The following is a 115,343-nucleotide window of genomic DNA, read 5'->3' as shown; positions in this document are numbered from 1 at the left end:
AGGGACGAGACGAAGACGGACTCGCAGGAGACCGGCGGCGAGACGGAGAGCAAGCCCGCGGCGACGCCCGCGGACGATCCGCGTGACAGCGAGAAGTAGCGCGCGCCGGGGCAACCCGGAGGCGCGGATGTCGCTGGCCGACCATCTGCGCGAGTTCCGCAAGCGGCTCATCCTGTCCGCGGTCGGCATCATCGTCGGCATGGTCGGCGGCTGGCTGCTGTACCCGGCGATCTTCGAGTCGCTGCTGGACCCGATCGTGTCGATCGCCGAGCGTGACGACTCGTTGGTCACGGTGAACTTCAGCGGCGTCGCGAGCGCCCTCGACATGCAGATCAAGGTGTCGGTGGTGCTGGGCATCGTGCTGTCGGCGCCGTGGTGGCTCTATCAGCTGTGGGCGTTCGTCGCCCCGGGCCTGCACCAGCGCGAGAAGCGCTACACCTTCGCCTTCCTCGGCAGCGCGATCCCGCTGTTCTTCAGCGGAGTCGCGGTCGCGTGGTGGGTGCTGCCCCGTGCGGTCGAGATCCTCATCTCCTTCACGCCGGAGGGGGCGGCGAACCTGCTCGACGCGCAGACGTTCCTCACGTTCGCGATGAGGCTGATCCTCGCGTTCGGGCTCGCCTTCGTGTTCCCGGTCATCATGGTGGCCGTGACGTGGGTCGGCATCGTGCAGGCGCAGACCTGGCTGCGCGGCTGGCGCTGGGCGGTGTTCCTCATCTGCCTCGCCGCCGCGGTGCTGACCCCCACCCCGGACGCCGTCACCATGATGGTGATGGCCGTGCCGATGGTGATGCTGTACTTCGGTGCGGTGGGCGTGTGCCTGCTGCGTGACAGGGCGGTGCGACGGAGGGCTGCTTGAGAACCATCGGGATCATCACCAATCCGACATCGGGGTCGGGTCGGGGAGTGCGACGGGGAGCCGAGGCCAAGGCCGCGCTCGCCGCCGGCGGTCACCACCTGATCGACCTCTCGCGCGGATCCTGGGCGGCCTCGTACGAGGCTGGCATGGCGCATCGTGACAGCCTCGACGCGCTCGTCGTGGTGGGCGGCGACGGCATGGCGCACCTGGGTCTCCAGGTGTGCGCCGAGCACCGCCTGCCCCTCGGCATCGTCGCGGCGGGCTCGGGAGACGACATCGCGGCGGCCATGGGGCTGCCGCGCCACGACATCGCCGCCTCCGTCGCGCGCATCGAGGCGGGGCTGCGTGGCGAGACCGTCGCCATGGACGTCGGGAAGGTCGACGGCGCCGCGATCGAGGAACCCGGGCGACCCCGCTACTTCGGGGCGGTGCTGTCCGCGGGCCTCGACGCCGCCGTCGCCTCGTTCGCGCGCGGCATCTCGTTCCCGCGCGGGCCCCTCAAGTACAAGGTCGCGACGCTGCGCGAGGTCCCGCGCTTCCGTCCCTACGGCGTCCGCCTCACGGCGGACGGTCGCGAGCGGACCCAGACCTGCACGCTCGTCGCGGTGGCCAACGCCCGCGTGTTCGGCGGCGGGCTCGTGATCTCGCCCGAGTCGCGCGTGACGGACGGGCGCCTCGAGCTGGTCACGGCGGAGGCGATGTCCAAGCGCGACATCGCGCGGCTGTTCGCGAAGCTCAAGGACGGCAGCCACGTCACCGACCCTCTGGTGCGGATCGAGCAGGTCGACTCGGTGAGCATCGTCGCGGACGCCTCGGGCGCGCCGCTGCCGGCGGCGTTCGCCGACGGAGAGCTCGTGGGCGCGACGCCCGTGACCGTCACCGCGGTGCCCGGAGCGGTCGCCGTCCTGGGCGGCCGCGCACAGTAGCCTGACGGCATGACCAGCCCCGCCGAGCGCTATGCGGCGGCGCGTGCCCGCACGCGCCACGCCGACCTCACCGAGTTCGAGGGCGAGCTGGCGTTCCCCCTCGACCCTTTCCAGCGCGAGGCCTCCGAGGCCGTCGCCGAGGGGCGGTCGGTGCTGGTCGCGGCGCCCACCGGCGCGGGCAAGACCCTCGTGGGGGAGTACGCGGTCCGCCACGCCTTCCGCCGCGGGGAGAAGGCGTTCTACACGACGCCCATCAAGGCGCTGTCCAACCAGAAGTTCCACGACCTCGAGCGCGCCTACGGACCCGCGAACGTGGGCCTGCTGACGGGGGACACCACCATCAACCCGGACGCCGACATCGTGGTGATGACCACCGAGGTGCTCCGCAACATGATCTACGCGGGATCGAGCACCATCGACCGGCTCGGCGTGGTGGTGCTGGACGAGGTCCACTACCTCGCGGACCGGTTCCGCGGCTCGGTGTGGGAGGAGGTCATCATCCACCTGCCCGAGCGCACGTCCATCGTCGCGCTGTCGGCAACCGTGTCCAACGCGGAGGAGTTCGGCGCGTGGCTGCGCGAGGTCCGCGGCGACACGGCCGTGGTGGTCTCCGAGCATCGTCCCGTGCCGCTGTGGCCGCACGTGCTGCTGCGCGAGGGGATCTACGACCTGTACGCCCCGGGCGTCGACCCGCAGGATCCGGGACTGGCGCCGCGGCTCAACCCCGAGTTCGAGGCGGTCGCCAAGCGCGCGCGCTTCGACGACCGGCGCGGCCCGCGCGCCGGCGCCCACCCGACGAGGGGCCAGCGCCGTCCCGCCGCCCGCCGGTCGCCGCCGCGCTTCGCCGTGGTCGACGTGCTCGACCGGCAGGCCCTGCTGCCCGCGATCGTCTTCATCTTCTCCCGCGCGGGCTGCGAGGACGCCGCCGACCAGGTGCGCGCCGCCGGCATGAGCCTCACCACCGAGGCGGAGCGCCGCCGGATCGCGGATGTGGTCGAGCGCCGCTGCGGCGCGCTCCCTCCCGAGGACCTGAGCGCGCTCGGCTACCCGCACTGGCGGGACCGCCTCGAGGCGGGCATCGCGGCGCACCACGCCGGGATGATCCCGCTGTTCAAGGAGGTGGTGGAGGAGCTGTTCGCGGCGGGCCTCATCAAGGTCGTGTACGCGACCGAGACCCTTGCGCTCGGAATCAACATGCCCGCCCGGTCGGTGGTCCTCGAGAAGCTGGTGAAGTGGGACGGCCAGGGCCACAAGGACCTCACGGCGGGGGAGTACACCCAGCTCACGGGCCGCGCGGGGCGGCGAGGCATCGACGTCGAGGGGCACGCCGTGGTGGTCGAGCATCCCGGCTTCGACGCCACCCAGCTGGGCCGGCTCGCCTCGCGACGCACCTATCCGCTGCTCAGCTCCTTCCAGCCGACGTACAACATGGCGATCAACCTGCTCGCGCAGCTGGGCCTCGAACGCGCGCGCGAGGTCCTCGAGATGTCGTTCGCGCAGTACCAGGCGGATCAGTCCGTGGTGGGCAAGGCGCGCAAGGCGCGCGAGCTCGAGTCGACCCTCGCGGGCTACGCCAAGGCGGCCGAATGCGACCGCGGCGACTTCATGGCGTACGCGGCGCTGCGGGAACGGCTGGGCCGGCTGCAGAAGCAGGCGTCCAAGGTCGCCTCGCGCGCCCGCCAGGAGGCCACCGCATCGTCCCTCGCCGCGCTGCAGCGAGGCGACGTGGTGCGCGTGGGCGGCGGGCGACGTGCCGGCCTCGCGACCGTGGTCCAGCCGGACGACGACCCGGTGGCGCCGCGCCCGCTCGTGGTGACCGAGCACGCCCGTGTCCACCGCCTCGCCATCTCCGAGCTCCACCACGGGCTCGAGACCGTCGGGACCGTGCGGATCCCGCGGCGCTTCGACGCACGCAACGCGCGCAGCCGGCGCGAGCTCGCGCAGGTGATGGACGAGGCGCGGGGCGGATTCGAGCTGAGGCGTGCGAAGCGGCGGCCTCCCGAGGCGACGGCGGGCGAGGCCGCGGAGCTCGAGGTGCGGCGCGCGATGCGCGAGCACCCCTGCCACCAGTGCCCCGACCGCGAGGCTCACGCCCGGTGGGCGGAGCGCTACCACCGCACCCTGCGCGACAAGGACCGCGTGGTCGGCGAGATCGAGCGCGCGACCGGCTCGATCGCCAAGGTGTTCGACCGCAGGCTCGCGATCCTCGAGGAGCTCGGCTACGTCGAGCGGACGGAGGGCGTGCCGGAGCTCACGCGTGCGGGCGACATGATGCGCCGCCTCTACGCGGAGAACGACATCGTCATCGCGGAGGCGCTGCGGACGGGCGCCTGGGAGGGCCTCCACCCCGCGGCGCTCGCCGCGGCCGTGTCGACGCTGCTGTACCAGGGGCGTCGCGAGGACGAGGCGCGGGCGCCGCACGTGCCGGGCGGGCCCTCCGGCGTGCTCGGGCGCGCCCTCAAGGACACCGTGCGCCTGTGGTCGACGGTCGACGACCTGCAGAAGGCGAAGGGTCTGCCCGACCTTCCCGCGCCCCATTGGGGCATCGTGGGCCCGATCCACGGCTGGACGCAGGGCAAGGGGCTCGACGTGGTCCTCAAGGGATCGGAGATCGCGCCGGGCGACATGGTGCGCTGGTGCAAGCAGGTGATCGATGCGCTCGACCAGATCGCGGACGTCGCGCCGAGCGCGTCGGTCAGGGCGGCGGCGGTCAGCGCCATCAAGACGATCCGCAGGGGCGTGGTGGCGTACTGAGGCATCGCGTCGCCCTTAGGCTTGCCTGGTGCTGACCGGACTGAGGAACCTCCTGCTCGCCGTGGTCGCAGGGGCCGGTCTCAACCTCGCGTTCCCGGACACCGGCTGGTGGTACCTCGCGCCCGTGTCCGTCGGCCTGCTGTGGTGGGCGCTCGAGCGGGCCACGGCCTGGTCGGGTCTCGCGCTCGGCTGGGCGTACGGCGTCGTCTTCCTGCTCCCTCACCTGTGGTGGGCGAACTACGCGGTCGGGCCCATCCCATGGATCGCGCTCAGCGTGGCCGAGGGCCTCGCGTGGGGCCTCGTCGGTGCGGCCTGGGCGCACGTGCGCAGGTCCGGCATCCTCGAGGCGCATCGGTGGGCGCTCGCCCCGGTGTTCGCGCTGCTGTGGGTGGGGGCGGAGCAGCTGCGCGGCATGGTGCCGTTCGGAGGCTTCCCGTGGGCGCGCATCGGCTACGCCCTGGTCGACGCCCCGGTCGCGCGGCTCGCATGGCTGGGCGGCGTGCCGCTCGTGAGCCTCGCCATCGTGCTCGCGGGTGCCCTGCTGGGCCTGGCCTGGCAGTCGGCGCGGACGCGTCATGCCGTGACGGCCGCCTTCGCGCCGGTGCTCGCCATCGCGCTGCTCGGCGTGGGCTACCTGGTGCCGCTCGACAACCAGGCGCAGTCGGGCACGATGCGCGTGGGCGCCGTCCAGGGGAACGTCCCGGACCGCGGCCTCGACTCCTTCTCGCAGGCTCGGGAGGTCACCGCGAACCATCTCGCGGAGACCCTGGTGCTCGCGGAGGCGACGGCGGACGATCCCGTGGACCTGGTGGTGTGGCCCGAGAACGCCTCCGACATCGATCCGCGCGTCGACGCGGCCACGCAGACCGCGGTGGAGGAGGCGATCGCGGCGACGGGCGCCCCGCTCCTGCTGGGCACGGTCGACTACACGCCGGTGGACGGCCGCTACAACACCATGCTCGCGTACGACGCGGACGCGCAGATCGTCGACACCTACTCGAAGCAGCGCCCCGCACCCTTCGCCGAGTACGTGCCGCTGCGGAGCATCGCGCGGCAGGTCGCGCCGATCGTCGACCAGGTGACCGACATGCTCGCCGGCAGCGGCGCCGCGACGGTGGAGATCCCCGTCGCCTCGCTCGACCGCAGCGTGCGGATCGCGACGCCGATCTGCTTCGAGGTCGCCTACGACTCGATCGTGCGCGACGCGATCGCGAAGGGCGCCGAGCTCCTGGTGGTGCCGACCAACAACGCCACCTTCGGACGCACCGCCGAGAGCACGCAGCAGCTGCAGATGTCGCGCATCCGCGCCATCGAGACCGGGCGGTGGACCGTGCAGATCTCGACCGTGGGCGTGAGCGCGGTGATCGACCCCAGCGGGCGGATCGTGGACGAGACCGAGCTGTTCGACGCCGCGTCCATGGTGGAGCGCGTCGGGCTGCGGACCGAGCTCACGCCCGCGGTGAGGATCGGTTGGGCCCTCGGCTGGGCGCTATTGATCGGGCCCGCGGCGATCGCGCTCGTCGCGGCAGGCCGGCGCGTCGCGGGGAGGTACGACTGGTGACCCGGACGCTCGTCATCATCCCGACCTACAACGAGCGGGACTCGCTGCCGCGGCAGCTCGATGCCGTGCTCGACGCCGCTCCCGAGGTCGAGGTGCTCGTGGTCGACGACGGATCGCCGGACGGCACGGGGGACTGGGCCCAGGAGCGTGCCGGTCGGGACCCGCGGGTCCACGTGCTGCGCCGGACCGCGAAGGAGGGCCTGGGCGCCGCATACCTCGCGGGCTTCGCGTGGGGCCTCGACCGCGGCTACGAGCTGCTGTGCGAGATGGACGCGGACGGATCGCATCGTGCCCAGGACCTGCCCGCGCTGCTCGCCCGCGCGGGCGATGCCGACCTGGTGATCGGTTCGCGGTGGGTCGCCGGGGGAGAGGTGGTCAACTGGCCTCGCCATCGCCGGGTGCTGTCGACCGGTGCGAACACGTATGTGCGGCTCGCCCTCGGGATCGCCGTGCGCGACGCGACCGCCGGCTTCCGCGTGTACCGCGCGGCGGCCCTGCGTGGGCTGGGCCTGTCGGAGGTCGAGTCGCAGGGCTACTGCTTCCAGGTGGACATGGTGTGGCGGATCCTGCGCGCGGGCGGCACCGTGGTCGAGGTGCCCATCACGTTCGTCGAGCGTGCGGCCGGCCAGTCGAAGATGTCCGGCGCGATCATCCGCGAGGCGCTGGTGAAGGTGACGCTCTGGGGCATCGCGCATCGCGTGCGGCAGGCGGCGTCGCTGCTGCGGCGCCGGGCATGACGAAGGGCTCCGCATCCACGGAGCCCTTGGTCGGTCGGGTAGGTCAGCGACGGCTGGCGCGAAGCACCTCGAGGCGCTCCTCGAGCAGCTCCTCGAGCTCGGGGATGGTGCGACGCTCGAGCAGCATGTCCCAGTGGGTGCGCTGAGGCTTCACGTCCTTCTGCTCGGGACGGTCGCCGTCGCGCAGCAGCGCGAGCGCGCCGCAGTGGCACTCCCACGACAGCGGCACATCGGCCTCGACGGAGAAGGGCATCGCGAGGACGTGCCCGTTGGGGCAGTCGTAGTGCACCTCGACGCGCTCGGCGAGCTCGGCGTGGTGGATCGACTCCATCGACTGGGTTCCCAGCCGCATTCCTCGAAGCGCGCGATCGGCCATGGCGTTCTCCTTCCGGCAGGCGGGATGACCTGCACACGGTCCCTAACGAACGCTATTGCACCGTTGTTCCTGATGTCGCGGCGAAAGCAGGGGAGAGGCGCGCGCTCCGGGGCCAGCCCAGGCATGTGCATGCTTCGGCAGGAAAGCGAGATATTCAAGGCATCGAGACATTTCACACGCTCGCGGCTGTATTCACGCATGAATTCGGGTCGAAGCGCCGACTGAGGCGATGTGACGATCACCATAGCGCGGTGGCCCATATTCGCGGAGATTTGGCGTCGAAACCCCTAACACACCTGGTATTAACCACTCCAATTAGGTTATCGGCGCGCGACGCGCCCGGATTATCCGCCCCTCCATGCATGGCGAATTCGGCTTTATGCTCCGGGCCATGCCCATGTGGAATACGCGCAGGATGCGCGTCGATAGCAAGGGCCTTGAGAAGGACGGCGGAGCCGACCTGCTCATGGCCACCGGGGTCGCGAGAGCGGCCGTCGCGACGATGCTCGCCGCCGTCCTCACCGTGATGCTCGCGCCCGCGAGCACCGCGGCCTACGATCTGGGCGGTTCACCGCATGCCGCGAGCGGCACGGCCTCCGCCCGGACCGCCCGCGTGATGGAGACCGCGCCACGCATGGCGCGCACCTCGACCGCCGCGACGCAGCGTGGCACGTATGCCGCCGGCAGCAGGATCACGCTGGTGTGCTACCGCTACGGCGGCGAGGCCTTCGGGCGAGGGAGCGCGAACATCGCGGGCGGGTTCAGCAAGCTCTGGTACCGGGTGTCCGACGGCTTCTTCGTCGCCGACGTCCACCTCGACACGGGCAGCAACCGCCCCGTCACGAACAAGTGCCCGTTGCTCAACTCGAATGTCAACGTGTCGACGTCCTCCTGGCAGCAGATCACGGCTAAGCGGACGGGCGCGCACGTCGCGATCAAGGCGTCGAAGGCGAGAGACGGGGTCTCGGTGAGGCCGCTGCGCGCGACGGGTGCGAGCACGCAGAAGTTCCGGTTCGTCCGCGACGTGTTCGGCAACTACCGCATCGTCAGCGCGACCAGCCGCTCCCAGGTGGTCACGGTCAGGGGTGGCGCCAGCGCCTCCGACGCGGGCGCCGGGGTGGTCACCAAGAAGTGGCGCGGCCTCGACAGCCAGCGGTGGCTGGTGCGCAAGGTGCCGGGCACCGGCGACGTCACGCTGCGGCCCATGTCGAATCCGCGCCTGTGCCTCACCGTGCCCAAGAGCGGCACGGCGAGGCTCACCGTCGCGAGCTGCGGCAAGAAGGGTCAGTGGTTCAACCTCGACAGCGCCGGCACGGCATCGACTTATGTCAACTCGGTGACGAACTACTACCGCGCCACCTACGGGGCGTCGATCGCCGCACCCGGCGGCAAGTACCGCGGCATCTGCCACGGGCTCACCGAGAACTTCATGGCCAAGGTCTACGGCATCGAGGTCGACAACCTCGGCGACTATGTGCCGGGCGGCGGCGACGGCGCGGGCAAGCTGACGCGCCGCGGCCTGACGTGGCACGCGACCAAGTCCGCGGCGGGCCTGAGGACGGGCGACATCGCGGTGTTCAGGTCGCGCACCGCGGGCGCGCTGGGTCACGTGGGTATCTGGTACGAGGGCCGGCTCTACGATCAGAACAACCACACGCGCGGCTACTTCGAAACGGCGCGGGTGTCGCCGTACCCGGTGTCCGGGATGCAGCTGGTCGGGTACTGGCGGGGCTGATCCGCCACCTCCGTATAACGCCGATAATGCGCATTATGTCATTCCGTCGTCGTGAGGCGCCGGAAGGGGCCTTCCCTTCCGGCGCCTCGGGCGCGGCGGTCGGATGGACGATGCGAACGGCACGCTGATCCGTCACGGCATGCCTGCGCGGATCGCGGGTCACGCCGAGTCGGGCCGCGATGACGTCGCGCCGGGCGGCGACGTCGCACATGCCTCGCATGGCGGATCCGTCGGGCGACAGCGGATGACGCGCGGCGAGGCGTCGCGCCCGCATGGACGTCCCGATGCCCGCCCAAGGGCATATCTACCAGGTGTGTCATATCTGCAGGGGGCACCGCTCCCCCGCACCCGCCACGCCGTATCGTGGCGTTATGCCTGGTATATGAGATGCGCCGGTATGATCGTCCCACCGGCGCATCCGTGCGCACCACCCTGAGAAGGCTGGAGGAACCCGCGATGACCTGTGAAGTCGACGCACCGAACGTCCCGACCGGGGCCGCCGATGACGTGGTCGAGCTGTCGTCCCGCTGGCGCGAGCATGCCGCGAGGTTCACGTCGGCGCGGGCGCAGCTCCCGCACGGCGACGGCGCGTTGCTGGTCGACCGTGCCAGCGCGGTGGTCCTCACCGCTCCGCATGGCACGCCGCACTACCGTGCGGGCGCGATGAAGCAGGCCGACCTCCACACCGGCTCGCTCACGCTCCTCGCCGGCGAGGTCGCCAATGTGTCGACGGTGGTCTCGGCGGGGGCGCGTGCGGAGTGGGACACCTGGGACGAGCGCGACGACGAGTTCACGCGGCACCTGCGGGACCTGCGCGAGCCCGCGCGGATGCTCATCGACATCCACGGCATGGGCGACCACCACGGTCCCGACTTCTGCCTCGGCACCGGACCCCGGCCGGGCGCACTCGAGGAGCTCGCGGTCGAGATCCTGCGCACGGAGCTCGAGCCGTTCGAGGTCGCGGTGGACGCCCCGTTCGACGCGCGACCCCACTACACCGTGACCAGCCTCGCGCAGCGCCACCTGGGACTCGCGGGGCTGCAGATCGAGGTGGCTGCGCGGTGGCGCAGCCCTCGTGACGAGGCTGCGGCGCCCGCGGTGTCCGCGCTGGCCCAGGCCCTGACCGCCGTCGACGAGCGCATCCGCGAGGCCGCCTGATCCGCCACCGCACTCGGCATCGCTACCGTGAGGTCATGCGCCTCCCGCTCGTGATCCTCGTGGGCGCCGTGCTCGCCGGATGCTCGGGCCCGACGCCCACGGTCCCGACCGACGTCTCGGCACGTCTCGACGCGGTCGACGCCGCCGTCGACGACTGGTCCGCCGCATCGTCCCTCGCTGCGGCCCACGAGGCCGCCGAGCGTGCCCGCAACCTTGTGGTCGGACCGGCCGGCCCTCTCTACGGTGACGCCGACGGCGATGGCACCCTCGCCGGCGAGGCGAGCGAGGGCCTGCTCCCCGGGCTCGACGGCTCCCCCGGCATCGCCGAGCCTGCCGTCAACGCCTGCGTCGACCGTGACGTGCTCGGCGGATCGTGGGTCGATCCGCGGGCGCGCTGGCAGGAGGCCACCGAGGCGATCGATGCCTGGTCGCCGACCTCCAACACCTTCCCGGCGCTCCCCTCGCATCCGCAGCGGGTGGTCGGTTGGGCCACCCTCACGCTCGAGAGCGACGACCCCGACGAGGCGCACGAGTACGCGGGTCATGCTCGTCTCCACGTGGACGTCACACGCGCCGCGTTCGAGGCCTGCCGTGGGTGACGGGAGCCAAGCTCACCCCTACCAGGCCCCATGACACTGCGTGCCTAGTGCGGAGGTCCCTCGCGTCCGATGCCTCCCGTTCGTACGATGCTGTCCATGCCGCTCGACGAGACCGTCCCCTCCCCTGTGCTGCGCGCCCTCGCGGCGTGTGCGGTCGACGCGCCGCCCGAGGACCTGGCACGACTGTCGCGCGACTCAGACCCGCGGGTCCGTCATGCGGCCGTGCGTCACCCGGCGCTGTCCCCGCGGGCGATGCTCGAGGCCGCCCGCTTCGCCGATGCGCCCACGTGCGAGATGCTCGGCGAGAACCCGGCACTGCCGGTCGGCGTGGTGCGCCTGCTGGCGTCGCACCTCGCGGACGAGGTCCGGCTGGTGGCCGCGCGGCACCCACGGCTCGACCTGACGACGCTCGAGCGGCTCGCCGAGGACAGGTGCGCGTTGGTGCGCGCCGTCGCGGAGGCGGCGCTGACCCGCAGGCTTCGGGGCCTCGCGACCGCGTGACGCGGCGCCCGCGACCACCGATCAGCGGTGCCGGCGGTGGTGGTTCTGCCACGCGACGGTGATGGTGCCGGCGAGGCCGCCCAGCACGAGCGCGATCATGAGGTAGAAGCCGGGCTCGAAGGAGCCGGAGGCGGTGCCGAGGGTGGAGGCGGACGCCAGTGCGACGGTGAACATGAACTCTCCGTTGAGTCGTTCTGCGAGGGTCGATGGATCGCATCGGCCTCGCTGCCAGGCGGGGACCTGCTCCCAGGATATGACCCCGCCCCCGTGGCGCCCAAGCGCGTGTGAGGCGTGTCTCAGGCGTCCTTCGGCTGCGGGTAGAACGCGAGCGTGAGGACCACGGCGATGCCGAGTCCGACCAGCTGTGCCGCGATGAACGGCGCCACCGATCCCGGCGCGATGCCCGCGAAGGTGTCCGAGAACACACGCCCGACGGTGACCGCCGGGTTCGCGAACGAGGTCGAGCTGGTGAACCAGTAGGCGGCGCCGATGTAGGCGCCGACCGCGGGGGCGGCGAGCGCTCCGCGCCCGCTGCGCGCGAGGCTGAAGATGAGCACCACCAGGAACGTGGTGGCGACCACCTCGCCGACGAGGTGCCCGCCCGTCGCGCGGTCGGTGGTGGAGATCTCCGTGCCCACCTCGAACATGACGTTGGCGAGGACGGCGCCCATGACGGCTCCGACGGTCTGCGCGAGCACGTACGCGCCCGCGCGCCGGACACCGGGCCCGTGGCCTGTGCGGCGCGCGAGCAACCAGTCGGCGGCGGTCACCACCGGGTTGAAGTGCGCGCCCGACACCGGGCCGAGCATGAGGATCAGCACGGTGAGCCCGAGCGCCGTGGCGATCGCGTTCTCGAGAAGCTGAAGGCCCACGTCCCCCGGCGACAGCTGCTGCGCCGCGATGCCCGAGCCGACCACGACGGTGACGAGCAGCGCGGTGCCGACCAGCTCCGCGGCCAGCGCGCGCAGCGTGGACCGGCTCACGCCTCCACCAGCCGCGCGGCGATCGCGTCGAGCGCGCCCGGCACCACCGCGAAGTAGGCCCAGGCGCCGCGCTGGTCGCGCGCGAGGAGTCCCGCGTCCGTCAGCACCTTGAGGTGGTGGGACACGGTCGGCTGGGCGAGGCCGACGGGCTCGGTGAGGTCGCACACGCAGGCCTCTCCCCCGCGAGACGACGCCACGAGGGACAGGAGCAGCAGGCGAGTCGGGTCGGCGAGCGCCTTGAGGCGCCGGGCAAGATCGACCGCGTCGTCGGCGGACCGTGGCTCCTTCACCAGCGGCAGGCCGCACGCGGCGTTCATGTCGGAGAGCGGGATCACGCCTCGATGCTAGGGGATATCGATGGCTGTCGATATCCCCTCATCCGGCGCGGCGCGGGTCAGCCCTCCGCGATCGCCTCGAGCTGCGCCGCCACCTCCTCGGCCCAGTCACGGACCGCGGAGAAGTCGCGGAAGTCGCCCTTGGGCGGGTTGAGCACCTTGATCAGCGCCTTCTCCCCCACGTTGAGCTTGTCCCAGTCGAGCGCGCCCGGGAAGCGGGCGTGGTCGTGGGCGCCGATGTCCTTCGCGAAGCCGTCCGCCTCGTCGAGGGGCTGACCCGGCTCCACCACGGTCTCCATGCCCACGGAGAAGAGCCACACGTCCTTGTCCTTGAGCTCGGCCAGGTGCTCCTTGACCAGATAGGAGGCGTCTCGCCGCCAGAGGCCGCCGTAGACGGCGGAGCCGAGGATGACCGCTTCGTAGTAGTGGATGCCCTGGACGTCGCACGCGTCCTGAAGGTCCACCTCGAAGCCGTGGCCCTCGATGTCCTCCGCGATGCGCTGCGCGACCTCGCGCGTGGCTCCGTACTTCGATCCGACCGCTACCAGCACCTTCATGGTGACCTCCTCCGGGGTGAACGGCACCATCGTCCCGTGGCGCGGCGCCGCCGCGACGGGACGATGGTCCCCGACCACGGTCCTATTCGACCACGAGGACCAGGTCGCCGCCCTCGAGCGACTGGGAGGTCGCGATGACCACCCGCGACACGGTGCCCGCGACGGGCGACGTGATGGAGGACTCCATCTTCATCGCCTCGATGACGGCCACCGTCTGCCCGGCCTCGACCTGGTCGCCTTCGCTCACACGGGCCGTCACCAGGCCGGTGAAGGGCGAGGCGATGTGGCCGGGGCGGGACGCATCGGCCTTCTCGCGCTGGACCACATCCACCTTCGCGGTGAGGTCACGCACCTGGATCGGACGGATGGAACCGTTGAAGTTGAAGATCACGGTGCGCTCGCCGTGCGAGTCGGGCTCGCCCACGGCCTCGATGCCCGCGATGATCTTGACGCCGCGGTGCAGCTCGATGACGGCCTCCTCACCCGAGCCGGGCGTGAGCCCGTACAGGTAGTGGAAGGTGTCGATCACGGAGATGTCGCCGTAGTCCTCGATCGCCTGGTCGAACTCCTTGGCGGGCCCGGGGAACAGCAGGTGGTTGAGGCGACGGCGGCGCGGTTCGCCCTCCTGCGCGAGCAGGTCGCGGTCCTCGTCCGTCAGCTCGGCGATCTTGCGCTCCACGGTGCGACCCTGCAGCGCCTTGGTGCGGAACGGCTCCGGCCAGCCGCCCGGCGGGTCGCCGAGCTCGCCGGCGAGGAAGCCGATGACCGAGTCCGGGAGGTCGTACTTGTCGGGGTTCTCCTCGAAGTCGGCCGGGTCCGCGTCGTTGGCGACCAGGTGCAGCGCGAGGTCGCCGACCACCTTGGACGACGGCGTCACCTTGACGAGGTTGCCGAGGATGCGGTTCGCGGCCGCGTACATGTCCTCGATCGCCTCGAACTTGTCCGCGAGGCCCAGCGAGATCGCCTGCTGGCGCAGGTTCGACAGCTGACCGCCAGGGATCTCGTGGTGGTAGACGCGCCCCGACGGGCCCGGCAGGCCCGACTCGAACGGCGCGTAGAGGCGGCGGACCGACTCCCAGTACGGCTCGAGATCCTGCGCGGCCGCCAGGGAGATCCCCGTGTCGCGCGTGGTGTGCTCGAGCGCCGCGATGAGCGCGGACATGGGCGGCTGCGAGGTGGTGCCCGCCATCGCGGCGTTGGCGACGTCGACCGCGTCGACGCCCGCCTCCGCGGCGGCCAGCAGCGTGCCGATCTGCCCGCCTGCGGTGTCGTGCGTGTGGAGGTGCACCGGCAGGTCGAAGCGCTCGCGCAGCGCCGACACCAGCATGTAGGCGGCGGCAGGCCGCAGCAGGCCCGCCATGTCCTTGATCGCGAGCATGTGCGCGCCGGCCTCGACCAGCTGCTCCGCGAGGCGCAGGTAGTAGTCGAGCGTGTACAGCGACTCGCTCGGCGAGATCATGTTGCCCGTGTAGCACAGCGTCGCCTCAGCGACCGCCGTGCCGGTGCCGCGCACGGCCTCGATCGCCGGGCGCATCTGCTCGACGTCGTTGAGCGCGTCGAAGATGCGGAAGATGTCGATGCCGGTGGCCGCGGCCTCCTCGACGAACGCCACGGCGACCTCGTCGGGATACGGCGTGTAGCCGACCGTGTTGCGCCCGCGCAGCAGCATCTGCAGCGCGATGTTGGGCATCTTGCGGCGGAGGTCCTCGAGGCGGATCCAGGGATCCTCCGAGAGGAAGCGCATCGCGACGTCGTAGGTCGCGCCGCCCCAGCACTCGACGGAGAGCAGCTCGGGCGTCATGCGCGACACGTGACCGGCGGCCGCGAGCAGATCGTAGGTGCGGACGCGCGTGGCGAGCAGCGACTGGTGTGCGTCCCGCATCGTCGTCTCGGTCACCGCGAGGTGGTTCTGCTCGCGCAGCGCCTTGGCGAAGCCCTCGGGACCCAGCTCGAGGAGCCGCTGGCGCGAGCCGGGGCTCGGCTCCACCGCGAGGTCGATCGCGGGAAGCTTGTCGGCGGGGCGTACGAACAGCTCCGCGTGCTCGCCGAACGGACGGTTCACCGTCGTGTGGCCCAGGAACGCGAGGAGCTTGGTCGACCGGTCGGGCGTGGTCGCCACCGACAGCAGCTCGGGGTGCTTCTCGATGAACGCCGTGGTGACGCCGCCGGCCTGGAACTCCGGGTTGGACAGCACCGCACGGAGGAATTGGATGTTCGACGTGACGCCCCGGATGCGGAACTCGGCGAGCGCGCGCAGCGCGCGGCGGCTCGCGGTCGCGAAGTCCTGGCCGCGGCAGGTCAGCTTGACGAGCATCGAGTCGAAGTGGCCCGTGATGACGTTGCCCGCCATGCCGGTGGCGCCGTCGAGACGGATGCCGGCGCCGCCCGGCGAGCGGTAGGCGACGATGCGGCCCGTGTCGGGCAGGAAGCCGTTGGCCGGGTCCTCGGTGGTGATGCGCGTCTGGATCGCGAAGCCGCTGACGCGGATGTCCTCCTGGCGGATCCCCATGTCGTCGAGGGACTCCCCCGACGCGATGCGCAGCTGAGAGCTCACGAGGTCGATCCCCGTGACCTCCTCGGTCACGGTGTGCTCGACCTGGATGCGCGGGTTCATCTCGATGAACACGTGCTGGCCGGCGCGCTCGCCCTCGGTGGCGAGCAGGAACTCGACCGTGCCGGCGTTGACGTACCCCAGGCTCTGCGCGAACTTCACCGCGTCGGCGCACAGCGCGTCGCGGATGGCCGGGTCGAGCGCGGGTGCGGGCGCGATCTCCACGACCTTCTGGTGGCGGCGCTGCAACGAGCAGTCGCGCTCGTACAGGTGGACCACGTTGCCTGATGCGTCGGCGAGGATCTGCACCTCGATGTGGCGCGGGCCCAGCACGGCCTGCTCGAGGAACACGGTGGAGTCGCCGAACGCGTTCTCCGCCTCGCGCATCGCCGCCTCGAGCAGCTCGACGAGGTCCTCGCGGCGCTCGACGCGGCGCATGCCGCGCCCGCCGCCGCCCGCGACGGCCTTGACGAACACCGGGTAGCCGATGCGGTCCGCCTCGCCGACGAGGAAGTCGACGTCGCGCGACGGCTCGGAGGAGTCCAGCACGGGGACGCCCGCCTCGCGAGCGGCCTTGAGCGCCGCGACCTTGTCTCCGGCCTTGGCGAGCACCTCCGGCGGCGGTCCGACGAAGGTGACGCCCTCCTCGGCGCATCGGCGTGCGAAGTCGACGTTCTCCGAGAGGAAGCCGTAGCCCGGGTAGACGGCGTCGGCGCCGGCCTGCTTCGCGACGGCGAGGATCGCCTCGATGTCCAGGTAGGCCTTGACCGGGTGGCCCTCCTCGCCGATCTGATAGGACTCGTCGGCCTTGACGCGGTGCTCGGACATCCGGTCCTCGTAGGGGAACACCGCGACCGTGGCGGCGCCGTTCTCTACTGCGGCGCGGAAGGCCCGGACGGCGATCTCTGCACGGTTGGCCACGAGGACTTTGGCGAACATCTGCTTCCCTTCGTCGTTGGGGACATCCTGCCAGGTTTTGCGGGTGCGGGTCAGCAGCCGTCCACCTGGTGAGATGCGGGCGCGCGCGAGCGCCGGGAGGCCCCGGACGATGCGCGGAGAGGGGTCAGCCGGCCTGGCTGCGGCGGGCGCGGCGAGCGGCGAGCTCGTCCATGTCCGGGGCGCGCACCGCATCGTCCGCTCGGTCGGCGGGAAGCGCGGAGAGCGAACCCTCGAGCTCGCGCCACACCTTGCCCAGCGCGATGCCGAAGACGCCCTGCCCGCCCTGCACGAGGTCGATGACCTCGTCGTCCGACGTGCATTCGTAGACGGAGGCGCCGTCCGACATCAGCGTGATGCGGGACAGGTCCTCGACGCCGCGCTCGCGCAGGTGCTCGACGGCGGTGCGGATCTGCTGGAGGGAGACGCCCGAGTCGAGCAGCCGCTTGACGACGCGCAGGACCAGGATGTCGCGGAAGCCGTAGAGGCGCTGAGTGCCCGAGCCGGTGGCCGATCGCACGGTCGGCTCGACCAGCCCCGTACGGGCCCAGTAGTCGAGCTGGCGGTAGGTGATGCCGGCGGCCTTGCAGGCGGTGGGGCCGCGATACCCGGCGTTCTCGTCCAGCGCCGGCAGCCCGTCGTCGAACAGGGTGCCCTGATCGAACCGTTGAGGCATGCGCTGGCCGGGCTCGTCGGTCATCAATCCTCCTAGGTTCAACCTTCAGTCAAACGTTAGGGCTGACAGGGGGTCGGGTCAACGACCGTGGGGTCGTGTCGCGCGACGTCGTCCCTATCCTCCCACCTGGTGCCTCACGACGGCGGAGAACGCGGCGATCGACGCCTCGCCGAACTCGTGCGCGGCCGCCTCGGCCTCTCCCCCGGAACGACGGCGCAACGGCGCCGCGTGCGCCTCGGCGCGATCCGACTCGCGGCGCGCGGCGAGGACCAGCGTGCGCAACGCGCGGACGTCTCCTCCTGCACGCAGGTACGCCGCTGCGGCCACCACGATGGGAAGCACCTCCGCCGCGTACCCGCCGGGCACGGAGGGCGCGACGATGCCCGCCTGCTCGAGCTCGGCCAGCGTCTCGCCCGACACGCCGCCGCGGACGGCCACCTGCGCCGCGGTCAGGTAGTCGTCGGGCGCCTCGCCGATCTCGGCGAGCGTCACCGGCTCGTGCAGCCGTCCGGCGTCGAGCGCGTCGAGCTGCTCCCGGATGACGGTGAGCGGGCGGTAGTGGTCGCGCTGCTGGCGCAGCACGAAGCGCAGCCGCTCGACGTCCGCCGGCGAGTACTGCCGGTAGCCCGAGGGGGTGCGCTGCGGGCTGACGAGGCCATGGGAGTCGAGGAACCGGAGCTTCGACGGCGTGAGCGTCGGGAACTGGCGCTGGACGAGCCCGAGGACGTCGCTCACGCGCAGCATCGGCTCGTGCGAGAGCGCATGCGGCCAGGTCCCGACCAGCGGCGAGGCCGGCGCGGCGACCGGCTGCGAGCCGGCGGGGAGAGGCGAGGGGCGGCGGGCGGCCTGTGCCATCCGTCAGGCCTGGGCGCCGGGGTGGAAGGTGAGCCGGTACTTGCCGATCTGCACCTCGTCGCCGGCCTCGAGCCTGCGCTCGGAGACGTTCTCGCGATTGACGTACGTGCCGTTGAGCGAGCCGTGGTCGCGCACGTAGAACGCGTGCCCGTCGCGGATGAACTGCGCGTGCTCGCGGCTCACCGTGACGTCGTCGAGGAAGATGTCGGAGCTGACGGAGCGCCCCACCGTCGTCACGTCGACGTCGAGCAGGAAGCGCGCGCCGAGGTTGGGCCCGTGGTGGACGATCAGCAACGCGTGGTCCGGCCCGAGCGCGTCGATCGCGGCGTTGTCCTGCTGGCTGGGCGGCTGCGGCGCGCCCTCGTCGGTGGCGGCAGCCGAGTCGAGCGACATCGTGCGCTCTGCGGGGCTCTCGTCATACGTCATGACGCCTCCTTCGGCTCGGGCGGTCGCCCCTCATCCTAGGCCCGTGTCGCCGTCGTGCCTAACCTCGCCACGCCCGGCGCGCTGCGGCGTCCGCGCTCGCAGATCGCGGATGTAGCCGATGCCCGAGTACCAGTACAGCACCGCGGCGGCCGCCGCGCCGACGATCGCGACCGCATGCACCGCCGGGGTGTCGCCGAAGGCCACGACGCCCACGTAGGCGAGCGGGAGGAACACGTAGAGCATCGCGGTCGCCGTCTTTCCCACGAAGGTGACCTGCGGCGACTCGACGTGGTGGTGGTGCGCGATGAGCAGCCCGACGCCCACCATGACGTCGCGCGCGAGCAGCACCGCGACGAGCCACCACGGGATGATGTCCCGGAACGCGAGGCCGAGCACCACCGCGACCGTGAGCAGCCGGTCTGCCGCGGGGTCGAGGAGCCTGCCGAGCCGCGTGACCTGGCCCCAGCGCCGCGCGAGGAAGCCGTCGAGGAAGTCGGTGATACCCGCGGCGGCGAGCGCCACGATCGCCCACGCGTCGCGCTCGGCGCCCAGCAGCGTGCCGAACACGGCGATGAGCACCAGGCGGACGGCGCTGATCGCATTGGGAACCGTCCAGATCGCCGTGGCGGGCACGGGATGGATGGGCCCGGTGTGAGGGTGCTCGATCGCTTCCACGCGCGCCAGTCTAGAGGCAGGTCAGGAGGAGGACTCCTGCTCCCTCACCTTGTCGACCGTCGCGGCGGCGATCCGCGTGGCCTCGTCCTCGCTCGCCCCGCGGGCGAGCTCCTTGGCCTTGATCTGCTCGAACTTGTAGTGGCGCGTGTCCGTGACGTTCTCGTCGTTCATCGTGCACCTCCAGGCGGTGAGGGTCGTCTCCAGCCTAGGCTCCTGCGGTCGCCGACGCGCGACCGAGGACCTGGTGGGCGCCGCGCTCCCCCCACTACCATGGGTTCCGTGAATCCCGCCGAGCTCCCCCGCGCCGAGTCGGCGCTGTGGCGCGCCCTCACGCTCATGGGGCGGAGGCTCGTCGCGGGGCTCGAGCAGCGGCTCCAGGCGGCCGTCGGGGTGTCCGTGCCCGACCTCGACATCCTCATGGCGCTCGACGAGGCGCCCGAGGGACGGCTGCGCGCGGGCTCGCTCGGCGAGATGCTCGGGTGGGAGAAGTCCCGCATCTCGCATCACGTCGCCCGCATGGAGGCCCGCGGGCTCGTGCGCCGGGTCACGTGCGCGGAGGACCTGCGTGGGACGTGGGTCGAGACCGATGAGGCGGGCCGCGAGGCGCTCATCCGCGCGCTCCCGGTGTTCGCGGCGCACGTGAAGGAGGCGCTGGTCGACGTGCTCCCGGGAGACGAGGCGGCCTCGGTGGGCAAGGCGGCGCTGCGCATCCTCGACGCCTCGCCCGCGACCGCATGCCGCGTGGAGATCGACCGGCTCGGGGCCGACCTGGGGCTCCGCGCCGTCGAGGGCGCCGCGGGCCCGAGGTGACCCGCGCGTCGCGCGGGCGCCGGACCGTCAGACCCTAGGCTGGACGCCATGCCCGACCCGCTCCCCCGCTCCGCCGACGTCGTCATCATCGGAGCCGGACAGGCCGGCCTCGCCGTCGCCTACCACCTCGCCCGGCGCGGGCTGACGGTCAGTGAGGACGTGCTCGTGCTCGATCGCGGACCCGGCCCCGGGGGCGCCTGGCAGCACCGGTGGTCGTCGCTCACGTTGGGCGGCACCCACCACCTTCACGACCTGCCCGGCATGTCCGAGGCGGGCCTCTCGTTCTCCTCGGCGCCGACGGACGTCCCCGCACGCGACGTGGTGGCCAACTATTACGGCACCTACGAGCAGCGGCACGGGATCGCCGTCCTGCGTCCCGTGACGGTCACCGAAGTGACGCGCGACGGCACGGGTTACCGCGTGATGGCATCGGCCGGCTCGGCGGTGTCGGAGGTCCGGGCGCGCGTGGTGGTCTCGGCGACGGGCACGTGGACGAGGCCGCGCATCCCCTACGTGCCCGGCCGGGAGACGTTCGCGGGCCGCCAGCTCACCACGGCCGAGTTCGTCTCGGCCGACGCCTTCGCGGGGATGCGTGTCGCGGTCGTGGGCGGCGGCACCTCCGCGCTGACCTTCCTCGACGAGGTCGGCGACGTGGCCGCGCAGGTGCTGTGGTTCACGCGACGCCCTCCCACGTTCCACGACGAGGAGGTCGAGCTCTCGCCCGAGCGCGGACGCGTCGCCGTCGCGATCCAGGACGAGGCCGCGCGCGCGGGCCGCCCGCTCCCGTCCATCGTCTCCGTCACCGGTCTTCCCCGCTCCGCGCTGGTGAGGCGGCTCGAGGCCTCCGGCCGGCTCGAGCGGCTCCCGATGTTCGCGGAGATGACCCCCGACGGCGTGGTCACGCGGGAGGACGTCCCCATCCCGCTCGATGCGGTGATCTGGGCGACGGGCTTCCGTCCCGAGATCGACCACCTGCGGCCGCTCGGCGTCGTGAACGATGCGGGCGGCGTGGCGGTCGAGGACGGCCGCGTGCGCGGCGAGGACGGTCTGTTCCTCGCGGGCTACGGGCCGCAGGCGAGCACCCTGTCCTCGAACCGCGCCGCGCGCGTGACGGCCAGGACGATCAGCGAGCTGCTGGCCTCGGACGGCTAGAGCCCCGCGACCACCTCGTCGGCGACGGGCCACGCCGTGCCGAAGCGGTGCATCGTGACCGCCACGGCCTGCTCGCGCACGAACGGCAGCAGCTCGACCTCGGGAGCGCCGGTCACGGGACCGTCGTACACCGCGAGATCGGGGCGCTGCCTCGGGGCGGCGCCGATCGCGCGGACCCGCGCCCCGTCACCGGCGACGCGTGCGACCAGCGCCTCCTCGGTCTCCACGGTCAGGGCGATGCCCGCGTGCGCCAGCGCCGCGGCGATGCCCCGGGACGGCGCGACGGCGCACGAGACCCCGCCGGCGCCTCCCGCCCGCAGCCGTGCCGCGGCCACGCGGCGCAGCGCGTCCTCGTCGACTCCGTCCCAGCGGATCTCGGTGGCGGCGGGCGCGTAGCGCAGCGCATCGTGCTCGGCCGTCAGGCCGCTGCGGTCCACGGCTGTCCCGAACTGGGCCCGCCACGCTCGCGCATCGGCAGCCGCGGCGGCGCGCACCCACGCGGGCGCGTCGCGCACGATCGCGAGCACCGGCGGCTCGTCGGACTCGACGTCGACGCGGTCCCAGCCCGTGAGGCCGACGAGGTACGACGGGCCGCCGGCCTTGGCGGTGGGCCCGACCACGGAGCGCTTCCAGCCGCCGAAGGGCTGGCGCTGCACGATCGCGCCCGTGATGCCGCGGTTGACGTAGACGTTGCCCGCCTCGACGCGGTCGAGCCAGTGCGCGATCTCGGCACCGTCGAGCGTGTGGAGGCCCGCCGTGAGCCCGTAGTCGACCGCGTTCTGCATCGCGATCGCCTCATCAAGCGTCTCGGCCGTCATGATGCCGAGCACCGGGCCGAAGCACTCGGTGCGGTGGAACCACGATCCCGGCGCGACGCCGGAACGCACGCCGGGGGTCCACAGGGCGCCGGCGCCGTCGACAGGGCGGGGCTCGACCAGCCACGACTCACCAGGCTCGAGCGACGTGAGGGCGCGCAGCAGCTTGCCCCGCGCCGGCTCGATCACGGGACCCATCTGCGTGCTCGGGTCGTCGGCCGCGCCCACCGCGATCGACCGCACGGCGTCCTCGAGCTGCGTGAGGAAGCGGCGGGACGTGGCGACGGAGCCGACGAGGATGACGAGCGACGCCGCCGAGCACTTCTGACCCGCGTGCCCGAACGCGGACTGCACCACGTCCTTGGCGGCGAGGTCGAGATCGGCGCTCGGGGTGACGATGATCGCGTTCTTGCCGGAGGTCTCCGCGACGAGGCGCAGTCCCGGACGTACGCGATGGAACAGCTCGCCGGTCTCGTAGGCGCCGGTGAGGATCACCTGGTCGACCCGAGGGTCGACGAGCAGCGCGTCGCCGAGCCCCGCCTCGATGCCCTCCGGTGAGATGTCGACCAGGCGCAGCGCGTCGCGCGGGACGCCCGCGTCCCACAGGATCTCCGCGAGCAGGGCCCCGCAGCGCGCCGCCTGCTCGGCGGGCTTGAGCACCACGCTCGAGCCCGCCGCCAGGGCGGCGAGCGTCGAGCCTGCAGGGATCGCGACCGGGAAGTTCCACGGCGGCGTCACGACGGTGACGTCGCGAGGCCGCGGCACCGCACCCTCGTACCGATGGAGATCGAGCGACCGCTCCGCGTAGTAGTGGGCGAAGTCGATCGCCTCGGAGACCTCGGGGTCCGACTGGTCGATGGTCTTGCCGGCCTCGCCCATCATCACGGCCACGAGGTCGGTGCGACGTGCCGCGAGCGCGCGTCCGGCCGCGTGGAGGATCGCGGCCCGCTCCTCGGGCCGGCGGGCCTGCCAGGCCGCGGCGCCGCCGTGGGCGGCCGCGACGGCGGCGGTGACCGTCGCGGCGTCCTCGGCACGCGCCTCGCGCAACGTGCCGAGGCCTGCCTCGGACGTCTTGGCCCCCGCCTGGATGCCTTGCGCCCAGGCGCGGCTCGCGGCGATCGACGGATCCGTGTCGGGAGCGTTGACGAAGCCCTCGGCACGCGCGGCGCGCGGCGCGGCACGATGCGAGGCGGTGGCGGGTTGCGCGGATCGCGCGAGGGCCGCACGGAAGCGCGTCTCCTCGCGTGCGAAGGTCGCGGCATCATCGAGGTCGTACAGGGCGGACATGAAGTTGGCCGGGCTCGCGACCTCCTCGAGGCGACGCACCAGGTACGCGAGCGCGACGTCGAACTCGGCCGGATGGACCACCGGCGTGTAGAGCCGCAGCGGACCCGTGTCCTGCGCGACCGCCCGTGCCACGTGCTCGCCCATGCCGAGCAGCATCTCGAAGTCGAGGCCCGCCTCGACGCCGCGTTCGCGCGCCGTGAGCAGGGTGTGCGCGATGTCGAAGAGGTTGTGGCCGGCGACGCCCAGGCGCACATGCGCGATCCGCTCGGGTGTCAGCGCGAAATCGAGGATCCGCTTGTAGTGCGCGTCCGACTCCTCCTTCGAGCCCCACGTCGCGAGCTCCCAGCCATGCAGCTCGGCGTCCACGCGCTCCATCGACAGGTTCGCGCCCTTGACCAGGCGTACCTTCACCGGCGCACCGCCGCGCGCCACGCGGTCCGCCGCCCACTCCTGGAGGTGGTGCATCGCGGCGAGCGAGTCCGGCAGGTAGGCCTGGAGCACGATACCCGCGGTGAGCCGCTCCATCCCGGGACGCTCGAGGATGCGCGTGAACACGGCGACCGTGAGGTCGAGGTCGCGGTACTCCTCCATGTCGAGGTTGATGAAGGCGCCGTCCTTGCGCGCGGCGAGCGCGTACAGCGGGGCGAGGCGCTCGACCACCGCGTCGACGGTGCGGTCGAACGCCCACGGCGAGTGCGGCGCCACGGCGGCCGACACCTTGAGCGACACGTAGTCGACATCGTCCCTGGCGAGAAGCGCACGGGTGCGCTCGAGGCGACGGTCCGCCTCCGCGCCGCCCAGGACGGCCTCGCCGAGCAGGTTGAGGTTGAGGTCGCTGCCCTTCGCCCGCAGCGACGCGAGCGCCGGGCCGAGCCCGCGCTCGGACGCGTCGACCACGAGGTGCCCGACCATCGCGCGGACCACGCGCCGGCATGCGGCCACCACGAGCCCGGGGAGCACGCGCGAGGCGAGCGCACCCGCCTGGAGCGCGACGCGCTGGTGGACCGGCAGGAAGCCATGGTCCCGACGGACGATGCGCCGCAGGTTCGCGGCGGCCACGGCCGTGTCCTCGGGGCGGACGATGCCGTCCACGAAGTCGGTGAGGAACGGCAGTCCCGCGGGGTCGCGCAGCATCCGCGCGAGAAGCCGCGCCGAGCCGTCGATCGGGAACGCACGCGACCGTGCGAGCCAGTCGCGGACCAGGCCGACGGTGTCGTCGGCGGTGTGGAGGCGCTCGGGGGCGAGGGGGGACATCGTCATGGTGCTCCTTGTTCGACGTGACAGTGTGAGGCTCCCCGTCCCCACAGCACCAGCGCCGTGAACTTATGAGTATTCATAAGCGCGGCTTATGCTTGTCGCATGCTCGACCTCACCCGGCTCGTCGCGCTGCGCGAGCTCGCGCTGCGCGGGACCATCGCGGCCGCCGCCGACGCGCTCGGGTACACCGCCTCCGCGGTCTCGCAGCAGCTCGCGGCCCTCGAGCGGGAGGCGGAGGTGCCCCTGACGATCCGTGCGGGCCGCGGCGTGGTCCTCACCCCCGCCGGCGAGCGCCTGGTCGCACGCACGCACGAGCTGCTCGACACGATGGAGCTCGCCGAGGCGGAGCTGCACTCCGAGTCCGGCCGCCTCACGGGTACCGTGCGGCTCGCGGTGTTCCAGTCGGCCGCGCTCACGCTCGTCACGGGCGCGCTGCTGCGGCTGCGCGAGCTCCACCCCGAGCTGCGCGTGCTGGTGACCCAGACGGAACCCGAGGAGGCGTTCGCCGACACCTGGGCCCGGGAGTACGACCTGGTGGTGGCGGAGGAGTACCCGGGCCATTCGGCACCCCACTATCCCGGAGTGGTCCGCCGACCCCTGGTGCGCGACGAGCTGCTGCTGGCGGTGGGCGGCGACTGGGCAGGCGCCACTTCCGTGTCCGATCTCGCCGGCGCTCCGTGGGTCATGGAGCCCCACGGGACGGCGACGCGTCACTTCGCGGAGCAGACGTGCCGGCTCGCGGGCTTCGAGCCCGATGTGCGCTTCGCGAGCTCCGACCTCCAGGCCCACGTGCAGCTGGTGAGCAAGGGGCTCGCCGTCGCCATCCTGCCGGGCCTCATGGTCGCGTACGCCGGCATCGGCGCACGCGTGATGCCGCTCGAGGGCGGTCCGCGGCGCACGGTGTTCGCGGCGATGAGGGCGACGTCACGGCTCGATCCCGCCGTGGAGGCCGTCCGTCAGGCGCTCGAGGCCGAGGGCGGCGCCGGTACCGCCTGACGCTCCGCGACCTGACGCGCGAGCAGCGTGGCGCCCGCGACCGCCGCCGGCATCGCGAGCACGGCACCCAGCGGCAGCAGGAAGACCAGGAAGACGACGGCGCCGAAGGTGGTGGCGCGGACGCGGCATGGGCGCAGGGCCGCCACGCGCGCGCGGCGGTCGACGATGCCGCGCCGCGCCAGCGGATAGGCCGTGAGCTCGATCGCGAGCAGGCGCCCGCCCAGGATCGCTCCCGCGGCGAACGCCACCCCCGAGCCCGCGACCGGCACGAGGCCCACCAGGACGAGCGCCACCGACAGCCCCAGGGAGATCGCGAGCGTGTGAGCCCCCTCGCGCACCGCGCGCGCCAGCCCTGCCGTCCACCGTTCGTCGGGGACGTCGCCGTCGAAGCCGCCGGCCGCCTGGTCCGTCCGTCGCGAGATCGCCTCGAAGAACGGCTGCCCGATCGCGAGCGTGAGGCTGGTGAAGAGCGCCACGGCGACCACGGCGGATCCGACGAGCACCGCCGCGCCCGCGGTGACAGCGACCAGGCCGTGCCACCACCCGGCCTCGGCGCCCACGGCATCGGCCAGCGCCGCGCCCACGCGGTCGAGGTGCGCCGCGAGGATCCCGAGAGCGATGCCCATGACCGCGGCCACCGCCGCTCCTGGCACCATCCCGAGAGCGAGCAGCCGCGGCTCACGCGCCCAGGAGCGCAGGCCCGCGCCCGCGAGCCGGAGGCCGGCGAGCACCTCGGTCGCGGCGCGCGGTGCTTCAGACGGGTGCATGGCGCCGATGCTAGTGAGGAGCCGCCCTCGGGGCTACAGTGACGCGCGCCGCCCCCTCACCGAACCGACCGAGGAGATCCCCATGCATGACCTGGTCCTCCGGCACGTCCGCCCCGGCGCCGCGGCGCCGGCCGTCGACATCGCCGTGGACGGGGGCGTCATCGCCGCCATCGGGCCGGACGCGGGCCCCGGCAGGGAGGAGATCTCCCTCGACGGACGCGTGGTGGTGCCGGGCCTCTGGGACGCGCACGTCCATCTGACGCAGTGGGCCCGCACCCGGGGCCGCGTGGACGTGTCGGGCGCGGGGTCCGTGGCCGAGGCGTGCGCGCTCGTCCGCGCGCAGGAGCGCGAGGGGATGCTCGTCGGGTTCGGCTTCCGGTGGGCGACCTGGGCCGCCGCGCCCGACGCCGAGGCGCTCGACGCCGCGCGGAGCGCCCCGACGGTGCTGCTCAGCGGGGACCTTCACACCGTCTGGCTCAACACGGCGGCGGCGCGGACGCTCGGGTCCGCCCCCGGCCTCCTGCGCGAGGACGCCGCCTTCGCGGTCCAGATCGCGCTCGGCGCGCAGCCGCTCGCGCCGGGGGCCCTCGCCGCGACCGTGAGCGACGCGGCCGCGCGCGGCGTGGTCGGCATCGTGGACCTCGAGATGGCCGACAACGTCGAGGACTGGGCCGCGCGCATCGCCGGCGGCATCGACGCCCTGCGGGTCGACGCGGGCTTCTACGAGCCGCTGCTGGACGCCCGCATCGCGGCGGGCGCACGGACGGGTGCCGTGGTCGACGGCACCCGAGGGCTGCTGCGGCACGGCCCGCTCAAGGTCATCACCGACGGCTCCCTCAACACCCGCACCGCCCACTGCCTCGATCCGTACCCCGGCGGCGGCCACGGCGCCCAGAACGTCCCGCCGGACCATCTGACTCTGCTGATGCGGCGCGCGCACCAGGCGGGCATCGCGTGCGCGATCCACGCGATCGGCGACGCCGCCGCCTCCATCGCGCTCGACTCGTTCGCGGCGACCGGCGCCCGAGGGTCCATCGAGCACGCGCAGCTGGTGGGCGCTCGCGACATCGCACGCTTCGCATCCCTGGGAGTCGTCGCCAGCGTCCAGCCCGAGCATGCGCTCGACGACCGCGACGTCGCGGACGCCCTCTGGGAGGGACGCACCGGCCGCGCGTTCCCTTGGCGCGCCCTGCTCGACGCGGGGGGTCGCCTCGCGCTGGGCTCGGACGCGCCGGTGGCGCCGCTCGACCCCTGGATCGCGATGTCCGCCGCCGTGCACCGGACGCGGGACGGTCGCGCCCCCTGGCACCCCGAGCAGGCGATCTCGGTCGACGAGGCCCTCCGGGCCAGCACCCGCACGCGCCTCGCACCCGGTGAGCCGGCCGACCTCGCGGTGCTCGACGCCGCGCCGTGGGCGGCCGGCCCCGAGGCGCTGCGCCGGATTCCTGTGGCGCTCACGCTCGTGGCCGGCCGCATCACGCACGCGGCACTCTGAGTCAGGCGACCAGCGTCGCGCTCTCGAGCGAGATGTCGACGCCCGCGAGCGCCTTCGAGACGGGGCAGCCCTCCTTGGCGTCCTCCGCGAAGCGCGTGAACTCGAGCTGGTCGATCCCCGAGACCTTCGCGTGGACGGTGAGCATGCTGGACTTGACGCCCACGCCCGCCTCGAACTTCACCTCGGCGTCGACCTTGACCCACGTCGGCGGGGTGCCGTTCTGCTCCAGCGCGAACGAGAGCGCCATCGAGTAGCACGAGGCATGCGCCGCGGCGAGCAGCTCCTCGGGCGTGGTCACCCCTGCCTCGCCCTCCGACCGTGCCCTCCAGTTGACGTCGAAGCTGCCGTTGCCGGAGGCGAGGGTCGCCTTGCCCTGCCCCGTGGTGAGACCGCTGTACCACTCCGCCTGCGCCTTGCTCGAGACCTCCATGGGCCGCTCCTTCGCTCGTTGCCCTGCACGGGTGGACCTCCCACCCCCGGGGTCCACGTTACGGCGCTGTAAAACCTTCGCGCAGGCTCTTGCGCGCCGGGAGCCTCGCTGGAACTCTCGCCTCAAGTTGGACGGTCGTCCAAGTGAGGAGGGACGATGCGCATCCCGGTCGCGGAGAGGCGTGCGGCGCTCGTGGCCGCGACGCTCGCCGTCGTGGAGCGGGACGGCCTCGGCGGCGCCTCGGCGCGAGCGATCGTGGCCGAGGCCGGGATGCCGCTCGGCGCGCTGCACTACGCGTTCCCCTCGCTCGACCACCTCCTCGCGGCCGCGCTCGACGCGGTGACCGACCAGGAGCGCCTCGCCGCCGAGGCGCTGCTCGGCGCCGGGGTGGACGGGTCCCTCGAGGCCACCCTCGCGGCGGGGCTCGACGCGTACGTGTCGCTGCTGATCGCGCGGCCGGCGCGCGAGCTCGCCTACCTCGAGCTCATGCTCCAGGCCTCGCGCGACCGCCTGGACCGGGAGCCCGGAACCGGGCGCTACGCACGCTCCTATGCGGTGGTGGCGGCCCTGCTCGAGGAGGCGGCCGCCGCCACGGGCCACCGCTGGGCGTCCCCCGTGCTCGAGCTCGCCCGACACGCCGTCGCGATGCTCGACGGGATCACCACCACGTGGCTCGCCGATCACGACGACGCCGCCGCCCGCGCGACCGCGCGCTTCCTCGCGGCGGCCGTCGCCGCTCACGCCCAGAAGGAGGGTTGATGCTCACCGAGACCGATCCCACCGTGCTCGCCAGGGTCAACATGCACGCCGTGCTCGGCGCGCTCGTGGCGCTGGCCGAGCACGCGCCGGAGGCCGCGCCGCTGCTCGCGCGGGTCGACCGCCCGACCGCGGTGCGCCTGCGCGCGCCGGGCCTGCCGGCACGTTCGCTCCGGTTCGACCCCGGCGGGATCGAACCGGACGAGCGCGGCGGCGAGCGCGTGGTCACCCTCGCGTTCCGTTCCCCCGCGCACCTCAACGCGATGGTCGACGGGCGTGCGCAGCCCGTCCCGCTGGCGTCGCCCGGCGGCATGAGGTTCCTTACGCAGGTGTTCGCGCCGATCGCGGACCTGCTGGGCCGCTACCTCAAGCCATCGGACGAGGATCTCGCGGACCCGGGGTTCCGGTCGGTGAGCGCGCTGCTGACCCTCCACGTCGCCATCGCGGCGGTCGCGCAGGTGGGCAACGCCGACCGCGCCGGACGCTACTCGGCCGCGCACATCCCCGACGGGCAGATCGGCGTCGAGGTGGGCGACCAGGTGGACCTGCGCCTGATCGCGCGCGGCGGCGCCCTGACCTTCGACGCGTCCCCCGCATCGTCCCCCGCTCGGGCCGTGCTCGCCTTCCGTGACCTCGACGTCGCGGGCGACGTGCTCGCCGGCCGTACGAGCGCGCTCACGTGCATCGGCGACGGCTCGATGGCCATGCGCGGCTTCATCCCGATGATCGACAACGTCAGCCGGATCCTCGATCGCGCCGGCGCCTACCTCGGAGACTGACCCATGACCACCACCGCCCCCGCCGCCCCGTTCACGTACGCCCGGAGCCTCGAGGCGTTCGAGCGCGCCCGTCGCGTCATCCCCGCCGGCATCCCCGGCCACCAGGGCCCGACCGAGGGCTGCTACATCCCGCGCGAGGCGTTCCCGCTGTTCAGCTCGCGGGCCGAGGGCTCCCGCTTCTGGGACCTCGACGGCAACGAGTACCTCGACTACATGTGCGGCTACGGGCCCAATGTGCTCGGCTACGGCGACCCCGTGGTCGATGAGGCCGCCCGCCGCCAGGCCGCGCTCGAGGACGTGGTGACCATCCCGTCGAGCATCATGGTCGACCTCGCCGAGCTGCTGGTGGACACCGTCGCGAGCGCGGACTGGGCGTTCTTCGCCAAGAACGGCGGCGATACCACGACCCTCGCCGTCATGACGGCGCGCGCGGCGACGCGCCGCAAGAAGGTGGTGTTCGTCAAGGGCTACTACCACGGCGTCGCGCCGTGGACGCAGAAGCTCGACTACCCGGGCGTGCTCGAGGAGGACGTCACGCACAACCTGTCCGTCCCGTGGAACGACCTGCACGCGCTCGAGGCGCTGCTGCGGGAGCACCGCGGCGAGATCGCGGCCTTCATCTCGACGCCCTACATGCACGGCAACTTCGTCGACAACGAGCTGCCAGCGGAGGGCTACTGGCAGGGCGTGCGTCGGCTCTGCGACGAGCACGGCGTGGTCCTCATCATGGACGATGTGCGGGCCGGCTGGCGCCTCGACCTCGCCGGATCCGACCACCACTACGGCATCGAGGCCGACCTGCTGTGCTTCTGCAAGGCGATCGGCAACGGCTACAACCTCGCGGCACTGACCGGGCGCGAGAGCCTGCGCGAGACCGTCGCGTCGCTCACGTACACCGGCTCCTACTGGATGAGCGCGGTGCCGTTCGCGGCGTCCATCGCGACCATCGCGCGGCTCAAGGAGCTCGACGCCCCGGCGATATTCCGGCGCGTCGGGACCGAGCTCACCGCAGGCCTGGTCGAGGCGGCGGCGGGGCACGGCCTCACGCTGGTCGCGTCCGGCGAGCCCGCGCTCTTCTACCTCCGGCTCGCCGACGACGACTCGCTCATGCTGCACCAGCGCTGGGTCGCCGAGTGCGTGCGGCGCGGAGTGTGGTTCACCTCGCACCACAACCACTTCCTCAACGCGTCCCTCACCAGGCAGGATGTGGAGCGCACCCTCGAGATCGCGGACCAGGCGTTCGCGATCGTGGCCCGCGGCTAGGAGTCCCCCATGGCCGAGCTCGTCCCCACCCCCCTCGCGCTGCGCACCGAGCGGCTGGGCGTCAGCGCCGTCTACGCCGCGCACGGCCTGAGCTATGCGACCGTCGTCACGGCGCTGCCGCAGTTCAAGGATCGCTACGACCTGTCGGACGACACGGTGTCGCTCATCACGCTCACCGTCGTGGTCGGCGCCGCGATCGGCTCGCTGGTCGCGGACCGCGTCGCCGTGCGCCTCGGCTCCCGCGCGGGCGTGGTGCTCGGTCTCACGCTCCAGGCGCTCGGGCTGGTCACGGTGGCGTTCCATGTCCCCTTCCTCGCGTTCTGGGCGATGCTCGCCTTCTACGGCATGGGTCTCGGCTGCATCGACGCTTCCGCGGCGATGCAGGGCTCGCTGGTGCAGCGGCGCCTCGGCACCCCGGTGATGGCGTCGTTCTTCGCCGCGAACACGGCCGCCGCCATCGTCGGCGCGCTGGTGATGTCGGCGAGCACGGGCACGCCCTGGGGTGCGTCGCTCGCGCTGGGCGTCGCGGGCCTCGCCGCGGGGGCGATCGCCCTCGCGGGGCCGCGGCTCCTCGACCCGGCGCGCGAGCGGGCCGCGGAGCCGGGAGGGACCCGCGCGCCGCTGCCGTGGCGTGGCCTGTGGGCGCTCGGCTTCGTGATCTTCGCGGCGTACACGGCCGACTCGACGGTGGCCACGTGGTCGTCGCTCCACCTCGACGACGGGCTCGGCGCGCCCGCCGCGCTCGTGCCCCTCGGCTACGCGGTGTACGCCGGCGCGACGCTGCTCACGCGACTCGCCGCGGACCGCATCGTGCGCCGGTACGGCCGCGCGCGCCTCGCGGTCGCCACGGTCGGGGTCGCCGCTGCGGGGCTCGTGCTCGCGGGGGCGGTGCCGTCGGTGTGGTCGGCGCTCGCGGGCTTCGCGCTCGCGGGGCTGGGCGTGGGTGCGCTCGTGCCGCTCGCGTTCTCGGCGGCGGGCGACCTGGACCACCGCCGCTCCGACGAGGTCATCGCGCGCGTGAACCTCTTCAACTACCCCGGCGCGGTCATCGGCGCGGTGCTGCCCGGGATCATCGCGGGCGAGGACGGCTTCGGGCTGTCGTTCCTGCTGGCCGCGGTCCTCCTGCTCCCGGCGCTCGCCGCGGTGTCACGGTTCCGCGCGCATGACGACGCGGTGGTCGCCTGATCAGGCGACGGGGTGGTCGAGCAGGCGCCGCAGCGTCACGATCACACCCGCGTCCGTGTTGGCGGGCGCCCGGTAGCGCGCCCGCGCCGCGACGTCGGGATGCGCGTTCGCCATCGCGAACGACAGCTCGGACGCGTCCATCATCTCGAGGTCGTTGAGGTAGTCCCCGAACACCACGGTCTGGGCGGGCGTCACCCCCAGGGCGGCCTGGAGCGCGCGCACCGCGACGCCTTTGTCCACGCCCGTGCGCATGACGTCGATCCAGTGCCGGTCCGACACGACCACCCTGAGAGGGCCCTCGAGGTGCGCGAGCGCCGGCGCCGTGTCGTGCGCCGCGTCGCCGAAGTCGTAGATCGCGACCTTGAGGACGTCGTCGTCGACGCCGTCGAGGGAGTCCACGGTCTCGAGCGCGGCGTAGTAGGGCTCCGCCTTGGACAGGAACACCTCGTCGGTGCGCTCGACGTAGGCCGCACGCTTGCCGCACACGACCACGCCCACGTCGTAGCCCGCGTCGGCGTGGCGGCGGACCGCCGCGATCGCCTCCGCTACGGACTCGCGAGGCAGCGGCGACGCCGAGATCTCGCTGTCGCCCCGACGCACGTACGAGCCGTTCTCGGCGATGACCACCAGTCCGTCGCCCAGGCGCGCGAACTGACGGGCGAGCGTCGCATGCTGGCGGCCCGACGCGGGCGCGAACACGATGCCCCGGTCGTGCATGCGCGCGACCAGCGGCCACAGGGCGTCCGGGATCTCCTTGGCCGCGTCGAGCAGCGTGCCGTCCATGTCGCACACCACGAGCCGGACGTCATGCGGTCCGTCGGGCACGTGGAAGGCATCGGGTGAGGTCATCGTGTCTCCTGGTGGTGGGCGCATTCCAGGGTAGCGCCCGAGTCCCGCGGCACCGGGCGAGGTCAAGCGGTGGTCAAGGGCTCCTCGGATTCCCGCTAGATTCCTCGCCAAGGGGGCGGGGCAGCCCCGGAGCATCTGGGGGAGATCATGGGCGCACCGGTCATCGGCGTCACGTCGTACGTCGAGGAGTCGACCACGGGCGTCTGGCATGACCAGCACGCCGCGTGGCTGCCCGACGCCTACGTCGCTCCCCTGCGGGCCGCGGGCGCGATCATCGCGATCCTCCCGGAGCAGGATCCCGCCGCGGCCGCCGATGCGCTGGCCCGGGTCGACGCGCTCTACCTCACCGGAGGGTACGACGTGGATCCCGCGCTCTACGGAGCCGAACCGCATCCCGAGACCGATGCGCCGCGTCCGGCGCGCGACGCGTGGGAGCTCGCCCTGGTCGCGGCGGCGGACGAGGCCCGCATGCCGGTCCTCGGCGTGTGCCGCGGCGCGCAGCTGCTCAACGTCGCGCGCGGTGGCACGCTCCACCAGCACGTGCCGGACGTGGTCGGCCATCGCGAATACCAGATGGGCGACGCCATCTTCCGGCAGCTCGGCGTCAGCGTGCTGCCGGAGACCGTGCTGGCGACGCTGCACCCCCTCGAGCGCGAGGTGCCCATGTACCACCATCAGGCGGTGGGTCGCGTGGGCGACGGCCTCGTGGTCTCGGCGCGCAGCGTCCACGGCCTCGTCGAGGCGATCGAGGACCCCGACCGCGCGTTCTGCGTCGGGCTCCAGTGGCACCCGGAGCTCGACGGGCTCACCGCGGTGTGGGAGGCCTTCGTGGCCGCGGCACGCGCCTACGGGACGCGCTGAGCACCCTCACAGCGCGAGCGCGATCCTCACGGCCGCGTCGAACTGCGTCTCCCGCTCGTCCGCGGTCATGCTCTCCCCGGTCACCAGGTGGTCGGACACCGTGACCACCGCGAGCGTGCGCACCCCCTCCGCGGCGCCGACCGCGTAGAGCGCCGCCGCCTCCATCTCGACCGCGAGGGTCCCGTGCGCCGTGAGCGCCGCCGTGAGCTCCGGGCGCGCGAGGTAGAAGTGATCCGAGGTGAACACCGCCCCCGCGTGCACGGCGGCGTCGCCGGGCAGCGCTGCCGCGGTCTCGACCGCGGCCCTCGCCAGGCCGAAGTCAGCGAGGTGGCTGAAGCTCACCCCCGGGATGCGGCTCGCGGTCATCCCCGAGTCCGTGTGCGCGCCGGTCGCGATGATGACGTCCCTGACGTGCACGTCGGTGCTCATGCCCCCGGCGGTGCCGACGCGCACGATCTGGGTGACGCCGTACTCCCTGGCGAGCTCGGTCGCGTAGATGGTCATCGACGGCGCGCCCATCCCGGAGGCCATCGCGGTGACGCGCCGCCCCTCCCAGGTGCCGGTGAAGCCGAGGATGCCGCGCACGTCCGTGACGAGCTCGGCGTCGTCGAGGTAGTCGACCGCGATGCGCTCGGCGCGACGCGGGTCTCCGGGCATGATCACGCGGTCGGCGATCTGGCCGCGCTCGGCGCGGATGTGAGGCGTAGGCATGGGTCCACCATAGGACCGGACGGAGCGTCAGCCGGCCCGCTGGAGCGCGATGAAGGCCGCGACATCCTCGGCCGTCGGGATCGATGCCGCCGATCCCGGACGCTGCAGCGCGAGCGCGGCGGCCGCGCCGGCACGTGCCGCGGCGGCGTCGATGCCCTGACCCGCCGCCAGCCCGGCGGCGAGCGCCCCGCAGAAGGTGTCGGTGACCGCGGAGACGTCGAGGGCATGCGCGGCGTACGCGGGGAGGACGCGGAGGCCGGACGCGTCGGAGATGGCGCAGTCGCGCGTCGGCGTGAGCACCACCGCGGTCGCGACGCGAGCGGCGAGCGCCTCGGCGACCTCCCCCGCAGGCGCCGAGACGTCGCGCCCGGCGAGCGCCGCCGCCTGCGGCAGGTCGGACACGAGCACGTCGACGTGCGGCAGCAGCGCTTCGGCGTCGTCGGCGCTCGGCGCGACGTTGAGCACCACCGTGCCGCCGGCGGCACGTGCCGCCGATGCCGCCGCGATCACCCCGGGGAGGGGGGTCTCGAGCTGGAGCAGCAGGACCGGCGTGCGAGCGAGCACGTGGCGTGCGCGGTCGGATAGGTCCTCGAGCGTGGAGTTCGCGCCGGGGAGCTCGATCACGGTGATCTCGCCATCGGCGTCGAGCGCGATGAGGGCCGCGCCCGTCGCGCTCCCGTCGACCTCGTCGACGCACGCCTCGACGCCCGCCTCGGCGAGGCAGCGCAGCAGCATCGCGCCGTGATCGTCGGTGCCCACGGCGCCCACGAAGGTGGTGCGCGCCCCCATCCGCGCCGCCGCGACGGCCTGGTTGAGGCCGATGCCGCCCGGACCCATCTCGAGATCGTGCGCGACGGTCGAGGTCCCGCGCCGCGGCGGCGCGTCGACGAGCACGCGCAGATCGGCGTTGGCGCTGCCGAACACGGTCACGTCGCGGTGCACGCGCCCTCCTCTGCGGCCGCGCCTCGATGCGCGATCCTCGGTACCGATCACCTGGACACTAGGACCTCGACGGGCGTGCCGCAACGCGGCGCGCGAGGCCGCGCGGCCCGCGTGCCGGGATACTGGGCCGGTGACCCTCCTGCGCGCCGTCCTCTCCCCCGTCCCCCCGACCGAACGGAGCCCGCTCGTCGCCCTGCTCCTCCACGGCTTCGGCTCGCACGAGCACGATCTGGTGGGACTCGCTGGCTGGTTGCCGCCACGCCTCCCCTGGGCGTCGCTGCGGGCGCCGCTCGAGATCGGCTACGGCGGTGCGGCGTGGTTCCCGCTGTCGCCCGACGGCGCGATGGATCAGGCGTCGATCGACGCCGCGACCGACGCGGTATGGGCGTGGGTCGACGCTCGTCTCGGCGAGGAGGCGCGCATCGTCCCTCTCGGCTTCTCGCAGGGCGGGCTCATGGCCCTCCAGCTGCTGCGCACGCGCCCCGCTCGCGTGGTCGCGCCGGTAGTCCTCGCCGGGTTCGTGCCCCCGGGCGCGCAGGCGGCGGACGCCGCGCTCGCGAAGTCCCGGCCGCCGGTCTTCTGGGGCCGCGGCGACGCCGATCCCGTCATCTGGCCCGACGCGATCGCGCGTACCCGCGCGTTCCTCGCCGTCCACGCATCGGCCGAGACCCGCGTCTACCCCGGGCTCGGCCACTCGATCACCGAGGACGAGCTGGACGACGCTCGCACCTTCCTGGCGGCGCACCTGCCCGGTTGACGGCGCGGGCGTCGTGGGCTTCCCTGGAAGGCGAGCGCCCCGCGGGGCGCGGGGAGGTGCACGGATGGCACCGCACGAGCACGCGCCGGCCGACGCGTGGGCGGACCACGTCCTCGAGGTCGTGACCACGGGGATGGAGAGCCTCGCGATCCACCTCGGGGATCGGCTCGGCTGGTACCGCGCGCTCGCCGCGGACGGACCGCTCACGGCACGCGCGTTGGCGGACGCCACCGGCACCCACGAGCGCTACGCGCGCGAGTGGCTCGCGCACCAGGCCGCCGCGGGCATGGTCACCGTGACCGCGACGCCGGCGGGGCCGGTGCACGCGTTGCCCACGGGCGCCGCGGAGGCGCTCACGGACCCTCGGTCGCTCGCCTACGCGGCGCCGGCCGCCCGGCTCCTGGCCGCCGCCGCCGCGCAGATGCCCGCGCTGCTCGAGGCCTACCGCACGGGCGGCGGGGTCACGTGGGACGCCCTGGGGGACGATGCGCGCTGGGCCCAGGCCGACGGCAACCGGCCGTGGTTCGAGTCACGGCTCGCGCCGGCCCTCGCCGAGGTGCCCGAGCTTCACGCCGTGCTGTCGCGCGCCGACGCGCGCATCGCGGACGTCGCGTGCGGGGCCGGCTGGTCGACCCTGGCGCTCGCCCGGGCCTATCCCGACGCACGGGTGACAGGCGTCGACGTCGACGCGCCGTCGATCGCGCATGCGCGCGAGCGCGCGGAGGAGGCCGGCCTCGCCGACCGCGTCGACTTCGTCCTCGTCGACGGCGGGAGCCTCGCCGGCGGGTACGACGCGGCGTTCATCATCGAGGCGTTGCACGACATGCCGCGGCCGGTCGAGGTCCTCGACGCCGTCCGTCAGGCCGTGCGCGTCGACGGCGCCGTAGTCGTCGTCGACGAGCGGGTCGAGGAGTCGCCCGCTCCCCCGGGCGACCCGTTCGAGCGTCTCATGTACGGCTACAGCCTGCTCGTCTGCCTCCCGGACAGCATGGCGAACGACACGACGGCGGCGACGGGCACCGTGATGCGCCCCGGCGTGCTGCGCGGCTACGCCGCCGACGCGGGGTACAGCGAGGTCACCGTGCTGCCGATCGAAGCGTTCCCGCAGTTCCGCTTCTACCGGCTCCATCACTGACGGGGCGCGACCCCGTCGAGCAGCGTGAGCAGCGCGCCCGAGCCGCGCACCGCGGCCACGCCCGCGAGGCGCGCCGCGAGCGCGCGATCGGAGGTCACCGCCGTCACGCGGTGACCGTCCCCGGCGAGCGCGGTGGCCTGCGCGACGATCGCATCGTCCCCCGCGCCCGGCGCGGCGACCACCTCGACGCCGGGCACGCCGGGAACGTCCCGCGACCGACCCTCGACCACGGCGACGATGCGCGGGAACCAGCGATCGAGCTCCAGGCCGAGGAGGGCCGCGGGCACCCCCGCCGAGGCGAGCGCCCCGAGGCGCGCGATCAGCCTCCGGTTGGCGCCGCGGCGGTCGCGCCACCACCCGTCCGGCACGGATCCGACCACGTTGGCGGCGTCGACCACCACCGCGGGACGATGCGCGAGGGCGTCGCGCAGCATCGGCCAGGAGGCCGCGAAACCGGGGTGCAGCGGACGCTCCGCGACGGCGTCGAGCGCGATCCACTCGAGCGCGATGCTCTCCGCGTCGGCAGCGACGGGATCGAACGCTCGCGACGTGGTGGCGACGACCGTGCTGTACCGCCACACCTCGAGGTCGAGCACGTGGACCGCCGTCGGCGCGACGGCGTCCCGGGGGACGCCCGCCTCCTCGGCGGCCTCGCGCAGAGCGCCGTCGAGCGGGACCTCGCCGCGATGGAGCGCTCCGCCGGGGATCCCCCACGTGCCGCCGTGATGGCTCCACTCGGCGCGGTGCTGCAGCAGCACGCCCCGCAGCGGATCGTGCGCGAGGAGCCCCGACGCGCCGAACGCGCCCCAGTACCGCGTGCCGTCCGCCGCGTACGCCCAGTTGTCGCCCGGGTCGCGGTCCGGCGGCAGCGGAGGCGGGAGGGTCACGTCGCCAGGCTCCCACATGCGATGCGAGGATCGGTGCATGACGACGCTGCACGATTTCACCGCGACCGCTCTCGACGGCCAGGAGCGTGCGCTCGAGGCGTACCGGGGCCAGGTGGTGCTCGTGGTCAACACCGCGTCGCGGTGCGGCCTCACCCCGCAGTTCGAGGGCCTCGAGGCGCTGTACCGGGAACTCGGGTCCGACGGGCTCGTGATCCTCGGCTTCCCGTGCGATCAGTTCGCCCACCAGGAGCCGGGCAGCTCGGAGGAGATCGCCGAGTTCTGCACGTCGAACTACGGGGTGACGTTCCCCATGTTCGCGCGCATCGACGTCAACGGGCGCGACGCCCACCCGCTGTACCGCTGGCTCAAGGCCGAGACGCGCTCCCTGACCGGCAGCTCCATCAAGTGGAACTTCACCAAGTTCCTGGTGGGCAGGGACGGCACCGTCATCGCGCGCTACGCGCCCACGACCGAGCCCGCGGCGCTCCGCGAGGACGTGCGCGCCGCCCTCGCGGCCTGAGCACCGTCAGCCGAAGTAGCGGCCCGGGCGGTGGTTGATCGCGACCACGAGGTTGAGCAGCACGCCGCCCACGATCGAGCACACGAGCACCCACGAGTCGACGATAGCCACCGAGGCGGCGATCACGCACAGGTCGAGCGCGAGCTGGATGTAGCCGGCGCGCCACCCGCGAGTCTTCTGCAGCCACTGTGCGAGGATCCCGAAGCCGCCCGCGCTTGCGCCGTGACGGAACAGCACGATCATGCCCGTGCCGACGGCGAGGCCCGCGAACACCGCGGCGTACATCGGCTGGATGCCCGAGACGTCGATGAAGCGCGGGTGCAGCCCGACGCCCACGGAGATGAGGCCGACGGCGACCAGGGTCTTGAGCGTGAACGCCCAACCCAGGCGGCGGACGGCGAGCCAGTAGAACGGCAGGTTGATGAGGAAGTACACCGCGCCGAGCGACCAGCCCGTGACGTAGCTGGTGAGGAAGGAGACGCCGGCGAGGCCGCCGGTGACGCCGTCGATCGCGCTCAGCAGGTACATGCCCCACGACATGAGGAAGGCGCCGACCGGGATCGCGAGGACGTCCTCCCACACCGCGTGCGGCTTGATCTCGACGGGCGGCTCGACGACGGTCACGGGGCTCCTTCGGGGACGATGCGGGGCCGGCTCAGCGACCGGGCCGCACCGCGACCCGGGCGTCGGCGGCCGCCAAGGAGGCTACCGCATCGTCCGCCCGTTCCCGGGTGACCGCCCATCCGGCGACGGCCGCCAGCACGCCGGGGACGCACAGCGCGAGCCCGGTCCACGTCGGCGCCGTGTAGCCGAGCCCCGCCGCGATGACCGCGCCGCCGAGGAACGCGCCGAGGCTGTTGCCCATGTTGAGCGCGCTGTGGTTGAGCGCGGCCGCGATGGTCTGGCTGTCGCCCGCGACGTCCATGAGGCGCGTCTGGATCGCCGGCGAGATGGCAGCGGCGGAGCCCCCCACCATGAACAGCCCGATGAGCAGGCCAGGCAGCGTCGCGGCGGTGAGCGCGAGCCCGAGGAGCGACGCCGCGAAGACGCCGAAGAGGATGAAGACGGCGCGAACCGCGCCCGTGTCCGCCATCCGCCCGCCGACGAGGTTCCCGACCGTCATGCCGAGACCGAGCATCACCAGCGCCACGGGCACGAAGGACTCCGAGGCGCCGGTCACCTCGGTCGCGAGCGGCGAGACGTACGAGTACACCGCGAAGAAGCCGCCGAATCCCAGCGAGCCCGTCGCGAGCGCGAGCCACACCGCCGGGCGTCGGAAGGCGCCGAGCTCGCGGCGGACGGTCGCGTGCGGATCGCCGGGCGCGCGCGGCACCCACACCGCGATCGCGGCGGTGGTGAGCGCGAAGATGGCGGCGACCGCGAGGTACGCGACCCGCCAGCTCGTGTGCTGGCCCAGCCACGTGATGGCGGGGACGCCGACCACGTTCGCGATGGTGAGGCCCGAGAGCACGAAGGCGGCGGCGCGGCCGCGCTTGCCCGGCCCCATGAGGTCGGCGGCGGCGAGGGCCGCGATGCCGAAGTAGGCGCCGTGCGGGAGGCCCGCGAGGAAGCGTGCGGCCACCACCGTCTCGAACGTGGGTGCGAGCGCCGAGGCGAGCGTGCCGAGAGTGAACGCGGCGGCGAGCACCGTCAGCAGCGTCTTGCGCGGGAAGCGTGCGGCGCCGGCCGCGATCGTCGGGGCGCCCACGACCACGCCGGCGGCGTAGGCCGAGATCAGCACGCCGGCGCGCGCGAGCGCGGCCTCGGGGTCCTGGGCGTAGAGCGTCGGCAGGAGGTCGCGCGCGATGTCGGGGAGCAGCCCCATCGCGACGAACTCCGTGGTGCCGATGCCGAATCCGCCGAGCGCGAGCGCAAGGAGGGCGAGCCGGGAGCGCGCGGGGGTGAGCTGCATGGAGGCGCCGTTCTGTGATGAGCCGTGAGGGACCGCTCATCGTCGAGCGCGCCAGGGCGCGACGCCCTGTTCGACACCAGTCAACCACTGGACGGACGGATTGCTTCCCTCCGCGTGCTCATTCGTCCAGGATTCGCGCCTCGATCCAGTCGCGCGGGATGCCCAGGCCCTCGACGAGCGCGAGCGCGTGAGGCCGGAGCTCGCGGCACAGCGCGTCGATCTGGTCGCCGATCGCCTTCGAGCGGGCGGTGGTCATGCGGCTGTGCTCGAGGAACCACGCGCGGTCGTCCGCGATGCTGCTGAGCGCGAACAGCGAGCACGTGCGCTCGAGCACGTCGCGCGCCTCGGCGTCCTCGGTCGTGTCGAGGAGCGCGACGAAGGCCGCGAGCGTGACGCGCTCCATGTGCGCGCGGGCGACGAACTGGACGTGCGGCCCGAGGCGGTTGAAGGCCTCGAACGAGTCGCCGCCGGCCTTCGCCGCGGCGCGCATGCGACGCGCGAGCGACTCGAGCGCGTGCCGCTCGCGCTCCTCGAACATGAGCGCGTGCCATCCGCGATCGACGAGCGTCGTCTCCTCGGGACGGCGACGCGCGGTGGCGGCGAGACGGTCGAGGACCAGCCCCGCGGAGGTGCGCTCCATCACCAGCTCCCCCACGGCGCGCGTGGTCGCCTGCACCACGCCGGTGCGGTCGAGCGCGCTCCAGGCGTGGCGGTAGTCGGTGAGCAGGCCCTTCGCGACCAGCTGCATGAGCACCGTGTTGTCGCCCTCGAAGGTCGCGAAGATGTCGACGTCGCCGCGCAGTGCCGTCAGCTCGTTCTCGCTCAGGTAGCCGGCGCCGCCGCAGGCCTCACGCGCCTCCTGCACCGCGCGGTTCGCGAACCAGGTCTGCATGGCCTTCATGCCCGCGGCGAACGTCTCGAGCTCGCGCTGGTCCCGCTCGGTGCTCTCGTCGTCACCCTGGACGTGGACCAGCGCGCCGATGAGCCGGTTCTGGGCGGCACCGAGGGCGTAGGAGCGCGCGAGGAGAGGCAGCAGGCGCCGCTGGTGCACCACGTAGTCGAGGAGGAGCACGCCGTCGGGGCGGCCCGGCGCCGGGAACTGGCGTCGGCGGAGGGCGTGCCGCGTCGCGATGGACAGGGCGCGACGTGCCGCCATGGCGCCGCCGCCGCCCACGCAGACGCGCCCGCGCACGAGCGTGCCGAGCATCGTGAAGAAGCGCCGGTTCGGGTCCTCGATCTCGGACCGGTAGGCGCCGTCGTCGCCGATGCCGCCGTAGCGGTCGAGCAGCATGCGGCGGGGCACGCGCACGTGATCGAAGCGGAGGGTGCCGTTGTCGATCCCCAGCAGACCGCCCTTGTGCCCGTGGTCGCCCGTGGTGACGCCCGGCAGGTCGGCGCCGTCCTCGTCCCGCAGCGGCACGAGCACGGTGTGGACCCCGTGACGCCGCCCGTCCACCACGAGCTGGCCGAACACTGCCGCCATGCCGCCGTCGCGCGCCGCGTTGCCGATGTATGCCTTGGTGGCCGCGGGCGTGGGCGAGTGCACCTCGATCTCGTCGGTCTCCGGCACGTACGTCAGGGTGGTCTCGAGGCTCGCGACGTCCGAGCCGTGCCCGAGCTCGGTCATCGCGAAGCAGCCCAGCAGCTCCATCGAGGTGACGCCCGGCAGGAAGGTGTCGTGGTGCCACGCCGTGCCGAGGTTGGCGATCGCGCCGCCGAACAGCCCGAACTGCACACCCGACTTGATGGTGACCGAGAGGTCGCACATGGCGAGCGTCTCGAACGTGAGGGCCGCCTCGAGCGGATCCGCGTGCGCGCCGGCCCGCGAGGGCACGCCGGCGGAGCCGAAGCCGGCGTCCTGCAGCTCCTGCAGCCGCGCGAGCGTCCAGGCCCGCGACTCCTCGATGCCGAGCTCGACGGGTCGCAGCGCCCCGCCCGCGGGGAAGGTCGCGCGGGCGACCGCACGCTCGGCCGCGTACGGTCCGTCGAGAGCGACGCGCAGCGCGGCTCCCAGCGTGGTGAGCCTCTCGTGGGCGAGCGGTGCGGAGGTCTCGTCGGTCAACGTCATCGTTGCTCCTCGGGTCGCGGGGTCAGGGGGTGAGCGCGCCGGTGAAGCCCGGCGCGAACAGCGCGGTGATGTGCGCGACCACGGCGTCGCGCGGCGGACGCGGGTCGGCGTCCATCCATTGGTCGGCGGCCGCGCGGATGAACCCGACCAGGCCATGGCCCCAGATGGCCGCCGAGGTGGGATCGCCGCCCGTGCGCGCGAGATGCGCGCCGATCGCCTCGGACACGTGCGCGCCCATGATCGCGGGCAGGTTGCCCGCAGGGTCCGGCGCGCCGGTGGCCGCGACCACCGGCACCGCGAGGACGAAGCGATAGATGTGCGGATCGCGCTCGACGAGGCCCAGGTAGGCGTCCGCGAGGTCTCCCGCCATGCGGCCCAGATCCTCGGCATCCGTGAGCTCGAGCGCCGTCGTGAGGCCCGCGTGGATGTACGCGTGCACGGACTCCACGACCGCCGCGTAGAGGCCCGCGCGATCGCCGAAGTGCCGGTAGAGGACGGTCTTCGACGTGCCTGCCCGCGCGGCGATGTCCTCGAGCGCGACGCCGGGGCCGTGGACCCGGATCGCGCGCAGCGCATGGGAGACGAGCTCGCGCCGCCTGTCGGCGCGATGCTGCGCCCACCTGGTATCCCGGCCATCGGAGGACATGCCACCACCATAACCAGTACCGGCGGTATCTGCTACCGTCGGTATCGGATATACACCGAACCCCGGAGGAGCTATGCACCACAAGGTCGTGGTCGTCGGAGGGAACCGCATCCCCTTCGCGAAGGCGGGAGGGCCCTACGCGCAGGCGTCCTCCCACGACATGCTGACGGCGACCCTCGACGGGCTCGTGGCGCGCACCGGTCTGGCCGGCGAGCGCATCGGCGAGGTCGCGGGCGGCGCGGTCCTCAAGCACCCGAACGACTTCAACCTCACGCGCGAGGCCGTGCTCAGCTCGGCGCTCGCGCCCGAGACCCCCGCGTGCGACCTTCAGCAGGCATGCGCGACCGGGCTCGAGACCACCATGTACCTTGCGAACAAGATCGCGCTCGGCCAGCTCGAGAGCGGCATCGCAGCCGGGGTCGACTCCGCGTCCGACGCGCCGATCGCGGTGAGCGACCCGCTGCGTCGGATCCTCCTCGAGGCGAGCCGCGCGCGCACCGCGAAGCAACGGTTCGCCGCGTTCGCGCGGATCCGCCCGCGCCACCTCGCGCCGCTGGCACCCCGCGTCGCCGAGCCCCGCACGGGACTGTCGATGGGCGAGCACCAGGCGGTCACCACCACCCGCTGGGGCATCACGCGCGAGGAGCAGGACGGTCTGGCGGCGGCGAGCCACCACCGGCTCGCCGCGGCGTGGGACCGAGGCTTCTTCGACGACCTGGTGACACCGTACCTGCGGGTGGCGAAGGACGCGATCCTGCGCCCCGACACGAGCGTCGAGCGGCTCGCGGCGCTCAAGCCGGCGTTCGGCGGCCCGGACGGGACCATGACCGCGGGCAACTCCACCGCGCTCTCGGACGGCGCCGCCGCGGTGCTGCTCGCCACCGAGGAGTGGGCGGCCGCGCATCACCTCACCCCGTGGGCCCGCGTCGTCGACGCTGAGGTCGCCGCGGTCGACCACCCCGCCGGGGCGGACCTGCTCCTCGCCCCCGTCGGCGCGACGGGCCGCCTGCTCGCGCGGCAGGGCCTCACGGTCGACGACATCGACCTGTTCGAGATCCACGAGGCGTTCGCCTCGACCGTGCTCGCGACCCTGGCCGCGTGGCGTGACGAGGACTACTGCCGCGGCCTCGGGCTCGACGGCGCCATCGGCGAGATCGACCGGGCGCGCCTCAACGTCACGGGCTCGTCCCTCGCCGTGGGCCACCCCTTCGCCGCGACCGGCGCCCGCATCGTGCCCACCCTGGCCAAGCTGCTCCACGAGCGCGGACCCGGGTCGCGCGGCCTCATCTCGGTGTGCGCGGCCGGCGGCCAGGGCGTCGTGGCGATCCTGGAGGCGGTGTGATGAGCGCGCTCGAGAAGGCCTTCTACTCCCCCGTCGGACGCAAGGTCGCCGCGAAGGCGGGCCTCGCGGAGCCGCCGCGCCTGCGCCGCGGCCGGACCTTCCCTCAGGGCGCCATCGTGCTCGCTCCGCTCGGGCCGTCGACGCTGGTCGCCGAGACGCTCGCGCTGCTGGGACGCGCGCACGAATCCCCCGTGGTCGACGACGGCGACGAGGCTCCCGGCTACGGGGACCGCATCGGCGCGCTGGTGGTCGACGCCACCGACGCCCGCACCGTGTCGGAGCTCGAGGGCCTTCGCGCGGTCCTCAGGCCCGCGGTGCGCGGCATCGAGCGTGCGGGTCGCATCGTGGTGGTGGCGAGGCCCGGCGGCGGCGGCGGCTGGGAGGCCGATGCGGTGGCCCGCGCGCTCGACGGCATCAACCGGACGGTCGCGAAGGAGCTCCGCGGCGGCGCGACGTCGACGCTCGTGTACGCGCACGAGGGCGCGACGCCGGGCGACCTGGTGTCGACGCTCGGCTTCGTCCTCCAGGGGCGCAGCGCGTTCGTCGATGGTCAGGCGTGGCACGTGCGCCCCGCGGCCGTCGCGGCCGCGGCCCTCGACGCGCGCCCGCTCGACGGACGCGTGTGCGTCGTCACCGGCGCCGCCCGCGGCATCGGCGCCGCGATCGTCCGCACCCTCGCGCGCGACGGAGCCGTCATCGTGGCCGTCGACGTCCCCGCGGCGGGCGAGGGCCTCGCGGCGGTCGCGAACGAGGTAGGCGGCACCGCCCTGCAGCTCGACATCACGGCGGACGATGCTGGGGCACGCATCGCCGCGCACGTCGCCGCGCGCGGCGCCCGGATCCACGCGATGGTGCACAACGCCGGCATCACCAGGGACAAGATACTGGTCAACACGGACGCCGCGCGCTGGGGATCCGTGGTCGACGTCAACCTCGCCGCGCAGATGCGCATCAACGACGTGCTGCTCGACCCCGCAACCGAGGGCGGCATGGCCGACCAGGGACGCATCGTCGGCGTCGCCTCCACGTCGGGGCTCGCCGGGAACAAGGGGCAGACCAACTACGCCGCCTCGAAGGCCGGGGTGGCCGGCCTGGTCATCTCGATGGCCCCCGATCTCGCCGCCCGCGGGATCACCGCCAACGCCGTGGCGCCCGGCTTCATCGAGACCGACATGACCGCGCGGATCCCGTTCGTCCAGCGCGAGGTCTTCCGCCGCTCCAACAGCCTGAGCCAGGGCGGGAGCCCCGTCGACGTGGCGGAGACCATCGGCTACCTCGTCGATCCCGCGTCGCAGGGGGTTACGGGGCAGGTGATCCGCGTGTGCGGGCAGAACCTCGTGGGCGCCTGATGTCGCTCGACGTCGAGGTGCTCGACGCGCTGCCGCCGATGGGCGTCGCGTTCGCGCGCGCCTTGGTCCCCAGCCGCCCGGGCGAGGCCCGCATCCCCGCGCACGCGGTGCGCGTCGAGGGCGTGCGCCAGGACCTCGACAGGCTCGCGGCGTATTCCCGGGTGTGCGGCTACACGCTGCGCGACGCGGTGCCCGCGACGTGGATCCACGTGCTCACGTTCCCGCTGCACGTGAGCCTCCTGGGCGATCGTCGCTCCTCGGTGCGCCTCGTGGGCGCCGTGCATGCCTCGAACGCGATGACGATGCACCGGGCCGTCACCTCCGCCGAGCCGCTCACCCTCGAGGTGCGCGCGGAGGGCCTGCGCCCGCACACGCGCGGGGCGATGCTCGACCTGGTCGGCAGGGCGCAGGTCGACGGCGAGACCGTCTGGGAGGGCGTGAGCACGTACCTGGTCGCCGGCATGCGGGTGCCGGGAGAGCCCTCCGGCGTCGCGCGCGAGCCCTACTCGCCGGGATCGCCCCTCGCGCTCTGGCGCCTGGCCCCGGATCTGGGGCGGCGCTACCGCGCGGTGTCGCAGGACCCCAACCCCATCCATACGAGCAGGGTCGCCGCGAAGGCGTTCGGCTTCGCACGCCCGATCATCCACGGCATGTGGACACACGCGCGCGCCATGGCGGCGCTCGAGGGCCGCGTGGGGCCCGCCCACACCGCCGAGGTCGCGTTCGTCAAGCCCGTGCTGCTGCCCGCCACCGTGGGCTTCGGCGCCACCCCCGCTCCCGGCGGGTTCGACTGCGCGGTCACCACGCGCGACGGCCTCAAGCCGCACCTGCTCATGAGCGTGCGCAGCGCGTCGTAGTCGCGCGCACCCTCCGGGACAGGGAACAATCGTTCCCATCAGCTTCCGCCCATCGATGAGGATGTGACGATATGTCCCCCCACGCCCCCACCGCCCTCGACCCCGTCGGCGGCGAGGACCGTCCCTGGTACCAGTACTACGGCCCCGGCGTGCCCCACGCCATCGCCCCCGTGCCGGACCGCTCGCTCGGAGAGATGGTCGCGAACGCGGCACGGATCCATGGGGACAAGGTGGCGTTCTCGAACCTCGGCGGGACGCTGACGTTCCGCGAGGTCGATGCGCTGGCGACGCGCTTCGCGACGTTCCTGCAGCAGGACCTCGGGCTTGCCAAGGGCGACCGCATCGTCATCCAGATGCCGAACCTGCTGCAGTACCCCGTGGCCCTCTACGGCGCGCTGCGCGCCGGCCTCATCGTGGTCAACGCGAACCCGCTCTACACCGCGCGCGAGATGGAGGGCGTGTTCCGCGACGCCAAGCCGCGCGCCATCGTGGTGATGGCCAACTTCGCCGACAAGGTGGCCGGCATCCGCGGCGCGACCAGCATCGAGCACGTGATCGTGACGCAAGCAGGTGACCTGCTGCCGCAGCCCAAGCGCAGCATCGTGAACTTCGTCGCCGCCAAGATCAAGAAGATGGTGCCCGACTACGACCTGCCGGACGCGATCTCCTATCGCGCGGCGCTCGCGCGGGGCAAGGGCAAGCCCTTCGTCGCCCCCGAGCTCACGCAGGACGATGTCGCGTTCCTCCAGTACACCGGCGGCACCACGGGCGGCGCCAAGGCGGCCGTCCTCACGCACGGCAACCTCCTGGCGAACCAGGAGCAGTTCATGGCGCAGATCCGCAACACGCTCGGAGAGGAGCGCCAGTCCGTCATCATCGCGGCGCTCCCGCTCTATCACGTGTTCTCGCTCACGGTGAACTGCATCGGCTTCTTCCGCTTCGGCTCGCACAACGTCCTCATCACCAACCCGCGCGACCTCCCGGGCTTCGTCAAGACGCTCGACGCGTCCAAGCCCGACGGGCTCATCCTGGTAAGCACGCTCGCGGGCGCGCTCCTCGACGCCACGGGCTTCGCCTCGATCGACTTCGACCGCCTCAAGCTCACGGTCGGCGGCGGCATGGCGGTGCGCTCGTCGGTCTCGGACCGGTGGAAGAAGGTCACGGGGCACGACATCACCGAGGGCTATGGGCTCACCGAGGCCTCGCCGGTGGTGAGCGTCAACCCGACGCACATGCCGCCTCGGATCGGCACGATCGGCGTGCCCCTGCCGAGCACCGACGTGCGCATCGTGGACGACGAGGCCAACCCGCTGCCGCTCGGCGAGCGCGGCGAGCTCGCCGTGCGGGGCCCGCAGGTGATGCAGGGCTACTGGAACAACCCCGACGAGACCGCGCGCGTCATCACCGAGGACGGCTGGCTGCTCACGGGCGACATCGCGATCGAGGACGAGGACGGCTTCTTCCGCATCGTCGACCGCAAGAAGGAGATCATCGTCTGCGGCGGCTTCAACGTCTACCCCGGCGAGATCGAGGACGCCGCGATGCTCCACCCGCTGGTGGTCGAGGCCGGCGCGATCCCGATCCCCAACGAGCACTCGGGCGAGGTGCCCAAGCTCTTCGTGGTGCGTCGCGACGAGTCCCTCTCGGAGCACGACCTGCGCGTGTTCCTCAAGGAGCGGCTGACCGGCTACAAGCGCCCGCGCGAGATCGAGTTCATCGACACGCTGCCCAAGAACAACGTCGGCAAGGTGCTGCGCCGCGAGCTCCGCGAGCTCGAGGCCTCCCGGGCGACGGAGTCCCCCGCCTCGTGACCGGGATGCGCACCGTCCTCGCCGCGGCGGTGGACGATGCGCGGCTCGGGCCCGCTGGGCGCGTCACCGAGGTCTACCCCGCGCTCGCCGCGGTCGATCCCGTGCTGCTCGCCGCCGCGGTGCACCCGCTGACCGGGGAGGCGGCAGTCGCCGGGCACGTGGGTGCGCGCTTCATCCTCATGAGCGTGGCAAAGCCCTTCACCCTGGCGCTCGCGGTCGACGCGCATGGCGCCGACAGCGTGCTCGCGCTCACGGGTCTCGAGGCGACGGGCCTGCCCTTCAACGACCCTGCGGCCATCACCGGCAGGCCCGGCGGCCGCACCAACCCCATGGTGAACCCCGGCGCGATCACCGTCGCGAGCCTGCTCACGGAGCCGATGATCCGCGACGGGCTGTCGCGCTTCGCCGGCCGCGAGCTCGGCGCCGACGCCGTCATGGTCTCCGCGATCCAGGCCACCAACGAGCGCAACCGGCTGCTGGCCTCGCTGCTGGCCGAGCGGGGGCTCCTGGGCGCGGGGCTCGAGGAGGCGCTGCGCCTCTACACGCTGCAGTCGTGCGTGGGGGTGTCGATCGCGGACCTCGCGCGCATGGGAGCGGTGCTCGCGCACGGCGGCGTCGACCCGGTCGACGGCGGGCGCGTGGTGAGCGCCGAGGCCGCGCGGCTCGCGGTCGACGCGATGGCGCTCGCGGGACTGTACGAGGCCAGCGGTGCATGGGCGGCCGGCGGCGGGCTGCCGGCGAAGAGCGGCATCGCGGGCGGGCTCGTCATGGTCGCGCCAGGCATCGGCGCGCTCGCCGCCTACTCCCCCGGCCTGGACGGGCTGGGCAACCCCCTGCGCGCTCAGGCGGTCGCGACGGCGATGGCGCCGTGGCTCGCGGAGGGACCGGCCTAGGTCCCACCGCCACGCTCCGCGTTTTCATGCACGATGCGACGCGGGCGCGAGCTACGGGAGCGCCCGCGCGCCCCGGAGCGCCCGCGTCGAGGCGTGCACGCGACTGGCGTGCGATGCGAGTGCAGCACCACCGTGTCGCCTCGTGCATGAATTCGCGGAGGACGGGTGGGCGTCATGCACCGGGTCGGCGCGTGAGGCCTCAGTTCCGGTACAACCCGGACCAGGCCACCGCGGCGCGGGCAGCGAGCGAGGCGGGGACGTCGAGGACCCGCTGGTTCGCGCTGCCGCGGAACGCGAGCGTGAGGTCGCGCCGGGAGAGGTCGAAGGGGCCGTCGACCAGCACGTCGACCTGCGCGAGCAGGGCGCGCTTGTCGTCGGACTCGTCGAGCAGCTCCTCGAGCGTGTAGCCGGTCCAGCACCACACGTCCTTGTCCGGGAGCGCGGCCCGCAGCCGCCGGACCACGGCCAGGCACGTGCCCGTGTTGAGGAACGGCTCGCCCCCGAGCAGCGACAGCCCCTGGACCGCGGGATGGGCGAGGTCGGCGAGGATGCGCTCCTCGAGCTCCGGCGTGTACCGCTCCCCGCAACGGAAGCTCCACGCGTCCTCGTTGAAGCAGCCGTCGCAGGCGAACAGGCAACCTGAGACGTAGAGGCTGCAGCGCACGCCCTCGCCGTCGACGAAGGAGAACGGCTTGTAGTCGGCGACGAAGCCCTGGCTCACCTTCTCCGAGCGCCAGGACGAGCGCACGGGTGCCCGATGCATCGTCCTCACGCCTCGGGGATGGTGAGCCTGTCGACCAGCGCGGGCGGCACCCGCACGTCGCCCGGGAGGTGCTTGACGCGGGCCGCGATCTCCTGGTGGCGGCCGTGCACCATCGGCCGCTGCTGCGGGTTGCCCAGGTAACCGCACGTGCGCTTGACCACGTCGCACGTGCGCGGGTCCTCGTTGCCGCACGCGGGGCAGGCGAAGCCCCGCGCCGTCGGGTCGAAGTCGCCCGCGTAGCCGCACGCGAAGCAGCGGTCGATGGGCGTGTTGGTGCCCAGGTAGCCGACGCGGTCGTAGGCGTAGTCCCACACCGCCTCGAGCGCCTTGGGGTTCTGCTGGAGGACCGGGTACTCGCAGTAGTGGATGAACCCGCCCGAGGTGAGGGGCGCGTACTCGGCCTCGAAGTCGAGCTTCTCGAACGGCGTCGGGTTCTTGCGCACGTCGTAGTGGAAGCTGTTCGTGTAGTAGTCCTTGTCGGTGATGTCCGGCACGGAGCCGAAGCGCTCCTTGTCGAGGCGGCAGAACCTGTCCGTGAGGCTCTCCGACGGCGTCGAGTACACGCTGACGTGATAGCCGCTCGCGGCCTTCCATGCCGCCGCGCGGTCGCGCAGCGTACGGAGCACGCGCAACGTCAGCTCCTTGGCCTCCGGGTTCGACTCCCACGCGCCGCCGTAGAAGGCGGCTGCGACCTCGTAGAGCCCGATGTAGCCGAGCGACACCGTGGCACGGCCGTCGCGGAAGAGCGTGTCGACGTCCTCGGCGGGACCCAGCCGCTTGCCGAACGCGCCATGCACGTAGAGGATCGGCGCGTTGCCCGGCACGGCCTCCTTGCACCGCTCGATGCGGAAAGCGAGCGCATCGTGCATCGTCTCGAGCCGCTCGCCGAGGAGCCGCCAGAACACGCCTTGGTCGCCCGCGGACTCGAGCGCGATGCGCGGCAGGTTGAGCGTGACGACGCCGAGGTTCATCCGGCCCTCGACCACGTCCTCGCCGTCCGCGTCCTCCCATCCCTGGAGGAAGGAGCGGCAGCCCATCGGCGCCTTGAAGGACCCGGTGATCTCGACGATCTTGTCGTAGCTGAGGACGTCCGGGTACATGCGCTTGGTCGCGCATTCGAGCGCGAGCTGCTTCACGTCGTAGTTCGGATCGTCCTCACGAAGGTTGAGGCCGCGCTTCACCGTGAACAGCAGCTTGGGGAAGATCGCGGTGCGTCCCTCGCGGCCGAGCCCGCGGATGCGGATCTGCAGGATCGCCTTCTGGATCTCGCGCTCGTACCAGCCAGTGCCCAGGCCGAAGCCGATCGAGGTGAACGGGGTCTGGCCGTTCGACGTGAAGAGCGTGTTGATCTCGTACTCGAGGGACTGCATCGCGTCGTAGATGTCCTTGCGCGTGCGCTCGCGCACGTAGGCCTCACGCCGCGCGGGGTCCTCGATCCACTCCGCCGCCTCGGACTCGTGCTTCGCGCGGTTGAGCGCGGCGTACGGCGCGAGCAGCTCGTCGATGCGGTTGACGGTGCAGCCGCCGTACTGGCTGGACGAGACGTTCGCGATGATCTGGGAGATCTGCGCCGTCGCCGTCTGGATCGACCGCGGCGGCTCCACCTGGGCGTTGCCGATCCGGAAGCCGGTCGACAGCATCGTGCGGAAGTCGATGAGGCAGCAGTTCGTCATCGGCGCATAGGGGTGGTAGTCGAGGTCGTGGTAGTGCAGGTCGCCCTTCTGGTGGGCGTTCGCCACGTGCGCCGGGAGCATCCGCAGGCCGATGGCCTTGCCGACCATGCCCGCGGTGAGGTCGCGCTGCGTGTTGTAGACCTCGGCGTCCTTGTTGGCGTTCTCGTGCACCACGGCCGAGTCCTTGCTCAGCAGGCGCGTGATCGAGTGGTTGAGGTCCATCGCCTTGCTGCGCGAGATGTCACGGTCGACGCGGTAGTCGATGTAGGCGCGGGCGACCTCGTACTCCCCCGCCTCGAGCAGCTCGTGCTCCACCACGCTCTGGATCTCGTAGATCTTCACCTCGCCGCTGAAGCGCGCCGCGAGCTCCGCGTCGATCCGCGCCACCAGGGCGTCCACGGTCTGCTCGTGGCCCGCGGAGAGGTCGCCATGGACGGCCGCGAAGGCCTTCGCGAGCGCCGCGCCGATGCGCCGGTCGTCGAAGCGCAGCGTGCGTCCGTCGCGCTTGACCACGTGCAACGCGTCCCGTGCACCGTGCTGTGCACCCTCCAGCTCCGTCAGGCTCATGTCCCGCTCCCCTTCCTCTCCCTCGGCGGCCTCACCACTACATGTAGTGGCGCAGCGAACGCGACAACACTAGATCTCGTGGTCTGGTGCGGCTGGGTCCAAGGTCCCTGGCGGTGGTGGCCGCGCGGCGGATCGGGCCATGTGCGTGCGACGACGCTCCGCGCGGAGGCCGCGCGCGTCCGCCTCCACCGGCGTGTCGCTCCACGCACGAATCCGTCATCGTGAGACGCAGATCACACGGCGGCGACCTGCGATACCCCCGGGGTGATGACATCCCTGGTGCGACCGCGCATCGTACCCGAACGGCACCCCGACGCAAGCGGTCGCAGGAACGAAATGCGCGAACCGCCCGTTCTGTCACTCGATAGCGAAGTTATCGTCTTACGAGTGCCCTGCCGCTGGGTGCACCATCGGCCGGGCCGTTGGCGCACGCGGCATGGGCTGTCCTTGTTCCCGACCCTGGAGCCCTGTGCGCAAGAATCGATCGCCCCTCACCCTGCAGTCCGCGACCACGTTCGCGGTCTGCTGCTTCCTCGGCGGCATCGCCGTCGCCCTCGGCGTGCACGAGCACCGCGTCGGCGACGCGGTGGAGCAGGCGCGGGAGCAGGCGCGGCTGCTCGACGAGGAGCGCGTGAAGCTCGAGGCGACGCTCGACAAGGCCCGCGAGATCTCGGAGGTGTCGGCGGACGTCTCGGACGCGGACACGGTGGCCGAGGCCGCGGCGCAGCTCGCGCAGGCGGCCAGCACGGCCGCCTACACGGCGGAGCAGCACCACATCACCGTGAGCGCGACTGCGATCGCGCCGCCGTCCTTCCTCAACCCCGAGGCGGGCGAGACCGAGATGTACGGGCCGTACGCGGCGTCGCCGGTCATCACCGTCGACGCGTCCGCCGTGCTCGGCGAGCTGAGCGCGGAGATCGAGGCGGCCGAGCCGACGGCCAGCGCGGAGCCGTCCGCCGAGCCCAGCGTGTCGCCCAGCGCGTCACCGTCGGCGTCGCCGAGCGCCGAGGCATCGTCCGAGCCCGATGCGTCGCCCTCGTCCGCGGCGACGGACGACGAGGAGGCGGCCGCGCTCGCCGAGATCGTCGATGAGGCCGAGGTCGCCCAGGTGCTGCGCGGCGAGGTCTCGGACCTCGAGACGGTCACCGCGACCGTGGCCCGGCTCGAGGCGGCCGCGAGCCAGCTGGACGTCGCCACGCGGCGCATCGAGGGCACCACCGCGGTCCTCGAGGCCGCCACCGCGGAGGCGACGCTCGAGCAGTCCAACCTGAGCCTGGACGAGCGCGTCGCGTCGATCAAGGGGCTCGCCGAGTCCTCGACAGGGATGCTCGACGCCGTCGACGGCAACGTCGCGGACGACGCCGTCCTCACCGACCTCAGGGTGGCGCGGCAGAACCTGCTCGCGTACGGCGAGGTCGAGATCGATCGCGAGGACAATGCCGCCGTCGACGCGTTGCAGCAGCAGATCGCCGGCGCGACCGAGGACCTCGCGACCGCCGAGCAGGCGCTCTACGAGTCCCACCAGGCGTGGGTGAAGCAGGAGAACAAGCGCCGGGACAAGGTCAACCAAGAACGTAAGGCCGCGTACCGCGAGGCCGTCGCCGCGGCCTACGACAACATGACCGGCGACTACCTCACCGCGGCCGCCGCGCGCCAGGAGGGCTGGTCAGGCGCACCGTCCGGCATCTCCTACTCGAACGGCTACCTGCCGGGCTCCGAGCTGTGCCAGCTGTCGTTCGCGAAGGGCCACTCCCTGCAGTGCGACGCCGCCGCCGCGCTCGAGCAGGCCGACGACGACTACTACGCGGAGACCGGGCGGCACCTCTCGCTCGCCTCGAGCTACCGCTCGTACAGCGCGCAGGTGGCCACCAAGGCGTCGAAGGGCTACCTCGCCGCCGCTCCCGGCACCTCGAACCACGGCTGGGGGATGGCCGCGGACTTCGACGCGGCGTCGGCGACGTGGATGCGCGCCAACGGCGAGCGCTACGGCTGGGTCCACCCGCTGTGGGCGCGGGCCGGCGGCTCGAAGCCCGAGTCCTGGCATCTCGAGTTCGTGGCGCCCGGAGTCTCGGCGAAGCTCCCCGACGAGCCGAGCCTGCTCAAGCACGTCACGAGCTCGCTGAGCGCCTGACCGCGGACCCGAGCCCGGGGTCCAGCAACGCACCCGTCGCGCACATGACAGCATCCGCGCCGGCCGTGCGATACGCGAGGTGGTGCGCCGGTGCGAGCACGCCGCCCACGCCGACGATCGCGACGTCGGCGCCCAGGCGGTCCCGGTGGCGCGCGAGCCTCCCGACCATGTCGAGCCCAGCCCACCGGATCGCGTCGCCGCACACGCCCGCGATGTCGCGTCCCGCACCGGGCAGCGCCGGCGCGCCCTCGGCGTCGACGAGCCGTGCCGGCAGCGTGTTGATCGCGGCGTAGCCGTCCACCACGTGCGCCGTGGCGCGCACGAGCTGCCCGAGCGCCGCATCGTCCGCGAAGTAGGCGAGCTTGAGGATCAGCGGGACATCGCCCAGCTGGTCCTTCACGGCGGCGGCGATGCGCGTGACCGCGGCGGTGTCGAAGCACAGCAGGCTCCCGGTGCCCTCGTTGGGGCAGCTGAGGTTGAGCTCCACCACGGGCGCGCCCGTCTCCGCGACCAGCCGCGCGGCCGCGACATGGTCGGCGAGGTAGGCGTCGCCGTCCCCGCCGTCGCGCCGCGTGCCCTGGAACGATGCGATGAGCAGCTGCCCCTCCCCCGCCGCCGCGACGGCGTCCGCCATGTCCGGCTGCCACGCGTCGGGAGAGCGCGACGGCACGCCGAAGGAGTTCGAGATGCTGGTCGCCGCGTCCAGGTCGGAGTCCGCGAGCACCGTGGCCGAACCGCCGGCCGGCAGGTCGCCGTCGACGTGGACCGCGAGGGTGTTCGGGAACGGGTGACTCTCCTGGTGGCCCGTGCGGACGGTCTTGTAGACGGCGAGGTCGAACCCTTGCCGGAACGCGGCCGCGCAGTACGCGGCGTTGACCAGCGGCCCGGCGGCGATGCCGAAGGGGCTGTGCAGCGGGCGGCCCAGCAGGGAGTGCCCCGGCGGAGCGTCCGGCACGGGCGCAGGCTCGCCGAGGAACGCGCCGAACGGCCCCGCGGCGAGGTTGTCCTCATAGGTGCGGCGCGGGTCGTAGAACCAGGTCATGGTGCCCGAGGCTATCCCCGGCACCGACGCCCGGCAGGGGACCTTGGGCCACCCGGCGGCGCCGGGCGAGGCGCGCGCGCCCGGCGTACGGTGGAACGGGACCGGCGCGCATCGGCCCTGGCTCCGAGGAGGATCGGCATGCCCATCGACTCCAGCGACTTCGACGACTTCGCCGCCCCCTGGTTCACGCTGCCGGACGGCTCGATGGCGCCCGACATCGCCTACCAGATCGTCCACGACGAGGCGATGCTCGACGGCAACGCGCGCCTCAACCTCGCGACCTTCGTAGGCACGTGGATGGACGAGCATGCGAACCGGCTCTACGCCGAGACCGTCGACAAGAACATGATCGACAAGGACGAGTACCCCAAGACCGCGGAGATCGAGACGCGGTGTTGGCGCATCCTCGCGGACCTCTGGCACGCGCCGGATCCGGCACGGGCGATCGGCACGTCCACCATCGGCTCGTCCGAGGCCGCCATGCTCGCGGGCCTGGCCCTCATGCGTCGCTGGCGGGCGCGGCGGCGCGCGGCGAGCGAACCAATCGACCGCCCGAACCTGGTGATGAGCGCCGCGGTCCAGGTGTGCTGGGAGAAGTTCTGCAACTACTGGGACATCGAGATGCGGCTGGTGCCGGTATCCGCCGCGCACCCGACCCTCGACGGCGACGGCCTCGACGCGTACGTCGACGAGCGCACCATCGGGGTGGTCGCCATCCTCGGCGTCACCTACACCGGCGCCTACGAGCCCGTCGCGCGCATCGCCGCCGCCCTCGACGCGCTGGCGGAGCGCACGGGGCTCGACGTCCCCATCCACGTCGACGGGGCGTCGGGCGCGATGGTGGCGCCGTTCCTGCAGCCCGACCTCGAGTGGGACTTCCGGCTCGAGCGCGTCGTCTCCATCAACACGTCCGGCCACAAGTACGGCCTGGTCTACCCGGGCCTCGGCTGGGCGGTCTGGCGCTCGGAGGAGCACCTGCCGGAGGACATGGTGTTCCGCGTGAGCTACCTCGGCGGCGACATGCCCACACTGGCGCTCAACTTCTCGCGGCCCGGCGCCCAGGTGCTGCTGCAGTACTACCTGTTCCTCCGGCTCGGCCGCGAGGGTTATACGGCCGTGCACTCCCACACGCGCGACGTGGCGCGCTACGTCGCGGGCGAGATCGCGGCGATGGGGCCGTTCGAGCTGCTGAGCGACGGCAGCGACATCCCGGTGCTCGCCTATCGGCTCAAGGAGGGATACACCGAGAACTGGACCTTGCACCACCTGTCCGATCGCCTCCGCGCGCGCGGATGGCAGGTGCCGTCCTACCCGATGCCCGAGGACCTCGAGCAGATCACCGTCCAGCGCCTCGTGGTCCGTCGCGGCAGGCGCGCCGTCGCGCGCGACTTCCTCGAGGACTTCCGCGAGTGCGTCGCCTATCTCGACGCTCTCGACGGACCGATCCCCGTGGAGCGGGAGGGCACCGCCTTCCACCACTAGCGCGCCGACGCGGGCTGGCGGGACCGCGGCCCGGGTGGTTCCCTGAGGGCGTGACCACGGTGCTCGACGCGGACTACCTGGTGGTCGGTGCCGGCGCGTCCGGGCTGGCCTTCACGGACGCGCTCGTGTCCTACACGGACGCCACCGTCGCGATCGTCGACCGCCGCGGGGATCCCGGCGGCCATTGGTGCGACGCGTATCCGTTCGTCCGCCTTCACCAGGCGAGCGCGTTCTACGGCGTGGCCTCGATGCTCCTCGGGGGAGGGCGTCGGCAGTCCGCGGGTCCCGAGGCGGGTCTGCACGAACGAGCCTCGGGCGCCGAGGTGCGCGCCTACTGCTCCACGGTGCTCGACACCCTCGTCGCGACGGGCCGGGTCGCGTACGTCGGCGGCTACGAGCACGTCGGCGCCGGCATGATGAGGCGCCTCGACGATGCGGGCGCCGCGTCCGTGCGCGTGCGTCCCGGCGCCCGCATCGTCGACGCGCGGTTCCTCTCCCCCACGATCCCAGCCACGTCGCCGCCGCCGTTCGAGGTGGCCGCCGACACCACGGTGCTTCCCGTCGGCCGTCTCGACGCGTGCCTGGACGCGTCCCGCCTGGTCATCGTCGGATCGGGCAAGACCGCCACCGACGCGGTGGTCCACGCGCTCGGCGCGGGCGTGGACCCCGGGCGGATCACCTGGGTGCGTCCGCGGGAGCCGTGGATGCTCGACCGCGCCGTGGCGCAACCCGACCCCGCGGTGTTCACCGGCATGGCGGCCGCCGTCTGGGAGTCCGCGGCACGGGCCCGGTCGCTCGAGGAGCTCTTTGCGCGCCTCGAGGACGCGGGAGTGATGCTGCGGATCGACCGCGCCGTCACGCCGACGATGGCGAAGACTCCCACGCTCGCGCGGTGGGAGCTCGCACTGCTGCGCGAGGTCGAGGACGTGGCGCGCCTCGGGCACCTCAGACGGGTCGAGCGCCGGGGCCTGTCGTTCGAGGACGGCGACGTGCCCCTGCCCCCGGGGGCCGCCGTCGTCCACTGCGCGGCGGACGGCCTCCCTCGCCCCGCCCCGGTACCCGTGTGGACCACCGACGCGATCACGCTGCAGCCGATCCGCGCCGGGTTCCCCTGCTTCGGTGCGGCCCTCATCGGCTACGTCGAGGCGACACGGTCCGACGACCACGCCAAGAACGCGCTCTGCCCGCCGACGTCCTACGGCGACACCCGCGCGCAGTGGGCGGAGATGACCGTGCGGGGTGCGCGGTCCGTGGCGGCCTACTCGCGCGAACCTGACATCCGCGCGTGGGCGCGCGAGGTGCACCTCAACCCGGCGCGCGTGCCGCAGGGCTACGCCTCACGCGCCTGGGACGAGGCACGCGAGCGCATCGCCCGCGCCGACGCGGCGGCGACGCGGCGCCTCGCGGAGCTCGCGGGCATCGCACCCTGACCGTCAACGCCCGGCGTTCACGGCGAACCCCGAGCCGGCTCCCAGCGAAGTGCCGGGGCGCGGTTCGTACCTTTCCTGCATGAACCGCGCGACCGCACGTCCCCATCCCCTCCGCCGACGCCTCCTGCTCGCCGCCGCCACCGTGCTGCTGGTGCTCGCGAGCGTGGTCGCCTGGGCGCTCGACCGCTACGTGATCGACCACGTCGAGGTGGCCGACGCCTCCGCCCAGGAGGCCGCCGTCGCGGTCGCGGACACCGCTGACGCCGAGGCGCCCGAGGTCACCGTCACCACGGGCACCTACGGCACGGGGGACGATGCGGCGACGTACTTCGTCGCGGACATCGTCCTGAGCGACATCACCCAGCTGCGGTCCGCGTTCGCGGACGATGCGTTCGGCGAGAACATCATCGACGTGCCGTCGTCGATCGCCGCCTCGGTAGGCGCGTCCCTCGCCGTCAACGGCGACTACTACGGCTTCCGCTCCGACGGGATCGAGATCCGCAACGGGGTGGTCTACCGCGACGAGCCCGCCCGCGAGGGTGCGGTGATCTACGCCGACGGCACCATGGAGGTCTACGACGAGACCACCACGACAGCGCAGGAGCTCCTCGAGGCGGGCGCGTGGCAGACGCTGTCCTTCGGACCCGCCCTCGTGGACGACGGCGCCGTCGTGGAAGGGATCGACCAGGTCGAAGTCGACACCAACGTCGGCAACCACTCGATCCAGGGCGACCAGCCGCGCACGGCGATCGGCATGATCGCGGCGAACCACTACGTGCTGGTGGTGGTCGACGGGCGCTCGGACGTCAGTGCGGGCGTGACCCTCGACGAGCTCGCGTCGCTCATGATCGACCTCGGCGCGACCGAGGCGTACAACCTCGACGGCGGCGGGTCCTCGACCATGGTGAGCGACGGCGACGTGATCAACGTCCCCGGCGGCCGCGGCGAGGAGCGAGGCACGTCCGACATCCTGTGGGTGGGTTGACGTGCTCATCGTGATCCCCGCGTACGAGCCCGATGCGCGGCTGGCCGCGCTCGTACGATCTCTCCGCCCGCGACACGACGTGCTGGTGGTCGACGACGGCTCCGGCCCGCGCTACGCGGCCGAGTTCGCGGCCGCGCGCGCCGCGGGAGCCACCCTGGTCGCGCACGGGTCGAACCGCGGCAAGGCGGCCGCGCTTCGCACCGGGATGCGCTGGGCCCTCGCGCACCGGCCGGGGCATGCCGTGGTGTGCGCGGACTCGGACGGGCAGCATCTGCCCGAGGACGTCGAGGCGGTCGCCGCCGTGCTCGAGCGACGGGCCGCTGCGGGGCTCGCCGATGCCGTCGTGCTCGGCGCCCGCGCCTTCACGGGCGACGTCCCCTGGCGGTCGCGCGTGGGCAACCGCGCAGCCTCCGCCGCGATGGCGCTCGTGAGCGGGCTGCGGCTCGGCGACACGCAGACCGGGCTGCGCGGCTACCCGCCGGGCCTCCTCGCGTGGGCCGTGGAGGTGCGTGGCGAGCGCTTCGCCTACGAACTTCGCCTGCTGCTCGAGGCCGCCCGGCACGGCATCCCGGTGATCGAGGTACGCATCGGGACCGTGTACATGGACGGCAACGCGGGTTCCCACTTCCGCCCGCTGCGTGACTCGGCGCGCATCGTCGCCCCGCTCGCGCTGTTCGCGGCCTCCTCGCTCGGCGCGTTCGCGCTCGATGCCGCGCTGCTGCTCGCCCTGCGCGCCCTCACCGGATCGCTCGCGCTCGCGGTCGTGGGGGCCCGGCTGGTCTCCGCCGGCGCGAACTTCGCGGTCAACCGGCGCGCGGTCTTCCGCTCCCACGGTCCGGTGGCCGCGCAGGCGGCGAGGTACGCGGCGCTCGCGGCAGGCATCCTGGTCGCGAGCTATCTCTCCCTCGCGCTGCTCACCCAGCTCGGCGTCCCGCTGCTCCTCGCGAAGGTGATCACCGACCTCGGGCTCTGGGTCCTGTCCTTCGGGATCCAACGCGCCGCGGTGTTCCCGGCCGCGCGCTCCCGCCGCCACGACGTGAAAGACACGCCCGGCTTGCGCCAAAACGACGTCACGGTTTGGTAAAGTCCCGAGCGTGAGCAAAGACGCCACGATCCGCATCCTCCGCCTTCTCGGCGCGTCCGTGATCGCCTCCGCCCTGGGCTTCCAGGCGTGGGCCGATCTCACCTTCGGCACGTTCACCTGGGGACAGCTGCCGGGATACTTCACCCCCCTCGCGAACATCGCCGGGATCATCGCCTTGCTGGCGTCCGCACGCGTCGCACGCCCCGAGCGGCGCTGGGTCACGTTGCTGCGCGTCAACTCGGCGACGTACCTCGTCATCGTCGGCGCCGTCTACTGGGCGCTGCTCGCGCCGTACACGTCGCCCTACTTCCCCTGGGCGAACGCCGTGCTCCACGGCGGCGCGGGTGCGATCCTCGTCGCCGACTGGGTCCTCATCGGCGGGCGACGGCGCCTCCCGCTGGGCACCCTGTGGAGCGTCCTCAGCCTTCCCGCGATCTGGGTGTCGTACCTGTTCGTGCGGGCGTTCCTCGACGGCTGGGTGCCGTACCCGTTCCTGGATCCCGCACGTGGCGCGGCCGCGATCGTCGGTACCCTCGGCGCGATCGCCGCCGTCGGGCTCGTGGTGTCGGCGCTCCTGCGCGTGCTCGCCGTGCTTCGCCCGGCGACGTTCTGGCCCGGGGCCGTGCCCGCGCGCATCGTCCCTCCGCCCCGCTGAGGTCCGGTGGCGCCGCCCGTGGGCACGGCGCCACCGGCGTGCGCTCAGCCGTCGAGCAGCGCGGCCGCGCGACGCGCGCCCTCGCCCAGCGACTCCAGCTTCGCCCACGCGATCTGCGGGTGCACGCGGCCGCCGAGGCCGCAGTCCGTCGAGGCGATGACGTTCTCGGGACCGACGATCTCGGCGAAGCGCACGATGCGGTCCGCGACCAGGTCCGGGTGCTCCACCACGTTGGTGGCGTGGCTCACCACGCCGGGCAGCAGCTTCGTGCCCGCGGGCAGCTCGACGTCGCGCCACACCTTCCACTCGTGCTCGTGCCGGACGTTGCCGGCCTCGAACGAGATCGCACCGGCGTCGATCTGGGCGACGAGGTCGACGATGTGCCGCAGCTCGAGGTCAGTGGTGTGAGGTCCGTGCCACGAGCCCCAGCACAGGTGGATGCGCACCTGCTCGCGCGGGAGCCCCGCGATCGCGTGGTTGATCGCGTCGATGCGGGTCTGGAGGAACGCGCGGTAGTCCGCGACGGACGGCTCGGGGTTGATCTGGTCCCAGCTCTCGGCGAGGGACGGATCGTCAAGCTGCACGGTGAGGCCCGCGTCGACGATGGCCTTGTACTCCTCGCGCATGACATCGGCCCACGCCCAGATGTGCTCCTCCTCGCTCGCGAAGAACGAGTTCCCGATGCGCGCCGCGCTCCCGGGGGCGAGCGACGTGATGAAGCCGGTCTCGATGCCCGCGGCGTCGAGGCCCGCACGCAGGTGCGCGATGTCGGACGCGATCGCGTCATGCCCGCGGTACGACAGCGGGCCGACGGCCTCGGGCCAGAAGGGCGGCTCGCCCATGAGCACGCCGGACGTCGGGTCGAAGTAGGCGGCGGCGAAGCGGACCCAGTCGCGACGGTCCTCCATCGACGTGAGGCGCACGTGCCCGGGCTCGGACCGGACGGGACCCGGGCGGGGCGCGTCGGGCTGCGGCAGGGCGAGGCCCGCGGTGCGCTGGAAGGAGTACGACCACCACGCGCCGAAGTCGTGGGCCGCCGTCATCGCCTTGCCGTACTCGCCGTCGCCGACGATGGTGAGGCCCGCGTCCACCTGGCGGCGGACCAGGTCCACGACGGCCTGGGCCGCGATCTCCTTGTACTCGTCCGTCGGGACGAGCGTGAAGCCGTCCTCGGCGACCTCGAGCGCCGAGGTCGCCGCGACGAGCTCGGGCGAGCGCGGCAGCGAGCCGGCGGTGGTGGTCTGGATCGTCAGGTCGGACATCGAGGCTCCTCAGGTCGCGGGCGAGCGCCCGCATGCGTGCAGGGACTGCCCGCCGGCAATGCCCACCCGGGGTGGATCCGAGGCCTCGTTTGATGCGCGGCGGTGCCGTCCAGTCTGCCCCGAGGGGCCTCCCCGGGCCAAACCGAGCCGTGCCTCGTGCGGTCGCGGCGTGAGATTCCGCACACCATGACGAAACCTGGTCCGCAAGATCCCTACACTTCACGACCGGGCCGCCGATGGTGGCCTGTGAACGCCGCGACCGCTCGAGGGGAGCGGGTGGCTGGAGGAGGAACGGGTGGACTCGCACGACATGGGTGGAGCACCGACGGTCGCCGTCGACCGGGAACGCGTGCTGGACGCGGCGCAGCTGACCATCGAGGACCACTCCTGCCCGACGTGCGCGTCCGGTCGGGTGTGCGACACGATGTTCTTCGCCGCCGCCGTCATCGAGCTCAACCACGAGCTACGGGAGGCGGCCGAGCTGCAGGAGGGCGACGAGGTCATGCAGCGCGCGACCGAGCGTGGCCGCACCGAGGCCGTCGCCCAGTCGCTTGCCGTGCTGGGCCGGACCGAGGGCCAGTACCGCTCCGAGGCCGACGGCGACACGTCCCACCTGTCCTTCGCGCTCGCCGAGGCGCTGCGCAGCACCGCCCTGGTCATCCGGTCCGAGGTGCACAACCCCACGTCGCGCACCGCGCTCGAGATCATGGCGCGTGCGGACGAGGCCTACGAGCTCGCGGAGTACGTCCGCGACGTGTCGAGCCGGTACAAGGACACCAAGGCGGAGGTCGCGGAGGCGCTGTCCAGCGTGGCCGGCGACATCGAGAAGGGCACCGAGGCCGTCAACCGCCTCCAGAGGGCGTCCGACATCTCGACCCCGGTCGACGAGCTCGCCGCGCTCGCGCGCGACACGGACGCCGACGTCCGCTGGTGGGTCGCCCAGAACCCCTCGACCGCGACGGAGACGCTGGCGAGCTCGGTCATGACCGAGCGCCACCCCCTCGTGCTCACGGCGCTCCTGCGGAACCCCCGTCTCCCCGAGGACCGCGTCAGCCTGTTCGTCACGCACCCGCACCACGATGTGGCGCTCGCCGCCCGGCGCCGCCTCGGAGATCCGTCCGGTCGCTGACCCGCGGACCGGCCGCACCGACGCCCCACGCCTCCCACCAGGAGCGTGGGGCGTCGTCTTTCCTCCAGCCGCAAGGATCGTGCGCCACCCGTCTCTCTGCGCTGGTTCCCGCCCCGGAATCGGAGTTTTCGCGCCCGCTTCGTGCATCGTGCGGCACCTATCCTGATCCGGTGATCCCAGTCCCCCGGACGCGCGCCGCGCGCATGCACGCCATCTCTCCCGAGAGCCACGCGATCGTCGACGACGTGCTCGAGTACACGCGCCGCCGCGCGCTGTGGGAGGACATCCCGCTCGACACGCCCGTGCCCCCGGAGGAGCTCGCGAGGCTCGCCCCGATGTCGATCACGCCGGGCGGCATCGGCGCGCAGAACGCGCTCGCCCTGTTCAGCGAGGTGCTCGCACCGACGTGCCTCTCCACGGATCACCCCGGCTACCTGTCCTTCATCCCGTCGGCCCCCACCAAGGCGGCGACGGCGTTCGACCTCGTGGTGTCCGCCTCGTCGATCTACGGCGGCTCGTGGCTCGAGGGTGCGGGAGCCGTCCACGCCGAGAACGAGGTGCTGGCCTGGCTCGCCTCCGAGCTGGGCCTCCCGGGCGGCGCGGGCGGCGTGTTCGTCCAGGGCGGCACCATCGGCAACCTCTCCGCGCTCGTCGCGGCGCGCGACGCCGCGCGGCGGAGCCGCACCGAGCGGGGCCTGCCGCAGCCGACGCGATGGAAGGTGGTGTCGAGCGTCGAGTCGCACTCGTCGATCGCGTCCGCGGCGAACGTCATGGACATCGACGTCGTCGACATCCGCCCCGGGGACGACGGCCGGCTCCACGGCGACGCGGTGGCCGAGGCGCTGGCGGCCCATGGCGACGCGGTCTTCGCGGTGGTCGCGACCGCAGGCACCACCAACTTCGGCATCATCGACGACCTCGCCGGCATCGCCGACGTGACCCGCCGGCACGGCACGTGGCTGCACGTGGACGGCGCGTACGGGCTCGCCGGCGCGCTGGTGCCCGCCATGCGGGAGGCGTACGCGGGCATCGAGCACGCGGACTCGCTCATCGTCGACCCCCACAAGTGGCTGTTCGCGCCCTTCGACGCGTGCGCGCTGATCTACCGCGACCCGCAGGTCGCGCTCCGGGCCCACACACAGCAGGCCGACTACCTCGACACTCTCGCCGACACCCCCCTGCCCAACCCCTCGGACCTCGCGGTCCAGCTCACGCGCCGGGCACGCGGCCTGCCGCTGTGGTTCTCGCTCGCGACGTACGGGACGGACGAGTACCGCACCGCGATCGCGCATGGGATCACCCTCGCGGCGCGCATCGCCGACGAGATCGAGCGGCGCCCGGCCCTCAGCCTCGTGCGCCGGCCTCAACTGTCGGTGGTGGTGCTCCGGCGCGAGGGATGGGAGGCGGCGGACTACGACGCGTGGTCGGCGCGCCTGCTCGCGTCGCAGCTCGCCTTCGTGGTGCCGAGCTCCCACCAGGGCGAGCCCGTGCTCCGCCTCGCGATCATCAACCCGCTCACCACGTTCGAGCTGCTCTGCGAGGTCCTCGACACGTTGGCCTAGGCGTGCGCGCCCTCGCCGACCCGGAGCGCGGTGAGGATCTCCTCGACCTGAGCCTTCGCGTCGCCGAAGAGCATCGCGGAGTTCTCGCGGAAGAACAGCGGGTTCTGCACGCCCGCGTAGCCCGTGGCCATGGACCGCTTGAAGACGATGCACCGGTGCGCGTTCCACACCTCGAGCACGGGCATGCCCGCCAAGGGCGACCCCGGGTCCTCCATCGCGGAGGGGTTCACCACGTCGTTGGCACCGATGACGAGGACCACGTCGGTGTCGGGGAAGTCGTCGTTGATCTCGTCCATCTCGAGCACGATGTCGTACGGCACCTTCGCCTCCGCCAGCAGCACGTTCATGTGTCCGGGCAGGCGCCCGGCGACGGGGTGCACGCCGAAGCGCACGTCGATGCCGCGGTGACGAAGGGAGGCCACCATGTCGGCGACCGGGTACTGCGCCTTCGCGACGGCCATGCCGTAGCCGGGGACGATGATGACGCGGCTCGCGCGCGCGAGCATGTCGGCGACCTCGGGAGCCTTCACCTCGCGGTGCTCGCCCTGCTCCCCCGCGGCGGCCGACGTCCCGCCCTCGGTGCCGAACCCTCCGAGGATCACGCTGATGAACGAGCGGTTCATCGCCTTGCACATGAGGTACGAGAGGATCGCACCCGAGGAGCCCACCAGGGCGCCCGTGACGATGAGCAGGTCGTTGCTCAGCATCAGCCCCGCAGCGGCCGCGGCCCAGCCCGAGTACGAGTTGAGCATCGACACCACGACGGGCATGTCGCCGCCGCCGATCGCGGCGACCAGGTGGAATCCGAGCGCGAGGGCGATCACCGTCATGACGACGAGCGGCACGATGCTGCCCGTGGCGAGGTACCACGCGAGCAGCAGCGCGCTGGCGATCAGCGCGCCGAGGTTGAGGAGGTTGCGCCCGGGAAGCGTGAGCGGCCGCGACTTCATCTTCGCGGAGAGCTTGAGGTAGGCCACGATCGACCCGGTGAAGGTGACGGCGCCGATGAGCACGCCCAGGAACACCTCGACCTGATGAACGGCGTCGGCCTCCTCGGTGAGGTGGGAGTTGAAGCCCACGAGTACGGCCGCGAGCCCCACGAAACTGTGGAGCATCGCGATGAGCTCGGGCATCTGGGTCATCTCGACGGTCCGGGCGCGCCACACGCCCACGCCGGCGCCGATCGCGAAGACCATGGCGATGAGCAGGGCCGTCACCAGCACCGGGCGCTCGCTGTGGTCGAGCGCGAGCACCACGGTCGCCGCGAGGGCGAGCACCATGCCGACCATGCCGAGGATGTTGCCGCGCCTGGCGGTCTCCTGCCGCGACAGGCCGGCGAGCGACAGGATGAAGAGCACGGCCGCGACCGCGTAGGTCGCCTGCGCGAGGCTGACGAGGGTCATGACGCGTCCTTCCGGAACATGCCGAGCATGCGGTACGTGACGAGGAATCCGCCGAAGATGTTGATGCTCGCGACGGCCGCCGCGATGAACGCGAAGGTCGAGACCAGCGCGTCCTCGGAGCCGATCTGGAGCAGCGCGCCGACGAGGATGATCCCGGAGATCGCGTTGGTCTGCGCCATGAGCGGCGTGTGGAGCGAGTGCTTGACGTTCGAGATGACGTAGAAGCCGACGATCACGGCGAGCGAGAGCACCGTGAGGTGGGCGACCGTGGCGTCGTCCGCGAAGGCCAGCAGCAGCAATGACGCGACCGCGCCCGCGCCGTAGAGCCAGTTGCGGCGACGCTGGCGTGCGAGGGCCGCCTCGGCCTCCGCGCGAGCCTGGGCCGCGAGCTCCTCGGGAGTCGGCCCCGGCTCGGCGGCCGGGGCGGGCGCCGCGGACACGGCGACCGGCGGCGGGGGCCACATGATCTCGCCTCCGTGGGCGACGGCCATGCCGCGCTGCACCGGATCGTCCAGGTCGAGCACGAGCGTGCCGTCCTTCGCCGGGGTGACGAGCGCCATGAGATGGACGATGTTGGTGCCGAACAGCTGCGACGTGTGCCGCGGCATGCGGCTGGTGAGGTCGGTGTACCCGACGATGGTGACGCCCTCGGGGCTCACGACCACCTCTCCGGGCACGGTCAGCTCGCAGTTGCCGCCTCCCGAGGCTGCGAGGTCGACGATCACGGAGCCGGCGCGCATGCCCGCGACCATGTCCGCCGTGATGGTGGTGGGCGCCGTCCCTCGCACGAGCGCGGTGGTGATGACCACGTCCGCGTGCGCCGCCTCGGCGGCGTACACGCGCATCGCAGCCTGCTGCTGCTCCTCGGTGAGCGGCTTCGCGTAGCCGTCGGCGCTGATCTCCTGCTGCGCCTCCGGGGCGTGGACGAAGGTGCCGCCCATCGACTCGATCTGCTCGGCCACCTCGGGCCGCACGTCGAAGGCGCGCACCTGCGCGCCCAGCGAGCTCGCGGCGCCGATCGCGGCCAGGCCCGCCACGCCCGCGCCGATGACGAACACCGTCGCGGGCGCCGTCTTGCCCGCCGCGGTCACCTGGCCCGTGAACATGCCGCCGTACTGCTCGGCCGCCTCGATGACGGCGCGGTAGCCCGCGACGTTCGACAGCGTGCTGAGCACGTCGATCGCCTGGGCGCGCGAGATGCGCGGCACCGCGTCGAGCGCGAGCGCGGTGACGTCCCGCTCGTTGAGCGCCGCGAGCAGCTCGGGGCTCGACTGCGGCGCCATCATCGAAACAAGCGTGGCGCCCTCGCTCAGCGCCGAGATCTGCGCGGCGCCGGGCGCGTTGACGCACGTGACGATGTCGGCTCCCCAGGCCTCGCCGGCGGTGCCCAGCGTCGCGCCGGCCTCCGCGTACTGGTGGTCCAGGAAGGCCGCGTGCGTGCCCGCGCCCTGCTCGACCACCACCTCGTACCCCAGCTTGATCAGCCCCGCGACCGAGGCGGGGCTCGCCGCGACGAGCCTCTCCCCCGGCCGGGTCTCCATGGGAACGCCGATGCGCATCGTTCATCCTTGTCCGCCGCAGCGACGCCCCGAGGGGCGCCGCGGCGAGCTGTCGGTCGGGATCGTCTGAACCCGTCTCGCACTCTAGCGGCGCGCACCCGGGACCTTCCTGGTGCGAAAGGCCTGGACCTCAGGCATCCTCCCCGCGCCGGCGCCGGATCGCGCCCGCCGAGACCGTCCCGCCCAGGCCGAGCAGCAGCAGCGCGACCGTGGACCACAGCGCGATCCGCTGCGGGCCGGTCTCGCCGAGCACACCGCCCGTGCCCTCGTCGGACACCGTCGTCTCCGTGGTGCAGGCCTCGTCGCTCGCGCACGAGCCTCCGCCTCCGCCGTCCGGGGTGACGACGTTGACCAGCGTCGAGTCGCCCGTGACCGGGTCGTCGATGGTCACCGAGTAGAGGATCGAGACCGAGCCGCCCGCCTCGAGCGGGCCGGTCCAGGCGAGGGTCGGCTCCGAGTAGCTCACGCCTCCCGCCGAGGCCTCGGCATCGCCGTTGTAGGTCGCGTCGTCGAGCACGTCCGTGAGGTCGTCGGTGAGGGAGGCGGGGTGATCGGCCGTGTAGTCCGCGGTTCCCGTCGACGTCACCGTGATGAGGTAGCTCACCACGTCTCCGGGGTCCGCCTCGGTGGTGTCGACCGTCTTCTCGACCTCGAACATGCGGATCGGCGTGACGACCTGGCAGCCCTCGGGCATGTCCGGGATCGCGGCGGCGACGGAGACCGACCTCCTGGCGAAGCCGAGCGGCATCACCACGGGGCAGTTGGACTCCGGCGGGCCGAGCACCGCGTTCGCGAGCGTGACGTCGCCGCCGGGCGGATCGTCCACCGTCACCGAGTAGGTGATGGTGACGGACTCACCCGCCGCGAGCGGTCCCGACCACGACAGCGTCGGCTCGTCGTAGTCCACCGTGCCCGCGTCGGCCGCGGCGTCGTCGTTATAGGTCGCGTCGTCGAGCACGCCCGCGAGGTTGTCGGTGATGGCGGCCGGCACGTCCTCGGTGTAGTCCCCCGTTCCCGTGGAGGTGACGGTGATCGTGTACGTCACCACCTCGCCGGGCGCGACCGCGTCGACGTCCGCCACCTTGTCGATCTCGAGCAGCCGGATCGGGGTCACCACGTGGCACTCGTCGGGCAGCTCGGCCGGGGGCTCGGGCTCGCGCGGCGTCACCACGAAGCAGTTCGACTCGGGCGGACCGAGCACCTCGTTGTCGAGCGAGGCGTCACCGGCGGGTGGGTCGTCGACCGTCACCGAGTAGGTGATGGTGGCGGTCTCCCCCACCCCGAGGGTGCCGGTCCACGTGAGCGTCGGGTCGTCGAAGCTCACGGTTCCCGTGTCCGCCGCGGCGTCGTCGTTGTACGTCGCGTCGTCCAGGACCTCCGTGAGGTCGTCGTCGATGCGGGCCGGGAAGAGGAAGGTGTACGCCACCGAGCCCGTGTTGGTGACCTCGACCGTGTAGGTGACGGTGTCGCCGACCGTCACCGCACCCTCGGGTTCCGCCGTCTTGACGATCTCCATGGCGCGCAATGTGTGATGCTCGATGCAGTCGGGATCCGTGGACTCCGCGTCGGTGCAGTTGGACTCCTCGGGGCCGAGCACGACGTTGTCGATCTCGCCGTCACCCGTCACGGGCTCGTTCACGGTCATCGAATAGGTGATCGTGACGGTCTCGCCCACGCCAAGCGCGCCGCTCCAGGACAGCTCCGGATCCGCGAACGTCACCTCGCCCTGGTCGGCGGCGGCGTCCTCGTTGTAGGTCGCGTCGTCGAGCACCGCGCTGAGGTCGTCGGTGATCTCGGCCGGGTCCTCCTCGGTGTAGGGCACCTGGCCGATGTTCTCCACCGTGACCGTGTAGGTGATCGTGTCGTCCGGCTGGACGCGGACGCCCTGAGCCGAGGTCTTCTCGATCGCCATCGCGCGCACCGGCACCTCGGTGGTGCAGCCCTCCTCGGTGCCCGCGTCGCAGTTGGACTCCGGCGGGCCCACCACCGCGTTCGTGAGGATCCCGTCGCCCGTGAGCGGATCGTTGACCGTGACGGAGTAGGTGATGGTGACGGTCTCCCCCACGGGGATCGGACCCACCCAGGTGAGCGTGGGGTTCGCGTAGGTGAAGCCGCCCGCCGACGCCGTGAAGTCGCCGTTGGCGGTCGCGTCGTCGAGGATGTCGCTCAGGTCATCCGTGAACTCCGCGCGCGTGTAGGCGACCTGGCCGATGTTCTCGAGCGTGATGGTGTACGTCACGGTCTCGCCCGGCAGGACCTCGCCCGCCGGGTCCGCCGTCTTCTCGATGAGCAGCGCCTTGACCGGCACCTCGGTGGTGCAGCCCTCCTCGGTGCCGTCGTCGCAGTTGGACTCCGGTGGGCCCACGACGGCGTTGTCGAGCAGCCCGTCGCCGGTGAGCGGCTCGTTCACCGTCACCGAGTAGGTGATGGTGGCCGTCTCCCCCGGGTCGAGCGCGCCCTCCCAGCTGAGGATCGGCGCGCCATAGGACGGCGTGCCGACGTCCGCGTCCTCATCGCCGTTGTAGGTCGCGTCGTCGATGACCGCGCTGAGGTCGTCCTCGAAGCTCGCCGGCGCCTCGTCCGTGTAGTCGACCTGGCCGACGTTCTCCACCGTGACCGTGTAGGTCACGGTCTCACCCGGAAGCACCTCGCCCGCCGGGTCCGCGGTCTTCTCGATGAGCAGCGCCTTGACCAGCACCTCGGTGGTGCAGCCCTCCTCGGTGCCCTCGTCGCAGTTGGACTCCGGCGGGCCCACCACGGCGTTGTCGAGCAGCCCGTCACCCGTGAGCGGCTCGTTGACCGTCACCGAGTACGTGACGATGGCCGACTCCCCCGGGTCGAGCGCGCCCTCCCAGTGCAGCGCGGGCGCGGCGTACGAGGCGGTGCCGACGTCGGCGTCCTCGTCGCCGTTGTACGTCGCGTCGTCGAGCACGGCGCTCAGGTCGTCGTCGAAGGTCGCCGGCGCCTCGTCCGTGTAGGCGACCTGCCCGGTGTTCGTGACGGTCACCGTGTAGGTGACGATGCCACCGGGCAGCACCTCCTCGCCCGGGGCCGCCTGCTTGGTGATCTCGAGCGCCTGGATGGGGTTGGGCTCGACGCAGTCCGGGTCCGTGGAGTCCGGGGCGTCGCAGTTGGACTCCGGCGGCCCGACGACCACGTTGTCGAGCACGCCGTCCCCGCTGAGCGGCTCGTTGACGGTGACGGAGTACGTCACGGTCACCGTCTCGCCCACCTCGAGCGGCCCCTCCCAGGACAGGGTCGGGGCGCTGTACGACGGCGTACCGCCGGTCGCCGCCTCGTCCTCGTTGTAGGTCGCGTCGTCGAGGATGTCCGAGAGGTCGTCGCTGAACGATGCGGGGGCGTCGGCGGTGTAGTCGACCTGGCCCGAGTTCGTCACGGTGATCGAGTACGTGATGACGTCGCCGGGCTCGACGGAGCCGTCGCTGTCCGAGGACTTCACGAGCGTGAGCTCGCGCACGGGGACCTCGGTGGTGCAGCCGTCCTCGGTGCCTTCGTCGCAGTTGGACTCCGGCGGCCCGACCACGGCGTTGTCGAGCAGCCCGTCGCCCGTGGTCGGGTCGTTGACGGTGACCGAGTAGGTGATCGTCGCGAGCGAGCCGGCGGCGAGCGCGCCCTCCCAGCTGAGGACGGGCGCGGCGTAGGACGGCGTGCCGACGTCCGCATCCTCGTCGTTGTTGTACGTCGCGTCGTCGAGCACGGCGCTCAGGTCGTCCTCGAACGTCGCGGGATCGTCGGCGGTGTAGTCGACCTGGCCGATGTTCTCCACCGTGACCGTGTACGTCACCACGCCTCCGGGCAGCACCTCGCCCGCCGGGTCCGCGGTCTTCTCGATGAGCAGCGCCTTGACCGGCACCTCGGTGGTGCAGCCCTCCTCGGTGCCCTCATCGCAGTTGGACTCCGGCGGTCCCACGACGGCATTGTCCAGCAGCCCGTCGCCGGTGAGCGGCTCGTTCACCGTCACCGAGTACGTGATGGTGGCCGTCTCCCCCGCCGCGAGGGGCCCGGACCAGGACAGCACCGGCTCGGCGTAGGAGGCGGCGCCGACGTCGGCATCCTCGTCGTCGTTGTAGGTCGCGTCGTCGATGACCGCGCTGAGGTCGTCCTCGAAGCTCGCCGGCGCCTCGTCCGTGTAGTCCGCCTGCCCGATGTTCTCCACCGTGACCGTGTACGTCACGGTCTCGCCCGGCAGCACCTCGCCCGCCGGGTCCGCGGTCTTCTCGATGAGCAGCGCCTTGACCGGCACTTCGGTGGTGCAGCCCTCCTCGGTGCCCTCGTCGCAGTTCGAGTCCGGCGGTCCCACCACGGCGTTGTCGAGCAGCCCATCGCCCGTGAGCGGGTCGTTCACCGTCACCGAGTAGGTGACCGTCACGGAGCCGCCCGCGACGATGAGACCCGTCCAGCTGAGCTCCGGCGCGCTGTAGGCGGGCGTCCCGTCGCTCGCCTCCGCGTCGTCGTTGTAGACGGCGTCATCCAGCACCTCGCTGAGATCGTCGGTGAACGATGCCCCGGGATAGTCGACCTGCCCCGTGTTGGCGACGGTGACGGTGTATGTCACGGTGCCGCCGGGGAGGACCTCGCCCGCCGGGGCGGCGGTCTTGGTGATCTCGAGCTGGGACAGCGGCACCGTCACCTCGCACTCGGGTCCCGCGTCCTCGGCGTCGCAGTTGGACTCCGGCGGCCCGACCACGGCGTTGAGCATGATGCCGTCGCCCGAGAGCGGGTCGTTGACCGTGACCGAGTACGTGAGCGTGACCGTCTCGCCCACCTCGAGCGGCCCAGACCAGGACAGCACGGGTTCGGCGTAGGAGGCGGTGCCGCCGCTCGCATCCTCGTCGTCGTTGTAGGCCGCGTCGTCCAGCACGTCGCTGAGGTCGTCGGTGAACCCGGCGGGCGCATCGTCGGTGTAGTCCGCCTGGCCGGTGTTGGTGATGGTGACGGTGTAGGTGACCACGTCGCCGGGCTGTGCGCTTCCGGCTGCGCTCGAGAACTTGACGATCTCGACGGCCTTGACGGGCACCTCGGTGGTGCAGCCGTCCTCGCTGCCGTCGTCGCAGTTGGACTCCGGCGGGCCCACAACGGCGTTGTCGAGCAGCCCGTCGCCGGTGAGCGGCTCGTTCACCGTCACCGAGTACGTGATGGTGGCCGTCTCCCCCGCCGCGAGCGCTCCCTCCCAGCTGAGGATCGGCGTCGCGTAGGAAGCCGTGCCGACGTCCGCGTCCTCGTCGTCGTTGTACGTCGCATCGTCCAGCACCGCCGTGAGGTCGTCCTCGACGCTCGCCGGCGCCTCCTCCGTGTAGTCCGCCTGCCCGATGTTCTCCACCGTGACCGTGTACGTCACCGTGCCGCCCGCGGCGACCTCGTCCGCGGGATCCGCGACCTTGGTGATCTGCAGGGCCTTGACGGGGACCTCGGTGGTGCAGGGCTCCTCGGTCCCGGTGTCGCAGTTCGACTCCGGCGGGCCGACCACCGCGTTGTCGAGCAGCCCGTCGCCCGCCGACGGATCGTCCACCGTCACGGAGTACGTCACCGACACGACCGCGCCCACCGCGAGCGCGCCCTCCCAGTGGAGGGTCGGCTCGGCGTAGGAGGCCGTCCCCGCGGACGCGTCCTCGTCGTCGTTGTAGGTCGCGTCGTCGAGCACGTCCGTCAGGTCGTCGTCGAAGCTCGCCGGCGCCTCGTCCGTGTAGGCGACCTGCCCGGTGTTCTCGATGGTGACGGTGTAGGTCACGGTGTCGCCGGGCAGCACCTCGTCGTCGGGCGTCGCCGTCTTGGTGATCTCGAGCGCCTGGATGGGGTTGGGCTCGACGCAGTCCGGATCCGTGGTGTCGACGGTGTCGCAGTTGGACTCGGGTGGGCCGACCACCACGTTCGCGAGGGTGCCGTCGCCGCCCGGAGGATCTGTCACCGTCACCGAGTACGTGATGGTCACGCTCTCGCCCACGTCGAGGGGACCCGTCCAGGACAGCACGGGCTCGGCGTAGGACGCCGTGCCGCCCGTGGCGTCCTCGTCGTCGTTGTAGGTCGCGTCGTCGAGCACATCGCTGAGGTCGTCGGTCAGGGACGCCGGGTCCTCCTCCGTGTACGGCGTCTGCCCCGTGTTGGTCACGGTGATCGAGTACGTCACCACGTCGCCGGGCTCGACCGAGCCGTCGCTGTCGGAGGACTTCACGATCGCGAGCTCGCGGACCGGCACCTCGGTGGTGCAGCCCTCCGCGCCTTCCTCAGCGGCGCCGTCGTCGCAGTTCGACTCCGGCGGGCCCACGACGGCGTTGTCGAGCAGCCCGTCGCCGGACGGCGGATCGTCGACCGTCACCGAGTAGGTGATGATCGCGATCTCCCCCGCCGCGAGGGGCCCGGACCAGGACAGCATCGGCTCGGCGTAGGACGCGGTGCCGACGTCCGCGTCCTCGTCGTCGTTGTAGGTCGCATCGTCCAGCACCGCCGTGAGGTCGTCCTCGAACGTCGCAGGATCGTCAGCCGTGTAGTCGACCTCACCGATGTTCTCGACCGTCACCGTGTACGTCACCGTGTCGCCGGGCAGCACCTCGCCCGCCGAGTCCGCGGTCTTCTCGATGAGCAGCGCGCGGATGGGCACCTCGGTGGTGCAGCCCTCCTCGGTCCCGTCGTCGCAGTTCGACTCCGGCGGGCCGACCACCGCGTTGTCGAGCAGCCCGTCGCCGGTGAGCGGATCGTTCACCGTCACCGAGTACGTGATGGTCGCGCTCTCTCCCGGCGCGAGCGCTCCCTCCCAGTGGAGGGTCGGTGCGGCGTAGGACGCCGTGCCGACGTCCGCGTCCTCGTCGTCGTTGTACGTCGCGTCGTCCAGCACCGCCGTGAGGTCGTCGTCGACGCTCGCCGGCGCCTCGTCCGTGTACGCGATCTGGCCCGAGTTGGTGACCGTCACGGTGTACGTCACGGTGTCGCCCGGGAGGACCTGGTCCGACGGGGACGCCGTCTTGACGATGTCGAGGGAGCCGATGGGCACGGTGGTGGTGCAGTCGGGGTCGGTCGACCCGGCCTCGCAGTTCGACTCGAGCGGGCCCACGACGGCGTTGGTGAGCAGTCCGTCGCCCGTCGGGGGGTCGTTCACCGTCACGGAGTAGGTGATCTCGACGCTCGCGCCCACGGCGAGCGGCCCGTACCAGCGGATCTCCGGCGCCGCGTAGTTGGGCACGCCCGTCGAGGCGCTGACGTCGCCGTTGTAGGTCGCGTCGTCAAGCACCTCGGAGAGGTCGTCCTCGAAGTAGGCGAGCAGGTAGGCGGCCTGCCCGGTGTTCGTCAGGGTCACCGTGTAGGTCACCGTGTCGCCGGGCAGCACGCCGTCGGACGGCGACGCGGTCTTGACGATGTCGAGCTGGCGGATCGGCACCTCGGTGGTGCAGCCGTCCTCGGTGCCCTCGTCGCAGTTCGACTCAGGCGGACCCACCACGGCGTTGTCGAGCAGCCCGTCGCCCGAGATCGGATCGTTCACCGTCACCGAGTACGTGATCTCGACCGACGCGCCGACCGCGAGCTCGCCCTCCCACGACAGGACCGGCGACGTGAAGCCGACCACGCCCGAGGGTGCGGCGCCGTCGCCGTTGTACGTCGCATCGTCCAGCACCGCCGTGAGGTCGTCCTCGAAAGCCGCCAGCGTGCCGCCCGCGTAGTCGACTTGGCCGATGTTCTCGACCGTCACGGTGTAGGTGACCGTGTCGCCGGGACGCACCGCGCCCGACGGGGCGGACGTCTTGGTGATCTCAAGCGCGCGCACGGGAACCTCGGTGGTGCAGCCGTCCTCGGTGCCGTCATCGCAGTTGGACTCCGGCGGACCGACCACGGCGTTCGTGAGGATGCCGTCGCCCGCCGGCGGGTCGTCGACCGTGACCGAGTAGGTGATCTCGATGCTCGCGCCCGCCGCGAGGGGACCCTCCCACGACAGCACCGGGTCGTCGAAGCTCACCGTGCCCGCCGGCGCCGCGCCGTCGCCGTTGTACGTCGCATCGTCCAGCACCGCCGTGAGGTCGTCCTCGAACGATGCGGGATCCGCGTTCGTGTAGTCGAACGTGCCCGTGTTCTCGACCGTCACCGTGTAGGAGACGACGTCGCCCGGGAGCACCTCGTCGGTCGGGTCGGAGGTCTTGGTGATCTCGAGCGCGCGGATCGGGTCGGGCTCGATGCAGTCGGCGTCCTGGGATTCCTCGGGATCCGTGCAGTTGGACTCCGGCGGGCCGACCACCACGTTGTACAGGCTGCCGTCGCCGGTGACCGGGTCGTTGATGGTCACCGAGTAGGTGATGGTCACCGTGGCGCCCGCGGCGAGCGCACCGCTCCAGGACAGGGTGGTCCCCGACAGCTGCAGGTCGCCGCTGCTCGCGGTGCCGCCGTTGTAGACGGCGTCGTCGAGCACGTCGCTCAGGTCGTCGTCGAACGTCGCCGGATCGTCCACCGTGTAGTCGACCGCACCATTGTTCGTGACCGTGATCTCGTACGTGACGGTGTCGCCGGGCTCGACACCCTCGGCGCCGTCGGAGGTCTTCTCGAACGCCAGCGAACGGACCGGCACCTCGGTGGTGCAGCCCTCCTCGACGCCGGTGTCGCAGTTGGACTCCGGAGGGCCGACCACGGCGTTGTCGAGCAACCCGTCGCCCGTGAGCGGCGAGTCGACGGTCACCGAGTAGGTCACGGTCACGCTCGCGCCCGCCGCAAGGGCGCCTTCCCAGTGCAGGGTCGGGTCGGTGAAGGTCGCCGTGCCGGACGATGCATCCGCATCGCCGTTGTAGGTCGCATCGTCGAGCACCGCGGACAGGTCGTCGTCGAACGACGCGGGCGCGTCCGCGGTGTAGTCCGCGGGACCCGGGTTGGTGACCGTGACGGTGTAGCTGACCACGTCGCCCGGCAGCGCCTCGTCCGTCGGGTCGACGCTCTTGACGATCTCGAGCGCCCGGATGGGGAGCTCGACGGTGCAGTCCGGCTCCTCGGAGCCCTCGGCGCAGTTGGACTCCTCGGGACCCACCACGGTGTTGGCGAGGAGGCCGTCGCCTTCGATCGGATCGTCGACCGTCACGGAGTAGGTGATGTCGACGGACTCGCCGATCGCGAGCGCGCCCGTCCAGCTGAGGACGGGCTCCGTGTAGTCGACGGTGCCGCTGTCGGCGTCCTCGTCGTCGTTGTACGCCGCGTCGTCGAGCACATCGGAGAGGTCGTCCGTGATCGAGGCCAGGCCGTTCTCGTCGTCGTAGTCCACCTCACCGGTGTTGGTCACGGTGATCGTGTACTCGACGGTGTCCCCGGGAAGCGCCGCATCGGCCGGGTCGGAGGACTTCGTGATGGTGAGGCCCGGGTCCGGCAGGTCGACGTAGAGCGGGTAGTCCTCGACCTCGCCGAGGCTCGTGATGTCGTCCGGGTTCTCCGCTCCGGCGATCGTGTCGGCGATGCGCAGGCGCATGAAGGTCGGATCGACGACGGTCTGGACGGCGTCCTCCGGCACGGTCCAGGTGAGGTTCACCGAGCCGCCCGTGCACTCGACGGCGCCCTGACGCTCCGAGTCGTCGAAGGTGCCGTTGAAGTTCCAGTCGATCCAGCCGGAGACGTACCCCGGCCCGGTACAGGCGACGTCGAGCGAATACGTCTCGCCGTAGTCCGTGTCGACCACGCCGGGCGGCGCGATGCTGTCCTCGTCGGTGACCGCGTTGCCGTTCACGTCATCGTTGTCGGCGTTCGCGCTGCCCAGGTAGATCGCGTCCGAGTCGACGGTCGCGCCGAGGATCGGGGCGTAGCCGCCCGGGGTGCCGAGCACGAACGAGTCGGCCGAGACGTCCGTGGTGGTGCCGCTCGGGACGATGCCGCCCGACCAGGTCGACTGCAGCAGCGCGCCCGCCGAGCCGTAGCTCAGCGGCGCGTCGCCGAAGTCCGACTCGAAGACCACGCCGAGCGCGACGGCCGAGTAGCCGCCGCCGTGCATCTGCACATGCGCGCCCGTCGCGCCCTCCATGAAGCCCACCGCGATGGGCCCGTAGCTGTCGTTGACCTCCGAGCACTGCGTGTCGTTGGACTCGAGCCTCAGGGTGTTGGCGCCCGAGAGCGTCGCCACGGTGGCGGTGGGGCAGGCCCGGGTGCGGTCGATGACGCGCCACGTCGCCGCCTGATCGGGGGTCGCCTCGATGTACTCGCCCTGGCGGAAGTTGTTGCTCTCGGCGTCCGCCACCACCAGGCCGGCGACGTCGACGTTGTTGCCCTGAATGGTGACGAAGCAGCTGAAGTCGAAGTCGACGGTCCCGGCGTTGTCCATGTTCGCGATGCCCGAGACCAGCTCGTTCGCGCCGTCGATGCCGCCGATGTTGTACAGGTTGTCGAGAGCGTCGCCGCGGTAGTCGCCCGGCCGGTACGCGCGGATGGGACCGACCACGTTCGTGATCGTGCACGTGGTCTCGAGGGTGTTGAGGCCGACCAGGCGCGTGTTCGTCACGCTGGTGCCCGAATCGATCTGGGTGCCGTCCGCACCCCACTCGAACCAGTCGATGTACCCCGGGTAGAGGCCCTCGCCTCCCTGCGCGTAGCGCGCCTCCGCCGGCGGCGCCACGACGACGGCCACGGCGAACGAGGTGACCGCGAGCGCGAGAATCGTCGCGAGCGCGGTCACCATCCTCTGAGGCGTGCGCAGCGGGCGCACCTTCCAGCCGACAACACCGTACACAGACCACCCCTAGCTAGCCGCGACTTGAATTCAACGTAAGTCCGAATAGCGAAGTCTGCGACTTATACGGGGGTGTTCTGCAGGTATTTTGCTTTCTCTCGCGCCAGGATGAATTCCGTGCTAAGCGGCGCGGACGGACCTCGCGTCAGTCGCGCTCGACCCATCGGTCGATGGCCCAGACGATTGCGAAGGCGAGCTCCGGGTCCACGCCGTCACGCACGTCGATCGTGTACTTGTCACGGATGGTGATCCACTTCTGCGTGATCTGCACCATGACCTGTCCCGCGCCGTCGCGGAGCGTGTAGTCCTTCTCGATGACGTTGCCCTCGAGCAGCCACTGCTCGCCGGACGCGAGCTCGACGTCGATCTTGTCCCTGACGAACTTGAACGGCTGCGCGTGCAGGTGCGCGACCTGCGCGCCCGACGGGTCCGTGACGTCCATGCGCTTGGGGATGCCCATCATGCGCCCCGTCACGTCCAGCAGCTTGGTGCCGCCCGCGTCGAGGATCTCGGCGCGGGGCCGCGGACCGATCTTCCCGTCCACGAGGAACAGGTCCGCCTCGGTCTCCGGCTCGAGGATGCGGAAGTCGCGGCCTGCGCCGAACTTGCTCTTCATCAGGTACCGGGCATAGCCCTCGGGTGCGACGGGAACGGACATGGCTCCTCCTCGATGAGTGGTGGCCCCACCGTAGCGACGCCACGCGCCGGTGTCAGCAGGCACGTCGCCGCGCGTCAGGCCTCTGTCAGGCGGAGGCCGTCGACGGGCGCGGCCTCCCAGCGCTCGAACGGGTCGTCGGACACCGCCTCGCGGGCGACGGGCGCGAGGCGCTCGAAGTCCTCGCGCGTCGCGAAGATCGCCAGGCCGACGAGCCGGTCGGAGTCCTCGTCGGCGAGCGTGTGGATGGAGATCAGGCCCGCCCGTCCTCGAATCGCTGCGCCGTAGCGGTGCATGGAGTCCACCAGCGCGGCACGATGCTCGGGACGGGGATGGTGGACCGACATCAGCACGAACACGCCCTCACGCTACGCCGCCGGCGTCCGCCTCGCGCTCGAGGAGGAAGAAGTAGGGCCGGCCGCCGTCGAGGGCGCCGCGGCCGGCCATGACGCCCAGCACGGCATCGGCATCGACGCGCACGAAGTGATCGTGGGTGGGCCGCGCGTCGTAGGACATCGCCGCGGTCACCTTGCCGCGATGCTCGCAGTCCGCGAGCCAGGCACCGCCTCCGGCGAGCTCCGCGTCGGCGCGCAGCGCTCCGGCGGCATCCCGGCACACGAGCGGCTGGACGTGCGCGCCGTCGACGAAGTCCTTGCCGTACCACGATGCCCGGGTCAGCATCGCGTGTACGCGATGCCCGGTGTCGATCCCCGTGCCGCGCCACAGGCCACGCAGGTCGTCGGACCTGACCGCGGGAAGCACGTCCCAGAGCGCCGCGAGCTCGTCCGCGTCGCCGTGGCCCGCGGCCGCGATCGCCCGCACCCTGGTCGCCGCGGTGCCGGTCCTCACCGGGGGCGTCGCGGCGTCGCGCGCATCGTCGTGCATCACCAGGACGGGCTTGACCGCCTCGCCCGAGCGCGCCGCCCGCACCGCCTCGGCCGCGTGTCCGAACGGGAAGCGCGTCACCAGCCGCTCGAGCGGGAGCAGCCCCGCGCGCCAGAGCCGGACGAGCATGGGCACGGCCGTCGCCGGAACGGCGTCGCCCTCGATCACGCCGACGAGCGACCTCCCCCACAGGAGCGCCGTCTGGCTCACGGTGATCGCGTTCGCGCCGGGTCGCAGCGCGACGGTCGCGCACATCCCGGGCGCCGCGAGCGCCCCGAGGGCCGCGTCGATCGCCCCCTGCGTGCCGACGGTGTCCAACGCGCGTGTGCAGCGGTGTGCACGGGGGTCCAGTTCCGCGGGCGCGATCGCGACCTGCGCCCCGAGCTCGAGGGCGAGGGCGCGGCGCGCCTCCGACGGTTCGACCACCACGATGCGCGCGCAGCCGGCCGCCCGCGCGGCCATGACGGCGGCGAGGCCGACCGTGCCCGCGCCGATGACCAGGAGCCCGTCGTCGAGGCCTGGACGCAGCACGTTGAGCACGGTCCCCGCGCCGGTCAGTACGCCGCAGCCGAGCGCCGCCGCGAGGGCGAACGGGATCTCGTCCCCGATCGGCACGGTGTTGGCCGCGCGTGCGATCGCGCGGGTCGACCAGGACGACTGCGCGAGCCATGCCGCACCGAGCGGCCGCCCGTCGGCGTCGTGCATCGTGGGCGAGCCGTCAGGCCGGGCGCCGCGGTAGTTGCGCGACGCGAACTCGACGCACGCGGCCGGATGGCGATCGCGGCATCGCGCGCACGTCCCGCACGAGTCGAAGGTGAGCACCACCCGGTCCCCGACCGCGACGTGCGCGACCGCGGCACCGGTCGCGACCACCGTGCCCGCACCCTCATGCCCGAGGACCATGGGATAGCCCACCGGCACCCCGCCGTCGATGGCGGTGAGATCGGTGTGGCACACGCCCGAGGCCGCGATGTCGACGAGCACCTCGTCGCCCCGGAGCGTGTCGAGCCGCACCTCCGTCAGGACGGGATCCTCGTCCCGGGCGCCGACGACGGCGGCGATGGTGGGCGCCTCGATGGTCATGCGTCACCCCTCCGTGCCTCGTCGCACCGCGTCGCGGGCCCGGCCTGCGCGGTGGCACCAGTCTGCCGGGACCGCGGTCCGTTGTCACGCCTTAAGTTAATCGCCATTCACTAGCGGGCGGGGCCGGTGACGTTCCCCGTCTCCGGCCCGACCTTGGCTAAGGTCGCTGGCAGCGACGAGGCGCACGCACGAAGGAGGCCCCATGGAGCAGGTCGACACCGTGGTGGTCGGCGCGGGGGTGGCGGGGCTCGCGGCCGCGCGGCTGCTCGCGGGAGCCGGCGCGCGGGTCGTGGTGCTCGAGGCCCGCGACCGCGTCGGCGGCCGGGTCTGGACCGATCGCACCGCGGGGCACGCCACCGACCTCGGCGCCTCGTGGATCCATGGCGTCGACGGCAGCCCGGTCGCCGCGGCGGCGCGCGCGCTCGGCATGCGGACCATGGAGTTCACCGTCGGCGGCTATCAGGCGCACAGCCGCCCCGTCGCGTACTTCTCCGCGGCAGGCACCCGGATGAGCGCCGAGGACGTGTCGGGCTTCGCCGCCGACGTCGCGGCTGTCGACGCCGCCCTGGCGGACGCTGTCGCCGCCTCGCGCCCGGACGACTCCTATCGCGACGTGACGGAGGCCGCGCTCGCGGCCCAAGAGTGGGAGCCGGAGCGTGCCCAGCGCGTGCGCGACTACCTCGAGCACCGCAGCGAGGAGCAGTACGGCGCGTGGATCGAGGACCTGGCCGCGCACGGGCTCGACGACGACGCGATCGAGGGCGACGAGGTGGTCTTCCCCGACGGCTACGACGCCCTGCCGACGTCGCTCGCGCGCGACCTCGACATCCGGCTCGGCCACGTGGTCTCGCGGGTGGTGTGGTCGCCGTCAGGGGTGCGCGTCGCCTGGGCGGGCGGCGAGATCGCCGCGCGGACCGCGGTGGTGACGGTACCGGTGGGGGTGCTGCGGTCGGACGCGCTCGCGTTCTCGCCCGCCCTGCCCGCCCCGGTGGCGTGCGCGCTGTCGCGACTCGAGATGAACGCGTTCGAGAAGGTGTTCCTGCGGTTCCCGCGGCGCTTCTGGGACCGCGACGTCTACGCGATCCGGCAGCTCGGCCCCGAGGGGCGCTGGTGGCACTCGTGGTACGACCTCACCGGGCTGCATGGCACGCCCACGCTCCTCACCTTCGCCGCCGGGCCCGCCGCGCGCGCGATCGCCGGCTGGGACGATGCACGGGTCGCGGAGTCCGTCATGGCGCAGCTGCGGCGGCTGTACGGTCCCGGGATCCCCGCGCCCGACGGCGTCCGGGTCACCTCGTGGGGCGCGGACCCCTTCGCGCGCGGCTCGTACGCGTACATGAGGGTCGGCTCGTCCACGTCCGACCACGACGCGCTCGCCACGCCCATCGGCGGGGTGCTCCATCTCGCCGGCGAGGCGACGTGGACCGATGATCCCGCGACCGTGCCGGCCGCGATGCTGTCCGGGCATCGTGCCGCGGAGCGGATCCTCGGGCGCGCCGTGCCGATCGACTCGCTCTGGGCGTAGCCATCTCAGGCGGTCCGCTCGGAGAGGGCGAGCGACATCCCGCCGTGGAAGCGCGTGCAGATGACCAGCAGGTCCGCGGTCTCGGCGGTGCCCGTCGCCAGCACCTCGCCGTCGGCAGAGGAGCCGGCGTCCGCGATCGCCGCCGTGACGAGCGCGGGATCGGCGTGCAGCGCGCGCACCACGTCCGCCGCGAGGGTCTCGAGCACGCGCTCGGCGCCCGCCGCCTTGGTGTCGAGCACCACCAGACCCTCCGTGCGGGCGTCGAGCGTGCCGCCGAGGTCGAGGAAGTGCTCGAGCTTCGCCACGTTCGCATCCAGCGCCGCGTCGAGCGTCACCGTGGCCGGTTCCGACGGCGCACCGAGCACATCGGCCGCCGCGGCGGCCGCAGGCTCGGCATCCCGCATCGCGAAGGCGCCGAGCGTCATCGCGAGCGCCCCGGCGATCGCGAGGCCGATGCCCGTCCTGATCGGAGCCGGGGTGGCGGTCGCGGGCGGGGTCGGGGTGGTCATGCGCGGCTCCTCGGGCTCGGGGCGATCCGGCGGATCGGCTGGTCCCAGCCTCCCGAGCGCAAGCCCGCCGCGCATCGTCCCGCCGCAGGCTTCGCGCGTACTGCGGCCGCGGTACGCGGCGCGACCCTAGCCCGACGCGCGGACGGCGCTGTGCGCCCCCTCCGGCGACGTGAGCGTCACGGTCGCCGAGAACGGCGAGGCGAGCGGGACGTAGACGTCGTACGCCGTCACGCGGGACACGCCCTTGCGGTAGGCGAAGCGGATCCCGCGGGTCGGCAGGCCTCCGCCGCCGTCGGGCCGGATCTGCGGCAGCGCGATCGATGCCGTGAGCCGCGCCGCCGCGGCGCCGTCACGCGGGCCGGGGAACACGACGAGGCGCCGTCCCGCCGCGACCGCGAGCACGAAGGGCGGGTCCGCGAGCCGGTCGACCCTGCTCGTCACGGTGATGACGCTCGCCAGGGGCGACACGCGCGTGACGGCCACGAGCTGGAGGTCGGGAGCGACGGGCGCGCTCCAGCCCGCCACGTGCGCCGTCAGGACCGTGGCGCGGCCCAGGGGATCGACCAGGCGCAGGCCCACCTCCACGGGTGACGATGCGTCCGGTCGGGTGAACCACACCGCGAGGGGCGTCCTGCCGTCGACGGGCGCGCCACGCGTCACCACGGCGACGCCGGGCGAGGGGTAGGGCGACGGGTCCGCGGTCGGCGTGCTCGACAGCGCCGCCGGTGGTGCGCCGTCGAGGTCCGGCGGCGTCACGCCGGCACCCGTGCGCCCGGCCACCAGGTGCGGGCCGAGGTCGGTGTCGGCGACCGGCGCCGCGGTCGACGTGCGGGCGACCAGCACCGTGTGGTCGGCCGTCACCGTCTCCACCACCAGGGGGTCGAGGTCGGGCGGGATGGCGGGCGGCACGCTCACCGTGACGATGTCGGAGGCGGCCGAGAGAAGCCCGCGCCAGCCCTTCTCAGGCACCCCGCTCGTATCGGGCTCGGCGACGGTGCGCAGGTACCACGGCCGCCAGCTCGGGGTGAGGGATGCCTCCCAGCCCGCGCGGTACACCGGCTGACCGGTCACGCCGTCCGTCTCGCCGGGGCCGGGCGGATCGGCGGGCGCGAGCGCCACCGCCGGGGCGGGTGCGCCCATCGAGTCGGCGCGGCGCGCGGCGTCGAAGCTCTGGCAGGCGTACACGAGAAACCTGCCGACCGGTACGTCGCTCGCGACGGCGAGGTCGACGCGGAGCCCGGTCGCGGTGACCGCCGGGCGCGCGAGGGGCTGCGCCGGCCGCATGACGCGCGGGGCGATGCACACCTGGGTGAAGTCCGCGGTGGCGGTGGTGTAGGGCCAGGGCGAGTCGGCGCCGGTCGTGGTCGTCGACGTCACCACGAACACCTGGATGGCGCGCGCACCACGGGCCAGCGCGATGTCCGCCTCGCGCGCGTCGCCCGGCACCTCCGCCACGCGCCGGAAGGCGAGGCGGCACTCCTCCGGGTGGTCCACCAGCAGCCGACGCAGCTCGAGCAGCCGGGCGCCGGGCACCACCCCGGGCGCGGGTTCGGGCACGCCGCAGCGCTCGCGCAGCAACACCTCGCTCGCCTGCCAGATCGCGAACGTCTTCACGTTCGAGGCCGGCGGCGCCGACCAGACCACCTTGGCGTGCGAGAGGCCGTCGGCGTCCGGGAGGCTCGCCAACGGGACGCCGGGCAGCTGGACGATCGAGGGCACCACCGGCACGGGGCTGCCGGCGGTGGCGATCATGGCGCGCGAGGGGTCGGCGGGCGCCCACGCCGTGGGGGTCGGCCCCACGGCCACCTCCCGGCGCGCCCAGAGGTCGACGCCCCAGCGCGGGGCGGACCCGAAGTCGAGGGCGGGGAGGGCCACGTGCACCGCGTAGCGACGCGGGTCTCCTTGCACGGGCCCCGCGGCGCCGACGGGCACGCCGTCCGCGTCGAGGGGCGACACCGAGCAGCCGACGCCCATCGGCGCGTCGCCCGCGAACGCGATGGCGCATGTGTGGCGGAAGGCGCCCGGCGGCACGCTCTCGGGGCCGATGCCCGACGGCGGCGGCTGCGCCGGCGTGGACATCGGGTACAGGACCGCCGAGAGCTCGATCGAGGTGGTGGACCTCTCGTGCCACTCGACGAGCACCTCGACGTCGAGGCTCGCCGGGCACTGCGGCGTCCCGGCGAAGGTGCTGACCAGGCGGAGGTTCGCGAGCATCGGCGGGGCCGCGCCGGGCTCGGCGCCGAGGTACGCGTCCTCGCTCCACGGCGACCAGACGCCATGGACGTCCGCCAGCGCGGCGGCGTACACGTCGCGGCGGCCGCCGCTGCCGGGCGGGATGTCGGTGAGGGGGTCGACCGTCGCGTGCACCGTGTCGCCCTCCGCTCCTGCCGGGATCCCCGGCACGCGCCAGCCGTCCGTCTGCGCATCGAACGCGAACAGCGCCTCGGCCTCGACCGCCCCGATCGGCGCGCGCACGGGCGCCACCTGCGTGGTGCGCACGGTCGCCGCCTCGGCCGGCAGGGGCGGCCACGTCGCGCGGACGTTCTCGCGCCACGGCGCGTCGAGGGCGGCGGGAGCATGCAGCGAGTAGCGCGACGCGGTGTAGGGCGCCGGCGCGGGCGTCTGCGCGTGCCGCACCGGCGGCGCGTACGCCGCATACTCGCCGGCCGGCAGCGGGACCTCGACCTTCCAGCCCGGTCCGCCCGCGCGGAAGACCGGCCCCGAGCGGTACGTCGCGGTCACCAGGAACTCCGGATCGCGGGGCAGTTCGATGCGCTGGTCCTCGTCGCCGACCGGGTACGCGGTCCCGAAACCCAGGGCGAGGTTCGCGTAGGTGTCGCCCAGCGCGGGGACGCTGAGCAGCGGCCACGGCGCCGCGTCGATCACGGCGGGCCGGCCGGGGCCGTCGACCCCGACAGGGCCGGTGAGCGCGGCCTGCGCATGCTCGGGCAGCCCCGGTGCGTAGAGGGGCGCGAGGCGCGGCAGGAGCTCCGCGGCCAGCTGCGTCACCAGGCGTTCGGGGTCGGGCGCCTGCCATGGCGGTGCGGCGGTGCCCGATGGCAGCACGGGGTACCAGCCGACGGGCGGGGACCCGCGGCGCAGCCGGTCCACGGCGGCCTTGAACGGGTCCTGCAGGTCGGACAGGAGCCCCTGGTCGGCGAGGTCGTAGTCGGCGCCCGGCAGCTCGGGGCCCGTGGCGGGGAGGCCGACCAGCTCGAGCGGCTCCCAGTCGGCGGCGTTCGCGACCTCGTCGAGCGTGACGATGGTCACCGAGGGGTCGGTCCCGTTGGTGAGGCGCGCGAATGTCGCGCCGGACGTGCGGAGATCGACGCGGGCGCGTCCCGCGACGGCGGAGACCGAGGCGCTCGCGGTGATGGCCTCCTTGCGGCCGTCGCGCCAGCAGAGGTCCACGCGGACCGGGCGGGTCGGGTCGGCGACGAGGCAGTCGAGCACCACGCGGCCCGCGGCGACGCGCCAGTCCACGCGGACGGTCCCGTCGTGCGCGACCTCGGTGGTGGTGTCGGTGTCCCGCGGGTCCTCGCGCCCGGCGCCGCGGGTCCACACCGTGAAGGCGCCGTGCGGCGCGCCCAGTTCGCCGGCGCAGGCCCAGGCGAGCCGGGCAACGAGTCCGGCGCGCTCCTTGCGGCGGTCGATCACCCCGGTCTGCGCCTTCGCGATCTCGCCCCACGGGATCGCCACGGCCTCCCCGCGCAGGAAGGCGGGGTTCGCGATCCGGCCCATCAGTCCACCTCCCACGGTGCTCGCACCAGCGCGATCGATGCGAGCGGGGTGCGCACCTCGGCCGCCCCCGCGGGCCCGTCGGCGTCGGTCACCAGGTCGAGCCGGAGCCGCGTGCCACGGGCGCCGGGGCCCAGGAGCACGATCACGCGCGTGCCGCCGGGGCCGGCCGCGATGCGGTCGACGGGAGCGTCCGGCAGGCCGGGCGCGGCAGGCGAGGTCGCGACCGCGACCGTGAGCCAGGGCCACGGGACGCTCGCCCAGTAGTGGTGCGTGGGATCGGGGTCGCTCGCCGAGGCATGCACCTTCTGGGGCACGGCGCGCGCTCGCCGGACGGGCTCGCTCGACTCGACCACCACCGCGAGCGGCTGGGGCTCCGCCTCCGTGCTCCACAGCACCTGCAGGGCCGGGTATCCGGGCACCTCGGGGGCGCCCAGGCCCGCGGCCTCGAACGCGTCGTCGAGCGTCGCACCCGCGACGTCGCCCACGAGCGCCGCAAGCGCGGACGGGCGCGTCACGCCGCGGCCCTCCGCGCGGGCCTCGCCTATGAACGCCGCGAGCTCCGCCTCGTCCGCGAACCGGCCGGTACGGAAGGGGACGCGGTAGACGATGTCGCCCGTGCCCCCGGCACCCTTGCGCCGGGCGTGCACGTCGAGCAGGTACTCGGTCAGCGGCTCGAAGACGTAGGGCAGCGTCACGGTGAAGGTGGTGCGCGTGAAGCCTCGCCCGTCGACGCAGCCCTCGCCCACCACGAGGTCCTCCACGGCCTCCCGCCACGGCGAGGCGACGCCGAAGGGGTCCGCGGCGCTCGCATACGGCGACGCGGGTTGCAGCCCCACCTCGGGGGTCGCCTCATCCGGCCGGTCGGCCAGCCGGGGGTGGATCCCGGTGGCCGCGTGCACCACCGCGTAGAGGTCGACGTCGTAGGCGTCGAACAGGGCGGCGACGCGCTGGGAGGAGAAGGTGAGCGAGACCCCGGATCGCGTGAACACGCCCGACTCGTGCGCCGCCGGCGCCGTGGCGAGCACCCATGGCGACAGGTCCGTCACCACGTCGGCGGGCACCGCCGCCTTGCCTCGCGTGCGGAAGCGATGGGTCTGGGTGCGGCTCACCGTCTGCACCGCCGGGAGGTCGGCGGGCGTCAGGCCGGCGTCGGGCGCCTGCCCCGTCGGCGGGCTGAGGGGATCGCCGGCGACGGGGATCCAGGAGGCGCGCCAGTCGACCTCGACGGCGTAGTCCGTCCCCGGCGTGAGCAGCGGCTCGCTGCCCGCCGGCTGCGACAGCGCCGTGGTGAGCGCGTGCTGGTCCGCGTTGAGCGTGGTGAGGTCCCAGTCCCGCCTGCGCGTCTCGGAGGCGAGGCGCGCCTCGAGCGCGACCACGTGGAACGGCGGGAACGGCGGGAGGTCCGGCTGCCGATCCCACCCGCAGACGATGCTGGCCGCCTCGCCCTTGAGCCCGTCGAGGCGCACCAGCGCGGGAAGGACCTTCTCCGATGCCATGACGCGTCCCGCCATGCGGCCGGCACGGAACACCGGATCCGCCCAGGGGCGGTCCACGTCGATCCAGGCGTCCGGGAGCGGCACAGGCGAGGGCACCAGATCGGAGGCATCGACGCGCCGCGAGGCGAGCACGCCGCCGTCCCGGCCGCGCGCCTCCACCCGCAGGCCCAGCTCGAGGCCGATGCGCGGCAGGAGCACCAGCATCGTCACGTCCTCGAAGCCGTCGCAGCCCTCGCCGGCGTCGGGGGCGAACGCCACCGCGTCCTCGAGCGGGTCGGGAACGAAGCCCGATGCGCCCCATGCCTCCTCGACCAGCCGCCTCGTGTCCTCGTCGGCGAGCGGCGCCGGCTCCGGGAGGTCGTGGGACGGCGAGCGCAGGATCGCGCCGAGGCATCCCGCGTCGTTGGTCGCCCGGGCCCCGGTGGCGGCGCCCGCGCGCGCGAAGGCGGACAGCGTCGCGGGGTCCCAGGCGGTGTCCTGGCGCGCGGCCGGGAAGTCGTAGAGCGTTCCACCGGCGTCCAGGTGGGCGTGGAGCGGCTCGAGCGCGGCGGCGCCGGCGACGGCGGCTCGCGCGCTGTGCCCGTCGATCCCCGTGGCCGCCCATGCCTCGAACGCCGCGACGCCGTCGCGAGGCCGGCGGTCGAAGCACGCCACGGCGTCGCCGATGACGGCGGCGGGCTCGGTCCCCTGCAGCGCGTCGACGGCCGCGGCGATGCGCCACGGCTCGGTCACCCGCAGCCCGGTGCGTGCGGGCGCGGTGCGCACCGTGCCGGGAAGGTCCGGCCATGCGATCCCCGTGAGGCGCCAGCCGGAGGCGCTGGGGCCCATGGGCTGGCCGTCGAAGGTCCACAGCACGGGTGCGGCCGGCGCGGGCGAGGCGCACACCGTGCCCCACCGACGCGTCACGGTCGAGGTGAGCGCCTCCCCGTAGGGCACGGCCGCGGGGTGGGCGTCCGGCGTCCAGTCGAGCAGCGCGAGCTGGAGCGACGAGGGCTCGGCCTCGCTCGTCAGCACCCACCACGCGCTCGCCACGCCGGTGCCGGGCGTCGCGGGAGGGATCAGCGGGCCGCCAGTGAGTCGCACGGCCGTGACCTCGTACCTCCACCAGTGGTCGCCGATCTGCGTCCACGGGTTCGCGGGCGCACCGGCGTAGCTCCCGAGCACGCCGCCGAGCACGTCGGCCTCGTCGGTCCGGGGCAGGGCCAGGAAGGAGACGACGGGGATCGCGTCGATCGGCACGTCCGCGGGCACCGCGCCGGTCTCGCTCGCCTTGGCGAGCACGCCGTCGACGGGCTCGCCGCCCGCCGCCCCCTCGAGGAGCACGTGGATCGACCGCGCGACCAGGCCGACGCCCGTGACCAGATCCTGGACGGCGGGCGGCTGAGGTGCGGGCTCGGTGCCGATGGTGAGCTCGACCGAGCCTTCGACGCTGAAGAAGAAGAAGTCGACCTTGCCGCGCACCTTGCCGTGGACCCACAGCGCGTCCGTGTCGCCCTGGTAGATGACGTCGAGCTTGGCGCTCGCGGAGATGCTGACGATCCACAGGCGCAGCTCGCCGCTGACCTCGATGATGCCGCCCACGTACAGCGGGTCGGGCGCCAGCAGCGCGTCGAATCCCGCGGCGGCCTTGAAGTAGAGCCCGAGGTCCTCGCGCCCCATGAGCACGGCCTCGATGTGGAACCCGGTGGCGAACACCAGCCCGGTCGCCTGCAGCGGCGGGTCGGTGGGCAGCGCCAGCCCGTCGCCGTGCACCTCGAGGTAGCCCGAGCCCGTGAAGGTGTCGAACACCCTCACCGTGGCGGGATGCTCGTAGGAGCCGAGCTCGAGGTACCAGTGCGCGGTGGTGCGGGTGTCGAAGAAGGCGGTGACGGGCACCTTGACCGACAGGAAGGTGCCGACCGAGTACTCGATCCGCAGCGCGATGAGGATGGTGCCCCGCCCGAGGTCGAGGTCGATGACGGCGATGATCGAGGCCGTGGTGTCGCCGCCCAGCTCCGGCAGGCCCGGCGACAGGACGTCGGCGAGCGCCATCAGCGTGATCTGCGGGCCGGGGACCGAGATCAGCAGCACGCCCTTGAGGTTGAGCGTGAAGCCCGCGTCCATGGTGCCGAGGACGAGGCCCGCGCCGAAGGAGTAGTCGTCCTTGTCGTAGTGCCACGCGTCGGGGGTGAAGAGGTCGTCGTTGCGCAGGTGCGTGATCGCCCAGTCGAGCACCGGCAGATCGGCGTTCGCGTCGTAGGTCCGCGCGAAGTTGATCCCCATGCCGCCGAGGAAGCCGTAGATCCCCAGCCCCGAGGCGCCCAGAAGGATGGGCGCCGGGAACTCGACGGCCGCGCCGAAGAGGATCCCGATCGCGGGACCGCCGCCGGGGTCGGGATGGACGGTGAGCGTCGCGGCGATCCGGATCCCCACCGAGGCCACCGACACGTCGAAGCCGCCGCTGATCTCCGCCTCGGAGATCGAGACGAAGCCGGTGCCGTGGAGCACCCCGGGCACGTCGAGCGTCGCCGCGAGCCGGGAGACGCTGATGTCCGGGGTGCCGTCCCCGGAGAAGGTGGCCCGCACGGTCGCGGTGTCGACGGTGAGGATCCCGAGCTCGATCCCGAGCCCGAACTGCACCTCGACGAACATGGGGTTGTCCCGGCTCACCGTGAACCCGAAGATGCGCAGGATCCTGTCGAGCGGGGAGCGCGCCACGAGCGACCCCTCCGGGGCGTCGATCGTGTAGCCCTGGGCGGGCTCGAACACCGCCCGCGGGGTGAAGCCGGGGTCGGCCGCGCTCCCCCATGCCGCCGCCACGCCGATCGCCTTGTACCGCGCGCTCATGGGCTTGCCGGGCGCGGTGCGGATGATCTTCAGGTTGAAGGCGAAGGTCGCCTCGACGTCGAACAGCACGCTGACCTGGTAGCCGGCGTCGGCGTCGCCCGTCGCGCCGTCCGCGCTGACGATGCCGTCGCTCACCACCAGGCGGCCGCCGTAGAGCGTCAGCCGCTGCGTGGTCATCACCCCCGCAACGCCGAGAGCGATCTCGCCGAGCGCGACCACGGAGCCCGCGGCGGGTGAGAGGTCGCTCACCGCCGACGTCAGCGGGGCGAGCACCGCGAGCGCGCCGACGGAGTCGAGCACCGCGTCGGGGATGCCGTCGCCTCGCTCGCGCCGGTAAAGGCCGTCCTTGTCCGCATCGTGCGCCCGGAACTCCGCCTCCGTCTGCCAGGACTCGCGGTCCTCGCTGAGGCGCAGGCGCACCAGGAAGTCGACGATGCCGTCGGCGGGGTTGTCCTGGTGCTGCTGGTCCGTGAGGCCCAGGCCCGGCTTGCTCGAGTCGGCGGCGCTGGACAGGTCGAACTCGCCCCAGACCTCGGCACGGATCAGGGTGCCGCGCAGCAGCTCGATCCGCACCCCGATGCGCCGGAAGCACGTGGGCTGGGCCGGGCGCGAGGGCGTCACGTCCTTGGAGGTGTGGTCGCCTCCCCAGGTCTCCTTGCTCGCCGCGAGCGCCGCGGCCAGGGTGCGCGGCGGCGCCGCGGGCGCCCACGCGCGTGCGCGCCACCAGGAGCCGTCGGTCTCGATCGGCGGCGCCGGGGTGGGGCCGTCGGGCCGGACCGGGGTGCCGTCGTGCGCGTTGTCCGCGCCGAACGGCTGACCGTCCTTGAGCTGCGTGAAGCCCGCCTTGGCGAGGATCGCCTTCGCCGCGTCCCGCCGGCGGCGGCTGAGGTCGCGGTTGTACCCGTCTTGCGCGGTCTCGTAGGAGGCGTAGCCGTCGACCGTGAGCTCCGTTCCGGTGTCGAGGTACGTGGCCAGGTCCTTGGCCGCGTCGACGTAGCTGCGGGACGCGGCGCGCGCGTCCCGCGCGGGCGACGGCTGGTCGCGCGTGTGCTCGCGGTTGAGCGCCCACGCCGGGTCGTCCAGCTCGGCGCGCGTCGGGTGGTCGAAGAGGAAGTAGCAGTCGCTCACCACCTCCGGTGGACCGCTGATGGCGACCTCGAGATCGCTCGAGAGCGGGTTCGCCTCGCTCAGCGCGGAGAGGTCCAGGGTCACCGCGGCCTCGTCGGCGGCGCCGACGATGGGCACCGCCGAGCTGGTCCACGCGACGGTCCCCGTGATCGGGGGCTCGGGCTCGAGCCGGACCACGGCCGGCTCAAGCGAGTCGATCACCATGCGGTAGGGCGGCGCGGCGGACGTCGGCGTGACCGAGAGTCGCGTGACCGCGCCGCCTCCCCCGCCGCCTCCGACCCCGGCCGCTCGTGACAGAGCGATCGAGAGACGCCGCGTGATCCCCGCCGCGTCGTCGTGCACCGTCACGTCGACCGTGGTGCCGTCCGCATCGGTCGCGATGCTCGCGCGCGTGCCGAGGAGGGGAGCACCGTTGTCGGGGTCGATGGTGACGGTGTTCGCGCCGGACCCCCCGTGGGTGTCGATGAACAACGTCGAGACCGCGGGCACGCTGGCCGTGCCCTGCGCCGGCTCCGCCTCGGGATCCGCGATGGCGACGGGGATGTACGCGCCCTCCTCGGTGAGGACGTGCGCGGAGACGGTCAGCTTGGCCGTGTTCACCACCTCGGCCTCGATGATCGCGGTGACACCCGCGCTCGCGCCGACGCCGATGTACATGTCGCGGGCCGCGGCCGTCACGTACAGGTCGTCGAGACCGGGCGGCTGGACGAAGAGCCTCACCTCCGGAAGGAAGAAGCCCTGCCACGCATCGGGCATGGCACGGGCGCCGGGGGGAATACCCGCGGGACCTGCCGCGTCGCTGAGGTCGAGCACCGCGGAGCGGAACCCGATGCCCACTGTGGAACCCGGGCCGATCGTCGCGTACGGCGGCTCCATCCTCACGAGGTCGTAGATCCGGTCCGTCGGCGGACCCGACGTCGACGCCGCGAGCACATCGAACTGCACCGAGGCGCCCGCGAGCTGCATGAGCCGCAGTCGGAGCCCGCCCACCACCATCCGCACGCGGTCGACGGACGGGTCGGGCAGCAGCCGCGCGTTCGGGGCGTCGTAGACGGCCGGGCTGAGGAACGGCAGATGGACGGCGACCACGGGGCTCTGGAGGATCACCCGCCACCCGCCGTCGTCCACCCCGCCGGTCTGGTGCAGCCCGATCTCGACGGTGAGGTTCGGGTCGCGGAACTCGATGGGGGTGGCGCCCGCCACGCCGCCGTTCGCGCCGAGCGTCAGCGCGGCCGGCGCACGGTACGTGTTGGTCCACACGCGCCAGTCGCCGTCCTGTGTGGGACCGGTCGCCCCCGACGCGCTGAGGGCGTCCTCCAGGACGCCGAGTGCGCCGCCGTTCCTCGCGGCGTCCGGTAGCTCATCCCACTGCGTCACGATGCGCCTCACAGGGCCGGGGACTCGGACTGTGGCATTCCCCAGCCACAGTAGGCCTGCCTGACAAAACGGACAACCGCGCCGACGCGCGGAGGCCCTAGTTGGCGACGGGAGAGAACGTGTCGTACTGCTCGATCACCGCGCGCACACGCGCCATCGCGTCGTCGTCGAGACCCGCGTCCCCGCTGACCTGACGGAGGGCGTCCACGGCGAGGTTGCCGTACTTATGGCCCGCGTCCTCCGGGACTGCCGTGGACAGGATGAGGTCGATCACGCCCTGGAAGGCTGTGACCACCGGGATCCAGACCATGTCCTCGCTCACGCTCGCCGAGCGCTGGCCCGTCTTGAGCCACTCGGGCTCCGCCCAGATCACGCGCGGACCGATCCACACGACGGGGTCGTTGCCGTGCTGGAGGTACGCGACGCGCGGCGCCTCCCAGGGCGACGCGGGCGCATCCAACCCGCCCCACGCATCGGTCCACCGCACGTGCGCGCCGTCGTCGAGCACGGGGAGCGAGTACGGGCTGCCCGCGTCGCGCGCGTCCTGCTGCGCCGACCAGATCGGGGTGAAGGACGGGGTGCCCGCGAGGACGGCGCCCTCGGTGGACGCCTGGAGGTCCGCCGCATCGTCGTAGGCCGACTGGATCCCGAAGCTCCCGAGGCTGAGTCCGTAGACCACCAGCTGGGGTCGGTCGCCCTCGGGCAGGGCCTCCCACCACGCGGTGACCGCCTCGACGAGCGCCGTGGTGCCGTCCTGGGACAGATCCGGGGTGAGCAGCGCGGAGACGGGGCTGCCGGTCGCGCCGTACTGCATCGCGACCAGCGCGGTGTCGCCCGCGTGGAGGTACTCGAAGCCGTCGATCGCCGCGGGGTCGAGCCAGCCGGAGCCGGTGGTGCCCGCGAGCAGCAGCACGGACCGCTCGGCGGCGCCTGTGCGCTCGAGCTCCTCGACGGCGAGCTGGGCCCGCTCCTCGAACGTGCCCGGCACGTCGATGCCGACGTAGACCCGGATGGGGTCCTGGGCGTCCAGCCCGGTGACGGCCGCGATCTCCTCCCGCGTCGGGCCCCCGCCCACGATCTTGGCACCCGCCTGACCCACCTGGTCCCATGCGACCAGGCTGCCCGGGCCGCCCGAGCGCAGCTCGCTCGTGGGCTGCGCGTACTCCGGGTCGTACTGCCGGTTCTTGCTCTCAGACGCCACCGTGAGCAGCCACGAGAGCACCGACAGGCCGATCGAGAAGACCGCGAGCATGGCCACCAGCGTCGCCGCGACGGTCGCGGTGGACGATGCGCGGGGCCGGGTGTCGCGGCCGGGGATCCTGGGCGCGATGAGACGGTGCAGGGCGCGGTACCCGCGCGCGACGCCCCGGCCGATGCCGAACGCGAGCCACGCACCCAGGAGGTAGCCCACGCCCGCGACCAGCCAGTCGAAGCCGCTCGTATCGGGCATCCCGACCGCCTCGCGCACCGAGTTCTGCCAGTCGAGGGCGAACGGCATGATCGCCGCGACGCCGCCGAGCCCGATGAGGGTCACGATCCACGCGGGCGCGTCCGCCGCGTCGGGGAGCCTGCCGCGCGAGAGGCGCGCGATCCCGCGCCACGCGAGGACGCCGACGCCGTAGCCGACGGCGAACGCGAGACCGGAGACGAGCCCCTGTCCCCATGCGGGTCGGGGCAGGAGCGACGGCGTCAGCGAGAGCGCGACGGCCACCAGGCCGGTCACCGCGCCCGCGACGTCGAGCCGGGCGGTCATGCGTGCCACCGTGATCACAGGCATCCTCCCTCGTTGCGCTCACACTAGCGGGCGAATCCGGACGCTTCGGGCAGCGGGCGAAGATTCGTCTCGCGCGCAGACCAGGGTCCTTTCCGGTCCCCGCACGGGACCGGTTGCGCCTACGGTGGTCCCATGACTTCCGAGAGCGTCGAGACCGACGCAGCCGACGCTCCCACGCAGACCTTCGCTGACCTGGGCCTGGACGGCCCGATCCTCAAGTCGCTCCGGTCCGTCGGCTACGAGACCCCGTCCGCGATCCAGGCCGAGACCATCCCGCTGCTGCTCGAGGGCCGCGACGTGGTCGGTCTCGCGCAGACCGGCACCGGCAAGACCGCGGCGTTCGCGCTGCCGATCCTCGCGCGTCTCGACAAGGCGCAGAAGGCGCCCCAGGCGCTCGTGCTCGCCCCGACGCGCGAGCTCGCCCTGCAGGTGTGCGAGGCGTTCGAGCGCTACGCCGCCGAGATCAAGGGCGTCCATGTGCTGCCCGTCTACGGCGGCCAGGGCTACGGCGTGCAGCTCTCGGCGCTGCGGCGCGGCGTCCACGTGGTCGTGGGCACCCCCGGGCGCATCATGGACCACCTCGACAAGGGCACGCTCGACCTGTCAGAGCTGAAGTACCTGGTGCTCGACGAGGCCGACGAGATGCTCAAGATGGGCTTCGCCGAGGATGTCGAGACCATCCTCGCCTCGACGCCCGAGGACAAGCAGGTCGCGCTGTTCTCCGCGACCATGCCGGCCCAGATCCGCCGCCTGTCGCAGCGCTACCTGAACGACCCGGCCGAGATCACGGTCAAGCGCAAGACCACCACGTCCGCGAACATCACGCAGCGCTACCTGGTGGTCGCCTACCAGCAGAAGATGGACGCCCTCACGCGCCTGCTCGAGGTGGAGAACTTCGAGGCGATGATCGTCTTCACCCGCACCAAGAACGACACGGAGACGGTCGCGGAGCGCCTGCGGGCGCGCGGCCTCGCCGCGGCCGCCATCAGCGGCGACGTCGCGCAGGCCCAGCGCGAGCGCACCATCAAGCAGCTCAAGGACGGCAAGCTCGACATCCTGGTGGCCACCGACGTCGCGGCGCGCGGCCTCGACGTCGAGCGGATCACCCACGTGGTGAACTTCGACATCCCGATCGACACCGAGTCCTACGTGCACCGCGTGGGCCGCACCGGCCGCGCGGGCCGCACCGGCGACGCGATCAGCTTCATCACGCCCCGCGAGCGGCGCATGCTCACCGCGATCGAGAAGGCGACCCGCCAGCCGCTCACCGAGATGCACTGGCCGTCGGCGGACGAGGTCAACGCCACGCGCCTCGCGCGCTTCGACGACTCGATCACGGCCGCGCTCGAGCAGAGCGACCGGATCAGCCGCTTCCGCGACATCATCGCCCACTACGTCGAGCACCACGACGTCCCCGAGGCGGACGTCGCCGCGGCGCTCGCGGTGGTCGCCCAGGGCGACACCCCGCTGCTGCTCGACCCTGCCGACGAGCCCAAGCGCGCATCGTTCGCGCCCGAGCGCGCCGCGCGCGACCGGGGACGGGACGATGCGCGAGGCGCGGGCCGCGACGACCGGGGCGGGCGCGCCGCTCGCGGACCCAGCGAGGGCTTCACCACCTACCGGATCGAGGTGGGCAAGCGTCACAAGGTCGAGCCCCGGCAGATCGTCGGAGCGCTCGCGAACGAGGGCGGGCTCGCGCGCGGCGACTTCGGCAAGATCACGATCCTGCCGGAGTTCTCCCTGGTCGAGCTGCCGTCGACGCTGCCGCCGTCCGCGCTCCAGCGGCTCGGCGGGACGCGCATCTCCGGTCGCCTCATCGACATCCGGCCCGACTCGGGCGGGCCGTCGCGGGGCGGTCCGCGCGGCGGGCGCTACGGCGAACGCGGCGACTCGCGCAGCGGTGACCGTGGCGGTGACCGCAGGCCGCGCAAGCCTCGCTGGGACTGACGCGCCGGTAGGATGGAGCGAGTGCCCGACACCCGCTCCCTCACGTCACCGCCGCACGTCATCGACCCGGCCGACCTCGCCACCACGCTGCGCGTGCTGGCCTCGCTGAGCGACGTCGACGAGGACCATCCGGACTTCACCACGGTGCGCAACGCGACCGCCGCGATGATCAAGGCCGTCAAGCAGAGCCGGCGGCGCGAGCGCCGCGCCGCGATCGCGTCCGCGGACTCGGCCGTGGTCGCCGCGACGGCGACGGGCGCCGCGGATCGCATCGACGACGAGACCCGCGGCCTCACGCTCGAGGCGCGGGCGTCCTCCCCCACGGCGGGCACGTACCTCAAGGCGCGCCCGTGCTACATCTGCAAGCAGAAGTACACGACCGTCGACGCGTTCTACCACCAGCTCTGCCCGGCGTGCGCGACCACGGGCCACGCGAAGCGCCACGCGCGCACCGACCTGCGCGGGCGGCGTGCGCTGCTCACCGGCGGGCGCGCGAAGATCGGCATGCACATCGCGCTGCGCCTGCTCCAGGACGGCGCCGACCTCACCGTCACCACGCGCTTCCCGCGCGATGCGGTGCGGCGGTTCGCCGCCATGCCCGACGCGGCGCAGTGGCTCCATCGCCTCACCGTGGTCGGCATCGACCTGCGCGACCCGGCCCAGGTGGTCGCGCTCGCCGATTCGGTCGCGGCCGGAGGGCCGCTCGACATCCTCATCAACAACGCCGCGCAGACGGTGCGCCGCTCCCCCGGCGCGTACGCGCCGCTGGTCGAGGCGGAGCAGGTGCCGGTGCCGCACGGCCTGTGGGAGGAGGGCCGCGGCCCGCAGCTGCTCACGCTCGGCCGCACGAGCGACGCGCATCCCCTCAGCATCGAGTCCTCGGTCGCGACGCACCCGCTGCTCGCGTCCGCCCACGTCGAGGAGATGGGCGTGCACGACGCGCAGCGGCTCGTCGACCTCGCGCTCGCACCCGGCTCGTCGTCGCTCGCACGGCTGGCCGACGGGTCCGCGATCGACGCGGGCGGGCTGGTGCCCGACCTCCACGACACCAACTCCTGGATCCAGGCGGTCGGCGAGGTGACCCCGCTCGAGCTGCTCGAGGTGCAGCTGTGCAACTCGACGGCGCCGTTCATCCTCATCAACCGCCTGCGCGCGTCCCTCGCGGCGGCCGCCGCCGCATCGTCCACCGGCCGTTCCTACGTGGTGAACGTCTCCGCGATGGAGGGCGTGTTCGAGCGCGGCTACAAGGGCCCCGGGCACCCGCACACGAACATGGCGAAGGCGGCGCTCAACATGCTGACCCGCACCAGCGCGCGCGAGATGTTCGACGCGGACCGGATCCTCATGACCAGCGTCGACACCGGCTGGATCACCGACGAGCGCCCTCACCCGACCAAGGTGCGGCTCGCCGAGGAGGGCTTCCACGCACCGCTCGACCTGGTCGACGGCGCGGCGCGGGTGTACGACCCTGTGGTGCGCGGCGAGGCGGGCGAGGACCTCTTCGGGGTGTTCCTCAAGGACTACGCGCCGTCGCGGTGGTGAGCCGATGATCAGGCTTCCCGCGCCCGGGCACCGGGTGGTGGTGCGCTACCTCCTGCCATCGGGGCAGGCGACCGATGCGCTCGGCGAGCTGCTGAGCGCGGATGCCGACACCGTGGTCGTGGACGGCAAGCGCGGCGTCGAGACCATCGCGGTCCGCACGATCGTCGCGGCCAAGCCGGTGCCGCCCGTCACCCGTCGCGCAACGTGACGCCGCGGAGCCGCTGCACGCCCAGGTAGGCCGCGGTGAGCAGGAGCCCCACGTACACGTCGTTCTCGAACCACCCGAAGGTGGTCTGCTGCGCGGGCCCGAACGTCGTCGGGTAGTAGAAGATCGAGATCCCGAGCAGCGCCGTCAGGTACGCCAGCACCGTCGCCTGGGACCAGCGGGCAGGCCGCCCCGCGAGCCGCGCCATCGCGAACGCGACGGCGTAGAACACCCACGTGAGCGGCGTGGTGACGGTGAACGTCGGATCCTCGATCCCGGCGGCCCACGCGTACACGGTGTGCCCTGCCGAGAGGGTGAAGGCCGCGAGGAGGACGCCGCTCTGGTGACGGCCGTAGACGACGAGGCGCGTGGGAGCCGGAGCCGTGCGCGACGTCGCGACGGCGGGCGATGAGGTGGTGGGCATGGTGGTTCCTCTCGGTGAGGGACGGCCCGGTGCCGTCCACCTCCCAGCCTGCGCGGGTCCCATTCGCCGTCCCACCCACAGCGCCCCCACAGCACGTCCACGTCCCTCCCGCCATCGCCGCACGGGCATCGCACCTGTTAGCGTGCCGACGTGGGCCACGACAGCACGCCCGGAGAGTTCGGAGCCGCCCTACGGCGCCTGCGCGAGGAACGCGCGCTCACGCAGGAAGAGCTCGCGGCGCGGTCGGGCATCACCGCGAAGGCCATCGGCGTGCTCGAGCGCGGCGAACGGCGCCGTCCCTATCCGCACACGGTGCGCGCGCTCGCGGACGCGCTGGACCTGGCGGGTGACGCACGCGCCTCGCTCATCGCCGCGGTGCCGGGTCATGCGGCGGCCGCCCCGGTCGCACCGGCCGCGCCCGCCATGGGCCCTGGACCGTTCGTCGCGGCGGGCGCGTTGATCGGGCGCGCGCGCGAGGTCGCGGAGCTGCGTGCGCTGCTCGCCGGCGGCCCGCATCGTCTGGTGACGCTCACCGGCACCGGCGGCGTCGGGAAGACCCGGCTCGCCCTCGAGGTGCTCGCGCTCGAGTCCGGCCGCTTCCCCGGCGGCGCGGCCGCCGTCGACCTCGCCCCGGTGCGCCAGGCCGTGCCTGCGCTGCCGCGCATCGCGAGCGCGCTCGGGCTGCCCGACCTCGTGGGTGACGACCCGCAGGGCGAGCTGGCACGCCTGCTCGCCGGACCGCCGGTGCTGGTGGTCCTGGACAACCTCGAGCAGGTGGCGGGCATCGGCACCCTGGTGGCGGAGCTCCTGACCCGCTGTCCGGCGCTCGTGGTGCTCGCGACCAGCCGCGCCCCGCTGCGGATCCGCGCCGAGCACGAGTACGCGGTGGCACCGCTGGCTCTGCCGGTCGGGTCAGGACTCGACGCCGTGGCGGCGTCGCCCGCCGTGGCGCTGCTGCTCGAGCGGGCCGGCGCGGCGGGCCGCGGCCTGCCGCGCACCGCCGCCGATGCGGCGGCGCTGGCCGAGATCTGCCGGCGCCTCGACGGGCTGCCCCTGGGCCTCGAGCTCGCCGCGGCGGGGCTGCGCGTCCTCACGCCCGCGATGCTCGCGGATCGGCTCGGCGAGGTCGCGCTCGGCGACGGTCCGGCCGATCTCCCTGCCCGTCACCGCACCATGGACTCGGTGCTCGAGTGGAGCATGGACCTGCTCGAGCCCGAGGAGATCGGGCTGTTCGCGCGCCTCTCGGTGTTCGTCGGCGGCTTCACGCTCGCGGCGGCCGAGGCGGTCGCCGCGGCGGGCACGCCGACGCCGGAGGCGCTGCTGCGGCTGGTGGAGCAGTCGCTGGTGGTGAGGGTCCCGTCGCCCGGGCCCGCACCGCGCTTTCGCATGCTGGAGCCCGTGCGCCGGTACGCGATGGCCCGGCTGCATGCCGCGGGCGACGCAGCGTCGGTCGCGAGCGTTCATGCCGACTTCTACGTTGCGCAAGGCCTGGCCGCGGCGGACGCCCTCGAGGGTGCCCTGCTGGTGCCGACGCTCGACCTGCTCGAGGAGGACCACGGCAACGTCCGCGCCGCCTACCTCCGGCTCATCGAGCTGGACCGCGACAACGACGCCGCTGAGCTGGCCGGGCGCCTGTGGCCCTACCTCGCGCTGCGCGGGCACGCGCACGAGGGCCTCGAGTGGCTCGGTCGCGTCGGCGCGGGCGTGTCGGACGCCACGCGCTGTCACGTGGCCGCCGGGCGCCTCGGGCTGCTGCTGCTCACCGGCGACCACGCGGCGATGGCGCGCGAGGCGGAGGGGGCCCGTGCGGCCGTCGGTCGCGTCCGCGACCCTGCCGTCACCTGCGCGGCGCTGACGCTGTTGGCGCAGGCCGAGGTATTCGCGGGCAGGCTCGACGTGGCCGCTCGCACCCTCGACGATGCGGAGGCCCGCGCGCGCGAGGCGGGACGCCCGTGGGTGGCCGCTCATGCGCGGATCGCGCGGTGCCAGCTCGCGCTGGCGGCCGGCGATCTCGCGGTCGCCGCTGCGGAGATCGACGGCGCGGTGCGCGACGCCCGTGAGACCGGCAACCCGTTCACGCTCGCGACGGCGCTCAACGTCCACGCGACGCTGGCGGAGGTGCAGGGCGACGAGCACGCCACGGCGGTGCTGCTGGGCGAGTCCATCGCGCTCTCGCTCGACGGCCGGCTGAGCTGGACGCTCGGCTACGCGCTCCCGGCGCTCGCCGGCCTCGCCGGGCGCGCCGGCGACCTCGAGACAGCGGCCTGGCTCTTCGGTGCGGCGGCGGCGGTGTCGATCGCCGATGCCGTCGACCCGACGTTCCCGGCGGCGCGCGTCCTCGCGGATCGGGGCCTCGCGCGCACCCGCGCCACGCTCGCGCCCGCGACGTTCGCCGCGGCGTGGGCCGCGGGCCGCGCCGCGGACGCCCAGGGCATCGGCGCCCGCAGCGCCGAGGTCATCGACCGCGCAGGCGCCGCACGTAGCGCCTGAACTGCCACGCGCCGACGGTCCGCAGCACCACCCGGACCGGCACCGGCAGCGTCGCGAGCATCCGCGTCCGCTCCTCCGCGTCGGCGTCCTCGAGCACCAGGCCGAACATGATCGGCAGCTCGCGCGTCTTCATCGTCTCGGTGCCGTGCTGTCCCATCTGCCGCCACTCCGCATCCGTGACGTGGCGGTACGCGAGCGGGAGGATCTCGCGCTCCTCGAGATCGAGGTGCTCGAACAGCGCCGCGCTGAACGCCTCCACGAGGGCGGCAAGGCGTTCGCCGTCCTCGACCTGGGCCCGCCCCTCCCACGCGACGAGGGCGGGTTCGACCGCCGCGATGTGGGCATCGACGCCGTGATGCTGCTCCTGCATCGTCTCGACGAGGCCGGTCGACGGCGCGGCGCGCTCCAGCAGCAGCGGCCACAGCACGATGTCCTCGCCGGTGTGATGCATCTCGAGCCCGGCCATGCACAGGCGCAGGTGCTGCGCGACCACCGCCGAGCGTGCGAGGTCGCCTCGCGGCGTCGCCCGGATGTACGCCGGCACGGCCGTGAACTCGCGCCGGAACGCGCGGTGGATCACCACCATCTCCTGGATGTCGGGACGCTGGTCGGGCGGGACGATGGCGGTCATGGCGGCTCCTCCTCAGGGGCGTAGCTGGTACCGCCAGGCTCGCGCGCAGCGTGGACGCGGCCCACCCACAGGACGCCCACATCGGGTCCACATGGCGGGCGGCGTGCCTTGCTGCCGGTCACCTATGGCACAGTGACCGGGTGGATGAATCCTCCCTGGTGAAGCATGCCGAAGCCGTCCGTGCCGCCGCGGAGGCCCGCGCACATCGGAGGCACGTGGCCGCCCAGCTCGCGACCACCGGGGCGCTCGTCGCGACCCGGCGAGAGGAGCTGGCCGAGCGGGAGCGGGCGCTGCAGGTGGAGCAGTCCGATGTCCGCCGGCTGGAGCAGCTGTCGCTGACGAAGGTCTGGGCGACGCTGCGCGGCGACGCGGCGGATCGGCTCGCCGTCGAGCGCGCCGAGGCGGACGTGGCCGCGCTCGCGGTGGCCTCCGCGATCTCGCGGCTCAGCAGCGCCGTCGCTGACGATGCGCGCGTGCGCCGCGAGCACGACGGCCTGCGCGGTGCCGACGAGGCGTACGGTGATGCGCTCGCCGCGTACGAGCTCGCGATCCTCACGACCGGCGGCCGCGACGCCGCGGAGCTGACGGAGATCGCGGAACAGCTGGGCGTGGCCGAGGCCCGTCAGCGCGAGATCACGGAGGCCGTCGATGCGCTGCGGGCCACGCGAACGGCGCTTGACTCGGCGCTCGCGAGCCTCGACAGCGCGGGCGGCTGGTCGACGTACGACACGTTCTTCGGCGGCGGCATCGTCGCCGACATGGTCAAGCACTCGAAGATCGACGCCGCCACGGCTGCCTTCACCGAGGTGAACCGGGCGCTCGAGCGGTTGTCGGTCGAGCTCGCCGACATCGGGGCATCCGCGATCGACGGCGTCGACGTGTCTCAGACGCTGGCGGTGTTCGACGTGCTGTTCGACAACATCCTCAGCGACTGGATGGTCAAGGAACGCATCTCCGAGGCTCAGGCGCGCGCCACGAACCTTCGCGAGCGCCTCGCGCAGCTCGCGGACGATCTCGACACCGATGCGGGCGAGATCGCGGCACGCGTCGACGCGCTGCTCGAGCGCCGCGAGGCGATCCTCACCGCCAGTTGAGCGGAAGGCCGGCGGGCTTCGCCCGCTCAAGCGCGGCTAGGCTTTCATCGTGATCGGCCCCCATCCGCGCATCGTCTCCGGCTGCGTCCACGCCCGCCCGGTCGCCGGTGCCCGTGGGCTCGGCGCGTCGGCGGGCGCGTGATGCGGTGAGCACGATCTTCGATGCGCTGCGTCGCTGGCCCGATGTCGAGGCGCCAGGGCTCGTCGCCGGCGACGCGGCGGATCGGTTGATCCTGGACGAGTCGGCGGGGCTGCGTGCGGCTGCGGGGCCAGGTGACATCGCGGTGATCAACGATGCCTACGGCGCGCTCACCCTCGGGGCGGCGCATGCAGGCGCCCACGGGATACGGGTGCACATCGACGCCATCACCGGGGAGCGTGCGCTCGACGCCAACGCCTCGCGCTTGGGGCTGGCTGACCAGTTCCGCTCCGTTCCCCTCGACGCAGAGCTGGTACGCGGGGCGCGCCTCGTCCTGCTCCGCCTGCCCCGCTCACTCGACGCGCTACGGGACATCGCCGGCCTGATCGCCGCGCACGCCGACCCGAGCGTGGTGGTGGTCGCGGGCGGCCGGCTCAAGCACATGTCGGTGTCGATGAACGAGGTGCTTCGCGAGCACTTCGGGCAGCTGGACGTCAGCCATGCCCGGCAGAAGTCGAGGGTGCTGATCGCCCGTTCACCTCGGGACGGTCGCGATCCCGTGCCTGCCGCCGCCCGGGTCGAGGGCCTCGAGGTGCGCGCGTACGGCGGGGCCTTCGCGGGCGCACGGCTCGACATCGGCACCCGACTTCTGCTCGACAACCTTCCCGATGCTCCGGTCGGCGGGACGCCGGACGATCCCTTCATCGATCTGGCCTGCGGTACGGGGATCATCGGCGCGTGGATGGCTTCCCGCTATCCCGGTGCGCAGGTGTACGCGTGCGATCAGTCGGACGTCGCCGTCGCGTCCGCGCAGGCGACGATGCTCGCCAACGGCATCGAGGACCGCGTCGCCGTGGCGCGTGACGACATGCTGGGCGCCCGGCCTCCCGCGAGCGCATCGTTCATCACGCTGAACCCGCCGTTCCACTCGGCCGCGGCCGTGACCGACCTCCTGGCGCCACGGATGTTCGCCGACGTCGCCAGGGTCCTGCGCCCCGGCGGTCAGCTGTGGTGCGTGTGGAACTCCGGGCTCAAGTACCGGCCGCTGCTCGAACGGGCGATCGGTCCGACCCGGCAGGTCGCACGCAACGCGAAGTTCACCGTCACCGTCTCGACACGGCGGCGAGGTCTGCCCGACCGATCGCTCGTGGCTGGCGGCGGAAATCCGCGCGATAGCGCCGCGTCGATCCGGTGACCCTCGCATGGGCCACGGTTGGGGCTCAGGTCGGATCGGACAGCAGCAGCACCCACGCCCGGCCGGCGTCCAAGCGCGCGAACATGAATGCCGCCTCAGCGCCGTCCGGTGTGTGGATCGCCCAGCCACCCTGGTGAAGCCACCGCCCCGCGTTGGCGGGAGCGGACTCGAGGAGGTCGGCGAGGGCGTGGTCCCCGGCGTCACGGAGGATCTCGAGGGCGCTGAGCAGCGGGATCAGGCGGGCGCACGCCTCGATGACATCCTCGATCGCGTCCTCGTCCGCATGCATGTCGAAGCCGGCCACCAACGAGTCGACCACGGCATCCGCCAGGGCCGGCCGGTCCGGATGCGAGCGCGCCACGGCGCCGTGGACATCCTCTGCGACCGTGGGGTCCTCCGCGTAGAGTTCGCGGAACTCCTCGATCTCGATCCACAGCGGATTGTCGTCAGGCTGGGCGGTGCTCACGCCACCACGGTAGACGCATCCGCTGCGGGCGCGTCGCGTCGAGCGCGGTGTCGATCCGCGCCGCATACGCTGCCGTGAGCTCCGCGGGGAGGGATCGCGCGGCGGCACCTGCTGTCAGCCACGGAGTCATGCGGCCAGGCGGACCGTCGCGCCAGCGGGGCCACAGTGACAGTCACATGGATGGGTTCTCGATAGGCTCGCAGGTCGGCGCGCCCTCGGCGGCAAACCACTTCCCGATCGGCTTCCGTCATGACAACGTATTGACGCCGTCATGACTACGTAGATACGCTGGACGTCGAGTCTTTGGAGGAAGACATGGCCACACCCACTCGTGACGACTACCTGCAGATGCGGATCTCCGCCGAGGCGAAGGAACGCCTCCGCGAGGCGGCCCGGGCCACCGACCAGGATCTGTCTACCTTCGTCCTCCAGGCAGCGAAGAAGGCCGCCGACGAGGTCCTCGCCGAGCGTTGGACCTTCCAGCTGTCCGACGCGGCCTATGACTCGTTCCTCGCGCAGCTCGACGAGCCCGCACGCGTCATTCCGGGTCTTCAGGCGCTCGCAGCCGAGCCGTCGCCGTTCAGCGACCGGTAGCGGGCGACGTAGCCGGTGACTGAATACCTCGGCCCCGTCCACCTCTCCGACGCGCACGACGTCGCGCAGTTCCACTCCTCCAGCCCCGAGCTCAACGCCTGGCTGACCAAGCACGCGCGCGGTTCCCACAAGGGTGGCCATACCCGCGTCGCCGTCGTCACAGAATCTGGAAGCCAGGCCGTGGTCGCGTACTACGCGATCGCGATGGGCTCCGTCACACCCGCGGAGGCCACCACTCGCATGAGTGCCGGCGGTGGTCGCCACCCCGTCCCAGTCATCGTCCTGGCGCGCCTCGCCGTCGACGAGCGCCACACAGGCAAGCGCCTCGGCCGAGCGCTACTGCTCGACGCCATCCGCCGCTCCATCGCCGCCTCGAGTGACATCGGCGCCCGCGCGATCATCGTCCACTGCAAGGACGCCGACGCGAAGGCCTTCTACCTCAACACCATCCCCGAGTTCGCCGAGCTCCCCCACGACCCGATGATGCTCGCGTTGCTGCTCAAGGACGCACGGGCATCGCTCGGTGTCGGCTGATCGCACGTACCGCACGGGAGCAGCACCCGTTCACGAACCGACACACCGGAGTTTCTACGCGACCCGGAGCGCGACAAGACGTGTTCACGATGGGCTCGCAATCCTTCGCCTTGCGTTCCCGAATAGCCGGAGCGCAACCACGGCGCAGTCTCCACGGCCAGCACAGGAGTCCGAAGACCCCCCGCGCGCGCATGGAAGCCGGTCCGAGACGCTATCCACGGGAGTAGCCCCGGTCGCAGATCGACGTGGCAGACCCAGGACGCGGTCGACCCGGTGGGCCGTGATGCGGTCAGGCGAGGCCGAGTTCGTCAACGACCCGTGCGACGCGGTCGCGCTGCTCGTGTGTGAGTCCTTGTATCGGCAGCGGCAGGCTCCGCGGCTGGGCGAGGCCGAGGTGTTCGGCGATCGCGGCAGTGACGCGCAAGCTTCCGAACTCGGCGAACAGCGCCCACAAAGGTGCCAGCCGCTCAGACTCTGCGGTCACCGCCGCGTCGCGCCCTGCCTGCGCGGCACGGGAAATGGCAAGCGCGGGTGCGGGGAGCGTGCCTGCGATGACGGAGTACCAGGCGTCGCATCCCGCATTCAGACCTGTCGCACCGAACGCGTCTCCTGAGACCCCGATCGTGACGTGCTCGGGTACAGCGGCGCGGATCGTTGCGACGTGCTCGGCGGCCTTGCTCGGATCCGTGGGCACGCCGGGGATCTTGATCGACGCGATCCCGGGCAGCTGTGCGATGCGGGCGTACAGGTCAATGGTGAAGGTGAAGTGCGTGGTGCCGGGGTTGTCGTAGACGATGACAGGGAGACTCGTGTGCTCCGTGACGGTGCGGTACAGCTCGAAGACGTCGTCTGCTGTGAGAGCCTGGTAGGTCATCGGAGCCAGCAGGAGCCCTGCTGCCCCCGCCTGCTCCGCTGACGTGACGTGGGTGAGGACATGCGACGTGCGCAGGTCTCCGACGCCGATGATCACGGGCGTCTCCCCCGCGTGCCGCACAGCAAGCCAGGCGACGCGGGCCCGCTCGTCCGCGTTCAGGTAGGCGTACGAACCGGTGGACCCGAGCGCGGTGATCGAGTCCACGCCCGACGCGGCCAGGCGCTCAACCAGACCGATGGATGCCCCCTCGTCGACCTGATCGTCGTGGAACGGGGTCAGGGGGAAGGCAGACAGGCCACGGGTGATGTCGTTGATCATGACCGCGCAGCTTCAGGGCGATGCTCGAGACCGAGGACCGGGTTGCCGTACACGGTCTGCACCTCGGCGATCACGACCCGGTACTCGCCCAGCCACTCTGCGTGGCGACTCTTGGCCAGACGGTGGGTGTCCATGCCCATGAGTTGCTTCAACGCTTCCATGTCGGCCCAGTAGTAGACCTCGGCGTGCAGCCCGGTGCGCTCGTTGTGCCAGGCCTCCTCACCGAGGAACCCTGGGATCTGACGCGCTCGGGCCGCAATCTCGTCATCGATCCGGTGGAACTCGTCCGTGAGGTCGCCTGTCTCGAAGATGAACGTCGAACTGTACTTCGGCGTGGCCGTCATGGGGAGCCTTTCGCGATCGGGACGGGAGCAGCGGTGTGCGGCGGATGGTGGGCACGGTGTTGGCCTTCGCGTTGCGCGCGAACTCGGCCGCCGCGATCTCTGGGGACGTTTAGCTACGCGCGGAGTGCAGGACCACGAGCGGCATGAAAATGGTGTCGACAATGTCGACGATCACCGGATCAGGGACCTCGCGCATGCCCAGGATGAGCTCCTCGCGCAGCAGCACGATCGGCAAGCCCTTGATGCGCGGGTCGATTTCGGCGCTCGGGACCTCGCCCCGCTCGGCGGCGCGCGCGAAGACGACGTCGAGGACGGTTGGGTCGCCAGTTGCGAGCATCGCCCGCACCTCTTCCATGCTGATGGCATCCGCGTCGTAGTACGCGCCGATCATCACGCTGAGGGCTGTGAGCACCCGCGCATGGTTGGCGTTGACGCCCCGCATGAGCGTGATGACGTCTTCGCGCAGCGATCCCGTGTCGGGCGCGTTGGCGCGGATCTGACTTAGGGCATGAGCGATAGCCGCCTGGACCAGACTGCGCTTGTCGACCCAGCGACGCGCGATGACGGGCCGGCTGGTCTCCGCGCGCGCTGCAACCGCGTCGAGCGTGAGGTTCGCGTATCCGCGCTCGGCGAGCTCGTCCCAGGCCGCGTCCAGCAGCGCCCCCTCGAGCGCGGCACCCCGTCTGCGTTGCGGCGTCGTCGTCATGGCGCCATCTTAGCAAGATGCGCTTGCGCATCTTGAAGAGGGCAGGTACAGTCGCCAGTAGATGCGGCGATGCATCTAACAAATCGGCCGGCATCGCCCGGTGACACCGTCCGCGCGAGCCGAACCCCCACCTTGATGCGTTCGCCCACGCGGCCGCATCGTCCCTGCGCACCGAAGGAAATGCGATGACCTCCCCGACCACGTCCCGCCGCCCGGCGGTCCGCGACGCGAAGGACGGCGGCTCGAAGCACATCGTGCTCTTGTTCGTCGGCCTCATGACCGCGATGCTCATGGCGTCGCTGAGCCAGACCATCCTCGCCACTGCCCTGCCGACCATCGTCGGCGAGCTCGGCGGCGTGGAGTCCATGACCTGGGTGGTCACGGGCTACATCTTGGCCTCGACCATCATGATGCCCGTCTATGGGCGCATCCCCGACCTACTGGGCCGCAAGCCTGTGCTCATCTCCGCCATCGTGCTGTTCGTCGCCGGCTCGATCGTCGGTGGCCTCGCCAACTCCATCGGCGTACTGATCGTCGCCCGCGTGCTCCAGGGCATCGGCGGCGGCGGCCTCATGATCTTGTCGCAAGCGGCGATCGCGGATGTGGTGCCCGCGCGCGAACGCGGCAAGTACATGGGCATCATGGGTGCCGTCTTCGCGGTGTCCTCCGTCGCGGGCCCGCTGCTGGGCGGCTGGTTCACCGAGGGTCCGGGTTGGCGCTGGTCGTTCTGGATCAACATCCCCCTCGGCGTCCTCGCGATCATCGCGGCCGTGTTCTTCCTCAAGCTCCCCAAGCGTGAGCGCACCGGCCCGGCCAAGATCGACTACCTCGGCATGACCCTCGTGGCGGCCGCGACATCGGCCGTGGTCCTCGTGTGCACGTGGGGCGGCAGCCGCTACGACTGGGCCTCGCCTCAGATCCTCGGCCTCGGCGCCGCGGCGCTCGTCCTCGCAGGACTGTTCGCCTACGTCGAAACCAAGGCCACCAACCCCGTCATACCGCTTTCCCTGTTCAAGGACCGCAACTTCACGATGTCGACCATCGCGGGCCTGCTCATCGGCGTGGCAATGTTCGGCGTCGTCAGCTACGTCCCCACTTACATTCAGATGGTCTCGGGCGTGAACGCTACCGTCGCCGGCCTTCTCCTCATCCCTATGATGGGCGGCCTGCTCATCGCGTCCACGCTGTCGGGCAACCGCGTCGCCAAGACCGGGCGCTACAAGATGTTCCCCCTGGTCGGCACCATCATCATGGGCTTCGGACTGATCCTCATGGGCACGCTTACCATCAGCACCCCGACATGGCTCATGTGCATGTTCCTCGGCATCTTCGGCGTCGGCCTCGGGCTGGGTCAGCAGATCCTCGTGCTGATCGTGCAGAACTCGTTCCCCAACACCATCGTCGGCACCGCGACCGCGTCGTTCAACTACTTCAAGCAGGTCGGCGCGACCATCGGATCCGCGATTGTGGGCTCGATCTTCGCCAGCCGCCTCACCGAGCAGCTCACCGCGAACCTCGCCGGCATCGACGCATCCGCCAGCGGTGCCGCTACCGGCTCCCTCACCCCCGAGATCGTCGCCGACCTGCCCGACGCGATCCGCACGCCCATCATGCTCGCCTACAACGAGGCCATGATCCCGCTGTTCCTGTGGATGGTGCCCGTCGCGCTCGCCGCCGTCGCTGTCCTCTGGTTCGTCAAGGAGAAGACCCTCGAAACCAGCGTCGAGGGCGCCCCGGCGGTCCCGGTGGTCGCGGTGGACGATGCGGAGGCCGAACTCGAGCGGATCATCGACGGCGAGCTGCTCGGCGCCACCGAGCCGGCCGCTGACACCGCTGTTCGCGGCGAACTCTTCGGGGACCGTCGCTGACCCAGGCACGCCGCCTCTCGCACCCCCAAGCGTGCCACCCCACGCCGAGGCCGCCGACGTCACCCACGTCGGCGGCCTCGGCCACACCCCCCACCCCTCCCAAGGAGCCCGTCCCGATGAAGCAATCCAAGCGCGCCGAGCGGATCCGCGCCCACGCCGAGGAGCAAGGCCTCACCGAACCACACGCCCGCGCCGATCGCCTCAAGGAACGCATCTACCTGACCTTCTCAGGCCTCGCGGTGGTGCTCGCCCTGTCCACGCACGGCCACGTCGAACCCTCCGAGGCCCTCACCACCCTCGCCGTCACCGCGCTCGGGACCCTGCTCGCCGTGTTCACCGCGGACCTCATCTCCCACCTGCTCGCCCACGAGCGCCTCGTCGACACCACCGAGCTCCGCCACGCCGTGCGGTCCAGCTTCGGTGCGCTGTCCTCGCTGCTGCTGCCGTTCATCTTCCTCGGCGTCTCCGCCGCAGGCGCCTGGGACATCACCAATGCGCTCGTCGCATCCGCTATCGCACTCATCGTCGCGCTCGTCATGATCGGCTACCTCGCCGCACGCCAGGTCCAGCTCGGCTGGTGGCAACGCATCGTGGTCCTCGGCGCCGAAGCCGCGCTCGGCCTCGCCGTCGTCGGGCTGGAACTACTCGCCCACGCATAGGCGGCTGCGCTTGACCGTCCAGCGCCGCCGTAGTCGCTGACCCCATCAAGGAGAACTCGCCGTGACTCCCGACGTGTTCCTCGGCACGCTCGCAGCCTTCGCCGAATCGATGCTCGGCATCGGCTTCCTCGTGCCCGGAGAGCTCGCCGTATCCGCCCTGGCCATTCACGCGCACGGCGGCGCCCACGCCGCACTGCTGATCGCAGCCGTCGCCATCGGCGCGTGCTGCGGCGACCACGTCAACTACGTGATCGGACGCCGCTTCGGGCCACGGCTCGCCACCAGCCGCATCGTTCAGCGCATGGGCGCCCACCACTGGGACCGCGGCACCGGCCTGATCCAGCGCCACGGTACCGGCGCCATCGCCATCAGCCGACTCATGCCCGGCATCCGCACCCTCATGCCCGCCATCGCCGGCGTCGCCGACCTCACGTACGCCCGGTTCCTCCTTGGCTCGAGCGTGGGGGCGCTGCTGTGGGCGATCGTCTGGGTGACGGCCGGCACCACCATCGGCACCCTCGCGTCCTCCCCGGTGGCCGTCGCGCTCGCCGCGGCGGGCGCCGCGCTCGCCCTCTGCCTGCGCCGCGTCGTGCTGCGCCGGCGGACCTCCACGCGCAACAACCAGTCACACCGCGAGAAGACGAACGCTGGCACGGACACCGCGCCGCGCCCGGGCACCTAGCGGGGAGCGCATCCCTACCTCGGCTTCTGAGGCGAACTCACACTGGCGGTCTTCACGGTTGTCTCGTGAACATCCGTCAAGCAAGTACCCAAAACGATAGGAAAATCAGCTCCTCGAAGGCAACAAAAAGGCCGCCCTTCCCGGCTTTTACCAGGAAGAACGGCCTTCGTCACGTCGGGCTGACAGTGTCTGATGTCAGCCCATCGTTTACACCTGTGTCGGGGCATCGTTTACACCCCTGGTAGTTCCACGATGGGCCATGGCGGATGCGAATAAGAACCGGGTCATCGTGCTGGCAGTCGTCGAAGGCGGCCTGAGCATCTCCGAGGCGGCCCGTCGCTTCGGCGTGACCCGCCAATGGATCCACCGCCTCCTGGCCCGCTACAGAGCCGACGGACTGGACGGCCTCGAGCCGCGCTCACGCGCCGCCCACACCCCCGCCGGGCGGGTGTCCAACGAGGTACGCGCCCAGGTCGTCGCACTGCGCGATCAGCTCGTGGCCGAGGGCCTGGACGCCGGCGCGGAGTCCATCCGCGACCGCCTCACCCGGCAAGGAGTCACCCCGCCGGCGGCCTCGACGATCTACCGGATCCTGCGCGACGCCGACCGCGTGACCCCCGAACCCCACAAACGCCCCCGCACCAGCTGGCAGCGCTTCCAAGCCTCCGCGCCCAACGGCTGCTGGCAGTCCGACATTGTCCCGCGTCAAGTAGTTGGCAGGATTTCTTCGGTTTCAAAGGTGGGGATGGTCGGGTCGGCCAGCCCCAGGTGGACCTCGGCGGGCCTGTTCCAGGCGATCGCCTCGTGAGGACGGACGTGGTTGTAGTCGGCGCGATACGCCTCGATCTGTGCGACGAGGTCCAGAGCGTCGTCGATCTCGTGGCGGTACAGCCACTCGTACTTCATCGATCCGAAGCCGCGCTCACGCGAGCCGTTCTGGCCGGGCGTGCGCACCCGGGTGCGGACGTGGCGCAGCTCGGGATGAGCGGCGATGAACGCCTCGAACGTGAACGAGCGGAACGGCCCGCCGTTGTCCGTCACGATCGTCACCACCGGGATCAACGGGCCCGTCTCGGGGTCCACGACCGCCAGGTCGCGCAGCGGCCGGCCCAGCATCGCCTCGGCCTCCGCGAGGGCCTTCTCGACGGCGGCGATCGCGTCGTACATGTTCGCGGTCGGTGACACATGGGCGTCGAACTCGAACTTGGACCAGTAGTCGCGGCAGGCGGCGATACGCCAGGTGCCGCCGGCGGTGGTCTCGAACTCGCTGAAGTCCAGCTGCCACACCTGGTTCGGGCCCGTCGGCTCGGTCGCGAACGCCGCCTTGCGCCGGGCCGCGAGCTGCTTGCGCTCCCGCTGGTAGTGGGCCGGAAGCAGGAGCCCTTCGTCGCGCAGCGTGCGCAGCACCGTCGCCTCGGACGTGCGCACGCCGTCGTGGCGCACCAGTGCCCAGATCTTGCGGTGCCCCCACGCCGGATGCGCGGTCGCGTGCGCCACGACGTGCTCACGCACCGCGGTCCGCGCCGGCTGCGGCCACGGACCCTTCGCCTGCTCGCCGGCACGCGCACGTGCCTGCCAGCGCCGCCAGGTCCTCTCGGGCATGTCGAACTTCTCGCAGAACCTCGAGGTCGACATGCCCGCCTCCACGCGGATCATCTCGAGGTCCTCGAAGGGCCCAGGCGGCCCTCCGCGGACTTCTTCCACACCCGGATCTCGACCGCCGCCTCACCCAGGGCCTGCGTCAGCTCCGTGACCTCGGCCTCGAGCTGCGCCTCGCGGGTCGACGGACCCGACCGGCCCGACGTGAGGGCGCTCTTGCCAGCCTCGAGGAAGTCGGCCTTCCACCGGCCGATCGACTGCTCCGAGACCTTCTCCTTGCGTGCAGCATCGGCGATCGACAACTCACCGGCCAGCACTGCCAGGACGATCCTGGTCTTCTTCTCCGCGGGGATCTGCGGGGGTCTTCCCATGACTGACTCTCCGTTCAGGACTCAACTAACAACCCTGCCACTAAGTCTGACGCGCGACAATCATCGCCGAACACGAACTCGACGAAACCCGCGACTACCACCCCAAGAAACAACAAGAGGCCCTCCCCGAAGGGAGGGCCTCTGTCAACGATGCCCCGGGACATCTGTAAACGATGTCCCGACACATCACACACGTCGGGCTGACAGGATTTGAACCTGCGACCCCCTGCAGGGACCGGGCAATTCCCGGTCATTTGCGGTCGTCTTGGAATCTCACGGGTTCCCTCGGATTATTCGGGAGATTGTCGACTCCCTCATTCCGACTGTACCCGGTCATTGCCGGTTGGTCCCGATTGAATCTGATGGGTTCTCGATGGGCCGACCGGCGCGACCCGATCGTCCGAGCCGAATGTCACGCCCGGCGAATGCTGGCCACTTGAAGCGCCCCGGGTTTGTCGGAGAGCCCCCATCAAGCCCCGGGCGCTTCAAACATCACGCGTAGGTATCGGT

The 115,343-nt window shown here is 72.5% G+C and carries 92 protein-coding genes (1 of these 92 running past the window's edge); 48 read left to right on the top strand and 44 right to left on the bottom strand.

Going from position 1 to position 115,343, the window contains the following annotated elements:
• The 6 genes in view from tatA to AOM09_RS08445 are tightly spaced (at most 28 nt apart) and all read left to right on the top strand, a layout consistent with a single transcriptional unit that may run on beyond the window.
• Nucleotides 1-99, top strand: the 3' end of a protein-coding gene (gene tatA / locus AOM09_RS08470; RefSeq protein ID WP_062386802.1) for a twin-arginine translocase TatA/TatE family subunit. The gene continues 108 nt to the left of window position 1, outside the view; only the last 99 of its 207 coding nucleotides appear in the window; the start codon falls outside the window, past its left edge; it ends in the stop codon at nt 97-99.
• A 28-nt stretch (nt 100-127) separates the two neighbouring features.
• Complete coding sequence (tatC, locus tag AOM09_RS08465; RefSeq protein WP_062386799.1) at nt 128-856, top strand: twin-arginine translocase subunit TatC; 729 nt, start codon at nt 128-130, stop codon at nt 854-856.
• Nucleotides 853-1,782 carry a diacylglycerol/lipid kinase family protein gene (locus AOM09_RS08460; protein ID WP_062386796.1) on the top strand — a complete coding sequence of 310 codons (930 nt, stop codon included), beginning with the start codon at nt 853-855 and terminating at the stop codon, nt 1,780-1,782. The genes tatC and AOM09_RS08460 overlap by 4 nt, the downstream gene beginning before the upstream one ends.
• 9 nt (nt 1,783-1,791) lie before the next feature.
• The gene (locus AOM09_RS08455) at nt 1,792-4,536 is read left to right on the top strand and encodes a DEAD/DEAH box helicase (RefSeq protein ID WP_062386793.1); all 2,745 of its coding nucleotides are present in this window, start codon (nt 1,792-1,794) and stop codon (nt 4,534-4,536) included.
• A gap of 28 nt (nt 4,537-4,564) precedes the next feature.
• Complete coding sequence (gene lnt, locus AOM09_RS08450; RefSeq protein WP_062386791.1) at nt 4,565-6,097, top strand: apolipoprotein N-acyltransferase; 1,533 nt, start codon at nt 4,565-4,567, stop codon at nt 6,095-6,097.
• On the top strand, nt 6,091-6,834 hold the full coding sequence (locus AOM09_RS08445; RefSeq protein ID WP_062387025.1) for a polyprenol monophosphomannose synthase: 744 nt from the start codon (nt 6,091-6,093) through the stop codon (nt 6,832-6,834). Before lnt ends, AOM09_RS08445 begins: the two co-directional genes overlap by 7 nt.
• 43 nt (nt 6,835-6,877) lie before the next feature.
• On the opposite strand, the gene AOM09_RS08440 is transcribed toward AOM09_RS08445, so the two are convergent.
• Complete coding sequence (locus AOM09_RS08440) at nt 6,878-7,210, bottom strand: RNA polymerase-binding protein RbpA (protein WP_062386788.1); 333 nt, start codon at nt 7,208-7,210, stop codon at nt 6,878-6,880.
• Nucleotides 7,211-7,601: 391 nt separating this feature from the next.
• Here AOM09_RS08440 and AOM09_RS08435 point away from each other — a divergent pair, with 391 nt between their 5' ends.
• From AOM09_RS08435 to AOM09_RS08420, 4 genes are all read left to right on the top strand, one after another.
• A complete protein-coding gene (locus tag AOM09_RS08435; protein WP_169747635.1) occupies nt 7,602-8,945 on the top strand; it encodes an RICIN domain-containing protein in 1,344 nt (447 codons plus the stop codon).
• Between the two features lie 456 nt (nt 8,946-9,401).
• Complete coding sequence (locus AOM09_RS08430; RefSeq protein WP_062386782.1) at nt 9,402-10,103, top strand: N-formylglutamate amidohydrolase; 702 nt, start codon at nt 9,402-9,404, stop codon at nt 10,101-10,103.
• Nucleotides 10,104-10,138: 35 nt separating this feature from the next.
• A complete protein-coding gene (locus AOM09_RS08425) occupies nt 10,139-10,702 on the top strand; it encodes a hypothetical protein (RefSeq protein WP_062386779.1) in 564 nt (187 codons plus the stop codon).
• Nucleotides 10,703-10,798: 96 nt separating this feature from the next.
• On the top strand, nt 10,799-11,203 hold the full coding sequence (locus AOM09_RS08420) for a hypothetical protein (protein ID WP_156162303.1): 405 nt from the start codon (nt 10,799-10,801) through the stop codon (nt 11,201-11,203).
• Between the two features lie 21 nt (nt 11,204-11,224).
• Here the strand turns inward: AOM09_RS08420 and AOM09_RS15200 are convergent, their stop codons facing one another.
• The 10 genes from AOM09_RS15200 to AOM09_RS15365 all read right to left on the bottom strand — a co-directional run bounded on the left by AOM09_RS15200 (nt 11,225) and on the right by AOM09_RS15365 (nt 19,368).
• Nucleotides 11,225-11,377, bottom strand: a complete 153-nt coding sequence (locus AOM09_RS15200) for a hypothetical protein (protein WP_156162302.1) — start codon at nt 11,375-11,377, stop codon at nt 11,225-11,227.
• A 122-nt stretch (nt 11,378-11,499) separates the two neighbouring features.
• Complete coding sequence (locus tag AOM09_RS08415; protein ID WP_062386774.1) at nt 11,500-12,186, bottom strand: aquaporin; 687 nt, start codon at nt 12,184-12,186, stop codon at nt 11,500-11,502.
• Complete coding sequence (locus tag AOM09_RS08410) at nt 12,183-12,503, bottom strand: ArsR/SmtB family transcription factor (protein WP_062387022.1); 321 nt, start codon at nt 12,501-12,503, stop codon at nt 12,183-12,185. The genes AOM09_RS08415 and AOM09_RS08410 overlap by 4 nt, the downstream gene beginning before the upstream one ends.
• 77 nt (nt 12,504-12,580) lie before the next feature.
• Entirely contained in the window at nt 12,581-13,156 is a 576-nt protein-coding gene (locus tag AOM09_RS08405) for a flavodoxin domain-containing protein (protein ID WP_062386771.1), read from the bottom strand.
• 4 nt (nt 13,157-13,160) lie between these two features.
• Nucleotides 13,161-16,568, bottom strand: a complete 3,408-nt coding sequence (locus AOM09_RS08400) for a pyruvate carboxylase (RefSeq protein ID WP_062386768.1) — start codon at nt 16,566-16,568, stop codon at nt 13,161-13,163.
• 124 nt (nt 16,569-16,692) lie between these two features.
• Nucleotides 16,693-17,265, bottom strand: a complete 573-nt coding sequence (locus AOM09_RS08395; RefSeq protein WP_062386766.1) for a MerR family transcriptional regulator — start codon at nt 17,263-17,265, stop codon at nt 16,693-16,695.
• Between the two features lie 90 nt (nt 17,266-17,355).
• The gene (ftsR, locus tag AOM09_RS08390) at nt 17,356-18,096 is read right to left on the bottom strand and encodes a transcriptional regulator FtsR (RefSeq protein WP_062386763.1); all 741 of its coding nucleotides are present in this window, start codon (nt 18,094-18,096) and stop codon (nt 17,356-17,358) included.
• Nucleotides 18,097-18,099: 3 nt separating this feature from the next.
• A complete protein-coding gene (locus AOM09_RS08385) occupies nt 18,100-18,522 on the bottom strand; it encodes an FHA domain-containing protein (protein WP_062386760.1) in 423 nt (140 codons plus the stop codon).
• A 30-nt stretch (nt 18,523-18,552) separates the two neighbouring features.
• A complete protein-coding gene (locus AOM09_RS08380) occupies nt 18,553-19,197 on the bottom strand; it encodes a CDP-alcohol phosphatidyltransferase family protein (RefSeq protein WP_062386757.1) in 645 nt (214 codons plus the stop codon).
• A 21-nt stretch (nt 19,198-19,218) separates the two neighbouring features.
• Nucleotides 19,219-19,368, bottom strand: coding sequence for a hypothetical protein (locus tag AOM09_RS15365; protein ID WP_169747634.1), 150 nt, complete (start codon nt 19,366-19,368; stop codon nt 19,219-19,221).
• Between the two features lie 108 nt (nt 19,369-19,476).
• Between AOM09_RS15365 and AOM09_RS15360 the strand changes: the two genes are divergently transcribed.
• The gene (locus tag AOM09_RS15360; RefSeq protein WP_169747633.1) at nt 19,477-20,007 is read left to right on the top strand and encodes a MarR family winged helix-turn-helix transcriptional regulator; all 531 of its coding nucleotides are present in this window, start codon (nt 19,477-19,479) and stop codon (nt 20,005-20,007) included.
• 48 nt (nt 20,008-20,055) lie between these two features.
• Nucleotides 20,056-21,159, top strand: a complete 1,104-nt coding sequence (locus AOM09_RS08370) for an FAD-dependent oxidoreductase (protein WP_062386751.1) — start codon at nt 20,056-20,058, stop codon at nt 21,157-21,159.
• Here AOM09_RS08370 and AOM09_RS08365 read toward each other — a convergent pair.
• Nucleotides 21,156-24,521: a bifunctional proline dehydrogenase/L-glutamate gamma-semialdehyde dehydrogenase gene (locus tag AOM09_RS08365; RefSeq protein ID WP_082098969.1), complete on the bottom strand. Its 3,366-nt coding sequence runs from the start codon at nt 24,519-24,521 to the stop codon at nt 21,156-21,158. The genes AOM09_RS08370 and AOM09_RS08365 overlap by 4 nt on opposite strands.
• A gap of 99 nt (nt 24,522-24,620) precedes the next feature.
• On the opposite strand from AOM09_RS08365, the gene AOM09_RS08360 reads away from it, so the two are divergent.
• Nucleotides 24,621-25,514: a LysR family transcriptional regulator gene (locus AOM09_RS08360; RefSeq protein ID WP_062386749.1), complete on the top strand. Its 894-nt coding sequence runs from the start codon at nt 24,621-24,623 to the stop codon at nt 25,512-25,514.
• On the opposite strand, the gene AOM09_RS08355 is transcribed toward AOM09_RS08360, so the two are convergent.
• Nucleotides 25,475-26,281 carry an EI24 domain-containing protein gene (locus tag AOM09_RS08355; protein ID WP_082098968.1) on the bottom strand — a complete coding sequence of 269 codons (807 nt, stop codon included), beginning with the start codon at nt 26,279-26,281 and terminating at the stop codon, nt 25,475-25,477. The two genes, AOM09_RS08360 and AOM09_RS08355, sit on opposite strands and share 40 nt — an antisense overlap.
• Before the next feature lie 82 nt (nt 26,282-26,363).
• On the opposite strand from AOM09_RS08355, the gene AOM09_RS08350 reads away from it, so the two are divergent.
• Nucleotides 26,364-27,776, top strand: coding sequence for an amidohydrolase (locus AOM09_RS08350; RefSeq protein ID WP_062386744.1), 1,413 nt, complete (start codon nt 26,364-26,366; stop codon nt 27,774-27,776).
• A 1-nt stretch (nt 27,777) separates the two neighbouring features.
• On the opposite strand, the gene AOM09_RS08345 is transcribed toward AOM09_RS08350, so the two are convergent.
• On the bottom strand, nt 27,778-28,206 hold the full coding sequence (locus AOM09_RS08345; RefSeq protein WP_062386741.1) for an OsmC family peroxiredoxin: 429 nt from the start codon (nt 28,204-28,206) through the stop codon (nt 27,778-27,780).
• A gap of 156 nt (nt 28,207-28,362) precedes the next feature.
• Between AOM09_RS08345 and AOM09_RS08340 the strand changes: the two genes are divergently transcribed.
• From AOM09_RS08340 to AOM09_RS08325, 4 genes are read left to right on the top strand one after another with little or no spacing between them, the layout of a single operon-like run.
• Nucleotides 28,363-28,965 carry a TetR/AcrR family transcriptional regulator gene (locus AOM09_RS08340; protein ID WP_062386739.1) on the top strand — a complete coding sequence of 201 codons (603 nt, stop codon included), beginning with the start codon at nt 28,363-28,365 and terminating at the stop codon, nt 28,963-28,965.
• Entirely contained in the window at nt 28,965-29,741 is a 777-nt protein-coding gene (locus AOM09_RS08335; protein ID WP_062386736.1) for a hypothetical protein, read from the top strand. The genes AOM09_RS08340 and AOM09_RS08335 overlap by 1 nt, the downstream gene beginning before the upstream one ends.
• A 3-nt stretch (nt 29,742-29,744) precedes the next feature.
• On the top strand, nt 29,745-31,004 hold the full coding sequence (locus AOM09_RS08330) for an aminotransferase class III-fold pyridoxal phosphate-dependent enzyme (RefSeq protein WP_062386734.1): 1,260 nt from the start codon (nt 29,745-29,747) through the stop codon (nt 31,002-31,004).
• A gap of 9 nt (nt 31,005-31,013) precedes the next feature.
• Nucleotides 31,014-32,189 (top strand): MFS transporter, encoded by a 1,176-nt coding sequence (locus AOM09_RS08325; protein ID WP_062386732.1) that lies wholly within the window; start codon nt 31,014-31,016, stop codon nt 32,187-32,189.
• On the opposite strand, the gene AOM09_RS08320 is transcribed toward AOM09_RS08325, so the two are convergent.
• Complete coding sequence (locus tag AOM09_RS08320) at nt 32,190-33,038, bottom strand: Cof-type HAD-IIB family hydrolase (protein ID WP_062386729.1); 849 nt, start codon at nt 33,036-33,038, stop codon at nt 32,190-32,192.
• Between the two features lie 147 nt (nt 33,039-33,185).
• Between AOM09_RS08320 and AOM09_RS08315 the strand changes: the two genes are divergently transcribed.
• Nucleotides 33,186-33,899, top strand: a complete 714-nt coding sequence (locus AOM09_RS08315) for a gamma-glutamyl-gamma-aminobutyrate hydrolase family protein (RefSeq protein WP_062386727.1) — start codon at nt 33,186-33,188, stop codon at nt 33,897-33,899.
• A gap of 6 nt (nt 33,900-33,905) precedes the next feature.
• On the opposite strand, the gene deoD is transcribed toward AOM09_RS08315, so the two are convergent.
• Both deoD and AOM09_RS08305 read right to left on the bottom strand, forming a co-directional pair.
• Entirely contained in the window at nt 33,906-34,610 is a 705-nt protein-coding gene (deoD, locus tag AOM09_RS08310) for a purine-nucleoside phosphorylase (protein ID WP_062386723.1), read from the bottom strand.
• Nucleotides 34,611-34,637: 27 nt separating this feature from the next.
• A complete protein-coding gene (locus AOM09_RS08305) occupies nt 34,638-35,552 on the bottom strand; it encodes a PfkB family carbohydrate kinase (protein WP_062386720.1) in 915 nt (304 codons plus the stop codon).
• A 130-nt stretch (nt 35,553-35,682) separates the two neighbouring features.
• Here AOM09_RS08305 and AOM09_RS08300 point away from each other — a divergent pair, with 130 nt between their 5' ends.
• Together AOM09_RS08300 and AOM09_RS08295 are read left to right on the top strand one after the other, a co-directional pair.
• Nucleotides 35,683-36,309 (top strand): alpha/beta hydrolase, encoded by a 627-nt coding sequence (locus AOM09_RS08300; protein ID WP_062386717.1) that lies wholly within the window; start codon nt 35,683-35,685, stop codon nt 36,307-36,309.
• A gap of 64 nt (nt 36,310-36,373) precedes the next feature.
• On the top strand, nt 36,374-37,444 hold the full coding sequence (locus AOM09_RS08295) for an SAM-dependent methyltransferase (RefSeq protein WP_062386714.1): 1,071 nt from the start codon (nt 36,374-36,376) through the stop codon (nt 37,442-37,444).
• On the opposite strand, the gene AOM09_RS08290 is transcribed toward AOM09_RS08295, so the two are convergent.
• A complete protein-coding gene (locus AOM09_RS08290; protein ID WP_228375093.1) occupies nt 37,438-38,331 on the bottom strand; it encodes an NUDIX domain-containing protein in 894 nt (297 codons plus the stop codon). The genes AOM09_RS08295 and AOM09_RS08290 overlap by 7 nt on opposite strands.
• A gap of 37 nt (nt 38,332-38,368) precedes the next feature.
• Between AOM09_RS08290 and AOM09_RS08285 the strand changes: the two genes are divergently transcribed.
• Entirely contained in the window at nt 38,369-38,851 is a 483-nt protein-coding gene (locus AOM09_RS08285) for a glutathione peroxidase (protein ID WP_062386711.1), read from the top strand.
• Nucleotides 38,852-38,857: 6 nt separating this feature from the next.
• Here the strand turns inward: AOM09_RS08285 and AOM09_RS08280 are convergent, their stop codons facing one another.
• The 4 genes from AOM09_RS08280 to AOM09_RS08265 all read right to left on the bottom strand — a co-directional run bounded on the left by AOM09_RS08280 (nt 38,858) and on the right by AOM09_RS08265 (nt 43,477).
• Entirely contained in the window at nt 38,858-39,475 is a 618-nt protein-coding gene (locus tag AOM09_RS08280) for a YitT family protein (protein ID WP_062386708.1), read from the bottom strand.
• 31 nt (nt 39,476-39,506) lie between these two features.
• On the bottom strand, nt 39,507-40,763 hold the full coding sequence (locus AOM09_RS08275) for an MFS transporter (RefSeq protein ID WP_062386706.1): 1,257 nt from the start codon (nt 40,761-40,763) through the stop codon (nt 39,507-39,509).
• A gap of 118 nt (nt 40,764-40,881) precedes the next feature.
• Nucleotides 40,882-42,831 carry an acyl-CoA dehydrogenase family protein gene (locus tag AOM09_RS08270; protein ID WP_062386703.1) on the bottom strand — a complete coding sequence of 650 codons (1,950 nt, stop codon included), beginning with the start codon at nt 42,829-42,831 and terminating at the stop codon, nt 40,882-40,884.
• A 22-nt stretch (nt 42,832-42,853) separates the two neighbouring features.
• Nucleotides 42,854-43,477, bottom strand: a complete 624-nt coding sequence (locus AOM09_RS08265) for a TetR/AcrR family transcriptional regulator (RefSeq protein ID WP_062386701.1) — start codon at nt 43,475-43,477, stop codon at nt 42,854-42,856.
• A gap of 73 nt (nt 43,478-43,550) precedes the next feature.
• Between AOM09_RS08265 and AOM09_RS08260 the strand changes: the two genes are divergently transcribed.
• The 5 genes from AOM09_RS08260 to AOM09_RS08240 all read left to right on the top strand — a co-directional run bounded on the left by AOM09_RS08260 (nt 43,551) and on the right by AOM09_RS08240 (nt 49,729).
• A complete protein-coding gene (locus tag AOM09_RS08260; RefSeq protein WP_062386698.1) occupies nt 43,551-44,819 on the top strand; it encodes an acetyl-CoA C-acetyltransferase in 1,269 nt (422 codons plus the stop codon).
• Nucleotides 44,819-46,168, top strand: a complete 1,350-nt coding sequence (locus tag AOM09_RS08255) for a 3-oxoacyl-ACP reductase (protein WP_062386696.1) — start codon at nt 44,819-44,821, stop codon at nt 46,166-46,168. The genes AOM09_RS08260 and AOM09_RS08255 overlap by 1 nt, the downstream gene beginning before the upstream one ends.
• Nucleotides 46,168-47,025: a MaoC family dehydratase gene (locus AOM09_RS08250; RefSeq protein WP_062386692.1), complete on the top strand. Its 858-nt coding sequence runs from the start codon at nt 46,168-46,170 to the stop codon at nt 47,023-47,025. The genes AOM09_RS08255 and AOM09_RS08250 overlap by 1 nt, the downstream gene beginning before the upstream one ends.
• Before the next feature lie 71 nt (nt 47,026-47,096).
• Nucleotides 47,097-48,836: an AMP-binding protein gene (locus AOM09_RS08245; protein WP_062386689.1), complete on the top strand. Its 1,740-nt coding sequence runs from the start codon at nt 47,097-47,099 to the stop codon at nt 48,834-48,836.
• Between the two features lie 5 nt (nt 48,837-48,841).
• Entirely contained in the window at nt 48,842-49,729 is an 888-nt protein-coding gene (locus AOM09_RS08240) for a glutaminase (protein ID WP_228375098.1), read from the top strand.
• A 199-nt stretch (nt 49,730-49,928) separates the two neighbouring features.
• On the opposite strand, the gene nrdG is transcribed toward AOM09_RS08240, so the two are convergent.
• Nucleotides 49,929-50,492: an anaerobic ribonucleoside-triphosphate reductase activating protein gene (gene nrdG / locus AOM09_RS08235; RefSeq protein WP_062386683.1), complete on the bottom strand. Its 564-nt coding sequence runs from the start codon at nt 50,490-50,492 to the stop codon at nt 49,929-49,931.
• Between the two features lie 5 nt (nt 50,493-50,497).
• Nucleotides 50,498-52,732, bottom strand: coding sequence for an anaerobic ribonucleoside-triphosphate reductase (nrdD, locus tag AOM09_RS08230; RefSeq protein ID WP_062386681.1), 2,235 nt, complete (start codon nt 52,730-52,732; stop codon nt 50,498-50,500).
• Between the two features lie 469 nt (nt 52,733-53,201).
• Between nrdD and AOM09_RS08225 the strand changes: the two genes are divergently transcribed.
• Entirely contained in the window at nt 53,202-54,863 is a 1,662-nt protein-coding gene (locus AOM09_RS08225) for a M15 family metallopeptidase (protein WP_062386679.1), read from the top strand.
• Here the strand turns inward: AOM09_RS08225 and AOM09_RS08220 are convergent.
• Nucleotides 54,841-55,905, bottom strand: coding sequence for a tRNA-dihydrouridine synthase (locus AOM09_RS08220; protein ID WP_062386677.1), 1,065 nt, complete (start codon nt 55,903-55,905; stop codon nt 54,841-54,843). The two genes, AOM09_RS08225 and AOM09_RS08220, sit on opposite strands and share 23 nt — an antisense overlap.
• A gap of 138 nt (nt 55,906-56,043) precedes the next feature.
• Here AOM09_RS08220 and gad point away from each other — a divergent pair, with 138 nt between their 5' ends.
• From gad to AOM09_RS08195, 5 genes are all read left to right on the top strand, one after another.
• Complete coding sequence (gene gad, locus AOM09_RS08215) at nt 56,044-57,387, top strand: glutamate decarboxylase (RefSeq protein ID WP_062386674.1); 1,344 nt, start codon at nt 56,044-56,046, stop codon at nt 57,385-57,387.
• A gap of 50 nt (nt 57,388-57,437) precedes the next feature.
• Nucleotides 57,438-58,817 carry an NAD(P)-binding protein gene (locus AOM09_RS08210; protein ID WP_062386671.1) on the top strand — a complete coding sequence of 460 codons (1,380 nt, stop codon included), beginning with the start codon at nt 57,438-57,440 and terminating at the stop codon, nt 58,815-58,817.
• A gap of 79 nt (nt 58,818-58,896) precedes the next feature.
• Nucleotides 58,897-59,802: a phosphodiester glycosidase family protein gene (locus AOM09_RS08205; protein WP_062386668.1), complete on the top strand. Its 906-nt coding sequence runs from the start codon at nt 58,897-58,899 to the stop codon at nt 59,800-59,802.
• Between the two features lies 1 nt (nt 59,803).
• Nucleotides 59,804-60,886, top strand: coding sequence for a glycosyltransferase (locus tag AOM09_RS08200; RefSeq protein ID WP_062386666.1), 1,083 nt, complete (start codon nt 59,804-59,806; stop codon nt 60,884-60,886).
• Nucleotides 60,887-60,896: 10 nt separating this feature from the next.
• Nucleotides 60,897-61,541 carry a Pr6Pr family membrane protein gene (locus AOM09_RS08195; protein WP_062386663.1) on the top strand — a complete coding sequence of 215 codons (645 nt, stop codon included), beginning with the start codon at nt 60,897-60,899 and terminating at the stop codon, nt 61,539-61,541.
• Between the two features lie 44 nt (nt 61,542-61,585).
• Here AOM09_RS08195 and AOM09_RS08190 read toward each other — a convergent pair whose 3' ends face one another.
• A complete protein-coding gene (locus AOM09_RS08190; protein ID WP_174452917.1) occupies nt 61,586-62,803 on the bottom strand; it encodes a cobalamin-independent methionine synthase II family protein in 1,218 nt (405 codons plus the stop codon).
• Nucleotides 62,804-63,098: 295 nt separating this feature from the next.
• Between AOM09_RS08190 and AOM09_RS08185 the strand changes: the two genes are divergently transcribed.
• Both AOM09_RS08185 and AOM09_RS08180 read left to right on the top strand, forming a co-directional pair.
• A complete protein-coding gene (locus AOM09_RS08185; protein WP_062386660.1) occupies nt 63,099-63,932 on the top strand; it encodes a hypothetical protein in 834 nt (277 codons plus the stop codon).
• Between the two features lie 203 nt (nt 63,933-64,135).
• Nucleotides 64,136-65,494, top strand: a complete 1,359-nt coding sequence (locus AOM09_RS08180) for a pyridoxal phosphate-dependent decarboxylase family protein (RefSeq protein WP_062386658.1) — start codon at nt 64,136-64,138, stop codon at nt 65,492-65,494.
• Here AOM09_RS08180 and pntB read toward each other — a convergent pair.
• The 6 genes from pntB to AOM09_RS08150 form a co-directional block, all read right to left on the bottom strand.
• Nucleotides 65,491-66,897, bottom strand: coding sequence for a Re/Si-specific NAD(P)(+) transhydrogenase subunit beta (pntB, locus tag AOM09_RS08175; protein WP_062386655.1), 1,407 nt, complete (start codon nt 66,895-66,897; stop codon nt 65,491-65,493). The genes AOM09_RS08180 and pntB overlap by 4 nt on opposite strands.
• Entirely contained in the window at nt 66,894-68,456 is a 1,563-nt protein-coding gene (locus AOM09_RS08170; RefSeq protein ID WP_062386652.1) for a Re/Si-specific NAD(P)(+) transhydrogenase subunit alpha, read from the bottom strand. Before AOM09_RS08170 ends, pntB begins: the two co-directional genes overlap by 4 nt.
• 130 nt (nt 68,457-68,586) lie before the next feature.
• The gene (locus AOM09_RS15195) at nt 68,587-79,152 is read right to left on the bottom strand and encodes a CshA/CshB family fibrillar adhesin-related protein (protein WP_156162301.1); all 10,566 of its coding nucleotides are present in this window, start codon (nt 79,150-79,152) and stop codon (nt 68,587-68,589) included.
• 145 nt (nt 79,153-79,297) lie between these two features.
• On the bottom strand, nt 79,298-79,810 hold the full coding sequence (locus tag AOM09_RS08160; protein WP_062386647.1) for an LURP-one-related/scramblase family protein: 513 nt from the start codon (nt 79,808-79,810) through the stop codon (nt 79,298-79,300).
• Between the two features lie 74 nt (nt 79,811-79,884).
• Nucleotides 79,885-80,166, bottom strand: a complete 282-nt coding sequence (locus AOM09_RS08155; protein WP_062386645.1) for a hypothetical protein — start codon at nt 80,164-80,166, stop codon at nt 79,885-79,887.
• A 4-nt stretch (nt 80,167-80,170) separates the two neighbouring features.
• Nucleotides 80,171-81,775: an alcohol dehydrogenase catalytic domain-containing protein gene (locus tag AOM09_RS08150; RefSeq protein ID WP_082098965.1), complete on the bottom strand. Its 1,605-nt coding sequence runs from the start codon at nt 81,773-81,775 to the stop codon at nt 80,171-80,173.
• A 202-nt stretch (nt 81,776-81,977) separates the two neighbouring features.
• On the opposite strand from AOM09_RS08150, the gene AOM09_RS08145 reads away from it, so the two are divergent.
• Complete coding sequence (locus tag AOM09_RS08145; protein WP_062386642.1) at nt 81,978-83,300, top strand: flavin monoamine oxidase family protein; 1,323 nt, start codon at nt 81,978-81,980, stop codon at nt 83,298-83,300.
• A 5-nt stretch (nt 83,301-83,305) separates the two neighbouring features.
• Here the strand turns inward: AOM09_RS08145 and AOM09_RS08140 are convergent, their stop codons facing one another.
• From AOM09_RS08140 to AOM09_RS08125, 4 genes are all read right to left on the bottom strand, one after another.
• Complete coding sequence (locus AOM09_RS08140; RefSeq protein ID WP_062386639.1) at nt 83,306-83,809, bottom strand: hypothetical protein; 504 nt, start codon at nt 83,807-83,809, stop codon at nt 83,306-83,308.
• 126 nt (nt 83,810-83,935) lie between these two features.
• Complete coding sequence (locus AOM09_RS08135) at nt 83,936-87,550, bottom strand: hypothetical protein (RefSeq protein WP_062386636.1); 3,615 nt, start codon at nt 87,548-87,550, stop codon at nt 83,936-83,938.
• Entirely contained in the window at nt 87,550-94,377 is a 6,828-nt protein-coding gene (locus tag AOM09_RS08130; protein ID WP_156162300.1) for a hypothetical protein, read from the bottom strand. The genes AOM09_RS08135 and AOM09_RS08130 overlap by 1 nt, the downstream gene beginning before the upstream one ends.
• A gap of 97 nt (nt 94,378-94,474) precedes the next feature.
• A complete protein-coding gene (locus AOM09_RS08125) occupies nt 94,475-96,154 on the bottom strand; it encodes an alpha/beta-hydrolase family protein (RefSeq protein WP_082098964.1) in 1,680 nt (559 codons plus the stop codon).
• Between the two features lie 129 nt (nt 96,155-96,283).
• Here AOM09_RS08125 and AOM09_RS08120 point away from each other — a divergent pair, with 129 nt between their 5' ends.
• Genes AOM09_RS08120 through AOM09_RS08110 form a run of 3 tightly spaced genes read left to right on the top strand, consistent with a single transcriptional unit; the run spans nt 96,284 to nt 99,848 of the window.
• The gene (locus tag AOM09_RS08120) at nt 96,284-98,098 is read left to right on the top strand and encodes a DEAD/DEAH box helicase (protein WP_062386628.1); all 1,815 of its coding nucleotides are present in this window, start codon (nt 96,284-96,286) and stop codon (nt 98,096-98,098) included.
• A 12-nt stretch (nt 98,099-98,110) separates the two neighbouring features.
• Nucleotides 98,111-99,640: an SDR family NAD(P)-dependent oxidoreductase gene (locus tag AOM09_RS08115; RefSeq protein ID WP_062386625.1), complete on the top strand. Its 1,530-nt coding sequence runs from the start codon at nt 98,111-98,113 to the stop codon at nt 99,638-99,640.
• 4 nt (nt 99,641-99,644) lie between these two features.
• Nucleotides 99,645-99,848, top strand: coding sequence for a putative acetyltransferase (locus AOM09_RS08110; protein ID WP_062386624.1), 204 nt, complete (start codon nt 99,645-99,647; stop codon nt 99,846-99,848).
• Here AOM09_RS08110 and AOM09_RS08105 read toward each other — a convergent pair.
• Entirely contained in the window at nt 99,829-100,269 is a 441-nt protein-coding gene (locus tag AOM09_RS08105; protein WP_062386621.1) for a hypothetical protein, read from the bottom strand. The two genes, AOM09_RS08110 and AOM09_RS08105, sit on opposite strands and share 20 nt — an antisense overlap.
• A 150-nt stretch (nt 100,270-100,419) precedes the next feature.
• On the opposite strand from AOM09_RS08105, the gene AOM09_RS08100 reads away from it, so the two are divergent.
• Nucleotides 100,420-102,759, top strand: a complete 2,340-nt coding sequence (locus AOM09_RS08100) for an ATP-binding protein (protein WP_062386619.1) — start codon at nt 100,420-100,422, stop codon at nt 102,757-102,759.
• Here AOM09_RS08100 and AOM09_RS08095 read toward each other — a convergent pair.
• Nucleotides 102,725-103,390, bottom strand: a complete 666-nt coding sequence (locus tag AOM09_RS08095; protein ID WP_062386617.1) for a hemerythrin domain-containing protein — start codon at nt 103,388-103,390, stop codon at nt 102,725-102,727. The two genes, AOM09_RS08100 and AOM09_RS08095, sit on opposite strands and share 35 nt — an antisense overlap.
• Before the next feature lie 140 nt (nt 103,391-103,530).
• Here AOM09_RS08095 and AOM09_RS08090 point away from each other — a divergent pair, with 140 nt between their 5' ends.
• Entirely contained in the window at nt 103,531-104,484 is a 954-nt protein-coding gene (locus AOM09_RS08090; RefSeq protein ID WP_156162299.1) for a hypothetical protein, read from the top strand.
• 146 nt (nt 104,485-104,630) lie between these two features.
• Complete coding sequence (locus tag AOM09_RS08085) at nt 104,631-105,818, top strand: class I SAM-dependent methyltransferase (protein ID WP_062386611.1); 1,188 nt, start codon at nt 104,631-104,633, stop codon at nt 105,816-105,818.
• Between the two features lie 25 nt (nt 105,819-105,843).
• Here the strand turns inward: AOM09_RS08085 and AOM09_RS08080 are convergent, their stop codons facing one another.
• Entirely contained in the window at nt 105,844-106,284 is a 441-nt protein-coding gene (locus AOM09_RS08080; protein WP_062386610.1) for a hypothetical protein, read from the bottom strand.
• A gap of 315 nt (nt 106,285-106,599) precedes the next feature.
• On the opposite strand from AOM09_RS08080, the gene AOM09_RS08075 reads away from it, so the two are divergent.
• Nucleotides 106,600-106,878: a type II toxin-antitoxin system TacA family antitoxin gene (locus tag AOM09_RS08075; protein WP_062386608.1), complete on the top strand. Its 279-nt coding sequence runs from the start codon at nt 106,600-106,602 to the stop codon at nt 106,876-106,878.
• Between the two features lie 15 nt (nt 106,879-106,893).
• Nucleotides 106,894-107,412, top strand: a complete 519-nt coding sequence (locus AOM09_RS08070) for a GNAT family N-acetyltransferase (protein WP_062386606.1) — start codon at nt 106,894-106,896, stop codon at nt 107,410-107,412.
• 289 nt (nt 107,413-107,701) lie between these two features.
• Here AOM09_RS08070 and AOM09_RS08065 read toward each other — a convergent pair whose 3' ends face one another.
• The 3 genes from AOM09_RS08065 to AOM09_RS08055 form a co-directional block, all read right to left on the bottom strand.
• The gene (locus AOM09_RS08065; RefSeq protein WP_062386604.1) at nt 107,702-108,604 is read right to left on the bottom strand and encodes a dihydrodipicolinate synthase family protein; all 903 of its coding nucleotides are present in this window, start codon (nt 108,602-108,604) and stop codon (nt 107,702-107,704) included.
• Nucleotides 108,601-108,948, bottom strand: coding sequence for an antibiotic biosynthesis monooxygenase family protein (locus AOM09_RS08060; RefSeq protein WP_062386601.1), 348 nt, complete (start codon nt 108,946-108,948; stop codon nt 108,601-108,603). The genes AOM09_RS08065 and AOM09_RS08060 overlap by 4 nt, the downstream gene beginning before the upstream one ends.
• Nucleotides 108,949-109,057: 109 nt before the next feature.
• Nucleotides 109,058-109,654 (bottom strand): TetR/AcrR family transcriptional regulator, encoded by a 597-nt coding sequence (locus tag AOM09_RS08055; protein ID WP_062386599.1) that lies wholly within the window; start codon nt 109,652-109,654, stop codon nt 109,058-109,060.
• A gap of 185 nt (nt 109,655-109,839) precedes the next feature.
• On the opposite strand from AOM09_RS08055, the gene AOM09_RS08050 reads away from it, so the two are divergent.
• The 4 genes from AOM09_RS08050 to AOM09_RS14900 all read left to right on the top strand — a co-directional run bounded on the left by AOM09_RS08050 (nt 109,840) and on the right by AOM09_RS14900 (nt 113,671).
• On the top strand, nt 109,840-111,522 hold the full coding sequence (locus AOM09_RS08050) for an MDR family MFS transporter (protein WP_062386596.1): 1,683 nt from the start codon (nt 109,840-109,842) through the stop codon (nt 111,520-111,522).
• Between the two features lie 116 nt (nt 111,523-111,638).
• Nucleotides 111,639-112,181, top strand: a complete 543-nt coding sequence (locus AOM09_RS08045; RefSeq protein ID WP_062386593.1) for a hypothetical protein — start codon at nt 111,639-111,641, stop codon at nt 112,179-112,181.
• A 61-nt stretch (nt 112,182-112,242) separates the two neighbouring features.
• Nucleotides 112,243-112,863: a DedA family protein gene (locus AOM09_RS08040; RefSeq protein ID WP_062386590.1), complete on the top strand. Its 621-nt coding sequence runs from the start codon at nt 112,243-112,245 to the stop codon at nt 112,861-112,863.
• Between the two features lie 259 nt (nt 112,864-113,122).
• Nucleotides 113,123-113,671 carry a helix-turn-helix domain-containing protein gene (locus tag AOM09_RS14900; protein ID WP_082098963.1) on the top strand — a complete coding sequence of 183 codons (549 nt, stop codon included), beginning with the start codon at nt 113,123-113,125 and terminating at the stop codon, nt 113,669-113,671.
• Here AOM09_RS14900 and AOM09_RS08035 read toward each other — a convergent pair.
• Together AOM09_RS08035 and AOM09_RS08030 are read right to left on the bottom strand one after the other, a co-directional pair.
• Nucleotides 113,569-114,519 carry an integrase core domain-containing protein gene (locus AOM09_RS08035; RefSeq protein ID WP_062386589.1) on the bottom strand — a complete coding sequence of 317 codons (951 nt, stop codon included), beginning with the start codon at nt 114,517-114,519 and terminating at the stop codon, nt 113,569-113,571. The two genes, AOM09_RS14900 and AOM09_RS08035, sit on opposite strands and share 103 nt — an antisense overlap.
• Nucleotides 114,516-114,833, bottom strand: coding sequence for a helix-turn-helix domain-containing protein (locus tag AOM09_RS08030; RefSeq protein WP_062386586.1), 318 nt, complete (start codon nt 114,831-114,833; stop codon nt 114,516-114,518). Before AOM09_RS08030 ends, AOM09_RS08035 begins: the two co-directional genes overlap by 4 nt.
• Between the last annotated feature and the right edge of the window lie 510 nt (nt 114,834-115,343).

Origin of the sequence: Demequina iriomotensis, from assembly GCF_000971395.1 — a bacterium.
In the GTDB taxonomy this organism is placed as follows: Bacteria; Actinomycetota; Actinomycetes; order Actinomycetales; family Demequinaceae; genus Demequina; species Demequina iriomotensis.
The sequence above is the reverse complement of the archived record's forward strand: the minus strand, read 5'-3'. Positions and strand labels throughout refer to the sequence as shown.

Excerpts from the sequence above, each read along its gene's own strand:
- tatC (WP_062386799.1), top strand. The coding sequence starts at position 128 with ATGTCGCTGGCCGACCATCTGCGCGAGTTCCGCAAGCGGCTCATCCTG.
- AOM09_RS08455 (WP_062386793.1), top strand. The coding sequence starts at position 1,792 with ATGACCAGCCCCGCCGAGCGCTATGCGGCGGCGCGTGCCCGCACGCGC.
- AOM09_RS08440 (WP_062386788.1), bottom strand. The coding sequence starts at position 7,210 with ATGGCCGATCGCGCGCTTCGAGGAATGCGGCTGGGAACCCAGTCGATG.
- AOM09_RS08435 (WP_169747635.1), top strand. The coding sequence starts at position 7,602 with ATGCCCATGTGGAATACGCGCAGGATGCGCGTCGATAGCAAGGGCCTT.
- AOM09_RS08430 (WP_062386782.1), top strand. The coding sequence starts at position 9,402 with ATGACCTGTGAAGTCGACGCACCGAACGTCCCGACCGGGGCCGCCGAT.
- AOM09_RS08425 (WP_062386779.1), top strand. The coding sequence starts at position 10,139 with ATGCGCCTCCCGCTCGTGATCCTCGTGGGCGCCGTGCTCGCCGGATGC.
- AOM09_RS08420 (WP_156162303.1), top strand. The coding sequence starts at position 10,799 with ATGCCGCTCGACGAGACCGTCCCCTCCCCTGTGCTGCGCGCCCTCGCG.
- AOM09_RS15200 (WP_156162302.1), bottom strand. The coding sequence starts at position 11,377 with ATGTTCACCGTCGCACTGGCGTCCGCCTCCACCCTCGGCACCGCCTCC.
- AOM09_RS08410 (WP_062387022.1), bottom strand. The coding sequence starts at position 12,503 with ATGAACGCCGCGTGCGGCCTGCCGCTGGTGAAGGAGCCACGGTCCGCC.
- AOM09_RS08400 (WP_062386768.1), bottom strand. The coding sequence starts at position 16,568 with ATGTTCGCCAAAGTCCTCGTGGCCAACCGTGCAGAGATCGCCGTCCGG.
- AOM09_RS08395 (WP_062386766.1), bottom strand. The coding sequence starts at position 17,265 with ATGACCGACGAGCCCGGCCAGCGCATGCCTCAACGGTTCGATCAGGGC.
- ftsR (WP_062386763.1), bottom strand. The coding sequence starts at position 18,096 with ATGGCACAGGCCGCCCGCCGCCCCTCGCCTCTCCCCGCCGGCTCGCAG.
- AOM09_RS08385 (WP_062386760.1), bottom strand. The coding sequence starts at position 18,522 with ATGACGTATGACGAGAGCCCCGCAGAGCGCACGATGTCGCTCGACTCG.
- AOM09_RS15365 (WP_169747634.1), bottom strand. The coding sequence starts at position 19,368 with ATGAACGACGAGAACGTCACGGACACGCGCCACTACAAGTTCGAGCAG.
- AOM09_RS08370 (WP_062386751.1), top strand. The coding sequence starts at position 20,056 with ATGCCCGACCCGCTCCCCCGCTCCGCCGACGTCGTCATCATCGGAGCC.
- AOM09_RS08365 (WP_082098969.1), bottom strand. The coding sequence starts at position 24,521 with ATGACGATGTCCCCCCTCGCCCCCGAGCGCCTCCACACCGCCGACGAC.
- AOM09_RS08360 (WP_062386749.1), top strand. The coding sequence starts at position 24,621 with ATGCTCGACCTCACCCGGCTCGTCGCGCTGCGCGAGCTCGCGCTGCGC.
- AOM09_RS08355 (WP_082098968.1), bottom strand. The coding sequence starts at position 26,281 with ATGCACCCGTCTGAAGCACCGCGCGCCGCGACCGAGGTGCTCGCCGGC.
- AOM09_RS08350 (WP_062386744.1), top strand. The coding sequence starts at position 26,364 with ATGCATGACCTGGTCCTCCGGCACGTCCGCCCCGGCGCCGCGGCGCCG.
- AOM09_RS08345 (WP_062386741.1), bottom strand. The coding sequence starts at position 28,206 with ATGGAGGTCTCGAGCAAGGCGCAGGCGGAGTGGTACAGCGGTCTCACC.
- AOM09_RS08340 (WP_062386739.1), top strand. The coding sequence starts at position 28,363 with ATGCGCATCCCGGTCGCGGAGAGGCGTGCGGCGCTCGTGGCCGCGACG.
- AOM09_RS08335 (WP_062386736.1), top strand. The coding sequence starts at position 28,965 with ATGCTCACCGAGACCGATCCCACCGTGCTCGCCAGGGTCAACATGCAC.
- AOM09_RS08330 (WP_062386734.1), top strand. The coding sequence starts at position 29,745 with ATGACCACCACCGCCCCCGCCGCCCCGTTCACGTACGCCCGGAGCCTC.
- AOM09_RS08325 (WP_062386732.1), top strand. The coding sequence starts at position 31,014 with ATGGCCGAGCTCGTCCCCACCCCCCTCGCGCTGCGCACCGAGCGGCTG.
- AOM09_RS08320 (WP_062386729.1), bottom strand. The coding sequence starts at position 33,038 with ATGACCTCACCCGATGCCTTCCACGTGCCCGACGGACCGCATGACGTC.
- AOM09_RS08315 (WP_062386727.1), top strand. The coding sequence starts at position 33,186 with ATGGGCGCACCGGTCATCGGCGTCACGTCGTACGTCGAGGAGTCGACC.
- deoD (WP_062386723.1), bottom strand. The coding sequence starts at position 34,610 with ATGCCTACGCCTCACATCCGCGCCGAGCGCGGCCAGATCGCCGACCGC.
- AOM09_RS08295 (WP_062386714.1), top strand. The coding sequence starts at position 36,374 with ATGGCACCGCACGAGCACGCGCCGGCCGACGCGTGGGCGGACCACGTC.
- AOM09_RS08285 (WP_062386711.1), top strand. The coding sequence starts at position 38,369 with ATGACGACGCTGCACGATTTCACCGCGACCGCTCTCGACGGCCAGGAG.
- AOM09_RS08275 (WP_062386706.1), bottom strand. The coding sequence starts at position 40,763 with ATGCAGCTCACCCCCGCGCGCTCCCGGCTCGCCCTCCTTGCGCTCGCG.
- AOM09_RS08270 (WP_062386703.1), bottom strand. The coding sequence starts at position 42,831 with ATGACGTTGACCGACGAGACCTCCGCACCGCTCGCCCACGAGAGGCTC.
- AOM09_RS08265 (WP_062386701.1), bottom strand. The coding sequence starts at position 43,477 with ATGTCCTCCGATGGCCGGGATACCAGGTGGGCGCAGCATCGCGCCGAC.
- AOM09_RS08260 (WP_062386698.1), top strand. The coding sequence starts at position 43,551 with ATGCACCACAAGGTCGTGGTCGTCGGAGGGAACCGCATCCCCTTCGCG.
- AOM09_RS08255 (WP_062386696.1), top strand. The coding sequence starts at position 44,819 with ATGAGCGCGCTCGAGAAGGCCTTCTACTCCCCCGTCGGACGCAAGGTC.
- AOM09_RS08250 (WP_062386692.1), top strand. The coding sequence starts at position 46,168 with ATGTCGCTCGACGTCGAGGTGCTCGACGCGCTGCCGCCGATGGGCGTC.
- AOM09_RS08245 (WP_062386689.1), top strand. The coding sequence starts at position 47,097 with ATGTCCCCCCACGCCCCCACCGCCCTCGACCCCGTCGGCGGCGAGGAC.
- AOM09_RS08240 (WP_228375098.1), top strand. The coding sequence starts at position 48,842 with ATGCGCACCGTCCTCGCCGCGGCGGTGGACGATGCGCGGCTCGGGCCC.
- nrdG (WP_062386683.1), bottom strand. The coding sequence starts at position 50,492 with ATGCATCGGGCACCCGTGCGCTCGTCCTGGCGCTCGGAGAAGGTGAGC.
- nrdD (WP_062386681.1), bottom strand. The coding sequence starts at position 52,732 with ATGAGCCTGACGGAGCTGGAGGGTGCACAGCACGGTGCACGGGACGCG.
- AOM09_RS08220 (WP_062386677.1), bottom strand. The coding sequence starts at position 55,905 with ATGACCTGGTTCTACGACCCGCGCCGCACCTATGAGGACAACCTCGCC.
- gad (WP_062386674.1), top strand. The coding sequence starts at position 56,044 with ATGCCCATCGACTCCAGCGACTTCGACGACTTCGCCGCCCCCTGGTTC.
- AOM09_RS08205 (WP_062386668.1), top strand. The coding sequence starts at position 58,897 with ATGAACCGCGCGACCGCACGTCCCCATCCCCTCCGCCGACGCCTCCTG.
- AOM09_RS08190 (WP_174452917.1), bottom strand. The coding sequence starts at position 62,803 with ATGTCCGACCTGACGATCCAGACCACCACCGCCGGCTCGCTGCCGCGC.
- AOM09_RS08180 (WP_062386658.1), top strand. The coding sequence starts at position 64,136 with ATGCACGCCATCTCTCCCGAGAGCCACGCGATCGTCGACGACGTGCTC.
- pntB (WP_062386655.1), bottom strand. The coding sequence starts at position 66,897 with ATGACCCTCGTCAGCCTCGCGCAGGCGACCTACGCGGTCGCGGCCGTG.
- AOM09_RS08170 (WP_062386652.1), bottom strand. The coding sequence starts at position 68,456 with ATGCGCATCGGCGTTCCCATGGAGACCCGGCCGGGGGAGAGGCTCGTC.
- AOM09_RS08160 (WP_062386647.1), bottom strand. The coding sequence starts at position 79,810 with ATGTCCGTTCCCGTCGCACCCGAGGGCTATGCCCGGTACCTGATGAAG.
- AOM09_RS08150 (WP_082098965.1), bottom strand. The coding sequence starts at position 81,775 with ATGACCATCGAGGCGCCCACCATCGCCGCCGTCGTCGGCGCCCGGGAC.
- AOM09_RS08145 (WP_062386642.1), top strand. The coding sequence starts at position 81,978 with ATGGAGCAGGTCGACACCGTGGTGGTCGGCGCGGGGGTGGCGGGGCTC.
- AOM09_RS08140 (WP_062386639.1), bottom strand. The coding sequence starts at position 83,809 with ATGACCACCCCGACCCCGCCCGCGACCGCCACCCCGGCTCCGATCAGG.
- AOM09_RS08135 (WP_062386636.1), bottom strand. The coding sequence starts at position 87,550 with ATGGGCCGGATCGCGAACCCCGCCTTCCTGCGCGGGGAGGCCGTGGCG.
- AOM09_RS08125 (WP_082098964.1), bottom strand. The coding sequence starts at position 96,154 with ATGCCTGTGATCACGGTGGCACGCATGACCGCCCGGCTCGACGTCGCG.
- AOM09_RS08120 (WP_062386628.1), top strand. The coding sequence starts at position 96,284 with ATGACTTCCGAGAGCGTCGAGACCGACGCAGCCGACGCTCCCACGCAG.
- AOM09_RS08115 (WP_062386625.1), top strand. The coding sequence starts at position 98,111 with ATGGAGCGAGTGCCCGACACCCGCTCCCTCACGTCACCGCCGCACGTC.
- AOM09_RS08110 (WP_062386624.1), top strand. The coding sequence starts at position 99,645 with ATGATCAGGCTTCCCGCGCCCGGGCACCGGGTGGTGGTGCGCTACCTC.
- AOM09_RS08105 (WP_062386621.1), bottom strand. The coding sequence starts at position 100,269 with ATGCCCACCACCTCATCGCCCGCCGTCGCGACGTCGCGCACGGCTCCG.
- AOM09_RS08095 (WP_062386617.1), bottom strand. The coding sequence starts at position 103,390 with ATGACCGCCATCGTCCCGCCCGACCAGCGTCCCGACATCCAGGAGATG.
- AOM09_RS08075 (WP_062386608.1), top strand. The coding sequence starts at position 106,600 with ATGGCCACACCCACTCGTGACGACTACCTGCAGATGCGGATCTCCGCC.
- AOM09_RS08065 (WP_062386604.1), bottom strand. The coding sequence starts at position 108,604 with ATGATCAACGACATCACCCGTGGCCTGTCTGCCTTCCCCCTGACCCCG.
- AOM09_RS08060 (WP_062386601.1), bottom strand. The coding sequence starts at position 108,948 with ATGACGGCCACGCCGAAGTACAGTTCGACGTTCATCTTCGAGACAGGC.
- AOM09_RS08055 (WP_062386599.1), bottom strand. The coding sequence starts at position 109,654 with ATGACGACGACGCCGCAACGCAGACGGGGTGCCGCGCTCGAGGGGGCG.
- AOM09_RS08050 (WP_062386596.1), top strand. The coding sequence starts at position 109,840 with ATGACCTCCCCGACCACGTCCCGCCGCCCGGCGGTCCGCGACGCGAAG.
- AOM09_RS08045 (WP_062386593.1), top strand. The coding sequence starts at position 111,639 with ATGAAGCAATCCAAGCGCGCCGAGCGGATCCGCGCCCACGCCGAGGAG.
- AOM09_RS14900 (WP_082098963.1), top strand. The coding sequence starts at position 113,123 with ATGGCGGATGCGAATAAGAACCGGGTCATCGTGCTGGCAGTCGTCGAA.
- AOM09_RS08035 (WP_062386589.1), bottom strand. The coding sequence starts at position 114,519 with ATGATCCGCGTGGAGGCGGGCATGTCGACCTCGAGGTTCTGCGAGAAG.
- AOM09_RS08030 (WP_062386586.1), bottom strand. The coding sequence starts at position 114,833 with ATGGGAAGACCCCCGCAGATCCCCGCGGAGAAGAAGACCAGGATCGTC.